Below are 95,465 nucleotides of genomic sequence, written 5' to 3'. Positions count from 1 at the left end.
GCGCCCAAACAGGATCGCCTGCCCGCCGGCGCCGCCCAGGCCTCCGATGCCGGCGGCGGCGTCACCGCCCGCTCCCCCGGCCCCGCCGTTGCCGAACAGCCAGCCGCCGTTTCCACCGGTGCCGCCGACCGCACCGGCAGCTCCGGCGCCACCGGCCCCGCCGTTGCCGAAAAGCCCTGCGGCACCGCCTCTTCCGCCTGCGGGATGCCCGCCGCCGCCAGACCCGCCCGCCCCGCCGTTGCCGAACAGCAGACCGCCGGCCCCACCGTCGGCACCGGTGCCCGCCGCGCCGTCGGCACCGTTGCCGATCAGCGGACGTCCCAGCAACAGCTGGGTCGGCAGGTTGATCAGGTTGAGCAGGTCGTTGATCGGCCCTGGCAGGGCCGCCGCACTGGCGACCTCCGCACCGGCGTATGCCGCCGCACTCGCGATGAGAGCGCGCACGAACTGGGCGTGCAAGGCTTCCGCTTGGGCGCCGAGTGCTTGATAGAACTGACCGTGCCGGCCGAACAGCGCCGCGACGGCGGCGGACACTTCGTCGGCGCCGGCGGCGAGCAGTTCGGTGGTGGGAGCCGCGGCAATTGCGTTGGCCGCGTTGAGCGCCGAACCGATGGTCGCCAAATCTGCTGCGGCAGCTGCCATCGACTCGGGCGTCACAGCCACGAACGACATCGCGAACCTCCCGGCTTGCCGGATGTGCAGGACAGATTAGCTCTAGTCGTTGCCTAGATCGGGGATTTGGCGGGGTCGAGCACGTGGATCTCGCCGGTGCTGCCGTCCACCTCGATCAGGGCGCCCGGCGGCAGCGACCGGGTAGCGCCCTGGACGTCGACCACACAAGGAAATCCGAATTCGCGGGCCACCACCGCCGCATGCGACATGGGCCCGCCGAGTTCGGTGACCACCGCGGCGGCATAGCAGAACGCGGCGGTGTAGCCGACGTCGGTCACCTCGGCGACCAGGATCTCGCCGGGCTGCAGATCGTCGATGGTCTCCGGTCGCACGATCCGCACCCGGCCGCGCACCTTGCCGCCGCAGACACCGACACCGCGCAGAGTGTCGCCGCCGGCCAGCGCCGGCGGCGCCACCACGGTGGGCTCCCAGGACCCGCTGAACACAGTGGGCGGAACGACGCCGACCAACCGGCGCTGCTCGGCGCGGCGCCGCGCCACCAGCTCGGCGACGTTGGGCGGCAACGCATCCAGTTCGTCGACCAACAGGTAGAAGACGTCGTCGGCGGATTGGAAGGCGCCGGATTCGGCCAGCCGGCGGCCATATTCGCGCAGCAGTCCTCGCAGCACCCAGATGGCCCGCACCATCCGGTCCCGCCGGACTTCCCGGTCCCTCAGCTGCCGGGCCGCCAGCAGCGCAACGGGCCTGGCGTGCAAAGGAATCCGTGCGTGTCGGGGCTGCGGCGCGGGCGGTGCGCTCAGCGCCTTGGTGACCATGCGGACCAGCAGTTCAGGGTCGTCGGCGTAGCTGGTCGACAGCATCTCGACCTCCGCCGGACCGCGGTGCCCCATCAGGTCCAGCTCGGCAAACACCTCGGCGTGGAACTCGGGCGCCTCCACCGCCAGCTTGCCCAGCCGCTCCCCGGGTTCGGCCAGCACCCGGATCACCGTGGGATCGCGCCGCGCGGCGACCACCAGCCGCTGCACCGCTTCCACCGAGCGCGCGCTGACCAGTTGGGGTCCGGCCGCCGGCGCGGTGTCGCGCCCGCACAGCCCGCGCAGCAGCACGTTGAACGCGGCGCAGAGCATGAACGACCCGGAGGCCAGCAGCCAGCCGTGCACGACGTGATCGCGGGCCAACAGGATCAGGCTGCGCAGCCGGCGATCGTCGAGTCCGCTGACGTCGCTGCCGACCAGTTGCTCCAGCCGGTCGATGTCGCTCAGGTAGTCATCGGTGTCCAGCGGCGAGCCGGCACTCAGGCCGACCAGGTTGACCCCGAACACGCCGATATTGCGGATGTTGCGTAGTTGCCTGCGGACCGGATTGGTTTGCGAGGGCGGGCGTTCGGCACCAAAGATCGGCAGCGAAGCCATGCTGGGCCCAAAGAACCCGCTGTTGCTGACGATGGTCGAAGGCTTGGCGAACGGCACCGTCTCGGCCATGAAATGCGCCGACGTGATCGCCCCGTAGAGCCGGTGCGCGAAGACCGCGACGGTGCGCATCGCGATCTCTTTCTGCACGATCCCGCCAGGACGCAGCCGTTCGGCGATGCCTACGCCGCCGGCGCGCAGGCCGCGCACGGTGACCGACGCCGACGCCGGCGAGAATGGGCCGGGCAGCGCCTCGGAGAGGTTGGTAGCCAGGAAGGTGGGGAACCGGGGGTCGATCGGAGTGTCGAATTCGCCGTTGACGCCCTGCGGCCCGGCCAGTCTTGGTACCACCCCGTCGTCGGCGGGGGTGTCCACGGCGGGTAGGTCCTGGATGGGCGCCAGCCGCCAGGGCAACGACAGCACCCGCTTGCCTAGCGAGACCCGGCCGCGCACTGCGAGCGCGAAATCTTCCAGGCATTCCTCGGCCGTCCACGCGGGCGTGAAGCCCCACTCGTCGTGCAGCCTGGTGGTGTCCATTAGAGCGACATCCGGCAAAGCCGAGCGTCCCAGCCGGGCGAGCCCGGGAAGCAGCGGGCGGCCCAGCGCCGCCGCGAGCTGCCGCAGGGTCGGTGTTCCGTCAGCGGCAATATTTATTGCGCCGCTGCTGATGTCAGGTTGGACGAGGGCGGTGGTGAACAGCCGCAGCGCGTCGTCGGTGTGGATCACCTGCACGCTGCGGTCGGCTGAGCTCGCGCGGAGCAGCGGCCGGGCCAGCAGCCGGCGCAGCTCGTTGTCGACGCCGCGTCCCACCACCAGGGGAAAGCGGATCGCCACCCACTGCAGGCCGGACTGCGCCAGCGTCTCCTCGACCCGCGCCCGCAGCCGCCCCTCGGGCGTCGCCGGGCGCACCGGGTCCTGCTCGCTCGCGGGCTTTGCTCCTGCGCCGTATACGTGCGCCGACGACGCGAACACGATGCGGGGGTTGCCCGACTCCGCGGCCGCGGCCAGCAGGTTGGCGGCCCCGGTTAGGTTGGCCTGGCCGTGATCACGGCGCGCCCACGCGCAATGCGCCACCACGTCCGTCCCGGCGACGGCGCGACGGACCGCGGCGCCATCGCGGATGTCGCCGATAACGAATTCAGCTGTGCTGGGCCAACTTTCGGGCCGGTGACGGCCGAGGCCGGTGACTTCGTGTCCCTGGCTGAGCAGTCGGGCGACCAGGCCGCGGCCGAGCACGCCGCCGGCTCCGGTGACCGCGACCCTCACTGGTTACTCACCGCACGCACTCACTCATCGTCGTTCAGGAACGCCGCGTTGACCAGGTCGTCGAGGTCCATGTCCGCGATGTCTTTGGCGTCGGGTTCGGACTGCGACGCGCCATGGGCACCGTTAAGTTCGCCGTCCTTTTCGTTGGCCAACGCCAGCAGCACGTCCAGCACGCCGGCCTGCCGCAGCCGCTTGACCGGAATGGACGCGACGACGCGCCGCAGTTCCTCTTCGCCGGGTGCCGCCGGTTGCGCAACCGGGCGCTCGGCGCCGACGAGCTCCTGGTGGAAGTAGCCGGCCAGCGCCGCCGAGTTGGGGTAGTCGAAAATCAGCGTCGGCGACAGCGCCAGCCCGGTCGCGGCCTTGAGCCGGTTGCGCATCTCGACGGCGGTCAGCGAGTCGAAGCCCAACTCCTGGAATGCCCGATCGGGATCGATCGCTTCGGGCGTGGTGTTGCCCAGCACCGTGGCGATGTGGGAGCGGACGAGATCCAGCAGGATCGCCTGCTGCTCGTCCTCGGGCAGACCGTCAAGGCGTTGCAGCAGCGCAGACTTCGATTTGGCCGCGGCCAGCGAATCGTCTACCTGACGCCGCGCCGGTGCGTTGATCAGGTCGACGAACATCGGCGGCAGGGTGCCGGCGTCGAACTTCGCCCGCAGTGCGACGAGGTCGATGTGCGCGGGCAGCAGGAACGGCTCATCGACGATCAGCGCGGTGTCGAGCAGCTCCAGCGCCTCCTCCGAGGACATCGCCACGATCCCGTCGCGGGCGAACCGGGCCAGATCCGCCGCCGCCAGCCCTTCGGTCATGTTGCTGGCCTGATCCCAGAGTCCCCAGCCCAGCGAGATGGCCGGCAGACCCTGCGCCTGCCGGTACACCGCCAGCGCGTCCAGGAACGAATTGCCCGCCGCATAGTTGGCCTGGCCCGAGGCGCCCGCCAACCCGGCAATCGACGAAAACAGCACGAACGCATGCAGATTCAGCTCGCGGGTGAGCTCGTGCAGATTCCACGCGGCATCGGCCTTGGCCCGCAACGCCGCATCGACCCGTTCCGGCGTCAACGACGTGACCACGGCATCGTCCAGGGTGCCGGCCGCGTGGATCACGGCAGTCAGCGGATACCGTTCGGGGATGCCGGCGATCACCTTCGCCATTGCCTCGCGATCCGCGGCGTCACAGGCCACCACCTGTACCTGTGCGCCGGCGCCGGTCAACTCAGCGGTCAGCTCCGTCGCGCCCGGCGCATCCGGGCCGCGTCGGCTCACCAGTACCACGTTCGGCGCTCGGTGCCGGGTGACCACGTGCCGAGCCAAAGCTGAACCCGCCATGCCGGTACCGCCGGTGATCAGGACGGTGCCGCCGCCCAAACCGCTGCGTCCGTCACCGGCGGGCCCGGCGCTCAGCGCGGGCGGCACCGTCATGACGACCTTGCCGACGTGGCGGGCCTGGCTGAGGTAGCGCAGTGCCGCCGCCGCGCGTCGCACGTCGAACGTCGTGGCCGGCAGCGGCCGCAGCACCCCGGCCTCGAACAGTGCGGTCAGTTCGGCGAGCATCCGCTGGATGTGGTCGGGTCCGGCTTCGAACAGGTCGAAGGCGCGGTAGAGCACCCCGGCGTGTTGTTGCGCCACCTTTTCCGGGTCGCGGATGTCGGTCTTGCCCATCTCCAGGAACACCCCGCCGGGCGCGACCAATCGCAGTGAGGCGTCGACGAATTCGCCGGCCAGCGAGTCCAGCACCACGTCCACGCCCCGGCCGCCGGTGGCCGTGCGGAACTTGTCCTCGAACTCCACGCTGCGCGAGTCGGCGATGTGGTCGTCGTCGAAGCCGAGGCGGCGCAGGGTGTCCCACTTGCCCTTGCTGGCGGTGGCGAACACCTCCGCGCCCAGGTGCCGGGCCAGCTGCACCGCGGCCATGCCCACGCCGCCGGTGGCCGCGTGCACCAGTAGCCGCTGGCCGGGCTGGATGTCAGCCAGGGCCGTCAGCGCGTAGTAGGCCGTCGCGAAAACGACCGGGGCGGTGGCCGCCTCGACGTCTGACCAGTCCGACGGGATCCTGATCAGCAGCCGCTCGTCGGTGACGGCGACGGCGCCGGTGCCTTCCGGGAACAACCCGGTGACCCGGTCACCCACCGCGAAACAGCTTGCCGCGGGACCCGTTTCGAGGACCGTTCCGGCGGCCTCGACACCCATGGCGGCGTCCTCGTCGGGGTAGAGCCCCAGTGCGATCATGACGTCGCGGAAGTTGGCGGCCATGGCGCTGGTCGCGACGCGCACGTTGCGTGGCGCCAACTCATCGGCCGCGCCGGGAATCGGCTCCATGCGCAGGTTCTCGAACGTGCCCGCGGTGCTCATGCCCAGTCGCCACGGACCGTCGCCAGGCGGCACCAGCAGGCCGCGCACCGCGCGGCTGCCGTGGACCCGGGCAATGTGCGTCACACCGTGGCGCAACAACACCTGCGGCTCGCCCACCGCCAGCACCGCCGCGGCCTCGTCGTCGCCGATCGACACGTCAGTGTCCACCAGCACGATCCGGCCGGGATGTTCCGTCTGTGCCGAACGCACCAAACCCCACACCGCCGCGCCGGCCAGGTCGGTGACACTCTCACCCGGACCCGCCATCGCGCCGCGCGTGGCGACCAGCAGCACGCCCGAATCGTGCTCGCTCAGCCAGGATTGAACGATCTGCAACGCCCGGTGGGTGGCGGCGTGCACGCCGGCCAGAGTGTCCTCGGCAAACGGTTCGGACTCGTAGAGCTGATGCGGTGGTGTGCCGCCAGCCGACGCGGCCGGCGCCGGCGACCAGACCACGTCGAACAGCCGGTCACCGGCCGAACCCGACAGCGCTGCCTTGAGCTGCTGCTCGGAGACCGGGCGGGCCACCATCGACGCCACGGACAACACCGGCAACCCGAGCGCGTCGGTCAGTTCCACCGATACCGACGACGGGCCGGTGCGGGTGATCCGGGCCCGCACCGCCGAAGCACCCGCTGCATGCAGCGAAACACCTTGCCAGGCAAAGGGAACCAGCACACCGCCGGCTTTATCTGGGTCGGCTGCTGGGCCGGCTTCTTGGCCGGCTTCTTGGCCGGCGATGATGGCGTGCAGCGCGGCATCCAGCACCGCCGGGTGCACGCCGAAGCCCGTGGGCGACAATCCCGGCACGGCCGGCAGGGCGACCTCGGCGAACAGGTCGTCGCCGCGGCGCCACATCGCGGTCAGGCCCTGGAACGCCGGGCCGTAGCCATACCCGCGCTCCGCCAACCGTTCGTAGATTCCGGACACGTCGACCGGTTGTGCGCCCGCCGGTGGCCAGCCGGACAGATCCGTACCGGGCTGCGCAGCCGCCGAACTCACCGAACCCTCGGCGTGCAACAGCCAGTTGCGGCCGGAGTCGGCCCGCGAGTACACCGAGACCGCGCGGGACCCGGATTCGTCGGCGGCGTCCACCACAACCTGCACGGCCACCGAACCCGATTCGGGCAGAACCAGCGGCGCCGCCAGTGTCAACTCGTCGACCACCGCGCAGCCGACCTCGTCGCCGGCCCGGATGGCCAACTCGACGAAGCCGGCGCCCGGGAAGATCACCACTCCGCCCACGGCGTGGTCCTTCAACCAGGCATGCCGAGCGGCGGACAACCGGCCGGTCAGCACCACACCGCCGGAGGAGGGCAGGTCCACGACGGCGCCCAGCAATGGGTGCTCTCCGGCGGCCTGACCGAGTCCTTCGGCGTCGACGGCACCGCCGTCGCTGGACAGCCAGAATCTCCGTCGTTCAAAGGCATACGTCGGGAGCTCGACGAAGTTCGCCGGCGCCAGCACCGACCGCCAGTTCACCTGCGCACCCGTCACGAAGGCCTGGGCCAGCGCCGTGATCAAGGTGGTGGGCTCCGGGCGGTCTTTGCGCAGCGCGCAGACCGTGGTGACTGCGACGTCGGGCAGCGACTCGTCAATGGAGGCGGTCAGGCCGCCGCTTGGGCCGACCTCGACGAATCGGATCGCGCCGGCTGCCTGCGCGAACCGAATGCTGTCGGCGAACCGGACCGGTTCCCGCACATGGCGTTTCCAGTATTCCGCCGAGCCGAAGTCGGCGCCGGCCAGTTGCCCGGTCAGGTTCGAGATCACCGGGATGGTGGGCTGCCCGACCGGCAGCCCCGCCGCGACCGCACCGAACTCGTCGACCATTGGGTCCATCAGCGGCGAGTGGAAGGCGTGTGACACGGCCAGTTGGTGGATGCGGCGGCCCTGCGCGCGCAGGCCGTCGGCCACCGAGCGCACCGACTCCTCGTCTCCCGAAAGCACCACGGACGATGGACCGTTGACAGCGGCGATGCTGACCTCGGGTCCCAGCAGCGGGCGGACCTCTTCCTCAGTCGCCTGCACCGCGACCATCGCGCCGCCGGCATCCAGTCGCTGCATGAAGCGGCCGCGGGCGGCGACTAGAACAGCGGCGTTCTGCAGCGACAGCACCCCGGCGACATGCGCCGCGGACAGCTCGCCGACCGAGTGCCCCATCAGGAAGTCGGGCCGCACGTCCCAGGACTCGAGCAGCCGGAACAGCGCGACCTCGACGGCGAACAGCGCGGGCTGAGCGAATTCCGTGGTATTCAACAGGTTTTCGCCGCTGCCCCAAATCACCTCGCGCAGCGGGCGCAGCAGGTGGCGGTCCAGTTCCGCGACGACGGCGTCGAACGCCTCGGCGAAGACCGGATACCGGGCGTGCAATTCCTTGCCCATGCCCAGCAATTGGGAGCCCTGCCCGGGAAAGACGAAGACCGTCTTGCCCCCGGGCTGCGCCACGCCACGAATGACTTCGCCGACTTCGCTGGCGGTCAGCTCGTCCAATCCGGCCAGCAATTGCTCCCGGTCGGACCCCACGATAACGGCCCGATGCTCGAAGGAGGACCGGCCGGCCAGCGTCCAGCCGATGTCGGCGAGCCCCAATTCGACGCGGCCGCCAAGGTATTCGGACAACCGCGCCGCCTGGGCCTGCAGCGCCGAGGGTGTCTTGGCCGAGACCACCCAGGGCAGCACCGCCGGCTCGGGTTCGGCCGGCTCGATTGCCGGGGTTGCCGGAACCGACTCGATGATCACGTGCGCGTTGGTACCACTGATCCCGAAAGAGGACACCCCGGCACGACGGGGACCGGCTTGCGCGAGCCACGGCCGGGATTCGGTCAGCAGCGACACCGCCCCGATGGACCAATCCACGTGCGGGCTCGGTGCGTCAACGTGCAAGGTGGCCGGGAGCACCTCGTGGCGCATCGCCTGGACCATCTTGATCACCCCGGCTACACCGGCCGCGGCCTGGGTGTGACCCATGTTGGACTTGATCGAGCCGAGCCACAGCGGCTCGGTCCGCCCACGGCCGTAGGTGGCCAGCAGCGCCTGCGCCTCGATGGGGTCGCCCAAAGTTGTTCCGGTGCCGTGCCCTTCGACGACATCGACATCGGCCGGGCCCAAGCCGGCGTTGGCCAGCGCCGCTCGAACCACCCGCTGCTGCGAGGGCCCGTTCGGTGCGGTCAGCCCGTTGGACGCGCCGTCCTGGTTGATCGCCGAACCCCGCACCAACGCCAGCACCGGATGCCCCAGTCGCTGCGCGTCGGAAAGTCGTTCCACCACCAGCATTCCGCCGCCCTCGGCAAACCCGGTGCCGTCGGCCGCCCCGGCGAACGCCTTGCACCGCCCGTCGGGTGACAAGCCACGCATGCGGCTGAACTCGACGAAGATGTCCGGTGTGGCGTTGACGGTGACACCGCCGGCCAGCGCCAGATCGCACTCCCCCGACCGCAGCGACTGCACCGCCATGTGCAACGCCACCAGCGACGACGAGCACGCGGTATCCACCGACACCGCCGGTCCCTCCAGCCCCAGCACGTACGCCACCCGGCCGGAGGCCACGCTCGAGGACTGCCCGGTCAACCGGAAACCCTCCGCCGGCTGCGCGGCCCCGATGCCGTAGCCCTGGGTGTACACACCGGCAAATACGCCGGTGGCGCTGCCGCGCAGCGCGCCCGGGTCGATCCCGGCGCGTTCCAGCGCCTCCCAGGACAATTCGAGGTACATGCGCTGCTGCGGGTCCATGGCCAGCGCCTCGCTCGGCGCGATCCCGAAGAAAGCCGGGTCGAAGTCGGCCACACCGTCCACGAAGCCACCGGTACGGGTGTAGCAGGTGCCCGGCACGTCCGGGTCGGCGTTGTACAGGCCGGCCAGGTCCCAGCCGCGATCGGTCGGAAATTCCGACAGCACGTCGCGGCCCTGGAACACCATGTCCCACAAGTCTTCCGGTGAGGTCACCCCACCGGGGTAGCGGCACGACATACCCACGATGGCGATCGCGTCGTCACCGGTGGTGCGGACCGCGGGTGCGTGCTTGATCTCCTGCGGCATGCCGGCGAGCTCGGTGCGGATATAGCAGGCCAGACCGTTGGGCGTCGGGTAGTCGAAGATGAGGGTCGGCGAAAGCGACAGCCCGGTGGCCGTTTTCAGGCGGTTGCGCATCTCGACGGCGGTCAGGGAGTCGAAGCCCAAGTCCTGGAATGCCTTGTCGGGGTCGATGGCTTCCGGCGCGATGTTACCCAGCACGGTGGCGATGTGCGATCGCACCAGGTCCAGCAGGACGGCATGCTGTTCGGCTTCGGTCAGTCCCTGCAGCCGGTGCGCGAGTGCCGTTTTCGACTTCGCCGCGGCAAGCGATTCGTCGACCTGGCGGCGGCCGGGGCCGGTGACCAGATCACGGAACATCGGCGGCACCGCCACCGCGTGCGCCCGCAGCGCGGCCAGGTCGATCCGGGCGGGGGCCAAAAACGGCTCGTCGACGATCAGTGCGGTATCGAACAGTTCCAGCGCTTCCTGCGACGACAACGCCAGCACACCCTCGCGACCCAGCCGGGCCAGGTCGGCGGCGTCCAGGCCGCCGGTCATCGCGCTGGCCTGATCCCACAACCCCCAGCCGAGCGACATCGCCGGCAGGCGCTGCGCGCGCCGGTGCGCGGCCAGCGCGTCGAGGAAGCAGTTGGCCGCCGAATAGTTGCCCTGTCCGGACGAGCCCACCAGCCCGGCCATCGACGAAAACATCACGAAGGCAGACACATTCAGGTCTCTGGTCAGCTCATGCAGGTTCCAGGCCGCGTCCACCTTGGCCCGCAGCACCGCGTCGATCCGCTCCGGTGTCAGTGACGTCACAACCGCGTCGTCAAGCACCCCGGCCGCGTGGATGACCGCCGACAGCGGCCGCTGCAGCGGAATGTCGGCGATGACCTTCGCCAGCGCCGGCCGGTCCGAGGCGTCGCACGCGACGATCTGCACCTGCGCTCCGGCGGCCTCCAATTCCGCGGTCAACTCCGCGGCGCCAGGAGCGTCCGGGCCCCGGCGGCTGAGCAACAGCAGATGGCGCACTCCGTGCTGCGCCACCACATGTCGCGCCAACGCCGAACCGGCCATCCCGGTGCCACCGGTGATCAGGACGGTGCCGTGCGCCCAGGCGTCCGGCAGCATCATGACGACCTTGCCGATGTGGCGCGCCTGGCTCAGGTACCGCAGCGCGGCCGGTGCCCGCCGAATGTCGAAGGTGGTCACCGGCAATGGCCGCAGCACACCGGCGTCGAAAAGCTCGGCGAGATCAAGCATGTACTGGTGCATGCGAGGACGGCCGGGCTCGAAAAGGTCGAAGGCGCGGTAGCGCACTCCGGGGTACTCCTGGGCGATCGCCCCGGGATCGCGGATATCGGTCTTGCCCATCTCCAGGAACACCCCGCCGGGGGCGACCAGCCGTAGGGAGGCATCGACGAATTCGCCGGCCAGCGAGTCCAGCACGATATCCATACCCGCGCCGTTGGTGACGGTGCGGAACTTGTCCTCGAATTCCAGGCTGCGCGAGTCGGCGATGTGGTCGTCGTCGAAGCCCATGGCCCGCAACGTGTCCCACTTGCCCTTACTGGCGGTGCCGAACACCTCCAGACCGAGGTGGCGGGCCAGCTGGGTCGCTGCCATGCCGACGCCGCCCGCGGCTGCGTGGATCAGCACCCGCTGTCCCGGCTTGGCGGCGGCAAGGTCGATGAACGCAAACCATGCCGTGGTGAACACCGCGGAAATGGCGGCGGCTTCGGCGTAGGTCCAGTCCGAGGGCATCGGCAACAGCAGCCGGATGTCGCCGGGCACCAGGGTGCCGCTGGTGTCGGGGAAGAATCCATATACCGAGTCGCCGACGGCGAATTCGGTTACGCCGGGTCCGATCTCGACGACCACGCCGGCGCCCTCGCCGCCAAGCAGGGCTTTCGTGGGTGAACATGCCCAGCGTGATCATGATGTCGCGGAAGTTGGCCGCGATGGCGCGCAGCGCGACCCCGGACGTGGCCGGGTTTGCAACGGCGCCTCGCCGCCGGGAACCGGCTCCAGGCGCAGGTTTTCAAAGGTGCCGGCGCTGCTCAGGCCCAACCGCCACGGCCCGTCGCCCGGCGGTTCCAGGATGCCATCGACGGCGCGGCTGGCCCGCACCCGCGGCGTATAGGCTTGGCCGCCCCGCAACAACACCTGCGGCTCGCCGACCGCCAGCGCCGTCGCAGCCGCCGAATCATCAATGGGCGCATCGGAATCGACCAGAACCAATCGGCCCGGGTGCTCGGTCTGCGCCGAGCGCAGCAGACCCCAGACGGCCGCTCCCGCCAGATCGGTGACGTCCTCGCCGGGCAGCGCCATGGCGCCGCGGGTGGCGAGCCACCAGCACACCCTGCCCCGAATCCTGGTCGGCCAGCCACGATTGCACCGCGGCCAGCGCCCGGTGCGCGCGTTCGTAGGTCGCGGTAACCGGATCATCTTCGGTGGCAACGGAAGTGAAAATCTCATGGGGCGTCGGCTGCCCGCTCGTGGATGTGGCCGGCGACCACACCAGTTCGAACAGCCGGTCGGGACCGGCCCCGGAAATCGCGGCCCGCAACCGCTGCTCGGTCACCGGCCGGGCCACCATGGCGGCGACCGAAAGAACCGGCAAGCCCAGACCGTCGGCCAGCTCAACGGAGACCGCCGCATTCCCGGCCGGCGCGATCCGCGCCCGCACCGTCGACGCGCCCGCGGCGTGCAGCGACACACCCTGCCAGGAGAACGGTAACGCCAGCTCCGCCTCAGGGTTGGCCAACACCGCCGCATGCAGGGCGGCGTCCAGCAGGGCGGGGTGCATCCCGAATCCGCCGGTGCCGCCAGCCGATTCCGGCAACCGCACCTCGGCGAACAACTCCTCGCCGCGTGACCACAATGCGGTCAGCCCGCGGAAGGCAGGGCCGTATCCGTAGCCGTGCTCGGCCAGCCGCTCGTAGCCGCCCGTCAGGTCGACGGCGACGGCGCCCGCCGGAGGCCACACCGACAGATCGGCCGCCGGTTCGGCCGTCCCGGAACTCAGCGTCCCCTCGGCGTGCAACACCCACGCCGAAGCACCGTCGACGTCGGCGTGTGAGTAAATCGACACGCTGCGCTGGTCGCTCTCTTGCACGGCTTCCGAGACGGGGGAGCCCACGACCACTTGCACCGCAACCGATCCCGACGCGGGAAGCATCAACGGCGACCGAAGAGTCAGCTCGTCGACCACCGTGCAGCCGACCTCGTCACCGGCGCGGATCGCCAACTCCACGAAGCCCGTCCCCGGGAAGACAACCATTCCCGAAACCGCGTGATCGGCCAGCCACCCCTGCGCACTGGCCGACAGCCGGCCCGTCAGCACCACCCCGCCGGAGGCGGGCAACTCCACGACCGCGCGCAGCAACGCGTGCTCGCTGGCCGCCAACCCCAGACCTGAGGCGTCGGCCCCCGCGCCCTCGCCCGAAAGCCAGAACCGGCGCTTGTCGAAGGCGTAGGTAGGTAGGTCGACCAGGCGGCCACCAGCCACCGGAACGTGCCAATCCACCGTCACGCCGGCCACGAAAGCCGCGGCGGCCGACGACAGGAACCGCCGCAGACCACCGTCCTCGCGGCCCAGGGTGGGGATCACGACAGGCTCGGCGTCGCCGCCGAGGCAATCGGTGACGGTGTCCTCGATGCCCGCGATCAGCGCCGGGTGCGGACTGGATTCGACGAAGACGCGGTAGCCCTGCTCGCAGGCGCTGCGGACGGCCTGGTCGAGTTGCACGGGCTGGCGGATGTTGCGGTACCAATACTCGGCATCTAAACCGGCTGTGTCCAAACGCTTTCCGGTCACGGTGGAGAAGAAGGCGGTGCGCGTCGAGGCGGGCTCGATGCCGGCCAGTGCCTGCTCGAGGTCGGCACGAATCGCCTCGACCTCGGCCGAGTGCGAGGCGTAGTCCACGTCGATCCGACGGACGCGGAGTTCCTGTTCGGTGCAGACCCGGATCAGCTCGTCCAGCGCCGCACCTTCGCCGGACACCACGACCGCCGAGCGGCCGTTCACCGCGGCGATGTCGATGCGGTTCCCGAACGGCGCCAACAACTCCCGGGCCCGATCCACACCGCAGGCGATGGAAACCATGCCGCCCGGCCCGGCCAGCCCGGTCAGCAACTTGCTGCGCAGGGTCACCACCTTGGCGGCGTCGCGCAGGGACAACGCACCGGCGACGTAGGCGGCGGCGATCTCGCCCTGCGAATGACCGATGACGGCGTCGGGGCGCACTCCGACCGACTTCCACAGTTCGGCCAGTGACACCATCACCGCGAACAGCACTGGCTGCACGACGTCGACGCGATCGAGCCCGGGCGCACCCGGCGCGCCACGCAACACCTCGATCAGCGACCAGTCGACGAATTCGGCGAACGCTTCCGCACACGCCTCGATCTGTTCTGCGAAAACCGTTGCGGTGTCCAGTAATTCGACACCCATGCCGATCCACTGCGAGCCCTGCCCGGGGAAGACGAACACGGTTTTGCCGGCCGGCCGTGCCGTTCCGCGTACCAGTTCACTGAGTTCACTCAGCTCCCCCGCGGCCAGCTCGTCAAGCCCGGTCAGCAGCCGCTCGCGATCCGCGCCGACCACCACGGCCCGGTGTTCGAAGGTGGTGCGGCCAGCCAATGTCCAGGCGACATCGGCCATATCCAATTCGGGCCGGGCACGCAGGTGCTTGACCAACCGTGCGGCCTGCCCCGCCAACGCCGAGGCGGACTTCGCCGAAATCACCCACGGCACCACCGCCGGCGCCGGCCGAGACTGCACCGGTTCGTCGGCCGGCACCGACTCGATGATCACGTGCGCGTTGGTGCCGCTGATCCCGAAAGACGAGACCGCCGCACGGCGACTGCGGCCCGACTCGGTGGTCCAGGGGCGCGCCTGCGCCAGCAACTCCACCGACCCGGCCGACCAATCCACATGCGGCGAAGGCACATCCACGTGCAGCGTGGCGGGCAGCAGCTCGTGGCGCATCGCCTGCACCATCTTGATCACCCCGGCCACCCCGGCGGCGGCCTGCGTGTGACCCATGTTCGATTTGATCGACCCCAGCCACAGCGGCTGGTTGCGGTCCTGGCCGTAGGTGGCCAGCAGCGCCTGGGCCTCGATCGGATCGCCCAAAGTTGTTCCGGTGCCGTGGCCTTCGACCACATCCACGTCGGCCGCGGTCAAACCGGCGTTGGCCAGCGCCGCCCGCACCACCCGCTGCTGGGAAGGACCGTTGGGCGCCGTCAATCCGTTGGAGGCGCCGTCCTGGTTCACCGCCGAACCGCGCACCACCGCAAGCACCGGGTGCCCGAGCCGGCGGGCGTCGGAGAGGCGTTCCACCACCAGCATTGCCCCGCCCTCGGACCAGCCGACCCCGTCGGCCGCCCCGGCGTAAGCCTTGCAGCGCCCGTCGGGCGCCAGGCCGCGGTGCCGGCTGAACTCGACAAAGACCGTCGGGGTGGCGTTGACGGTCGCGCCGCCGGCCAGGGCCAGGTCGCACTCACCGGTGCGTAGCGACTGGACTGCCATGTGCAGCGCGACCAGCGAGGACGAGCATGCGGTGTCCACCGACACCGCCGGGCCTTCCAGGCCCAGCACATAGGACACCCGGCCGGACGCGACGCTGGAGGTCATGCCGGTCAGACGGTAGCCCTCGATCTCCTCGGCGAACATTCCGTAGCCCTGGGCGATGATTCCAGCAAACACACCGGTGGCGCTGCCCCGCAATCCGCCGGGGTCAATTCCAGCCCGCTCCAGTGCCTCCCAGGACAGCTCCAACAACATCCGGTGCTGGGGATCCATCGCCAGCGCCTCGCTGGGCGCGATGCCGAAGAACGCGGGGTCGAAGTCGGCGACGCCGTCGACAAACCCCCCGGTGTTGGCGTAGGTCTTGTGCGGGGAGTCGGGGTCGGGGTCGAAGAGGCTGCCGACATCCCAGCCGCGGTCGGTGGGGAATTCAGCGATCACGTCGCGGCCGTCGGCGACCATTTGCCACAGGCCGTCCGGGGAGTCCACTCCACCGGGGAAGCGGCAGGACATCCCGACGATGGCGATCGGCTCGCTCGACCGCTCCAGCAGCGCGCGGTTGGTGCGCTTCAGGCGCTCAACCTGGACCAGCGCTTTTCGCAACGCTTCGGTTGCATGCTGGAGTTGATCAGCCATTACTAACCCCTCGCTTTTTTTGGTCGTCTCTGACCCGCCGGATACGGCTCTCGCCGAGTCATGGAAGTTGCTGCACGAAGCGATGTCGCTGCTTCCTCGACCGGCTTCGTGCGGCGTTCCGACCCAAGAATCTCGCTGGTGAGTATCGCCAACTCTGGCTGGATTTCAAAACGTCCGATACTCCCGGCTACACACGGAACGGCTGGGCACCCGTGCGCCGCGGCCATCCACCCGATGGATGCGCGATGCACTGCGTCCCCTCTGTACTCCCTTGTACACCCGGGCCGCCGTTCATGGCGCGACTGTACCTTTACTTGTCGTTTCAGCGTTCGAAGAGTTCGCTTATGCGCGCTCAGACGCCCACGCGCCGCCAGCCGTCGGCGGCTCGGGCGGCGCGGAGCAATTCGTCGCAGAGTTCCCGCAACTCGGCGGCGCCGGCACCTTCGTCGAGCGCGGTGGCGACGTCCTCCGCCGCGCATCTGACCTGGTAAACCCGGTCCGACAGGTCGGCCGCCTCGTCGGCGGTCAACACCACAGCATCGGCGGGCAGGGCCGCGACTTCGCCGCGGGTGATCATGGCCCGCTGCTCGTACGCCCGCTGCCGGCAGGACTGCCGGCAGTACTGGCGACGACGGCCCATCCCCACGTCGGCGACATCCCGTCCACACCAGCGACACGGCTGGGGCCGAACCCGACGACTCACGCCTGCAGACTTTAGTCCGAACCCGGCCGCGATCCCGGTATCATTGATGATCGCCGATGATCGCGTCGTTCATGCGCAGGAATCATGGAGAACGGGAACTCGGGCAAACGGTCTTATCGTTTGCTTAGGGAGAATCACACTACGGGAGCACCACGCGCTCACCGCACCCAAAGGAGCAGCACCAATGGCTGATCGTGTCCTACGAGGCAGTCGCCTCGGAGCCGTGAGCTATGAGACCGACCGCAATCACGACCTCGCCCCGCGGCAGATCGCCCGCTATCGCACCGAGAACGGCGAGGAGTTCGAAGTTCCGTTCGCCGACGACGCCGAGATCCCCGGCACCTGGCTGTGCCGCAATGGCATGGAGGGCACCCTGATCGAGGGCGACCTGCCCGAGCCGAAGAAGGTCAAGCCGCCGCGTACCCACTGGGACATGCTGCTGGAGCGCCGCTCGGTCGAGGAGCTCGAGGAATTGCTCAAGGAGCGCCTCGACCTGATCCGGTCGCGCCGCCGCGGGTAACTCTCGAATCAGGTGCGGGCGCCGCTTGACCGGGACCGGTTGCGTCGGCGCTCGACCCTGCCCTTCCAGCCCCACTGGGCGACCTTGACCAGCGCCTCGCGAATGTTGGATCCGCTCATTTTTGAGACTCCGATCTCGCGCTCGGTGAAGGTGATCGGAACCTCGACAACGGCGAAATTGGCGTTGACGCTGCGCCACGTCATCTCGATCTGGAAGCAGTAGCCCTTGGAGTCGACGGTGTCCAGGTCGATGGCTTCCAGGACTTCGCGTCGATAGGCGCGGTAGCCGGCCGTGATGTCGTGGACGCCGATGCCCAGCGCCAGGCGTGAATACGTGTTGGCCGTCCAGGACAGCGCCCAGCGCCGCCACGGCCAGTTCCGGACCGCGCCGCCATGCACGTAGCGCGAACCGATCGCCAGGTCGGCGCCGGCGTCGACGGCCTCCAACAGGCGGTACAACTGCTCGGGCGCGTGGCTGCCGTCGGCGTCCATCTCGACCAGGACCGCGTAGTCGCGGCTCAGGCCCCAGGCGAAACCTTCCAGGTACGCCGCGCCCAGGCCGTTCTTGACGGTCCGGTGCAACACGTGCGTGCAGCCCGGGTCGGCGGCCGCCAACTCGTCGGCGAGCTTGCCGGTGCCATCTGGGCTGCTGTCATCGACGACCAGGACATGCACGTCGGGGCAGGCCTGCCTGACGCGCTCGTGAATCAGCGGCAGGTTCTCCAGCTCGTTGTAGGTGGGGATGATCACCAGGACGCGCTGGCTGGGACCGGCGCCCGACAGGTCGGGCGCGCTGTGACCGGTGGTCATGTAGCTCCTTCATCTCGCCCGGTTCGAGTTCCCTCGCCTTCGTCGGGCGGGGCGTCGTTGGCGGTGGTCACCTGGCTCGCTGACGGCGGATCGGAGTCCCCATCGTTGGGCCGGGACCGCCGGCGCATCGGACGCGGGAACCTCGCCGGGAACCAACCATTGTGCCGTATCGCCGCCAGAATCAGTGCCCCAGCCGTCCCCACCAGCACCCACTGCACGATCGGAGCCCAGCGTGTGGCCGGCGTCAGCCGGGTCTTCAGGCGCACCTGAGTGTCCAGATAGTCGGGCACGAAAAACTCCGTGCGCTTCAGTTCGCCGCCGTCCGGTGCGATGACGGCACTGATTCCGGTGGTGCCGGCCACCAGGACGTAACGGTCGTGCTCGACGGCCCGCACCTTCGCGAACGCCAACTGCTGCTCGCTCATCGTCCTGGTGAAGGTGGCGTTGTTGCTCGGCACGGCCAGCAGCTGGGCGCCGTTGAGGACGGACTTGCGCGGCGCGCGGTCGAAGACCACCTCCCAGCAGGTCGCCACGCCCAGCGGCACCCCGGCGATGGGCACCACCCCGTCCCCGGGGACGGGCACGAAGTGTCCGGCGCGATCGGCGTAACCGGACAGATGCCGGAACAGCCAGGGCATCGGCAGATACTCACCGAACGGTTGCACGATCGCCTTGTCGTGGCGGCCCTCCGGTCCCTTGCCGGGATTCCAGACGATCATCGTGTTGGTGTATTCAGGCGTTTCTTTCATGCGCCCGGGCACGTCGAGCACCGTGCCGATCAGGATCGGCGCTCCGATCGCCCCGGCCGCCTTGGAGATCTGCTGGCCGGCGTCGATGTTGGTGAACGGATCGATGTCGGAGGAGTCCTCCGGCCAGATCACGAACCGCGGCTGCGGGGCGACCCCGGCCTGCACGTCCTCGGCCAGCCGCAGCGTCTGGTTGACGTGGTTGTCGAGCACAGCGCGGCGCTGAGCGTTGAAATCCAGGCCGAGACGAGGCACGTTGCCCTGTACGACGGCAACGGTGATGCTCGGCTCGCCGCCGGCGCCCACCCCGGCGTGGCGCACCTGCGGCCAGACCATGATCGCGGCCAGCAACACCAGGCAAATGCTCAGGCCCGGCAGCATGACCGCCGGCGGCTTCGTTGTGCCGGCTTTGTCCTCTATGCCGGCTTTGTCGGCTGTGTCGGCTTTGTCGGCTTTGCCGGCTTTGTCGGCTGCGTCGGCTTTGGCGCGGCTGGCGCCCCCGGCACGTAGCCAGGCTCCGATTTCCAGCGCAATCGCCGTCATGCTGGTCCCGACCAGCACCACCGAGGTGGACAGCAGCGCCACTCCGCCGAGCTGAACCAGCGGCAGCAAGGGGCCTTGTGCCTGCCCGAAGGCCACCGACCCCCAGGGGAATCCGCCAAACGGGAAGATCGATTTCAGCCATTCCTGAGCGCCCCAGAGCACCGCGAACCAAACCGGCCAGCCCGGCAGCCGACGGACGACGACCGCAAGCAAACCGAAGAGAGCCGGAAAGCAGGCACAAGCGGTCGCCAGCACCAACCAGGGCATCGTGCCCACCAGCGTGCTGATCCACGGCAGCAGCGGCACATAGAACGCCAAGCCGAACAGGAATCCGTAGCCCAGCCCGCCCGCCGGCGTAGTAGCGGGATGCACCAGGACCCAGGTCAGCAATGCGATCGCCACGACGGCGGCCCACCACCAATTCAGCGAGGGGAAGCTGGCGTACATCAGCCAGCCGGCGACCAGGGCGACCGCCAATCGGGCCAGCCGCGGGCGCAGCGCAACGAACATGTCGGGTATCCGCTCCAGCGCTCTGCGGCCCAGGCCCGGCCTGGCCGGCGGATCCTCGGGTGCTGCCAGCGGCAAATCCTCGAGCGCCTTGGCCGGCAAATCGTCCAAAGGTTGCTGGGGGGTCGGTTCGGGATCGGGAAGTTCCGGCCGGTCGGCTTCGTCCCGCGCTACCCGTCGCGGTCCCCGGCTGTGCCGTCCGCTAGCCATAGATGACCGCACCCCGATGCACGGTCTGGCGGCATCGCGGCAAGGCGTCCGCGTCCAGCCGTGGCAAGGCGGGCACCCTGGATCGGGGGTCGGTCGACCAGCGTTGCACGTCGTCGCGGGGTGCGCTGACGTCCAACACGCCGGCATCCCACACGGCATACGAGGCTGGCGCGCCGGGGACCAGGGTGCCGGTGACGCCGTCGCGGACCCCGCTGGCTCGCCAGCCGCCCCGGGTGGCCGCGGCAAATGCCGCCCGGGCGGACACCGCGCTGCCCGGCGTGCGGTGCCGGACCGCAGCGCGGACGCTCCCCCACGGCTCGAAGCCGGTCACAGGCGCGTCGGAACCGAAGGCGAGGGGCACGCCTTGGGATGCTAACAGTGCGAGCGGGTTGAGCCGGCAACCTCGATCGGGACCGAGCCGCTGCGCATACATGCCGTCGTCGCCACCCCACAACGCGTCGAAATTCGGCTGAACGCTTGCGATGACGCCCCACGACCCCAACTTCGCCGCCTGTTCGGCGCTGACCATCTCGAGATGCTCAAGGCGATGCCCGCAACGGGCGACGGCGGCCACGCCATGGTCGGCGACGACCCGTTCGAGAGCGTCGACGACCGCCGACACCGCCGCGTCCCCAATCACATGAAAGCCGGCCGTCACCTCAGCCTGGGTACACACCCGTAGGTGGGTTTCGATGGTGTCGGGATCGATATGGCGGGTGCCGGTGCACCCCGGTGCGTCGGCGTACGGTTCGTGCAGCCAGGCGGTGCGCGATCCCAGCGCCCCGTCGACGAACAGGTCGCCCGCCAGGCCGCGCGCGCCGGTCTCGGCGATCAGCGCGCGCGCCTGCGCCGCCGTGGCGACCGCTTCACCCCAGTACCCGATCACTTCGACGCCGTTTGGGAGTGCGTTTATCTGCAGCCAGTCGTCCAGGCCCCCGATCTGCGGGCCGGCGCATTCGTGCACCGCGACGACGCCCGCCGCAGCCAGCGCCTGCAGCGCCGCGGCGCGGGCGTCGGCGAGTTGGGCGTTGGTGAGCAGTTCTCGGGCGGTCTTGCGTGCCAGGTGGTGCGCGTCGGCGGTCAGCGGTCGCTGCGGGTTGAATCCGGTGGCGTCGGCAAGGCCGGGGACGAGCCGGCTCAGGGCCGACGACGCCACCGCGGAGTGCACGTCCACCCGGGCCAGGTAGGCGGGCCGATCACCCAACGCCGCATCCAGGTCGTCGGTGCTGGGGGCGGTGCTGTCGGGCCACGTCGACTCGTCCCAGCCGTGCCCCCATATCGGCTGTCCCGGGTGGGCTTTCGCGTAATCGGTGAGCAGCCGCAGGAAGTGCTGCCGCGATCCGGCGGGGCGCAGGTCGAGGCCGCTGATCGCCAGGCCGGTGGCGCTCAGATGGATGTGGCTGTCGACGAAGCCCGGTGCCACGAATGCGCCGTCGAGGTCCTGCACATCGGCGTCCGGGAACTGATCGCGGCCCACCTCGTCGCTGCCCAGCCACGCGATGACATCGCCCCGCACCGCCATCGCGGTGGCGTCCGGGTGGCTGGGGCTGTGCACCCGGCCGTTGATCAGCAGCCTGGTGGAAGTCGGCGTCACACGGGCCAAACTACGCGGGTCCGTCACGAGTCTTCGAATGCCGGTTTCGGGGGTAATTGTTGGCGAGGAGTTGGACAGGAGCATGCCATGCCCAAAGAATCGAACACCGCTGACGACGAGCCCAAGGGAGGCCGACCGGGACCGGCGGACCACGGCCGCGAAGGCGGGATGGCCACCCGGGAGAACGCGCCGGAACTGACCGAACCGGACAACGACGACTAACGGGTGGGACCCGAGGGCAAGCCGGGTGACTCGACGTCGATCACATCGATGACCTCGCCGTCGATGTAGTCACGACCGTCGCCGTCACGGCCGTCGCTGGTCTGGCCCTTCAGGTCGGCCGGCAGCGGGATACGACGCAGAAAACCGCGTACCGCCAGGGCGGTCAACGCGGGGCGTGCGGCCGCGCGCACCGGTGGCACCAGCAGCAAGAGGCCCAGCACGGTGGAGGCAACCCCGGGTACGACGACCAGCCCGGTGGCCAGCGCGGTCAGTGCGCCGTCACCCAGCGCGCTGCGCGGCTGCTCGGCACCCGATCGCAGCGCCATCAGCTGGCGGCTGAGCTGCAACCCGCCCATCGGCGCACCGACCACAAGTCCCAGCACGAATGTGCCCACGAGCACCAGCACGGTCCAGCCGACACCGATCGTCGCCGCCAGCCCGACCGTGACCATGAGCTCGACGACGGCATAGACAAGAAGCAGCCGTCCTAACATGTGACGCCAACGTCTGCCGGGTAAGCAGAGTTCCGTGGGCGGTCGCGTGACGGCTGCAGTTAGATGACGGTATGACGACGATCGAAATCGACACCCCCGCCGGACCGATCGATGCGCTACTAAGCGTTCCGCAGGGCGAAGGTCCGTGGCCGGGCGTCGTAGTGGTGCACGACGCGATCGGGTACGGCCCGGACAACGAGGCCGTTTCCCGGCGGATCGCCGGTGCGGGCTACGTGGCGATAACCCCGAATCTGTATGCGCGCGGCGGGCGGGCCCGGTGCATCACCAGGGTGATCCGCGAGGTGCTGGCCGGCCAGGGCCGGTCCATCGATGACGTGCTGGCGGCCCGGGAGCATCTGTTGGCGCTCCCCGAATGCAAGGGCCAGGTCGGCATCGCCGGTTTCTGCATGGGCGGCCAATTCGCACTCGTGCTGTCGCCCAAGGGGTTTGGCGCGTCGGCACCGTTCTACGGCACTCCACTGCCGCGCCGGCTGGACGAGACGCTGGACGGCGCGTGCCCGATCGTGGCCAGCTTCGGCAAGCGCGATCCGCTGGGGGTGGGCGCGCCGGAAAAGCTGCGGCGGGTGACCGCGGCCAAGAACATCCCTACCGATATCAAGACCTACCCGAAGGCGGGACACAGCTTCGCCAACAAGTTGCCCGGCCAGCCGGTGCTGCGGATCACCGGGTTCGGCTACGACGAGGCCGCCACCGAGGACGCGTGGCGGCGGGTGTTCGCGTTTTTCGGCGAGCACCTGCGCTGAGTTCTCGGGCCAGGTTCCAGGCCCCGTTTTCAGGCCACCCGCAGCTCGAGTCCGACGTTGTTCTCCATGCCGCCGCGCAGCTTGCTGAACAGGTTGAACACCTTGCCGATGATGCCGTACCGCTTGCCTATCGCGTCGTAGACGGCCGCGGTCTGTGACTTATCAAGGATTGCGGCGGTGCCTTCGACGGCGTCGCTCTTGGGGTTGCCGCGCATGTCGCAGATTGCCAGCGTCACCCGCGGCGTGTTGCGGATCCGCTTGACCTTCCAAGACTTCTCCTGGGTGATGACCAGCAGCCGATCGCCGCTTTCCTTGTCCAGGGCGGCCCAGATCGGGACCGGCTTGGGCCGTCCGTCCTTGGTGAACGTGGTGAGCAGGATGTACTGCGCTTTGGCCAGGTCGGCGAAGGTCGGTGTCACGCTGACAACCTAGCGCGCTTTGGTTGCGCGAGCGGGGTGCTGCACGTCCCATCGTTGACATTTGCCGACCTTAAGTGAAAATATCGTTTTCATTTAATTCTCATGCGAATCGAGGGAACCGGGTGAGCGACGCAGCACAGCCGTTGGCCTGGTTGCCGTTTGCCATCGCCGAGGCAGCGACAATGGGCGTAGACAAGGACTTGTCCCCCGCCTGGCCACACCTGTTAGACCGGCTGCGGCAAGCCGCAAAGGTGGTGGAATCCTCCTCCTATAACCGCAATCGCGCCGATCTTGCCGCCGGAATGCGGCACCTGCTGGTGCTGCTGACCGCCGGCATCGACGAGGTGTTGCGGTTCGATCCCGATCCAGTTCTGTCGGTGCAGCGGACCAGTACCGACGATCTGGTCACCTGGGGCATGGAATGCCCGGACTGCATCTACACCCGCGCCGTGCTACAAGGTGGGCAGCGCTACCGGTTGGTCGGCAATCGCGGGACCGCACGCTATGTCGGACTGCAGACGATGAACGGGATCGGGGCGACGGCGAACGCGCTCGTCGATGAGCTGGAGGTCGACTCTGACGGCAACTTTGAGGTGGTGTTGTCCGCCGATGAACAGCCAGGCAATTGGCTGCGCATCGACGGCGACAACCCCACGCTGACCGTCCGGCACTTCTTCTACGACTGGGACACCGAGGTGCCGTCGTCGTTGCGGATCGAACGGCTCGGTCGCCCGGCGGCAGCGACGTGTGATCGCGTCGACGCCGGTAACGCGTTGGCGCGGCAGCTGGTCGCCCTTGGTGACTTCGTCCACGACAACCTCGCGTTCTTTCTGCAGTTCGGCGCCGCCGCACCGACCAACGGGTTCCTGCCGGCGATCGACCGAACCGACATGGGCGCCGCCGCCGAAAACAAGCCGGTCATCGGCCGCTGGGAGTTGGAGCCTGACGAGGCGCTGATCGTCGAAGTTGAACCGCCCGAAGGTATTTACTGGAGCTTTTCCATCGGCAACCCATGGTGGGAGACCATCCACTATGGCCGCCACCAGTCCAGCCTGAACGCCCATCAGGCCGTCGTCGATGCCGACAGGCGCGTGCGTGTGGTGCTGTGTTCTCAGGACCCGGGGGTGGCCAACTGGCTCGACACGGCCGGGCACAGCAACGGACCCATTATTCTGCGCTGCGTGCGCACCGCGACCGCACCGATGCCGGCGACGCGCGTGGTGCCCGCGCGGAACGTGCTGTCGGAGTTGCCGTCCGACACGGTACAAATTTCGGCCGAAGAACGGGCCATAGTGCTTGCCGCGCGTGGGCGTGCGGTGCACGAAAGGTTTCGACGATGACGTTCAGTGCTGACGAGCTGGAAGACGGTGCCTGCGCCGCAACCGGTCTACAGGATTTCGGTTCGTCCTACTACCGGGAGGGGCTCGAGCGCATAGTCGACGCCCTGAACACCGAGGCGGATCTCAACGAGATCGGCCAGGTCATCCAGCACGCCACCATCAGCAATGCACTGATCCAGCGACTCAAGGTCGAAGACACCTACGCCCGGCACCCCGAGATCGACGATCAGGTGGTAGAGGGACCGGTTTTCGTCATCGGACTCCCCCGAACCGGCACCACCGCGTTGAGTCAACTGGTGGCCGCCGATCCACAGTTCCGATCGTTGCGAATGTGGGAATCACAAGCACCTACCCCACCGCCCGAGGCCCCGACCCAACACGACGATCCGCGCATCGCGCAGGCCGAGGCGGGCCTCAAGATGCTCGACGACATGTTCCCCAGGATGAAGGCGCTGTACAACTCGGAGGCGACCGCACCCACCGAATGCCAGGATCTGATGGGCATGAGCTTCCGGACGTTTCACTTCGACGGCGCCGTGCGTGCGCCGAGATACCTGGCTTGGCTGATGGACTGCGACATGCGCGAGACATACACCTACCACCGGCGGGTCCTCAAGCTGTTGCAGTGGCGTTGCCCACCGACTCTGTGGCACCTCAAGACCCCTGTGCACATGTTTGCGCTCGACGCGCTCGTCGAGGCGTATCCCAACGCCAAATTCCTTTGGAGTCATCGCGATCCAGCCAAGGTGCTGGCCTCGGTGTGCAGCCTCATTCACTACGTGCGCAGCTGGAGCAGCGACCGCGACGACGCTGTCGAATTGGGCGCCGAGCAAGTCGACAGTTGGGTCGAAGCAGTCCGGCGAGCAATGGATTTCCGCAACCGGGTTGGCGACGAGCGATTTGCCGATGTGTCGTTTGCCGCACTGCAATCCGCCCCCGTCGAGACGCTGCGCGCCAGCTACGAGTCACTTGGGTTGACGTTCAGCGACGTGAGTCGGCGCGCCGTTGACCGGTGGGCGAATGAGCACAGGCCGGGAGCCCGTGGTGCACATGACTATTCGTTGAGCGATTATGGCTTGACCGCTGAAGGTGTGCGCGAGCGGTTCGCCGATTACCTGGCCAGCTATGACGCAACAGCTTGACGAAGGCAGCGCGCCGCGCACCCGGCGGCGCGATAAGCTGGGTCCGGACCCCACGGTTCGCCGCCGAATATTGGCGGCGGCAACGACAGTTCTGCGCGCGGACGGTGTGAGCGGACTCAGCATCGCCGCGGTCTTGGACCGAGCAGGTTTGAGCACCCGCGCGTTCTACCGGCATTTCGAGTCAAAGGACGCTCTGGTAGCCGAGGTATTCCTAGAAGCCGCGCGCATTGAAACGCGTCGGCTGCGTCGCCGAATGGCCTCCGCCGCAAGCGAAATAAACGCTGTGGCGGCATGGATCGACGCACGACTGGATCTTGCGTTCGACCCCGACGTACGGTCCGATCTACGGCGACTGTCGCAAGAGGCCCAATCGCAGACCTTCATCTCGCCCAGCTCGATTCAGCCGGCCTTTCTGGAGATGCTCAAGCCGCTCGTCGACGCGCTGCAGAGCGGCGTCGAGAGCGGCGTGTTTCATGACATCGATCCGGTAATCGGTGCCCGCTTCGTTCATGGCGTCGTGTGGACCGGAATCGACCGGCAATGGGCTAACGGTGACTGCGATCGCCCGGAAGTCCGCGCCCACATCTTGCGGTTCTGTCTAGGTGGACTGGGTGTTGCGGCGGACTTGATCGACCACATCTGTTCGGGTTGAAGGAGCTCTTAATGGACCTGGGTCTGGCCGGTGCGACCGCCGTCGTCACGGGTGGCAGCAAGGGGATGGGCCTGGCCATCGCCGAGGCACTAGCGGCCGAGGGCGCCAAGGTGGCCATCATGGCCCGCGGCCAGGACGCGCTCGATGCCGCCGCGGCGGCGCTGTCCGCGGCCGGCGCTCCGGAAGCCATCGGAATCAAAGTCGATATGGCCGAGGGGGATTCAATCGCTTCGGGCTTTGCCGAGGTGTCGCGACGCTGGGGGCAACTCAATTGCCTGGTCCACACCATCGGACCGGCCGACGGATACTTCGAGCAGATGGACGACGCAGAGTGGGATGCCGCGTTCGCTTTGGGCACTATGTCGGCCGTGCGCTCGATTCGGGCGGCGCTGCCACTGCTACGTGCCGCGGAGTGGGCACGCATCGTGACGCTCGGTGCGCATTCCATCCAACGGCAAAGCCCGCGCATCGTCGCCTACACCGCTTCCAAGTCAGCCCTGGCCAGCGTGACCAAGAATCTGTCGAAAAGTCTTGCCGAAGAGGGCATTCTGGTGAATTGCGTGTGCCCCGGGACTATCGTGACAGCCAGCTTCACCGAGAACCTCAAGGACATCCTGGCCGCCGACGGACTGGATTCCACTGATCCGCATGACGTGATGACCTGGATCGACCGGCATTTTCACCAGCCCTGCGACCTCGGGCGGGCTGGACTGCCGGAAGAGGTCGCTTCGATCACCGCATACCTTGCTTCCCGGCGCAACGGCTATGTGACCGGCGCGACGGTGAACGTGGATGGCGGCTCGGATTTCATCTGAGCCACCACGATTGCGTGGTTGCGTGGTTGCGCGAGGCGACGTGCCCCAGCTCCCGGGCGGGACTCAGCCCTCCAGATCGCCTTCGGTTTCCAGGAGCGCCTGGCGCAGCCCGTCGAGGGTGTCGGCTTGCGGCTCGGCCCACATGCCGCGACCGGCGGCCTCCAGCAGTCGTTCCGCCATCCCATGCAAGGCCCACGGGTTGGACTCGGTCATGAACTTGCGGTTCTCCGGGTCCAGGACGTAACGCTCGGTCAGCTGCTCATACATCCAATCGGCCATCACGCCTGCGGTGGCGTCGTAGCCGAACAGGTAGTCCACCGTCGCGGCCATCTCGAAAGCGCCCTTGTAGCCGTGCCGGCGCATGGCCGCCATCCAGCGGGGATTGACCACCCTGGCGCGGAACACCCGGGTGGTCTCCTCGGACAGCGTGCGGGTTCGGATGGCGTCGGGCCTGGTGTTGTCGCCGATGTAGGCCGCGGGCGCCTGACCGGTCAGGGCCCGCACGGTCGCGACCATTCCGCCGTGATACTGGAAATAGTCGTCGGAGTCGGCGATGTCATGCTCACGGGTGTCAGTGTTCTTGGCGGCCACCGCGATGCGCCGGTATTGCCGGTTCATGTCATCGACCGCCTCGCGCCCGTCGAGGTCGCGACCGTAGGCGAACCCGCCCCACGCGGTGTACACCTGCGCCAGGTCGGCGTCGTCACGCCAGTTGCGGCTGTCGATCAGCTGCAGCAGGCCTGCGCCATAGGTGCCCGGCTTGGACCCGAAAATCCTTGTCGTGGAACGTCTTGCATCCCCGTGCTGGGCCAGGTCGGCCCGCGAGTGCGCCCGCACGTAGTTGTCCTCGTCCGGTTCGTCGAGGTCGGCGACCAGGCGCACTGCGTCGTCCAGCATCGTCACCACGTGCGGGAAGGCATCGCGGAAGAACCCCGAGATACGCACGGTCACGTCGATGCGTGGCCGGCCCAACTCGTCCAGCGGGATGGCTGTCAGGTCGACGACCCGGCGGGACGCGTCATCCCAGACCGGCCGCACACCCAGCAGCGCCAGCACTTCGGCAATGTCGTCGCCGGCGGTCCGCATCGCCGACGTTCCCCACACCGACAGGCCCACCGACTGAGGCCACAGCCCGTGGTCATCGCGATAGCGTGCCAGCAGCGAATCCGCCAGCGCCACACCGGCTTCCCAAGCCAGTCGGGACGGCACGGCTTTGGGGTCCACGGAGTAGAAGTTGCGTCCGGTGGGCAGCACGTTGACCAGGCCGCGCAGCGGCGACCCAGACGGTCCGGCCGGGATGAACCGTCCGTCCAGCGCCCGCAGCACCTGTTCGATCTCTGCGGAGGTGCCGGCCAGGCGGGGTACCACCTCGGTGGCCGCGAAACGCAGCACCGCGGCGACGTCTGGATTGTCGGTGAGCCGATCAGCCGCAGCGGCATCCCAGCCGGCTTCCTGCAAGCCGGCGATCAGCTTCCGGGCCTCGGCCTCGGCGTGGTCCACCGCAGTGCGTTCGTCGGTGCCGTCCTCGGACAGGCCGAGGGCCTGGCGCAAGCCGGGCAACGCCTGCCGGCCGGCGAACAGCTGGCGGGCCCGCAGGATGGCCAGCACGAGGTCCAGTTCGACTTCGGCCGTGGGCTTTTGGCCCAGAATGTGCAGGCCGTCGCGGATCTGCACGTCCTTGATCTCACACAGCCAGCCGTCGACGTGCAGCAGCATGTCGTCGAAGGTGTCCTCTTCGGGCCGCTCGGTCAGTCCCAGGTCGTGGTCCATCTTGGCGGCGCGGATCAACGTCCAGATCTGTTGCCGGATAGCGGGCAACTTGCCGGGGTCCAGCGCGGCGACGTTGGCGTGCTCGTCGAGCAGCTGCTCCAAACGTGCGATATCACCGTAGGTTTCGGCGCGCGCCATCGGCGGAATGAGGTGGTCGACCAGCACGGCGTGGGCTCGCCGCTTGGCCTGGGTGCCCTCGCCGGGGTCGTTGACCAGGAACGGGTAGATCAACGGCAGGTTGCCCAGCGCGGCGTCCGACGCGCAGGCCGCCGACATGCCCAGCGTCTTGCCTGGCAGCCATTCCAGGTTGCCGTGCTTGCCCAAATGCACGATTGCATGCGACCCAAAACCTGCGTCCAGCCAGTGATACGCGGCCAGGTAATGGTGGCTGGGTGGTAGATCGGGGTCGTGGTAGATCGCCACCGGGTTCTCACCGAAACCGCGCGGCGGCTGCACCATCAGCACCAGGTTGCCGGATTGTATTGCCGCGATGACAATTTCGCCGTCCGGATCGTGACTGCGGTCGACGAACAGCTCACCGGGGGGCGGACCCCAGTGCTGGACCACCGCGTCGGTCAGTTCGGCGGGCAGGGTGGCGAACCAGTCGCGGTATTCTTGCGCGGAGACCCGAATGGGGTTGCCGGCGAGTTGCCCTTCGGTGAGCCAGTCGGGGTCCTGGCCGCCGCGTTCGATCAGCGCGTGCACCAGCGCGTCACCGTCGCCCGCTTCGACGCCGGGCAGATCTCCGATCTGGTAGCCGCGCTCGCCCATGGCCCGCAGCAGCGCCACCGCGCTGGCCGGGGTGTCCAAACCGACGGCGTTGCCGATACGGGCGTGCTTGGTCGGATAGGCAGAGAACACCAGGGCCACCCGCTTGTCGGCAGGAGGAATGTGACGCAACTGCGCGTGCCGGACCGCCAGGCCCGCGACGCGGGCGCACCGCTCCGTGTCCGCGACATAGGAGATGAGACCGTCGTCGTCAATCTCCTTGAAGGAGAACGGGACCGTGATGATGCGGCCGTCGAACTCGGGCACCGCGACCTGGGTGGCCACGTCCAGCGGGGACAGACCGTCGTCGTTGCCCTGCCACTGCTCGCGCGGGCTGGTCAGGCACAGTCCCTGCAGGATCGGAATATCCAGGGCGGCAAGGTGTTCCACGTTCCAGCTGTCGTCATCGCCGCCCGCTCCCGCGGCAGCGGGTTTGGCTCCACCCGCGGCCAGCACGGTGACCACCATGGCGTCGGCAGCATTGAGCGTTTCCAATAACTCGGGCTCGGCGGTGCGCAGGGAAGCGCAGTAGACGGGCAGCGGCCGTCCGCCGCCCGCTTCGATTGCCTGGCACAACGCTTCGACATACGCGGTGTTCCCGGCGAGCTGCTGGGCGCGGTAGTAGAGCACCGCGATCGTGGGCCCGGTCTGCCGGCCGGCCGCCCGGTCCAGGACGCCCCAGGTCGGGGTCTGCACCGGCGGGGTGAAGCCGAATCCGGTCATCAGCACGGTGTCCGATAGGAACGCATGCAACTGGGTCAGGTTGTCCACGCCGCCGTGAGCCAGATAGATGTGCGTCTGCACCGCGATGCCGGCGGCGATCGTCGACAGCCCGGTCAGCTCGGCATCGGCCGCCTGCTCACCGCTGACAAATACCGCGGGCAACCCGCTGGCCAGCACCGCATCGATGCCGTCCTCCCAGGCGCGGTATCCGCCGAGGATGCGCACCACCACGATCGACGCCTCGGCCAGCAGCTCTGGCAGCTCGACTTCCGACAGCCGCGACGGGTTGGCCCAGCGGAAGTTCTTGCCGCTGGAACGGGCGCTGATCAGGTCGGTATCAGACGTCGACAGCAGCAGGATCGTTGGCTCGGCCACCCCTCATTCGTACCGCAGCGGCGTCGGAGCACCGAATCGGCACGTAAGGTCTGCATATGGGCAGAGGATTCGTCGTCACCTTCGCGGTCGGGCTGATAGTCGCTTTGTTCGGAGTGATCTGGGCGCTGCAGGGCTTCGGGGTGCTGGGCGGCAGCCCCATGAGCAACACCACCACCTGGTCGGTGATCGGGCCGATCACGGCGCTCGTCGGGATCGCGGTCGCGGTGTTCAGTTGGCGGAAGTTGTCGTCGAAATAGGTCTCACGCCGGCACGACCGTGAAGTTCACCGAGTGCCAACCGGTGGCGCCGTCCGGAACGGGATTCGCCTGTTGTTCGGTCTGAACGGCACCGGTATTGTCGATGGCTCGCACGGTGATGCGCTGTTTCCCAGGGTCTTTCGCTTCCCACGGGAAGCTCCACAGTCGCCATGTCTCGTCGGAGTAGCTCGCGCCCAGTTCCGCCCGTTGCCAATCGCCGTCGCCGATGCGGAGTTCCACCGCCCGCACGCCGCGATTCTGCGCCCAGGCGACACCGCCGAACACCACCGGCCCCACCGGCACCTTCTGGCCGCCTCGGGGCACGTCGATGCGCGACTGCGTCTTGATAGGCGCCTGCGCCGCCCAGCCTTGTCGCGTCCAGTATGCCTTTGCCTTGTCGAACCGGGTGAGCTCCAAGTCGACGACCCACTTGGTGGCGGACACGTAGCCGTAGAGACCGGGCACCACCATGCGGGCCGGGTAGCCGTGCTCGACCGGCAGCGGTTGACCGTTAAGGCCGACCGCAACCAGCGCGTCGCGGCCGTCCGTGAGCGCCTGCACGGGCGTGCCGGCGGTGAAGCCGTCAATCGAGGTGGACAGCACCATGTCGGCGTCGCTGTGCACACCGGCTGCCGCGAGTAGGTCAGCCAGCCGGTAGCCGGTCCAGATCCCGGTCGAAATCAAATCTCCGCCAACGGGATTGGACACGCACGTCAGTGTGGTTACCGTTTCGACGAGGTCGAAGCGGGCCAGATCGTCGAAGCCGTAGGTGGTCTCGCGATCCACCATGCCGTGGATGCGCAGCCGCCAGTCGCCGCGGCTGAGCTGGGGGACGCTCAGCGCGGTGTCTATCCGGTAGAAGTCTGCGCTTGGGGTGATGAAACTCGGCAGCGCAACACCTTTCGGCTGCACCTCGGCCGGTATCGGGCGTGCCTTCGGGCGCGGGGTGGGCAGCGCGAAGGTCTTGCGGTCGGCTTCCACCGAATGCGCCAGTCGCGTGGCGAATGCTCCCACCACCCCACTGACAACGCCGAATCCGAGCAATCCGTATAGGACCAATTTGCGCCGACCCGGGTCCGCTTGCTCGTTGACGGCCGTGTTGCGCTCCGAGTGCGGCCAGAACCGCTGAGTGAGGACGCGCAGGACCGCTACGCCGCACGCGGCGCCGAGGATGGCCGGGAGGATGTCGAGGGCGGTGCCGCCGGGTCGCGAAAGCACGGCAGCGCAGCCAAGGGCTCCCGTCCCGGCGATCACCGCGCTACCGAACGGGCGGCGCGGCGTTTCGAGGGTCCCAGCGATGGCCGCGATCGTCGCGATCCCCACGAGCACGACGACGGCCAGGAAGGGCTTGTCCAGCGGGCCGAGCGTTTGAATCGCCCATTCCTTGACCGGGCCCGGTGTCAGGTCGACGATCGCTGCGCCGACGGCCGTGCGGACATCGGCCCGCCCGCCGAGCGGGATGGTGGCCAACTGGGCGACACCGAGTGCGACGGAGGCAGCAGCGACCCCGGCGATCATCCGTTCATTCGACGAAGCCACGGGCACCGGACTGACTCTACTCGCGCTCCTCGCCGCCGCCGCAAATGTTCTGGGGGCCATACGGTTCAGCGCAATCGTGGCGGTGCCCATCGACCGGAGACTCACGAAGTAATACCGTGGAGCGATGACGTCTCAATCCGTCGCCGGAAAAGTTGTGGCCGTGACCGGTGGCGCCCGCGGCATCGGTCTGGCGATCGCCACCGCGCTGCACGCCGCGGGGGCCAAAGTGGCCATCGGAGATATCGATGAGGCCACCGTCAAGCAGTCGGGTGAGCGGCTGGGACTGGCCGTCTCCCGCCGCCTGGACGTCACCGACCGCGGATCGTTCAGCGAATTCCTCGACGCCGTGGAGAACGAGCTGGGCCCGCTGGACGTCCTGGTCAACAACGCCGGGTTGATCGCGGTGGGCAGCGCCGTCGACGAGGACGACAACATCACCCGGCGCTTGTTCGACGTCAACGTGCACGGGGTCATCCTCGGCACAAAACTAGCGGCACAGCGGATGCTTCCCCGGCGCAGCGGTCACGTCGTCAATATCGGATCGCTGGGCAGCGTGGTACCCACCGAGGGCATCGCAACCTATTGCGCCACAAAGCACGCCGTGCTCGGATACACCGATGCGGTGCGCATGGAGAACCACGGCAGCGGCGTGGATTTCACTGTGATCATGCCGACGCTGACGAACACCGAGATGGTCGCTGGCGTCGGGCACGCTAGGGGCTTCAAGAATGCCGAGCCCAGTGACGTCGCCCGGGCCGTGGTCAAGGTGATCGCCAAACCACAACCGCGCGTGGCGATCCCCCGTTCGCTCGGCGCTACCGTGTGGGCACAGCGCCTGATGCCCCAAGCCGCAGCCGAGGCACTCGGGCGTGCTTTAGGTACTGGGCGGATATTCACCAGCGACCTTCAGCGGGACAAGCGTGAGGCTTATGCACGTCGCACTCAGACGTCGTGAATCCGTAGATAGTTCAACGCCAACATTGTTATTTCGTATAGGAATTCGTCCCGGTCGATGTCGGGTCGGTCCAGGATGTAGCGGACGGCGAGGTGCTCGACCATTCGCACCAGCATCCACGCCGCGGTATCAAACCGGACGTCGGAACGCACCTGGTCGCGGTTCATCACCAGATAGGCCATGGTCAGCTCGCCGATCCGCTGCTCGAAGGCGGCGAGTTTGCTGCCGGCGCCCAGCCGCGGGGTTTGTTCGATCACGGCTCGGAGGAATTCGGGATGCACGTCGAGCGCATCGAGCAGCGCGGCCACCGAGTTGCGGACATGTTCGGGCGCGGGCCGGTCCAACGACCGCGTGAGCGTGGACGCCACCCGGGCGGCCAGCGCGTCGCTGTAGCGGTCGATGACCGCGGCGACGATGGCCTCCTTGTTCGGGAAGTACTGGTAAAGCGAACCCGGGCTGACGCCGGCCGCGGCCGCGATGCGGTTGGTGGATGCGCCGTCGTACCCGTGGCCGATCAACACCTCCTGAGCCGCGTCCAGGATGCGTTCGACCAGCGCCCGCGACCGCTCCTGACTTGGTGTGCGACGGGCTGCGCCTTTATTGGCCCTGGCCATCAGAACGCGAATTGAACGTGAATAAAAGCTCGTGTCAGCATTGGAGTCATGGTGGCAGACCTGGACGTACCGCTCAAGGCGGATGCCCGATATCCGCGCCGCTTTCTCGGTGCCCAGGCGCGCAACCGCCGGTTGGGCCGCCCGCTGCAGGTCCTGACCCGCACCTCGCGGCCCGACAATCAACTCCTCGAGCGGATTGGCCAGCGCCTGATGCAACGGGACGAGGCGGGTGCCGCGCTGGTGCGGGCGATGCGGGCCGGCGAGGTGTCCATGGGTCAGTTCAACATTGCCCTGGACTCCGGCGTCGACGCGGTGCCCGAGTGTCCGGCGGCGCTGCGCGAGTTCTTCGCCGTCGTCGAGCGCACTCCGGACTGGGTGGACTTCGACCTGATCAACCGGGGAGCGGCCGCCTACCGGCGCTTTGGCACCAACGCCGCCGACGTCATGCTGCAGCTGGCCCTGATCGGCGGGTACCGGTTCGGCGGGCCCACGGACCTGCTGGTGGAGACCGGCGGGCTCACCGGTCGCACCACCGTGCGCCGACTGGCCGAAACCCAGCACTGGGCCGTAGCGATCTCAGAACCGGACGGCATGCGCCGCGATCAGCCGGGCTTCAAGCTCACCGTGCACGTGCGCCTGATGCACGCGCTGGTGAATCAGCGGTTCGAGACCAACGGGCGATGGGATATCGAGCAGTGGGGCCTACCGATCAACCAGTCGGATCAGGCGGCGACGCTCGGGCTGTTCAACGGCGCGCTGCTGCTCGGCGTACGGCTGCTCGGGGTGCGGGTCACCCGGCGAGATTCCCTGGCGATCATGCATCTGTGGAAATACGTCGGTTGGCTGATGGGGGTGGATGAAGACTGGCTTTGCGACACCGAAAGCCAGCAGCACCGACTCAATTACCACCTGCTGCTCACTCAGTCCGATGTCAGTCTCGCGGGCCCGCCCTTGGCCAATGCGATCGTCGACGCGCAGCGCGGACTGTATTTTCCGAACCTGCCCCGCGTTCGTGGTGCCGTCGCCCGCGCCCGGCTGCTCAGCATGCTGCGTTACTTCCTGCGCAAGGACGGCATGCGCGATTTGGAACTGCCGCGCGCGCTTCCCGTCGCGGTGTTGCCGGTCCTGGCCGCCAATATCGTTCGCTATCAACTGCTTACCCGAACCCGCTGGGGTACGGCCTATGTGCAGCGGTGGGGCGAGCGCGCTCGGCAGCGCGTGCTGAACCGATATTTCGGCGACCAATCCCACGATGTTGGCAAGCTGGCACTGTGAGCACCCGTATCGACTTGGGTCCACGGTCGCTGCTGTGGCGCTGGGCGGGCGACCTGCGCATCGCTTTCGAAGGCGGTACGGCGGGCTTGATGCAGACCATGCATCCCGCGATCGGCCAGGGGTTGATCGACCACTCGAACTTCTTCGACGATCCGGTGGACCGCGTATTCCGTTCCCTGCCCGGCATTCTCGGCGCCATCTACGACGGGCCCGACGCGGACGACACCGGGATAAAGGTCCGCGACTTCCACCGTGACATCAAGGGCGAGCTGCCCGACGGGCAGCGCTACCATGCCCTCAACCCCGAGACATACTGGTGGGCGCACGCCACCTTTCAGGTGATGGTGCATCGGCTCGCCGAACACTGGGACACCCATCGGCTGACCAATCGCGAACGCGAACAGCTTTATCTCGAGGGCTGCGAATGGTATCGGCGGTACGGAGTTTCGGAGTCGGTTCTACCGCCGACGTTAGCCGACTTCAACCGGCAGTACGACCGCTACTGCACCGAAGTGCTGCAGCCCAATGCCGCGTCGGACTATTTGATCGAATTCATCAAGAGGCCGGCGATCCCGGACATGAGCGCGTCACCGGATTATCCGGGCCATCCCCTGCTGCGTCCGCTCATGGACGCGTTGCTGCCGACATTGCCGGTCCGAACGGCGCTGGCACCGCCGATGCGCCTGGTGATCTTCGGTGGTCTGCCCCCAGTTGTGCGGGAGCGCTTCGAGATTCGCTGGACACGGGTCGATGAGACCCGCTATTGGGCGGTGCGTAGCGCCATCAGGAGCGGTTGGCGCACGGTGCCCGCATCGCTCAAGTGGCACAAGGCGGCCCGCAAGGGTTGGTTGCGGGAGCTGGGCACCGTACCGCGCCGGGTCTAGCGGGTGCCTGCGCTCGCCGCTCCGCGCGCCCGTCGAACGTGGGGCTTAAGGCGGCATCGAGCGCAAATCTCCTACCTGAGGCCCACGCTCGATGCAAGCGCAGGACCCTCTACGCGACGCCCTTCTGCCGCAACAGCGGCAGCACGCCTTCGGCGAACCAGTAAGCCTCTTCCAGATGCGGATAACCGGACAGGATGAACTCATCGAAGCCCAGCGAGTGGTACTCCACGATCAGGTTCGCGACCTCTTCGTGGCTACCCACCAACGCGGTGCCCGCTCCGCCACGAACTAGGCCCACCCCCGCCCAAAGGTTGGGGTAGATCTCCAACTGGTCGAGGCGTCCGCCATGAAGCGCAGTCATCCGGCGCTGACCTTCGGACTGTGAGCGCGAATGCATTTGGGTGGCGCTGGCGATCTGCTCGGCGGTGAGTTCGCTCACGAGTTCGTCGGCCACTGCCCAGGCCGCCTCCGACGTCGCACGGCTGATGGTGTGCAGCCGGATCCCGAACCGCACGTTGCGGCCCCGGGCTTCGGCGAGCCCCCGCACCTTGGCGATCTTGTCCGCTGCCACCTGCGGCGGTTCTCCCCAGGTCAGATAGACGTCGACGAATTCAGCAGCGATGTCCAATGCGGGCGGAGAACTCCCACCAAAGTAGATTTGCGGCAAGGGATCCGGCGGCGCCGACACCCGGGCGTCCTCAAGCCGGTAGTACTTGCCGTCGAAGTCGACGGATTCCTCCCGCCAGATCGAGTTGACAATCTGCAGAAATTCGCCGGTCCGGTCATAACGTTCGTCGTGGCTGAGCCAGTCGCCGAAGCGGCGCTGCTCGCTGTCGTCTCCCCCACTGACGACGTTGAGTAGAACCCGGCCCTCGGAGAACCGCTGCAGGGTGGCGGTCTGCTGCGCCGCGAGCGTCGGCGGCACCAAGCCGGGGCGGAACGCCACCAGGAATTTCAACCGCTCGGTCTCGGCCAGCAACGCAGCTGCCGTCAGCCAGGCGTCCTCACACCAGGTGCCGGTCGGTGTCAAGACCCCTTCGAAGCCCAGCCGGTCTGCGGCACGGGCGATTTCGGCCAGGTACCGTCGGCTGGGCTTGCGATGACCCGCCGAGATCGCGTGGTGCGACGACGTGTGGGATCCCCCGACAATCGACCGGCTGTCACCGGTAGTCGGGAGGAACCAGAAGAATTTCGCCGGAATGGTTCCCCTCCTTATTAACTGATCAGGTGCGGGCGCAGCGCGTCGTTGAAGCGCCTGTCCACCCAATTGACGAATCTGGGCGACAATTGGATCTGCTGTGAGGCCGCGAACAGATCGGCGAGCCGCTGTTCGGAATTGATCACATCGTCACCGAGCTCGATGGGCAACCGCAGGCTCCGGTTCGCCGCCACTGCGGCGGTCTCCGGATCCAATCCGACTGCGGTGGCGTAGTACTGAGCCCACTCTTGCGGATGTCCCTTCGCCCATTGAGCGGCTCGCGCGAATCGGATCAGCAGGTCTGACAGCGCGGTGTTGCGTTTGGGGTCCGACAGCGCCTGATCCGATGCGACGCCCACATAATCACCGTTGGTGACGCCGGTGGCTTCGGCGATGCTGCGCACCGGGATCTGCCGCTCGGCCTGCGCGGTGAACGGGTCCCAGATCGCCCACGCGTCGGCCTGATGCTGCTTGAAGGCCGACAACGCGTCCGCCGGCTGCAAGAACACCAGCTTGATGTCGGACGGTTTGAGGCCGACCCTGTCGAGCTGAGCCAGCAGGTTGGCGTGTGAGGAACTGCCCTTGCCGACCGCAACGGCCTTGCCGCGCAGGTCAGAAACCGAGGTTATCGGTGAATCAGCATGTACAAGAATGCGATTGCCCGGTCCACCGCCGGAATACGCGGAGACCACTTTGATCTTGGCGTTGCTGGCAGCGCCAAAGATCGGCGGGGTATTGCCCATGATCGCGAAGTCGATCTTGCCTGCGGCGGCCGCCTCGACCTGCGGTGGGCCCGAAGTGAAGGTGGAGAACGCGACACGGTACGGCGCGCCCTCGAGTTGCCCGGCCGCGCGCAGCAATGCCTCGGTGCCGCCCTTCTGGTCGCCGACCTGCAAGGTGAGATCAGCCAGCTGGGCCAGCGGGACGGCGGCCGGCGCCGCCTGTGGGCCCGAAGTGCCGGCACGTGCGACACACCCGGTTAGCGTCAGCGCCGCAACCGCGAGCAGCGCAAGAAGAGTTCGTCGCATGGTCAACGCCGTACTCCTAGCCGATCGAGCAGTTCGGCACGATACCGTTCGGTTTGAGTGCCGGGCGAGCGGCGTGGCTCGTCGATCGCCAGCTCGTGCACGATCCGTCCGTCCGCACAGACGAGCACGCGGTCGGCCAGCGCGACCGCCTCGTCGACGTCGTGGGTGACCAGCAGCACGCCAAACCTGTGCTGTCGCCACAGATCCAGCAGCAGGTCGCGCATTGTCAACCGGGTCAGCGCGTCGAGCGCCCCGAACGGCTCGTCGAGCAACAGCAGCTGCGGCTCGGCGACCAACGCGCGGGCAAGCGAAACCCGTTGTGCCTGACCTCCGGACAATGTCAGCGGCCAGGCCCCGGCACGGTCGGCCAATCCTACGTCGGCCAGCGCCCGATCGGCGCGCGCACGGATCTGAGCTTTCGGCAACCCGCTGCGCGTCAATCCGTACCCGACGTTGGTGCGCACGTCACGCCACGGAAACAGGCGCGGCTCCTGGAACGCCAGGGCCGGCGCGCCGGCCACGATGCGCTCGCCGCGGTGGTCATCGGACAAGCCGGCCAGCACCCGCAGCACCGTCGACTTGCCCGAGCCGCTGCGACCCACCAGCGCGACGATCTCCACGGTTCGCACCTGCAGCGAGACATCGACCAGCACATGGCGTTCGCCGTACCACTTGTCGAGATTACGGAGTTCTCCCGCGATCGCCACGCGGGAATCCTGACCGGCGGCGGGTTCTGCTGTGACGGTCACCTCTTGCCTTTCATTGTCGGTAGCCCAGCGCGCGACGCTCGACGAGGCGGACGAGCGCGTCGGTCGCGATGCCCAGCAACGCATATACGGTCAGGCCGAAAATGATGATGTCGATGCGCAGAAAGTCGCGCGCATTGTTGATCAGGAAGCCGATCCCTTTGTCGGCATTGATCTGTTCGGCCACGATCAAAGTCAGCCAGGCGATGGCCAGCGACTGTCGGAAGCCGACCAAAACCTGCGGCGCGGCACTTGGGACGATGATCCGAGTGAACCGCTGCCAGAACGAAAATCCCAGCACATGAGCGGTTTCGAACAGTTTGGGATCGACCTGGCGGATGGCTGAGAAAGTGTTGAGATACAGCGGGAAAGTCACTCCCAGGGCCACCAGCAACACTTTCGGCAGCTCCCCGATCCCGAACCACACGATGAACAACGGGATCAGGCCCAGATGCGGCAGCGCCCGGACCATCTGCATTGGCGGGTCGGCCGTCACCTCGAACCAGCGCGACAGCCCTACCGCGGAACCAAGGACCAGTCCCACGATCCCGCCCAGCGCCAACCCCTCGATAACCCGCAAACCCGACACCTGCAAAGCGTCAGAGAGTTGGCCGTTGCGGATCAATTCCAGACCCGCATCGGCGATCAGCGACGGAGCCGGCAGCACCGCTTCCGAGATAACTCCGATAGCACTCCCCAGCTGCCATAGCACCAGCAACAGCAACGGCGAAGCCCAGCGCAGGATGTCCCATTTGCGGCGCGCCCAACGCCCCGGGCCGGCTCCCGGGGAGCTGCCGACCTTGTTCGGGGCAGCAACAAGCGCGGTGGCAATGCTCACTGGGCAGACACTAAAGCGCTATCAGCAGACGCCGTAAGGGTTTTCCTCTGCGTGACGACAACCGCGCTTCAGGCGGTGCCGACGTCGAACTCGGCGGCGCGGGGTAGTTGCGAGTATCGATCAGCAGACGGCGGCCTGCCGGACGCCGAAGACCCGTTGCAGTACCGCCGCGTCGCCGAACGTCCGGACGTTGACGACCCTGCCGCCCTGGAACTGGTAGACGTCGGCCTGGCGGGCGACATCTGCTTCGAAACGCAACTCCGCCAGCACGACGACGGAGTCACCGTCGGTGAAGAACCGCTTCGGCTCGACATAGGTGAGCTTTTGCGCGACCCGCCCCAACAGTTCGGCGACGGCAGCCCTGCCTTTGTGCAATCCACCGATCGCACTGTCGCCGTACACATTCCACTCCACCGAGCTATCGAAGATGCTCGCCACCGATTCGAGATCGCCGGCGCTGAATGCGCTGTAGGCCGCCTCTACGGCGTGGAGGTTCTCCATCGCCATCGGGCTTCTCCTTCTGCCTCTCGGTTCTCAACGCACGGTGGCGACCAAGTGTCCGCCGGACCCCTCGTGGACGGGACGCCCGTCCGTCCGGCGGTGCTGCGCTCTGAGGACGCGAAGCAGGATGGAGGGGCGCAACAATCGTGCTGGCGAGTCGAGCATTCCGACGACGCGCAGGAACTGCCCCGCGACGACCGGGTCCGTCTCACTCGCGGTCATCACCGGCTCGAGGCATGCGTTGCTGATCCGCATCGAGATCGGCCGTGGCCCAGGGACTTCGGGCAACGTCAGGTCTGAAGCAACGGCGGTCTGCCAGGCCATCCGTACGTTCTTCGCGGCCAACCGGGCGAAGCGCCTGGTCAGGCCGCTACCCCCGCGCCGCAGACAGTCGCGCAACGCAGCCGCCTCGACGGCCGCAATTGTCATGCCCTGCCCGTAGATGGGATTGAAGCTGCACACGGCGTCGCCCACGACCAGCAGGCCCTCGGGTAGCCGGCGCATCTTGTCGTACCGACGCCAGCGGTTGGATGGGACGCGATGGTGGACGACATCAGTGATGGGCTCGGCCGCGCAAATAGCCTCGGCCACCTGCGCAGGAGCCAGTTCTGCTGCGTAGCTGAGTATCTCGGCATGGTCACGCGGCGGTGCCACTCCCGCCATCGTGCCGGCCCCGACCATATACGTGTTGTCTTCATAGCCGATCAAAGCGAACATCCTCGGCCGTCCCGGCGCCGGGAAGCGCGCGATCATGTGCTCCTTGATCACCCCCGCCGGGATGCGCAGCAACTGGCACGCATAAGCCAACTGCACCACGACCTCGTCTTCGCGCGGCCGCTCATAGCCGAGTTCTTCGAGGAATACCGGCGTCCGGGAGCCGCGGCCGGTGGCATCGACGACCAGGTCCGCGGTCAGTGTGCTAGCCCTGTCGAGGTCGCGGTCGACGACCCGCACGCCGGTTATCCGGCGGCGGTCCGGCGTGGCGGTCAGGCCCACGACGTCATGGCCCTCCCGAAATGTCACGTTGCGAATTGACCGAACACGTTGGCGGACATCCCATTCCAGCACTGGTCGACTCGGGGACAGCATCCGCGGAGCATCCGCCGACCGTCCCTTCCGCACCAACCGATGTCCCCCGAACGACCAGTCGAGTTTGGCGAAATCACCGTCGTCCCAACGGCTGACGCCGCGAGCTATCAGGTCGTCACTGAACCCCGGGAACAGATCGTCGAGAACTTCGATCAGCCGCGCAAGGCAGGCATGAATCAATCTGCCCTGCGGAACGCCTCGGCGGTTCACGGGCTCAGCCGGCAGAACGTCACGCTCGACGACCGTCACCCGGTCATAGAAGTCGGCCAGGACGCGAGCCGCCAACAGCCCGCCCATACTGGCACCCAGCACTACCGCGTGATCTCCGTGTTGCTCCATTGCACACCCCTGGCCGCTCGATGGACTCTTCGAAGTCTCCGGCGGGCCGAAGCGGTGTGCCTAAGTAGTGGAGTACTTAATTTCGGTTGTGCGCGCCACTGAGGCAGCGCGTCGGTGCCGGTCAGCGAGCGATCACTGCCGCGATCCGCGCGGCGACCTCAGCGGCCACCTGTTGAGCCGCGGGCCCAGTTCCGGGCACGTAGCGGTCGGCGGCAGCGTCGTATTCGGCGCCGGCGATGGTTCCGTGGTCGGCGTCCAGTTCGGCGAGCTGCACCGGCCATCCGTTATGTTCGAGCGCCGCGGCGAACTCCCGGCTGGCGCTTACGGGTACGACGTCGTCGGCCAGGCCGTGCAGCAACAGGAACGGCGCCGCGACGCGGTCTGACTGCAACATGTCGGTGAGTGCACGCCCCGAGATCGGGTCCGGAGCCATGAAGGCACCCGCCAGGCACACCGTATGCGCCAGTTGCACTTTCATGTCGACGGCGTTGAGGGTCACCCCAGCCGCCGCGGCCGCCCCCATTGACCACCCAACCAGCACGATCGGACCCTCGGCTCGCCGGCAGGCGAACTGCAGCGAACCCAGCAGGTCCGCCCGCCCGCCGTCGTCGGCATGGGAGTTCCAATCCGGCGCCACTACCGCAGTGCCGTGCTCGGCCAGCAGTCCGGCGAGTGGCCGGACGGCGACGCGGGCATCGGTCTGCATGCCGTGCCACAGCAGGATCGTGGGCTGGTCGGGGCCGCCGAAGACGTCGGCCGAGCGTCCTGGGGCGTACTCCACCGTCTCCATGCCCCCGTGTGCCCCGTCCGCGGGGATCCAATCAAGTCCGGCACCACCCCGTACCGTGGATGGGTGTCCAGAACCCGCGATTCCGACGCTTGCCCGGGTGCGCTGCAGGTGCATCAGGCCGCGGACGGTGCCCTGGTGCGGGTGCGGTTGCCGGGCGGCAGGATCAGCGCCGCCCAATTGGGCACGCTTGCCGGGGTGGCGCAGGAATTCGGCTCGGCGACGCTTGAGCTGACCGCGCGCGGCAACGTGCAGTTGCGGGCTATCACCGATGTCACCGCGGTCGCCGAAGCGGTCGCGGCGGCCGGGTTGCTGCCGTCAGCGACCCACGAACGCGTCCGCAACATCGTCGCGTCGCCGCTGTCGGGCCGGGTCGGCGGCAACGCGGACGTGCGACCATGGATCACTGAACTGGACGCGGCGATCTGCGCCGAATCCCGCCTCGCCGACTTGGGCGGCCGGTTTTTCTTCAGCCTCGACGACGGCCGGGGTGACGCATCCGGGCTGTGCGCCGACGCCGGTGTGCACGTCGCCCCGGACGGCCCGACGCTGCTGCTGGCCGGGCGGGATACCGGCGTTCGACCCGGCGACGTCACCGCGACCCTGGTCGATATCGCACTGCGGTTCCTTGAGATTCGCGGAAAAGCTTGGCGGATAACGGAACTGGCAAACCCGGCCGAACTGCTGCCCGGCGCTCAACTCGGCACCGCCTTCGTCCCGGCCGAAAAACCGCCGATCGGCTGGATAACCCAGGACAACGGCAGGGTGACGCTGGGCGCCGCGGTGCCGCTGGGCGTCTTGGCGGCCCGAGTCGCCGAGTTCCTCGCGGCGATCGAGGCGCCCGTGGTGTTCACGCCGTGGCGCACGGTGCTGGTGTGTGACCTCACCGAGGAGGTGGCCGACGTCGCGCTGCGGGTGCTGGCGCCCCTGGGCCTGGTGTTCGACGAGAACTCGCCCTGGCTGACCGTGAGCGCGTGCACCGGCAGCCCCGGCTGCGCGCGCTCCCTCGCCGACGTGCGCGCCGACGCCGCGGCCGCGCTGGACCCGGCCTACCCCGTGCACAGGCACTTCGTCGGTTGTGAACGCGCGTGTGGCAGCCCGCCGCACGGAGAAGTGCTGGTCGCTACCGGGACGGGCTATCAGGTACGCAAGTCTTAAGGTGGGCGGGTGCTCGACTACATCCGCGATGCTGCGGAGATCTACCGGCAGTCGTTCGCGACGATCCGCGCCGAAGCCGACCTGACGCGCTTCCCCGCGGATGTCGAGCGCGTGGTGGTCCGATTGATTCACACCTGCGGTCAGGTCGACGTCGCCGAGCACGTGGCATTCACCGACGACGTCGTGGCCCGGGCGGGCGCCGCCCTGCGCGCCGGTGCACCCGTGCTGTGCGATTCGTCCATGGTGGCCGCCGGCATCACCACCGCGCGACTGCCGGCCGGCAACGAGGTGGTGTCGCTGGTCGCCGATCCCCGCGCGCCCGACCTGGCCGCCGCCCGCCAGACCACCAGGTCGGCTGCCGGCGTCGAGTTGTGGGCCGACCGCCTGGGCGAGGCGGTCGTGGCCGTCGGGAATGCGCCCACCGCGCTGTTCCGGCTGCTGGAGCTGATTGACGAAGGCGCGCCCACGCCGGCGGCGGTGCTGGGCGGGCCGGTCGGGTTCGTCGGTTCGGCGCAGTCCAAGCAGGAGCTGGTGGAACGCCCGCGCGGCATGTCCTACCTGGTGGTGCGGGGACGCCGGGGCGGCAGCGCCATGGCCGCCGCCGCCGTCAACGCGATAGCGACCGAGCGCGAATGACGCCGCGGGGCACGCTGTGGGGGGTCGGGCTGGGCCCCGGCGATCCGGAGTTGGTGACGGTCAAGGCGGCCCGGGTGATCGGCGAGGCAGACGTGGTGGCCTATCACAGCGCCCGTCACGGCCGCAGCATCGCGCGCGGCATCGCCGCACCGTACCTGCGGCCCGGGCAGATCGAGGAACACCTGGTGTACCCGGTGACCACCGAGACCACCGATCATCCTGGGGGTTATGCGGGCGCGCTGGAGGACTTCTACGTCGAAGCCACCGAGCGGATCGCCGCGCACCTGGCCGCCGGGCGCGACGTGGCGCTGCTCGCCGAAGGCGACCCGCTGTTCTACAGCTCCTACATGCATCTGCACACCCGGCTCACCGAGCGGTTCGACGCCGTGATCGTGCCGGGCGTGACCTCGGTCAGCGCCGCCTCGGCCGCCGTGGCAACCCCGTTGGTGGCCGGCGACGAGGTGCTGTCGGTGCTGCCCGGCACCCTGCCGGTGGGCGAGTTGACCCGGCGGCTGGCCGACGCCGACGCGGCGGTGGTCCTGAAGCTGGGGCGCTCCTATCACAATGTGCGCGAAGCGCTTTCGGCAGCCGGTCAACTCGACGACACGTTCTACGTGGAGCGGGCCAGCACCCCGGGGCAGCGGGTGCTGCCCGCCGCCGACGTCGACGAGTCCAGCGTGCCCTACTTCTCGCTGGCCATGCTGCCGGGCGGACGGCGTCGGCACCGGGCGGCGGGCTCGGTCGCCGTGGTGGGTCTGGGTCCGGGGGGCACCGAGTGGATGACACCGCAAAGCCGGAGCGAGCTGGCCGGCGCGACGGACCTGATCGGCTACGGCGGATACCTGGACCGGGTCCCCGTACGCGAAGGCCAGCGGCGCCACCCCAGCGACAACACCGACGAACCGGCCCGTGCCCGACTGGCTTGCTCGCTCGCCGAACAGGGCCACGCCGTGGCGGTGGTGTCCTCAGGCGACCCGGGCGTGTTCGCGATGGCCACCGCCGTGCTGGAGGAAGCCAAACAGTGGCCGGGCGTACAGGTTCGGGTGATTCCGGCGATGACGGCGGCGCAAGCGGTTGCCAGCCGGGTGGGCGCCCCGCTGGGGCATGACTACGCGGTGATCTCGCTGTCGGATCGGCTCAAGCCGTGGGAGATCATCGCCGCCCGACTCGAGGCCGCGGCCGCCGCTGATCTGGTCCTCGCCATCTACAACCCGGCGTCGAAGTCCCGGACGTGGCAGGTGGGCGCCATGCGCGATGTGTTGCTCAAACACCGCGACCCCGGCACGCCAGTCGTCGTCGGGCGCAACGTGTCCGGGCCCGACGAGGACGTCCGGGTGGTGCCGCTGACCGAGCTGAACCCCGCCGATGTCGACATGCGCTGCCTGCTGATCATCGGCTCCTCGCAAACTCAGTGGCAGTCAACCGATTTCGGGGACCGGGTGTTCACTCCCCGTCGTTACCCCGGCTAAACCGCCAAGGCGGACGCCACAATCCGCGCGGCGTCGGCGACGAACCCCTCGTTGGGTTGCGCGTCATAGCCGCCGCCGACGAAATCGGAGTAGATGGCGATCACGTGCGGCGCTCCGCTGGGCGACCACACCACCGCGACGTCGTTGGTTCGGCCGTAGTCGCCCGAACCGGTCTTGTCGGCCACTTTCCAGTCGGGCGGGAATGCCGCGCGGATTCGCTTGCCGCCGGTGGTGTTTCGGGTCATCCAGTCGACCAGCAGCGCCCGCTTGTCGGCCGGTAAGGCGGCACCGAGCAGAAGTTGTTGAAAGACAAGGGCGATTGCGTGGGGTGTCGTGGTGTCCCGCGGGTCGTCAGGCGCGTCGCGGTTGAGTTGCGGCTCGGGTTGGTCGAGCCGACTCACGTTGTCCCCCAAGGTGCGCAGGTAGGTGGTGAAGCCCGCGGGTCCGCCGACCTCGGCGAGCAACAGGTTGGCGGCGGTGCTGTCGCTGTAGCGGACAGCGGCATCGCACAACTGCCCGACCGTCATCCCGGTGTCGACGTGCTGCTCGGTTACCGGCGATACGGAGTTGATGTCGGACCTGCGGTAGCTGACCAGCTTGTCAAGGTGATCGAGCGGGTACTGGTGCAGGACCGCCGCGGCCAGCGGCGCTTTGAAGGTGGAGCAGAAGGCGAACCGCTCATCGGCGCGGTAGGCGATCACCGGCTCGGGCACGTAGACGCCCAGTCGCCCCTCGTATCGCCGCTCCAATTGGTCGAACTGGTGGGACAGGTCGGGCGGCGCCTTGGTGGTTGCGCTCGGCGCGGCCGGTTGGTCGGCCTTGGGGGCGCGCGCACACGCGGACAATGCGAGCCCCGCGGCCACGAAAAGTGCTTGGCGGCGGGTCAGGGGTGGAATCTGCGCGCGCATATCGCGCAACAGTGTGTCACGCGCCGCCATCCCAGCTGTTGGGCAGCATCGGCAGGGTGCTGTCGTCAGCCAAGGTGACCAAGCCAGCTGCGGGCGCCGCGCCGGAAATGGTTGCGGCGCTCGCGAATCCGAGCGGACCGGCGCCGGCCACCGACGGAGCCGCGGGTGCGGCGGCGTCCAGGTATTCATAACGGTTGCCCTGATCCTTCAGCGTCGCGCCCCGGTGGCGACGGCGCCGGACCCGGTCGTCCGCCGCGCCGGGCGCCGGCACCGGGGCTACCGTGTCGTCGGGCGCCGGCTCGGGGGCCTGGCGACGCGCGCGGTTACTGGCGCTACTCCGGGCGGACAACTCCGACAGACCCACCGCGTACAGGGAATCGCTGACACCGGCCGTCGCCCCCGTCGGGTCGGTGAGGGTGGGACCGAAGCCGGCCGGCCCGCCGCCGGTCGGGCCCGCCCCGGTGGTGGTCACCGCACTGGGTGCGGCGGTGCTGGGTGCGGCGTGGCTCACGCTCGTCGGCGCCACACCGGCCGTCGGCGGCACCGGGACACCAGCGGCCGGCGCGGCTGCGGTGGCCAGTGGCGTGGCGACCGAAAGCGGTATGGCGATGCCGGCCGCGCCGACGCCGATCGTCCCACCCACTCCGACCGCACCCAGGCCGGACGCGACGACGAATACCGGGGCCAGTGACACTGCCAGGCTGACAGCCTGTTGGCCGAACGGCCAAAAGATCATCAAAGTGTGGAACGTGGCCCACGCCAGCGCCGTGGCCAGCACCGGAGAGATGCCGGGAATCTGCCCGAGCGCGGCGCTGAGCCCGTTGGCGAAGGGGACCGCCGGGATGGGCCAGCCGCCGGGATTGAGGTCCTTGGAGACCGGCCAGGCGAACTTCGAGGTGTACTGCTGAATGACGGCAGCCAGCTGGTCCTGCCAGGTGGTAGGCGCGGCGGCCTGCTGAGCGGTGTCGCCGTGCTGCGCGACGATCTTCGGCGCCGGCGTGGTGACTGGTTCGGCGGCGACCGCGGTCTCCGCGGCGGCCTGGTAAGTGGTCATGGTCTCGGCGGCCTGCAGCCACATGCGCACGTAATCGGCCTCGTTGAGGGCGATGGGGATGGTGTTGATGCCGAAGAAGTTGGTCGCCACCAGCGCTGCGTGGACGGCATGGTTGGCGGCGAGTTCGGCCAGCGTGGGCATGGCGGCGAGCGCGGCGGTGTAGGCGCTGGCGGCGGTTGTGTGGGTGGCGGCGGCTTCGGCGCTTTTCGCGGCGGTGTTCAGCAGCCACGCCAGGTAGGGGGCGTGCGCGGTCACATACGCTTCGGCGGTGGGTCCGTCCCATGCGCCTTGCACCGCGCCGAGTAGCTCGGTGAGTTCGTCGGCCGCCTCGGTGTACGTGGCGCTCAGCGACGACCACGCCTGCGCCGCCGCCAGCAGCGATTCCGGCCCCGGCCCGCTGCTCAACAGCGCCGAGGGCACCTCCGGCGGCAGGGCCAGCCATAGCGGAGCCGTCATCGTCGGCGACCTGCCCCCAGCAGCATTACCTACCTCCCCCAGAGCCGCTCGGGCTGTGAGCGGCTTCCGTTCAGGTAGTCGGATCGGTACGCGCGCTAGTTCCCTACATTTGAATTTGATGTGTGGTCGCTAACCCAATGCACGGCCTCTTCGACGGTGCCAACAGTCCGCACCCCGTCCGGTAGCGGCGGTCGCGCCACCATCACGACGGGAATGCGCAACGCGGCGGCCGCATCCAGTTTCCCGCGGGTCATCTCACCGCCGCTGTTCTTGGTCACCAGCGCATCGATGCGGTGGTCGGCCATCAGTCGGCGTTCGTCCTCGTAGCGATAGGGCCCCCGAGAGAGCAGCAGCCGGTGGCGCCGCGGCAGTCGGGCGTCGTCGGGTGCGGTGACAGCGCGAATCAGGAACCACGCGTCGCTGTCGGCGAATGCGCCGACCGCCGACCGGCCGGTGGTCAGGAAGACCCGTGCATAGCCCTGTCGCGCAACCTCTTCGGCAGCGGAGTGATCCGAGGCCACGACGGTGGCTGCCCCCGGATCCCACGCGGGCCGGGCGAGCACGAGATGCGGTAGGTGCAGTTCGCGGCAAACCTGTGCGGCGTGGGCGGTCATGGTCGCCGCGAACGGGTGGGTGGCGTCGACGACCGCGTCGATGCGTTCGTCACGCAGCCACCGGCGCAAACCCCCGATGCCGCCGAACCCGCCGATGCGCACCGGGCCCACCGGCAGCGCCGGATCGGGCACCCGGCCGGCCAGTGAACTGACGATATCGACCTGCGGGTGCAGGGCTTGGGCCAGAGCGCGCCCTTCGGCGGTGCCGCCCAGCAGGAGCACCCGCATCAATGGTCCCGGCGTCTGGCCACCGAATACAGATAGCTGTCGGTGAATCCTTCGGCGGCCAGCACATCTCCGACGACGATGACGGCGGTTTTGGTAATGCCGGCCTGCCGCATCTGGGCGGCGATGTCGGCCAGGGTGCCGCGCAACACGGCCTGTTGCGGCCAGCTGGCGAAAGCCACCACGGCAACCGGCGTTTCGGGCCGGTAGCCACCGGTCAGCAGCTGGGGAACGATGGCGTCGATTTGCGCGGCGGCCAGATGCAACACCAGGGTGGCACCGGTTGCGGCGAGGCTCGGCAGGTCTTCACCGGGCGGCATCGCCGTGGACAGGGTCGATACCCGGGTCAGCGTCACGGTCTGGGCGACACCGGGCACGGTCAGTTCACGCTTGAGCACCGCGGCGGCGGCGGCGAAAGCCGGTACACCAGGCACGATTTCGTAGCTGATGCCCAACGCGTCGAGCCGGCGGCACTGCTCGGCCAAGGCACTGTACAGCGATGGGTCACCGGAGTGCAGCCGCGCCACGTCCTGACCAGCGGCGTCGGCGGCGGCGAGCTCATCGATGATCTGGTCCAGCGTGAGCGGGCCGGTGTCGATGACACTCGCGTCCGATCGGCAGTGCGTTAACAGGTCTTGCGGCATGATCGAGCCGGCGTACAGGCACACCGGGCACCTTTCGAGCAGCCGCAGCCCGCGCACGGTGATCAGGTCCGCCGCGCCGGGGCCGGCGCCGATGAAGTACACCGTCATCGCTTCACGACTAACCATTGGGTGACGGGATGCTGCGGTCGCCACCCGCTGAAGCCGCCCAACGGTTCAGCCTGGTAATGCTGAAACCGGCGCAAGTCACCGCCGTAGCGGGAACGGCTCTGCGCGAGCACACTTTCCGACTCCACGGTGACCGCGTTGGCGACCAACCGACCGCCAACGGGCAGGTGCTTGAGGCAGGCGTCCAGGAGGTCGGGATGGGTGAGCCCGCCGCCGATGAAGATTGCCGACGGTGCCGGGGCGCCGCCGAAGCCGCTGGGTGCCGCCCCGCGCGTTTCGACGTTCACCCCGTGCGCCGCCGCGTTGGCGACGATGTTGGTGCGGCGACGTTCGTCGCGTTCGAACGCCACGGCGGTACAGCCCGGCCCGCCGCGGCACCATTCGACGGAGATGCTGCCCGAACCCGCCCCGACATCCCAAAGTCGTTGTCCCGGGGCCGGAGCCAACGCTGCCATCGTGACCGCCCGGATGGCATGTTTGGTGATCTGGCCGTCGTGGACGAAGGCCTCGTCGGGAAGTTGCGCCATCCGTTCGTCGGGCAGGTAATGCACCGCAACCACATTGAGATCGTCGACGTCGACGGGGCATGATCGGCCCAGTCCCGCGCGGTGCCGTCGCGACGGCGCTCGGCGGGCGAACCTAGTTGTTCGAGCAGGGTCAATTCCGAGTCGCCACGACCGTGCTGCGTAAGCAGCCCGGCCAGGGTCATTGGTGTTGTTCTGTTGCGGGACAGAATAATTGCTCGTCCCCCGCGCCGCGCCGCCGTGTGCGGCTCGGCGGTGACCAGGCTGATCACCTCGGTGTCGTGGACGTTCCAGCCCATCCGGGCGCAGGCCAGGGTGACCGATGAGACATGAGGCAGGACCCGCACGTTGGCGGCGCCGAACAGCCGGATCAGCGTGCCGCCTATGCCGTGCAGCAGCGGATCTCCGCTAGCGACGATGTGGACATCGTCCGGTGCGTCGTCCAGGAGCTTCTCCAAGGCGGGCAGCAACGGCGAGGGCCACTCCCGACGCGGTGCGCTCACCGAGTCGTCGAGCAGGTCGAGTTGTCGTTTCGACCCGTATATCAGTGTGGCGCTGCGTAGTTCGGACCGGGATTGAGCCGATAGGCCGGACATGCCGTCGGCGCCGATGCCGACCACGATGATCATCTCGGCATCCTGCGCCAGACGAATTGCGGTAACAGCTTCAAAGTGAAGAACATCGGCCGCAGCGCCCACGGGATCCAGACGCTGCGTCGGCCTTTGGCCATAGCTTTCGCCGTGGCGGCGGCGACCTGCTGAGGCGTGCTGGACAACGGCGCCGGTTTCATGCCCTCCGTCATACGCCCGATGACGAATCCGGGGCGAGCGATCAGCAGCCGCACCCCGGTGCCGTGCAGCGCGTCGGCCAGTCCGTTGGCGAACCCGTCCAGACCGGCCTTCGCCGAGCCGTAGACGTAGTTCGCCCGGCGGACCCGCACGCCGGCCACCGAGGAGAACACGACGAGCGATCCCCGGTTGGCGGTGCGCATCGCCGCCGCCAGAATCGTCAGCAAGCTGACCTGCGCGACGTAATCGGTGTGCACGATGGCGACGGCGTGCGCGGCGTCGGTCTCGGCGCGGGCCTGGTCGCCGAGGATGCCGAAGGCCAGCACCGCGGTGCCGATGGGTCCGTGCTCGGCGATGATCGCCTCTACGAGACGAGCATGGGAATCGAGGTCGTCGGCGTCGAACTCCTTGGTGTACACCGCTGCCGCACCGGCCTCTCGCACCGCGGCCACCTGGTCGTCGAGTTCGTGCGCTCGGCGCGCCGCCAGCAGCAGCGTGGCTCCGGGGGCCAGGTGCCGCGCGAGCTCGATGCCGATCTCGCTGCGGCCGCCGAAAATTACTACCGGACCGCTGCCCGTGTCATCCACGGCTGTGATTATGGCCTGCGCTAGCGTGAAGGGCGATGGCCAAGACCACTACGCGGCTCACCGACGACGCGCTGGCGTTTCTCTCCGAACGCCATCTGGCGATGTTGACGACGCTGCGGGCCGACAATTCGCCGCACGTGGTGGCGGTGGGCTTCACCTTCGACCCCAGGACCCACATCGCCCGGGTGATCACCACCGGCGGTTCCCAGAAGGCCGTCAATGCAGAGCGCGGCGGCGTCGCGGTGCTCAGTCAGGTCGACGGCGCGCGCTGGCTGTCGCTGGAGGGCCGCGCCGTGGTCAACAAGGAGATCGATGCCATCCGGGATGCCGAGCTGCGGTACGCGCAGCGCTATCGCACTCCGCGGGCAAACCCGCGCCGGGTCGTGATCGAGGTCCAGGTAGAACGGGTACTGGGCTCGTCGGATCTGTTGGATCGCGGCTAGTCGCTCGCTGTTAGGGCGAGATCATGTAATTCACCCAGGCGCCACCGCCTGGGCCGGACGCCGCCCAGAGCCGCGAATTCTGAATACCTGTCCGGGGCAGCCCGAAGGTCAAGCCCATGGCGGTGCAGGCCGCGGCGGCATTGGCGAACGGGATCGCGGCCGTCACCGACCACGTGCCCGTTCCGCTGACGCAGGCCGCGGGATGCGCGTCGGTGCAGGGTGCCGCCACCCACCGTCCGTCGGTGCCCTGCAATGTGCACGAGCCGGCGCCCGCGCGCGGTTCGTCCGGCGCCCAGCTCCACAATGTCCCCTGGATGCGGCCATCCTCAGGAAGCAGCTGGTCGAGTCCGAACAAGTTGACGCCGCAGAACGTCATAGCTTGCACCTTGGTCGGCGTCAGTGCGGCCGGATTGTTGGGCGGCCGGGTGGGGTTGACCAACGCCGAGATAAAGGTCGAGTCCTCGAAGTAACGCACGATGTTGTTGGCGTAGACGGCCGGGCCATAGGTGGCGTCACACCTGGGGAACTGCTGGTAGTCGAACGTCGACCCGCTCTGCACCTCCTCGCCCTCCCAGCTGAAAACGGCCGTCCCCAGACCCGGCGAACAGTCACTGACGAGCACCACCTGTGCGCCGGCGGCCCTGACATCGTTGCGGGATATGTTGCGCGGGAAGGCCGCACAGCCGCTGGGGCCGATATCGGCGGGTGCGGGATGATAGATGAGGCTGGTCCCGTTTGGCCGCCGCAGAGCGGTTTCCATGGTGTTCAACGCCGAGGCGTACGCCGTCGCATCCTTCAGCTGATCTTCGATCATGATCAGCACGACTTCGTTGGGATGGGTATTCAACCAATCCGTAATGGTGGGAAGGACTTTGGAGAACAAGGGTTCGGTGGTGCAACCGAGGTTGGCCTGCTCGGGTGGACGTCCATGGCACACCGTGACGCCTGGGCGCCCGAGTTGGCCCAGCTGTGGGATGTAGTGCAGGTCCAGTTCGATGCTGCGCACGTCGATGTCGAGCTGCTGGGGCATCGACAGCTGCTGATTGGAGTCGGCGTGCGATGGGGTGAATTGGTTCGCCAGACTGTTGAACGAATTGTGGGTACCGAGCCACTGAGCCTCGCTGAAGGGCACCGCGTCACCGAGCGCGTACTGGAACTGCGCGGTGCGGTGTACCCATGACTGCAGATAGGCGGCGGTTGCCGCCTGAGTCACCTTGTGCGCCAACGGCACCAGACACAGACTGTCGGATACCCCGACACGGCGGCACTCCGCGGCGACCGCGTCGGCAAACTTGCCGGTGCCCGAACAGGGAAACGCGAACGGGCTGATGGCATTACATGGAGCCGTAGGTGACGGCGGGGTGGGCACCTCGTTGACATCCGCGGTGACGGGCGCACCCGACGTCAGGGCGAGCATGAAGGCAAACACGACGACGGCGCACTTGATCCACCGAGCGCTGGGCATGCGCTACCCTGGCACGGCCCAACAGACGGAGACGAGAAACGTTGTCGAACTGTAGGAGTGTTGAGATCACTTCGTGAACCAGGGCGGGCAAGGGTTGGCCTCGCCGAGGGGTGAATTGCGGGTGAGCCGACCGGAGATTAGCTTTCCCAGCGAAGGGAGGCCGCAGTGTTTGTTAACACCGAATTGTTGCGGGCGGGTGGTCGCGAGGCCAGCCGTGCGGGCACGCACACCGAGCAAGCGGCGCAGCATCTTTCGCGGGAGCCGCTGCCTGCCCGAATGTTCGGCGACTTCGGCGCGGGTGAGGCGTTTCGCGTGGCGGTCGGGGTCGCGCACGCTCACCAAATGCGAAACCTGTTGATTAACAAGAAGATCCTTAATGGCATCGGTGATCACGCCCAGCAGGCCGCCACAGCGTTTCACGTCACAGACGACGACAACGCCGGCCAGCTTCGAGCGGTGCGGTGCGACTCAGGCACATAAGCGTCGGGCGTCTGTTCGCCGAGGCTGGCGGCGACCCGTGGGCCGTCAACGCGAGCCTCCAGCGTGGTTGTCCGGCTCAGATCTCGTCGCTGGGTCAGGCGTTTCACGATGCGGGGCAACGGACCGCTGAGGCCGATGCCGCCTTCGAGGAAGCGCGCCGCCGCTTTGAGGCGTCCTGGAACCGCGAGCACGGCGACCATCCGATCAACGATGCCGCCGAGGTTCGCCGCGCCACCCAGTCACTGGGTATCCAGGCAGCGCAGCTCGCTGACATCGCAGCCAAATTAGAGCAGGTGGCGGCGCTGCTCGCCGAAGCGCAGCGGGCGGCCGGAGTCGTGCTCCGGGTTTTGGAACCTCGGTTAGAGGCCATTGACCACGAGATTGGCGAGGTGCTCGAGTCCGAGATGGTGTCGCTCCCCCTTTCCCCCGTGTATGCGGCGGTTCTCGCTCAGCGCGTCGACGATCTCCAAGACCAGGCCGTCGAAGTAACGGCGGCTGCGGTGCACCAGGTTGTGCACCTCCGCGAACTGTATTCAGAACAGCTACACCATCTGACGAAGCAGATGCGGACCCAGGACGGATACGATGTGGCGCCGATCGAGAACCTGGACGGCTACGAAGAAGAGTCGCCAGAGCGAGCCGAACAGGACGTTCACGCGGCGCTGGCCGGCGACCGGGCTGCGGCGTCCCGAGTGAATGAGGTGCTGGAGTCGATCACCGCCGATCAGCTCGCCGGCAAGACTCCGCTGACAGCCGACCAAGCTTCGGTACTCAGTCAGTTGCAGGCCCAGCAGCACGGCATGTCCATAGCTGCGCTGGCCGAAGCCGAACGGCGACTCGGTGACCAACGGCAGATGATCGCCAATTCGTGGCAGCTGATGAGTAACCCCGCCATCGTGTTTCCGCGCACCGAGCTCAAACCCGGTGCCCGGCAGGGGGATGCCCCGATGCGGGGCGGCGCGGCGCAGTTGCCCGAAAGCGTGCAGAAAGCGTTCGACGAACCCTTCACGATCCACAACGATCCGGTGTTGGGACCGATCCTGATCGGCGACCCGGTCAGGATCATTACCGACATCGTCATGCGCAGCAATCCCGCTTTTCAAACGAACACGGATCTGGATCGGCGGATGATCCAACGCACGGCGGTCGTGATGAACCGCACCTTCAATCCGCCCCCCGAGGCAGACTTCCCTAATCACCCGTTCAACAAGGTATTCGGCCAGTTGGTCGGCGACATGCTGGGCGCGGTCGCACCGGACCATCCGGTGGTGCATGACATGTTTACCGGGTCCGACCGCGACGCGTTCCTGCAACACGTCCTTCAACACCGGTGGGAGGACGGCGGAAAAGCCGTCGCCGCGATCTTCGACTGGACCGCACCGGCCGCCCATGGTCCGGAAGCCGGGATCGCCGGCGAAACCGCGAATGCCTATGGGTCCTACATCGGTTCACACGAACCCGACTTACTGCATCTACGCGGTGACGAGACGGTGGGCAAACGGAATCCCGAACTGGTGCGCGCCATGGCGCGCGGTCTGGCGCCGTATATCGGCAACATCACTGGGACACCGGGCGCTGTACCGGATCTCGGCTACTTCCCCGACACCTACGGTGACAACAACGACAGCGGCCGCTTGCCGATAGCCAAGGGCATATTCTCGGTGCTCAGTACCGACCGGATGGCCTCGGACTACTTCAACGGGCTCGCTGACCGCCAGGCGCTGGTCGCCGAGGGCCGCTACGTTCAAGCGCTCACCAGCGATGCACCCGACATCACGGGATACAACGCCGACTTGCACGATGCGATGACCCTGCGAGGACTGGTCAACTCCGGGATACACAATGCGGTTCAAGCCGAGGCCGAGAACCACCAGATAGCCGAAAACGCCGTGCAACGCGCGGAATACGACCAGATCAAGACCGCTTACGAATTGGGTGTGAGAACCACGTCGGCGGCGACGGGGCTGATACCGGAGGGAGGAGCCATAGCCGGGCCCCTTGTCGGCATCCTCGGCCAGGCGATCGAGGCCGAGGTGTTAGGGCCCGCACCGACCGAGACGCCGATGCCGACCGATCATCCGTTGGCCAACTTGTCGATTGGCCGAGCGGACCGCGAAATACTCAACGCGGTCATAGCCTCTGGACATCGCGTCGAGGGCATCCCGTTGCCGTATCTGATCAACGGGCGCATCGCCAGCCCAGATGAGTTGCTGGGCAGAGGTATTCCGGTGGAGTCCGGTGCCTACGACGCGACCTTGAGCCGGGCACTGGTTGGATTGTTGACTGAAATCTACGGCGACGACCCTGCCCGCTACGCGGCGCCCGACAAAGACATGATCCTGCGCTACAACGCGGTAACTAACGATCCCAACCCGCTGAAGCGATGATGCCGCGGGTGACTAACTCGATTCGTCGATAGGCGATAGCATCACCGAATCCCGTCGGCGGGTTACGGGTCGGGTGGAAGGACACGATGAGCGGGGACGACGAGCTACGCATCATCCTCGATCAGCTGTCACAGCTGCTCGGGATACCGCCACCGCCCGTAATCACCCCCGACCCGTTGGCGCCTGGGCATTCCAGCATCAGCCAGCTGCTCCGGGCGCTGGGCGCGGCGGCCAATGCCGGGGACGCCGAGGACAACGGCGAAGCGCAGGCCGGGCATGACGAGCGGGACGCGAAGGTCGCCGATGCGCTCGCCAAGTTCCCGGCCAACGAAGACGAGGCCGCCGCGCAACTGGCCGGTGTCGGAGGCGCGGGGCAAATGTCCCAGATGCTGCAGCAGATGCCGCAGATGGCCTCTGGAATCGCGGGCGGCATTGCCGGTGCCTTGGGAGGCATCCTGCAGCCGTTCAGTCAGATTCCCCAACAGCTCGCCCAGGCCGGACAGCAAGCGATGCAGGCCGGAATGGGCATGATGCAGCAGGGCGCTGGCGCCGGTACCGCCGAGCCGGCCGATCTGCTCGGAGCCGACGATGAGCTTGGTGCTGGTGGCGGTGGCTTCGCCGGTGGCGCCGGTGGCGGCGGCGGCGGTGATGGCGCGGGGGGCTTTGAGGGGACCACCCCGACCGCGATGCTGGGACCGCCGCCGACTCCGTCGGCCGGTACGGTGCCGGCATCGTCGCAGGCGACATCGTTGCCCGCACCGAGTGCGCCCGAGCCGTCGGCCGCTCCGCGCGGCGCGATGGGCGGCGCGATGCCGATGATGCCGCCCGGAGCCATGCACGGCGGCGGCGGTACCGGCAATGATGCGAAACCCGACACCAAACGCATCGTCGGACCGACCGTCAAGAATGGCGCGCCGGTGCATGGACGGATCACGACGCCGCCGCCCCTGCCCGCGGTGACCAAGCATGTCGATGGCAAGCCGGTGGCGACGCGGCGGATCCTGCTGTCTGACGACAAGACCGATGCTGAGGGTTCGCCGGGTCGCTGACTGGGCCTGTAGCAATGACATTTTTGAAGGTGACCCGCTGATCAATCGTCAATTGAGGGGCTGTAGCAAAGACTGACTGGCGCTTTCGTGGTGGAACGATACGATCCACGCGTGTCCAACGTGCCCCCACCGCAACCCCCCGCGTGGCCATCTACGCCGCCAGCTACGCGTCGTCAACCGTCGCGCTGGCTGGGGCTGGTATCGCTGGGGATCGCGTTGCTTGCGATTGGAGTCGCCTTAGGCGCCTGGTTGCGACCGCTGCCGAAGAACGAGCCTCCGCCGGCCCCGACGTACACGAGCCAGCAGGTTGCAGACGCGAAGGTGAAGGTGTGCGCTGCGTACGCGAAGGTGCGAGAGGCGCTGACCGTAGCTGGTGCCCGAGGTAGTAGCAACGATCCGACGGTGAGCCTCGCTATCGCCACAGCTTCGCGCCAAGCCCTCGACGTAGGCAGCCGCTACTTGCTAACGACACTTACTCAGGAACGAGCTACAGCGTCCGAGCTGGCAAGTGCGACACGCGCTCTCGCGAATTTGTATCAAGAATTGACGGTCAGTTACTTAGCCGATAAATCCGATACTGACATAGCCCAACTGCGGCAAGCAGCCGAAGCGCCGACAGCAACAATCGACAAGATCTGTAAATGACTGATTTTCCGCCTGGCGAATGGTCGTTTCTTCTAATCGGCGATAATTGGCCAACGGAGCAAGAATTACTTGTACTAGAACAGGGAAAAACCCGGCGTCACGCATCGAAGACGGGTTTCTATCATTTCGCGGATGAATTAGCAAGCGTTCGCACTAGTGAGCTAGCCGAGCAGCGGGGACTGACGGTGGAGGATCTTCGCGAGGCGTTTCAGCGCGGGGCGACTCAGGCTAGGGGCGCGGCAGAGAAAAACGGCATTAAGGAAACTGCGTATGGGACCGCAATAGACAGCGTTAAGAGCTTACGGCAGGCTTTGACCGAGATTGCGCAAGAAGGCAACCGAGAAATTAATCGGATTCAAGCATCGCCAACACCTGGGCCCGCAAAGATCGCCCAAGTCGTTGAACTCGTTCAGAAGTGCCGAACGGAAGCAAATGCTGTTGCGGCGAAATATGGAGCGAATATCCTTGATGCGATTCAAAGGATACTTGACGCTGATGGGGCTGAAGTGTCGGCTCGAAGTTTCGCTCAGGCAGCGGGAGCCGATGCTACCCAGCTATTCCGGCAAAGGGACAGTCAGCAGGACCTCGAGACTCGAGTGGGTGAGCTTCTGAGCGGATCGCATGGCTCAACTGGCATTCCTAGCAACGCCAGTACGCACGAACAACTGGACTCGCAATCTCCAGGCACGTCTATGCAGAGCGATGGTCCGTTGCCCTGCAATCTAGCGACGACTCCCCATCCTGTTACGGCAGCTGGCCGTTCGTCGAGGTTCACCTCCGCTGCAGGCTTGCCAAACAATTCCAAGACACAGCCGATGACTAGCCCCGTGACTGGAAATGTGCCGGCTCCGATATCACTTACTTCTTCCCCACACTCACCCGCCGCACCCACCATCTCGGCACCAAGCCTCACTTCCCCTGCGGTAGCCCCGCTCCCGCCCACCCCCGGCGCTATGCCCGGATTGTCGGGCGCCCCGTCCACTCCCGCCCTCCCAAGCCCCACAATCACACCCGCCGAACTCGCCCAAAGTTTCAACAAGGGATTGGAGTCCGGCGCACCATTCTCGGCCGCAGGCCATGCCGTGCCGTCAATGCCAATGACGCCGACCGAGCCCCAAATGTCGCATGCCGCAACAGCAATGCCTGCGACCACTGCCGCGCCAGTACACGTGCCCCTAGCGGACACGCCCGCGCCAACCCACCACACGCCCGCTCCGGAGGCCCCGCAAGCACCGGCAATTGTTGCCGCGGCTGCCCCGGCACCGATCGCGCCCGCGCCGCCCCCGGCCGCCGGCGCACTGCCGACCTACGGGTCCGACCTTCGGCCTCCGGTATCAACCACCTTCACTCCCCCGTCAACGCCCAACCCTCCGCCGGTGTCAGCGACGCCAAGTTCGGCACCGGTGAGCCCGTCCGGGGCTCATGCCAGTCCGAGCCAACCGGCGGTCGTCCGCCAAACCACGACGTCAGCGCAACCCGCGCCGCCGAACGCCACCGCCGCGCAAGCCGTCACTGCCACCGCGACCGGCGCGGCGGTCGGCGCGGCGTCAGCCGATGCGACAGCGCGTGCCCGGCTACAGCACCTGGTCGACGCGGTCGCCCGTCAGCAACCACGCCTGGCGTGGGCCGCCGGCGACCGCACTAATGGCACCACGGTGCTGGTGACCGACCTGGCCGGCGGCTGGATCCCGCCAGGCATCGCACTCCCCGCAGCGGTAACCTTGCTGCCGCCGGCACGACGGCGCGGCAACCTCGAATCCTTGCTCGGTGAAGTCACCGTCACCGCGAGCTACACCCCGATCCATCAGCTCCCGCACGACATCGAGCCGCCGTCGACGTCGCCGCGGCCGCGTTCCGCGCCGGACATCCCCGACCTCGGCTGGGAACTCAGCCAGGCAACCCAATGGCGCGACGGCCTGCCCCGGCTGGCCCACACCCTGGCCAAGGCGGCCTCTGCGGGCACAGGCGTGCTGGACTCGGAAATCCTTCTGCTGCAACAACATCTGGGCAATATCAGCAGCCGGGTCCTGGATAACTACCCCAACGACATCAACACCCACGACGTCGGCAACTGGCAGCTGCTCGCGGCAATCGACGCCCTGGTAGCGGGCGACAAGAACGCCGCCAACTACCACCTCGCCTGGTTCCTAGCCGGCGAACCGACTGCCCAACGGCCGAAGAACTAACCCACCACAATCAACTCGTGCGGACGGTTGTTGACCGAGACGGCCCCATCCGAAGTCACCACCACAATGTCCTCGATGCGAGCGCCCCAACGACCGGGGAAGTAGATGCCCGGCTCGATGGAGAACGCCATGCCCGCGGCCAGCGGCAGGCCATTGCCGGCGACGATGTACGGCTCTTCGTGCACGCACAACCCAATGCCGTGGCCGGTGCGATGCACGAAATACTCGGCGAGACCCGCCGAGGCCAGGACATCACGGGCTGCGGCATCGACCTGCTCTGCCGTCACCCCGGGCCGGACGGCCTCGAACGCGGTGCGCTGCGCCAGCTGCAAAGTCGAATATTGCTCGGCCACTTCATCACTCGGTTCGCCGAGACTGTAGGTGCGGGTCGAGTCAGAATGGTAGCCCGGCCCATACGTGCCGCCAATGTCAACGACGACGATGTCCCCCGCTGCCAGCTTCCTGTCCGAGAAGCCGTGATGCGGGTCCGCACCGTGTGGACCCGATCCCACGATGACGAACGCCACCCCCGAATGCCCTTCGGCGACAATGGCTTCGGAGATGTCCGCGGCAACCTCTGCCTCCGTGCGGCGCGGCACCAAGAACGAGGGCACCCGGGCATGCACCCGATCGATCGCCGCACCCGCTGCCGACAGGGCGTCGATTTCGGCCGCTTCCTTGACCATTCGCAGTTCACGCAGCACGTCAGTGGCCAACACCGGCATTACACCCAGCACCTCGGCCAGCGGCAGCAGGTGCAGGGCCGGCATGGAGTCGGTCACGGCCACCGCGGGCGCCCCGCGGCCCAGCGCCGCACCCACCAATCGGTAGGGGTCGTCGCCGTCGACCCAATCGCGGACGGCGAGGTCCAGTTCCCCGGCGGCGGACTCCTTCAGTGAGGCGAGCTCCAGCCGCGGCAACACCACGGTCGGATCGCCCTCGGCCGGCACCACCAAGGCGGTCAGTCGCTCGAATGTTTCCGCCCGGGACCCGAGCAGATACCGCAGGTCATAGCCCGGGGTGATCACCAAGCCGGCCAGCCCGGCCTGCCCGGCCAGGGCGGCGGCGGCCCGGAGCCGACGAGCATAGACCGCGGCCTCGAATCGGTGAGAGTCCATGCCAGCCAGGCTAACCGGGCGGCCCTGGCAGGATTACCGGCATGCCCGCTCCCCTGTTGCTGCTCGACGGCGCCAGTATGTGGTTCCGCTCGTACTTCGGAGTGCCGTCGTCGATCAAGGCGCCCGACGGCCGGCCGGTCAATGCCGTCCGCGGATTCCTCGACTCGATGGCGGTGGTCATCACCCAACAGAAACCCAGCCGACTCGCGGTCTGCCTGGACCTGGATTGGCGGCCCCAGTTCCGCGTCGACCTCATCCCGTCGTATAAGGCACACCGGGTGGCTGAGCCCGAACCGGCGGGAGAACCCGATGTGGAGGAGGTGCCCGACGAGCTGACACCGCAGATCGACATGATCATGGAATTGCTCGACGCCTTCGGGATTCCGACCGCCGGGGCGCCCGGCTACGAAGCCGACGACGTCCTCGGCACGCTGGCCGCCCAGGAACGCGACGACCCAGTGGTGGTGGTCAGCGGCGACCGCGACCTGCTGCAGGTGGTTGCCGACGACCCCGTCCAAGTCCGGGTCCTCTATCTGGGCCGCGGCCTGGCCAAAGCCACCCTGTACGGCCCCAAAGAGGTGGCCGAGCAGTACGGAGTGCCGGTGCACCGGGCCGGCCCGGCCTACGCCGAACTCGCCCTGCTACGCGGCGACCCGTCGGACGGGCTGCCTGGCGTACCGGGCATCGGCGAGAAAACCGCCGCCTCCCTGCTGGCTCAGCACGGCTCGCTGGACGACATCTTGGCTGCGGCCAACGACCCGAAATCCAAGCTGGCCAACGGAATACGAACCAAGCTGCGCAAGTCCGCCGACTACATCGAGGCCGCGCAGAACGTGGTACGGGTCGCCACCGACGCGCCGGTCACGCTGTCGACGCGCACCGATAAGCTGCCGCTGCACGCGGCTCACCCGAGACGCACCGCGGACTTGGCGACGCAATACGGGGTTGGATCCTCGATCGCGCGACTGCAAAAGGCGCTGGACCGGCTGCCCGACTGACTACTGCGGCCGACCGACCTCGTAGGTGCCTTTGTCGTCCTGGAACGTCACCGTCACACGCTTTGACGCGCCGTCGATGCTCACAGTGCAGTCGAAGGTGCCGCCCTTCTTCACCACCGGGTCAGAACCGCCGTTGCACTTGACGTCCTTGACATTCTTGGCGCCGTAGCCGTTGGTCTCATCGGTCAGGATCGACTGCACACCGGAGTTGGCCTTGTTGACATCCAGCTTGGTGGTGACGAAAAACCCGGGTACCACAAATCCCAATACCAGAATGACGATCAAAAACAGCAGCGCGATCCCGCCGGCCACCGCACCGATGAAAGCCTTTGAGCGTTTGGGGCCTTGTGCCGGTTGCCCGTAGGTCTGCGGCGGCGGGTATTGCCCGGGCTGGCCCGGCTGCCCGTACTGCGGGGGCTGGCCGTACTGGGGCGGCTGGCCGTATTGGGGCTGACCGTACTGGGGTGGCTGACCGTACTGCGGTGTTCCACCGTATTGGGTGGCCTGCGAACCGTAGTCGGAACCGTATTCCGGCTGCGCATACTGCTGCGGGTAGGCCTGCTCGGCGGGCTGCTGGTAGCCCGGATACTCGGCGGCCGGATATGACTGCGCGTGCCAGGTCGCGTCCTGACCGCTGCCCGGTTGCTGCCAGGGCGACCCCGCCATGGTCGGGTCCGAGGAACCCGGGCTGGGCTGCTGCCACCTCGGGTCTGGTCCCTGCGGTCCACTCATCACTGCTCCTCAGTCCGATTTGTCCTGGCCAACCGTGGCCCCCGTGGTCGTATGCCGATCACACCGTAGCTCCGGCCTAGCCTACCCGGCGTCAACTGCGACGACGCCGCGCCGAATGTCATTGATAGCGCGCTTGGCCGTTGCCCGCACGTCCGGATCCGGGGCCGCGTTGCGGACTTGGTCGAGCAGGTCGAGGATCTGGCGGCACCACCGGACGAAATCACCTGCTGACAAGGGTGCGCCGCTGCCGGCCGCCTCGGCCGCGGCCAACGCCGCCGCGAGGTCGCCGGTGCGCGCCCACCGGTAGATCACCGGGACGAAGCCGTCATCGGGTTCCCGGCTCTGAGCGATGCGGTGCGTCTGCTCGTCGGCGCGCAGCTCGGCGGATAGCCGTGCCGTCTGCATCAGCGCTTGCCGAAGTCGCGGTGTCGGTGTCTCGGCACCCAAAGGCGCGCCCGGCCCGTCCGACCCGCGCGACTCGTACAGGACCGATGACACCACGCCCGCCAGTTCGGCCGACTTGAGCCCGGCCCACGCGCCACTGCGCAGGCACTCGGCGACCAGCAGGTCGCTTTCGCTGTAGATCCGGGCCAACAGCTTGCCGTCGTTGGTGACCTGGGGGTCATCCGAGCCGCCCTCGATGAACTCCCGTTCGATGAGCAGACCCAGGATCCGGTCGAACGTTCGGGCCAGCGAGTTGGTCGCCGCGGAAACCTTGCGCTCGAGCTGCGCGTTGTCGCGCTCGATGCGCAGGTACCGCTCGGCCTCGCGGACCTGATCGTCCACGCCGGGCGCGTTGTGGGAGGGATGACGACGCAGATCGTCGCGCAGCGACGCCAGCTCGGGGTCGTAGTGCGCGTCGTCCTTGTTCCGCCGCCCCGTCGGGATCGGCAGACCCTCGGCGGCGGAGCGCAGCGCGGAGGCCAGATCCCGACGTACCCGCGGCTGGCGGTGTTCGACGCGCTTGGGCAGGGTCATCGACCCGACGGGCGGGGTGGCGCCGGTGTAGTCGGCCGACGAGATCCGACCCGCCCACCGATGCTCGGTCAGCACCAACGGCCGCGGGTCCGTGCTGTCACGGGCCGATTCCAGCACCACCGCCAGACCGCCGCGCCGGCCGTGGGTGATGGTGATGATGTCGCCCCGGCGCAGCGCCGCCAGGGCGTCGCTGGCGGCCTGTCGCCGGTGCAGCCGCGACGCGCGGGCTTGGGAGCGTTCCAATTCGCTGATCCGCGCCCGCATACGGGCGTATTCCAGCACCGGCGCCTCGTGGCCCCCCAACTGGGCGGCGATCTCGTCGAGCATGCCCTTGCCGCGTTCGATGCCGCGGACCAGCCCGACCACCGACCGGTCCGCTTGATACTGGGCGAACGACTGCTCCAGCAGCCGGTGCGCCTGTTCCGGTCCCATCTGCTGAACCAGGTTGATCGTCATGTTGTAGGACGGGGCGAATGAGCTACGCAGCGGGAAGGTGCGGGTGGAGGCCAGGCCCGCCACCTCCGACGGCTCTACCTCGGGGTGCCAGAGCACCACCGCGTGCCCCTCGACGTCGATGCCTCGCCGGCCGGCTCGGCCGGTCAACTGGGTGTACTCCCCCGGTGTCAGCGGCACATGTTGCTCGCCGTTGAACTTGACCAGCTTCTCCAAGACGACGGTCCGGGCCGGCATGTTGATGCCCAGCGCCAATGTCTCGGTGGCGAATACCGCCCTGACCAGGCCGGCGGCGAATAGTTCCTCGACGGTGTGCCGGAATGCCGGCAGCATCCCGGCGTGGTGGGCGGCCAGGCCGCGTAGCAGCCCCTCGCGCCACTCGTAGTAACCCAGTACCGCCAGATCGGCGTCGGCCAGGTCGCCGCAGCGGTGTTCGATGATCTCGGCGATCCGCGCTCGCTCCTCCTGCGTGGTCAGCTGCAGCGGCGAGCGCAGGCACTGCTGCACGGCCGCGTCGCAGCCGGCCCGGGAGAACACGAAGGTGATCGCCGGCAACAAGCCCGCCGAGTCCAGCGATGCGATCACGTCGGGCCGGGACGGCGGGCGGTAGAACCGGGGGCGACCGCCGCGGGCCGGACCGCCCCGCGGACCACGTCGCGGCTGCCAGTCCGACATCCGGTCGGCCTCACGGCGATGGGCGATGTGACGCAGCAAGTCCGGGTTGACGTGCGGTTTGTCCTTGACGGGCGCCTCGGGCCGGTAGTCGAAGAGATCGAACAGCCGCTTGCCCACCAGCACGTGCTGCCACAGCGGCACCGGCCGGTGCTCGTCGACCACCACCGTCGTGTCGCCACGCACGGTCTGGATCCAGCCGCCGAACTCCTCGGCGTTGCTCACGGTGGCCGACAAGCTGACCAGGCGCACCTCGTCGGGCAGGTGCAGGATCACCTCCTCCCACACCGGGCCGCGCATCCGGTCCGCGAGAAAGTGCACCTCATCCATGACTACATAGGAAAGTCCTTGCAGCGCAGACGAATTGGCGTAGAGCATGTTGCGCAGCACTTCGGTGGTCATCACCACCACCGGAGCGTCGGCGTTGACCGACAGGTCACCCGTCAGCAATCCGATGCGGTCCTTGCCATAGCGCGCGACGAGGTCGGTGTGCTTCTGGTTGCTCAGCGCTTTCAGCGGCGTGGTGTAGAAGCATTTGCCACCGGCGGCCAGCGCCAGGTGCACCGCGAATTCCCCGACGACGGTCTTGCCGGCACCGGTCGGGGCGCAGACCAGTACGCCGTGGCCGCGTTCCAGCGCCGCGCAGCCGCGTCGCTGGAAGTCGTCGAGGGCGAAGGCAAGTTCGGTGCTGAACCGGGTCAGTTCGGGGAGTTCAGTCACGCGTTGACCGGTCTCTCGCCGCGAACGAGCGCGGATTGCCGGGCCGCTCGGCATGTCGCCGGACACCTGTGCACGCTCGCGACGGGCTCAGGTGACGTCGTCATGGGATCCGCCGATCACCGACGGCGCCGGTATCGGCGAGGGCGGCTCGATGGGCGATGCCTCGTCGTCCGGGATCGCGGCGGCTTCGCGCTTGGCCTTGCGCTTGTCGTGCACCCGGGCGATCTGAATGGCGAACTCCAGCAGCACGGTCAACGCCAGACCGAGCGCGGTCATCGAGAACGGGTCCGAGCCGGGCGTGAACACCGCCGCGAACAGGAACATCGCGAAGATCAGGCCACGCCGCCAGGCCTTGAGCCGCTCGTATGTCAGGATGCCGGCGATGTTGAGCATCACGATGAGCAGCGGAAATTCGAAGCTGACCCCGAAGACCACCAGCAGGTTGATCAGGAACCCGAAATACCGGTCGCCGGACAGCGCTGTGACCTGTACGTCGCTGCCGACGGTCAGCAGGAAGCTCAACGCCTTGGACAACACCAGGTACGCCAGCGCCGCGCCGGCCACGAACAGGATGACCGCCGGGATCACAAAGGCCACCGCGAAGCGGCGCTCCTTCTTGTAGAGCCCCGGGGTGATGAACGCCCACAGCTCGTAGAACCACACCGGGCAGGCCAGCACGATCCCGGCCGTCATGCCGACCTTGAGCCGCAGCATGAACTGGTCGAAGGGCGCGGTGGCCAGCAGCCGGCACTGTCCGTCGGCGCTGATGTTCGCCCTGGCCGACTGCGGCAGGGCGCAATACGGTTGCCGCAGCCATTCGCCGAGGCTTTCCAGCCCAAAGATCGGGTGCGAGTACCAAATGAACCCGAACGCCGTGGTGACGACGATTGCGGCGAGCGAAATCAGCAGGCGCGCGCGCAGTTCGGTCAGGTGCTCGACCAGGGACATGGTCCCGTCGGGGTTGACGCGGCTGCGCCGATTGCGCGGATTGAGCCGCTTGAGAGGACCGAAAGCGCGCGCAGAAACCCGGGGAGTTTTCACGACATTCGGTCAGAGGGACGCCGGACTAGGCCGGCCGCGCCTCGGTGTGGCCCTGCTCGGTGGATTCGACGCGCTGCGACTGCACCGGCGTCGGGGTGGCCGCAGGGGTCGCCGGGGTCTCGATCGACGGTTCGGACTTGTTCTCGCTTTGCAGCTCACGGACCTCGGACTTGAAGATACGCAGCGACTTGCCCAGCGAGCGCGCCGCGTCAGGGAGCCGCTTGGCACCGAACAACACGATCACCACAACAGCGAGGATCAGCCAGTGCCACGGTTGAAGACTGCCCACTTTGATTACCTCCAGACGTTCACCCGATGCTACCGCAGCACGGCGGCCCCTCCGGGACATGTGAACGGTGCCTGCGCGTCACGCCTGTTCAGCAGCGTGCTCGACGGCTTCATACGCCTCGAGGGCCGCGGTGGCCGCAGCCCGGACACGCTGGGCCAGCGGCTGCGGCTCCAGCACCCGCACCGCCGCCCCGAAGCCCAGCACCAGCCGGGTCATCCAGTCCTCGGAGGCGTAGGTCATCGTTCCCTCACATGAGCCGTCGGACAGCTCGCGGACCTCCCTGATCGGGAAGTATTCGAACATCCACGACGCGGGCGGCGCCACCCGCAGCAATGCCGAGGGCAGCGACGGGTCGCCGTCGAACAGCGAGGTGTCGGGAGGGGCTTGCAGGACCGGCTCCGGCGGCAATGCGGGCTCACCCAGCTCGGCCGCGTCGACGATGCGGTCGAAGCGGAACAACCGCACCCCCTCGGCCTCCCGTGACCACGCTTCCAAGTAGCTGTGATCGCCGATCAGCAGCACCCGGATCGGATCGACGATGCGGGAGGTGAGGGAGTCATGGGAGGCGGCGTAGTAGTCGATTGTCAGGGCCCGCTTGTCGCGCACCGCCGCACGCACGGTGGCCGCGGCGCGGCTTTCCAAGGGCGCGGGCTCGTCGGTGGCAGCCATTGCGTTGTCGGACCCGGCCGCGCCGGCCGCGGCCGCGATCTTGGCGATCGCGCTGCGCGCGGCCTCCGGATCGACCACGCCGGGGAAGTCGGCCAACGCCCGCAGGGCCACCAGCAACCCAGTGGCCTCGGGCGATGTCAGCTTGAGCGGCCGGTCGATACCGGCCGAAAAGGTCACTTTGACGGTGTCGCCGGAGAACTCGAAGTCGATGAGGTCGCCGGGGTCGTAGCCGGGCAGGCCACACATCCACAGCTGGTTGAGGTCCTGCTCGAGCTGCTGTTCGGAGACACCGAGGTCGGCGGCGGCTTCAGCGCGGGTGATCCGGGGATTGGCTTGTAGGTACGGCACCATATTGAGCAGCCGCACCAGCCTGGTCGACACGGGAGTCACTTGCGCGGCTCCTCCGCTAGGCCCGCCGCAGCCCGCAACCGCGCCACCACGTCGTCGCGCAGCGACGCCGGCTCCAGCACAATCGCATCCGCGCCATAGCCTGCTATTTCGCGGGCCAACCGGTCACCGAAAGCGATGTCGAGCTCGATCACCTCGCCCTCCCGCCCGGCGAGCCGGCGGGACTGAACCGACCGTCCGGCGCGGCGCAACGCCGTGGCTCGGCCGTCGGCCACCCAGACCCTGGCCTGCGCGCCGGTGGGCGCCTCGGCAACCGCCTGGGCCACGATCTGCGACAGGTCGGTGCCCTCGGGCACGGTGACCGCCCCCGCCTCCCCGATCGGGGTGACCTCGGCACCGATGCGCGAGACCCGAAATGTGCGGGTGGCGTTGCGGTCGCGGTCGTGCCCGACGAGATACCACCGGCCCTTGTTGGTGACCACACCCCACGGTTCAACGGTGCGAGTCGTGTAGGGCTCGGCGCGGGAGGGCCGGTGCGGAAACTGCACGACCCGCCGAGAGTTGATGGCTTCCAACAGGATTCCGAGGACATCCTCAGACCCGCGCAGGCCCGGCAGACTCGCCGGCGAGGCGATGGCGACCGGGGCCCCGTAATCGGCGGGATCGACGTCCACGCCGGCCGCCCGGAGTTTGAGCAGCGCCCCCTGCGTGGCGGTGATCAACTCGGGCGACTGCCAAAGTTGGGTCGCGACGGCCACCGCGGCGGCTTCTTCGTGCGTCAACTCGACGTCCGGTAGCGCGTAGGCATCCCGGTTGATGCGGTAGCCCTCGGTCGGGTCCAGGTTGGACACCCGCCCGACTTCCAGCGGGATGCCCAGGTCGCGCAGCTCGTTCTTGTCGCGTTCGAACATCCGGGAGAACGCCTCGGCCGAAGGGCTCTCGGAGTAGCCCGCGACGCTGGACCTGATCTTCTCGGCGGTGATGTAGCCGCGGGTCGACAGCAGTGCGATGACCAGATTGACCAGCCGCTCGACTTTCGAAATGGCCATTCGTCGGCTACATACTCGCGATCAGTCGTTTCACCCGCTCGTCGACGGCCCGGAACGGGTCTTTGCACAGGACGGTTCGCTGTGCCTGGTCGTTGAGCTTAAGGTGCACCCAGTCGACGGTGAAGTCACGTCCGGCCGCCTGTGCAGCGCTGATGAACTCACCGCGCAACCTGGCCCGGGTGGTCTGTGGTGGCCGCTCGACCGCGTCGGCGATTTCCTCATCGGTGGTGACCCGGGTGGCCAGACCCTTGCGCTGCAGCAGGTCGAACACGCCGCGGCCGCGCTTGATGTCGTGGTAGGCCAAGTCGAGCTGGGCGATCTTCGGGTCGGACAGCTCCATGTTGTAGCGGTCCTGGTACCGCTGGAACAGCTTGCGCTTGATCACCCAGTCGATCTCGGTGTCCACCTTGGCGAAGTCTTGGCTCTCCACGGCGTCGAGCTGGCGGCCCCACAGATCCACGACCTGCTCGATCTGTGCGTTGGGCTCTCGGGTCTGCAGGTGCTCGACGGCGCGGCTGTAGTACTCGCGCTGGATGTCGAGTGCGCTGGCCTGGCGTCCGCCGGCCAGCCGGACGGGACGACGGCCGGTGACGTCGTGGCTGACCTCGCGGATGGCGCGGATCGGGTTGTCCAGCGAGAAGTCCCGGAACGCCACGCCGGCTTCGATCATTTCCAGCACCAGCGCCGCGGTACCCACCTTGAGCATGGTGGTCGTCTCGCACATGTTGGAGTCGCCGACGATGACGTGCAGCCGGCGGTACTTCTCGGCGTCGGCGTGCGGCTCGTCGCGGGTGTTGATGATCGGCCGGCTCCGGGTGGTCGCCGACGACACCCCTTCCCAGATGTGCTCGGCGCGCTGGCTCAGGCAGAAGGTGGCGGCCTTGGGGGTCTGCAGCACCTTACCGGCGCCGCAGATCAGCTGGCGGGTGACCAGGAACGGCAGCAGCACGTCGGAGATCCGGGAGAATTCGCCCGCGCGCACGATCAGGTAGTTCTCGTGGCAGCCGTAGGAGTTGCCCGCCGAGTCGGTGTTGTTCTTGAACAGATAGATGTCGCCACCGATGCCCTCGTCGGCGAGCCGCTGCTCGGCGTCGACCAGCAGGTCTTCGAGCACCCACTCTCCGGCCCGGTCGTGCGTTACCAGCTGCACCAGGCTGTCGCACTCCGCGGTTGCGTACTCCGGATGGCTGCCCACATCGAGGTAGAGGCGAGCCCCGTTGCGCAAGAAAACATTCGAGCTGCGACCCCACGAGACCACCCGCCGGAACAGGTAGCGGGCTACCTCGTCTGGGGACAGGCGTCGATGCCCGTGAAAGGTGCAGGTGACACCGAATTCGGTCTCGATGCCCATGATTCGTCGCTGCACGTAATCGAGGGTACTGGTTGTCTTTCCGCGGCGGCGCACAGCCGCGCCCGCGTCGCCCACTCAACCCACTCTGCAGGCGCCTCGAATCTAAAAGTTAGGCTATGCGAAACTTCCGTTTCCCAGCCCGCTTCGGAAGGCCCCGCTGACGATGATCTGGATGGCCGCGCCGCCGGAGGTTCACTCTGCGCTGTTGACCCAGGGCCCAGGCCCGGAGTCGCTGCTGACGGCCGCTGCGGCGTGGGAGTCGCTCAGCGCCGAATACGCCGCGGCGGCCGCGGAAATCACCGACCTCGTCGCCGCCGTAGAAGCGGGCTGGGAGGGCTCCGGCGCGGAATCCTGGTCGGCGGCCCAGGCGCCCTACGTGGCGTGGCTACTTGAGGCCAGTGCCAAGAGTGCCGCCGCGGCCGCGCAGCACGAGGTCGCCGCCGTCGCGTATACCGCCGCCCTGGCGGCGATGCCGACCCTGGCCGAGTTGGCCGCCAACCACGCGACCCACGCCGCGCTGGTGGCTACGAACTTCTTCGGCGTCAACACCGTCCCGATCGTGCTCAACGAAGCCGACTATGTGCGGATGTGGATCCAGGCCGCCACCACGATGGCCACCTACCAGTCCGCTGCGACTGCCGCGGTCGCGTCCACACCATCTTCGACGGCGGCGCCGCCCATCGTGAGATCCGCTGGTTCGGCGGCATCCCTGGATCCGGGCCGGGCCATGATCAACGCGATCGCACCGATCTTGGAGCAGTTCGGCATCAACGGGCTGATCCGAAATCCCTTAGTGTCCAACCCTTTGACGGACCTCATATCGGACTTCCTGGAAGTCTTCGGCATCTACTGGGACTCCGGCGCCGGCACGCTCAACGGACTCGGCTACGAGAGCTACGCGGACGCCACCCAGCCGATGTGGTACCTCGCTCGCGGCCTCGAGTTGATCGGGGACGTCATGCAGATGTCGCAGAACCCCACCCAGGCAATCCAGTATTTCCTGGCCCTTTCCCTGTTGGACTGGCCCACGCATGTCGCCCAGCTCGGGACCGCCATAACTCAGTCCCCATTGCTGCTGGCAGCGGCCGGGGGCGTGATGTTGGTGCCGGCGGTGCCGGCGGGCGGGCTTGCCGGCCTGGCCGGGTTGGCGGGCGTAGCCACGCCCACGGAAGTGCCCGCGCCAACGCCCACCCCGGCCGCCCTGGACTTACCAGCCGCGGGAATGACGTCGTCACCCACGTCGATCGGCTCGGCATCCACCGCCGGCTCGGCGCCGGCTCCGGCTCCGTCGACCGCGCCGGCGAGCGCCGGGCCCGTTCCGCCGAGCCCTGCGCCGCCGGCTCCCGGCTTCACGCCGCCCTACCTGGTCGCGCCGCCAGGAATCGGGTTCGGTTCGGGGATGACTGCCAGCGCAAGCGCCAGCGCCAAGAAGAAGGCGTCCGAGCCGGACAGCGCGGCCGCTGCGGCGTTGTCACCGGCCGCGCTCCGTCGGCAGGCGCGGCTTCGGCAACGCAAACGCACCACGCAGCGTGGCTACGGCGACGAGTTCATGGACATGGATGTGGACGTCGAGCCAGTCTTCGACGGGCCGCCGGACGACGAGGCGGCGACTGCCTCGGGTCAGGGTGCCGGACAACAGGGACTTGCCGGGACCGTTCCCCACCACGCCGTGGGAGAGGCTGCCGGATTGACGACGCTGACTGACGACGCCTTCGGTGGTGGGCCGACCATGCCGATGTTGCCGAATACCTGGCGGTGAGGGCGTGATCGAAGATTCGAATGCAACGATTCTGGCTATAGTTCCACTGATCCCATCGGGCCTGGGTGGTAGGGCGATTCGGCGGATGGACAAGCCATTTCTGAAGATACTTTCCAGGGCAGCGCCGCCGAGACGGCTCGCGTGCACGCGGTTGAGCGTTACCGCGTGCTCGACGCGCCGCCCGATCGGGTTTTCGGCAGAATCGCCGGCCTGGCCGCCAGCTTTTTCGGTGCGCCCATGGCGGCGGTGTCGGTCGTCGGCCGGGACCGCATCGGGTTTGTCGCGGCCCGCGGGCTTGCGGACGTTCGCCAAATCCCGCGCGAGGCCGGCTTGTGTGAGCCGGCGATCGTCAGTGGTGACGCATACTGCGTGCCGGACGCGCTCACCGCGTTCCCGACGAATCCGTTCGCGCGCGAGCACCGGATCCGCTTCTACGCGTGCGCGCCGATCGTGACATCCGGCGGGCATAGGCTCGGCACGGTCGCGGTCATGGACCACGAGGCGCGCGACGCGTCCCGCGAGCAGCTTTCGGTGCTCGAAGATCTCGCGGCGATAGTGATGGAGCAGCTCGAGCTTCGGCTGAGTTCACTGGACGCGCTCGGGGCGGAGCGGCGGCTACGCGACGCAGCCGAGTACGCACGCGACGACGCCCGCGCCGACCGTGCAGTTGCGCAGCGGGCTCGTGACGAAGCGCGGCGCGATCGCGACGACGCCCGCTTAGACCGTGACCTCGCGTTGCGTGACCGCGACATCGCCGAGTACGACCGAGACCTGACCGAGGACTACGCGGCGGTCCTGCAGCAAACGTTGCTTCCACCGGCGTTGCCGCGCATCGAGGGGCTGTCGCTGGCCGCGCACTACCATCCGGCTTCGCCGCGGCGGGTGGGCGGAGACTTCTATGACGTGTTCCCACTCGGTGACAACCGGTGGGCGTTTTTCGTCGGCGATGTGGAGGGTCACGGTGTCGAGGCGGCGGTAGCGACGTCGCTGATCCGCTACACCCTGCGCTCGGCCGCGCTGCACTACCGCGACCCGACCCTGGGGCTTGCAGAACTGAACGCGGTGCTGATGCGCGAGTTGGCTCCGCGACGTTTCTGCACGGTCCTTTTCGGGACCTTGGAGCCACCCGCGGACGGGTCGGGTTGCCGGGTGACGATGGCGACGGGAGGACATCCACCCGCCCTGCTGCTGGATCCTGCCGGCGGCGCCGAAGAGGTGCGATCCCCCGACGGAATGCTCGTCGGCATGATCGAGAACGCCGTGTTCGACGCCTGCGTCATCCATTTGCGGCCGGGGCAGACCCTGCTGTTCTACACCGACGGGATCGTCGAGGCCCGCCACGCCGCGACGCCCTTCAACCAAGACAATTTGGCTGTCTTTGTTGCCGAACGCACCAGTCTCGGCGCGGTGGGTCTCGTCGAAGAACTGACGATGTTGATCCCGAAACTGCGGCCCGACGACGACGTCGCCCTTCTGGCGATCACCGCCTCGTGAGCGCGGGTCGCTTATTCGGCGGACTCGCCCTCTGATTCGGGTGATTCGGATTCGCCCAACAGTGAATCCAGCGCGGCGCGGTTAAGCCGGCGGAACGCGCGCCGGGGCCGGTTGGCGTCCAGGATCGCGACCTCCAGGCTGGCCACGCCGAGGGGGGACTGGCCGTTGCCGGGGCTATCGCCGGCGCTAGCGCGCAGCGCATCAACCGCGATCTTCAGCGCGTCGGGAAGTTCGGCGTTCTCGGTATAGGAGTCTTTGAGCGCGTTGGTGATCGGCTCGGTGGTTCCGCCCATCACCACGAAATGCGGCTCGTCGGCGATCGACCCGTCGTAGGTGATCCGGTACAGCTCCGGCGGCTTCGCCTCGCCGTAGTGCGCGACCTCGGCCACACACAACTCCACCTCATATGGTTTGGCTTGCTCGGTGAAGATGCTGCCCAGCGTCTGGGCATAGACGTTCGCCAGCTGGCGGCCGGTGACGTCGCGACGGTCGTAGGCGTAGCCGCGGGTGTCGGCGAACTGGATGCCGCCGCGACGCAGGTTGTCGAATTCGTTGAACTTTCCGGCCGCGGCGAAACCCACGCGGTCGTACAGCTCGCTGATCTTCTGCAGCGATCGCGACGGGTTCTCCGCGACGAACAGCACGCCGCCGGCATACGCCAACGCCACCACGCTGCGACCGCGGGCAATGCCCTTGCGTGCGAGCTCGCTGCGCTCGCGCATGGCCTGCTCGGGCGAGATGAAATACGGAAAACTCACTTCTCACCGCCGTCGGCGTCGGGGCCGAAAGTGTCTGCGCGCGAACGGCTTTGGATGACATCGCGGGCCAGTTCGGCGATGCGCCGCTCCGAGATGTCGATGGCGCCGTCGGCGTCGATGGTGACCGCCGTGGGGTAGATGCCGCGGACCAGGTCCGGTCCGCCCGTGGCGGAGTCGTCGTCGGCGGCGTCATAGAGCGCTTCCACGGCCACCCGCAGCGCCGAGTCGGCATCGGTGACTTGTGAATACAACTTCTTCATCGATGACTTGGCAAAGATCGAACCCGAGCCCACCGACTGGTAGCCCTCTTCCTCGATGTTCCAGCCGCCGGCGGCATCGAAGGACACGATGCGGCCGGCGCCTTCCGGGCCGGCGGCGGCGATGTCGTAGCCCACCAGCAGCGGCAGCGCCACCAACCCCTGCATGGCGGCGGGCAGGTTTCCCCGGACCATGATCGCGAGCCGATTGACCTTGCCGGCGAACGTCAGTGGCACGCCTTCGAGCTTCTCGTAATGCTCGAGCTCGACGGCGTAAAGCCGGGCGAACTCGACGGCGATGGCCGCCGTACCGGCGATGCCGGTGGCGGTGTAGTCATCGGTGATGTAGACCTTGCGCACGTCGCGGCCGGCAATCATGTTGCCCTGCGTCGCGCGCCGGTCCCCGGCGATCAGCACACCGCCGGGGTATTTCAGCGCGACGATCGTGGTGCCGTGCGGCAATTGGTCGGACACGGGCGCGCCGCTGATGCTGGCGGGAAGCAGTTCCGGAGCCTGCCGGCGCAAGAAGTCAGCGAACGACGACAGTTCTACGGCCGGGAATCCGGGTCTTGCGGGGTTGGTGGACAGACGATCAGGCAACGGCCAGGTCACTGTCCGCCCTTTTGAACGTATGCGCGCACGAAGTCCTCAGCGTTCTCCTCGAGGACATCGTCAATCTCGTCGAGCAGATCGTCTGTTTCCTCGGTCAGCTTTTCGCGACGCTCCTGGCCCGCGGCCGTGGTGCCGGTGACGTCATCCTCGTCGCCGCCGCCACCGCCACGTTTGGTTTGCTCCTGCGCCATCGCCGCCTCCTGCTTCGTCACGGGCCTTCGACAGGCCGCGTTGCGTGTCCATCTGCCCGTTGGCTTCTCTCTACCCTACCGGTCAGCACCGACGTTTCGTCGGTCTAACCAGGTCTAGCTCGTGAGTTGCTCCACCAGTTCGACTGCGCTGTTCACCGAATCCAGCAGCGCGCCGACGTGTGCCTTGCTGCCTCGCAGCGGTTCGAGCGTCGGGATCCGGACCAGCGAGTCACCTCCCAGGTCGAAAATCACCGAGTCCCAACTGGCCGCGGCGATGTCCGCGCCGAACCGGCGCAAACATTCACCGCGGAAGTACGCGCGGGTGTCGGTGGGCGGGTTGTCGACCGCGTCCAGCACCTGGTGTTCGGTAACCAGGCGCTTCATCGACCCGCGCGCCACCAGGCGGTTGTACAGGCCCTTATCCAGCCGCACGTCGGAATATTGCAGGTCGACGAGGTGCAGTCGGGGCGCCGACCAGCTCAAATTCTCACGCTGGCGAAAACCTTCCAGCAGCCGCAGCTTGGCCGGCCAATCCAGCAGTTCCGCACAGTCCATCGGGTCGCGCTCGAGCTGGTCGAGGACGTGCGCCCAGGTTTCCACCACGTGCGAGGCGCGGGGATCTTTGTCGCGGCTGTCCACCAGCTTGGCCACTCGGTCGAGGTAGATCCGTTGCAACGCAAGCCCGGTGAGTTCCCGCCCGTCGGCAAGGGCCACGGTTTGCCGCAGCGAGGGGTCGCGGCTGATGGCGTGGACGGCGTGCACCGGGCGGGCCAGGGCCAGGTCGGTGAGGTCAATGCCCTCCTCGATCAGGTCGAGGACGAGCGCGGTGGTGCCCAGCTTCAGATAGGTCGAGGTTTCGGCCAGATTTGCGTCACCGATGATGACGTGCAGCCGGCGGTAGCGGTCCGCGTCGGCGTGCGGCTCGTCGCGGGTGTTGATGATGCCGCGCTTGAGGGTGGTTTCCAGGCCGACCTCGACCTCGATGTAGTCCGACCGCTGCGACAGCTGGAAGCCGGCCTCGTCCCCCGAGGCGCCGATGCCGACCCGGCCCGAACCCGTCACCACCTGCCGAGACACCAGGAACGGGGTGAGCCCGGCGATGATGGCCGAGAACGGCGTCTGCCGCGACATGAGGTAGTTCTCATGCGATCCGTACGACGCGCCCTTGCCGTCAACGTTGTTCTTGTAGAGCTGAAGTTTCGCGGCGCCGGGCACGCTGGCGACGTGGCGGGCGGCGGCCTCCATCACGCGTTCGCCGGCCTTGTCCCAGATCACCGCGTCCAGCGGGTCGGTGCATTCCGGCGCCGAATACTCCGGGTGAGCGTGGTCGACGTAGAGCCGCGCCCCGTTGGTCAGGATCATGTTCGCCGCACCGACCTCGTCGGCGTCGACCACCGGCGGCGGCCCCGCCGAGCGGCTCAGGTCGAAACCGCGTGCGTCCCGCAGGGGCGACTCGACCTCGTAGTCCCAGCGGGTCCGCTTCGCGCGTTGGATACCGGCGGCGGCGGCGTACGCCAGAACGGCCTGTGTCGAGGTGAGGATCGGGTTAGCGGTCGGGTCGGACGGCGACGAGATGCCGTACTCGACCTCGGTCCCGATAATCCGTTGCATACCTTGAGCCTAAGCCCGCCGACGATGCGGGCTGCTTGCGGGCCTTCCCGTCCTGCCGAGCGGCGCCGGCAATCAAGCCGACCCCGCTGGGTGCCGGCGTTGGTCCCGTCCAGAAGGCACCACGATTTTTGCCCGGCTTGGAGCGACGCTCCGACGACAACCCAACGACACTGTCGCTACAAGCCGGGCAGAGATTGTGGTCCCTCCCGGAGGGAGCCGTGACTCTCCCGGGGCGGCCGTGACAACCCGGGCGCGGCGGCCGTCCAAGACGCCCACACGTGCTGGCCGGCGACGCTAGTGTGACGCGGCATGAGCCCTTCTCTGCGCTCGCTGGCCGGACGCACGTCGGCGACCGACGAGGCCGAAAGCTGGTTCCTGCAGCGCGGTCTGCCGTCGGTGCTGACGACGCGAGGACGGTGGCGGCGGCTGTGGTCACGGTCGGCTCCGATGTTGGCCGCCTACGCCACGTTGCACTGTTGGACGCTCCCGGTGCTGCTGGTCACCGAGGGCAAGACGGAAGTCGTCATCGAGGGCTCGCCGTCACCGCGGGAATGGTTCTTGTTGATTCTCATCGCGGTGGCTCCGGTGGGCATGACGCTGGTCGGCTGGCTGGTATCCCGAATTCCCAACGGCCGCTATCGTGCACTGGCATCGACGGCAGCGATCACCATCGTGGTAATCGTCATCTCGATAGAGACCGGCCCGTCGCACCTTCCGGATGCAGTCGGGACCGCGGTCGTCTTGATGGTCCTCACCGGCTGCGGTGTCGGCTCGGTGATCGGATGGTCGGCTCGCATGACGCTCTCGCACCTCGCGTCGATCGGTGGCCTAGCGGTTCGGGCCCTGCCTGTCGTGCTGCTGACCACGTTGGTGTTCTTCAACGGCAACGTCTGGATCATGGCTGCGACGATCAGCGGGGACCGGCTGGCACTGGCCATCCTATTTCTGATCAGCATCGCCGCTGCCTTCGTCGTCTCCGCCACCTCCGAACGAGTCAAGCCGATGCTGCGCTCCCCCGCGGCCGTACCGATCGACAGAAAGCGGTTGTCCCACACGCCTTTTGAAGCAATGCCGGATCCTCCGGAAAGCCCCCCGCTGACTCGGGCCGAGCGCGCCAACGTGGTCTTTGTGCTAGCGGCATCCCAGCTCGCCCAAATTATGGTCGTCGCGGCACTCACCGCCGGGATCTATGTGGCCCTGGGTCTCATCGTGCTCACCCCAGGCCTGTTGAAGGACTGGGCGCACACGACCGACAACAACTCGACCGTCTTGGGCCTGACGGTGCCGGTGCCGGATTCCCTCGTGCACCTCTGCCTGTTCCTGGGGGCGTTGACGTTCATGTACATCAGCGCCCGCGCGGCCGGTGACGCCGATTACCGTTCGAGATTCGTCGACCCGTTGATCGACGATCTGCATCTCACCCTGACCGCCCGCAACCGTTACCGCAATCGCGTGGTCAACGCGCCGGTGACCAGTGTTGACGCCGCTGACCTGGGTGATTAGGTTCACCGTGTGTCAGCCCCTCATTCGAACTCCACGGCGCCCCAACAATCGGGCGACCTCTCCGGGAAACGTTACGGCGAAGTGCTTCTCGTCACCCCCGGGGAGGCGGGTCCGCAAGCCACCGTCTACAACAGCTTTCCGCTCAACGATTGTCCTGACGAGCTGTGGAAGGCGCTGGACCCGCACGCCATCGCCACCGAAAACGGTGCTGCCACAGCACTACTCAACGGCCCGCGTTACTGGTTGATGAACCGCATCGAAAAGAACCAGCAGGGGCCCCAGATCATCAAGACCTTCGGCGGCATCGACATGATCCTGCAGGCCACCGTCCTGCTGTCGTCGATGAACCCCACCCCATACACCGTGAACCACGTCAGCCGGCACACGGTCTTCGTCTTCGACGCCGGCCAGGAGATCTATGAACTCCAGGACCCGCACGGCCACCAATGGGTGATGCAAACGTGGAGTCAGGTCGTCGACCCGGACCTGTCGCGCAGCGACCTACCCAAGCTCGGTGATCGGCTCAAGCTACCGGCCGGCTGGTCCTATCACGCGCGGGTGCTGAAGGAAGAGTTGCGGATCGACACCACCACGCAGTCCGCCCAGGTACTGCAGGACGACTTGACCAACAGCTACTCGCTGGCCAGCTAGTTTCGACGGTTCGCCATCCAGCTGCGGTGCCGTACGAGTGCCTTTCGCGCCGCCTTCCTGAGTGCGGGGTCCGGCAGATGGCGCCCGAGTGCCTCGAGCACTATCGCGGTCTCGGGCGCGGGATGGCGCCACATGTCCTCGATCAGCTGCAGAGGTTGTGGGCCGGTGAAGAAGCTGCACAGCACCGCAGGTTCCTCCACCTTGACCGCGAGCGCGTCAACGAGCAGCGCGATGTCTTGATCGACGAAGCTGCCGAGAGTTTCCGCATCGGCGCGCTGGCGCGAAATCAACCACAACGCCGCGTGACCAGAGACCGGGGTGTCCAATAGTTGACGCACGAAGGGTTCGGTCACCTCGATTGCGAACTCATCCAACGCCGCAAGACCGGCTAACCGATGCGCGGCAGTGGGTGCCGCAACGATGGCTTCGGTAAGCATCCGCACCCGCTCGACGGCCGGCTGGTGCGCCTGCCAGTTGGCCACCAACTCGCCATCGAATCTGTTGTCCAACAACGCCATCACATCGATGAGCGCGGCTGCATCCCACTCTTTGATACGGTCCAGGCGGCGCAGCTCGTACCCACTGCCGGCGAGATGGTCCGGCAGGATATGCCGGCCGACGGCGGTCAGGGCAAGGGTGCCGCCGGTCCAGCAGCTAGGACCGAGGATCGACCGCACTTCTCTCCGATCCGTCCACCGCAGCACACCGACATCCGCCAAGACTTCCAGGAGCAGGCATATCCCCTCCTCGGTTTGGTCCTCGAGCACGCCGTCCTCGTCTGGACCCAGCTCCTGGACTGCCGCCGATTGAACGAACTCCCGGAGGATGTCGAACGGGACTCCAACGCGGTCGCGCATGAGCAGCGGAACCAGCCAATGCACGATCCCACCTTCGAGCACCGCGGCCAGTTCGTCGTTCTCCCAATCCAAGTCCGCCCCGAGCGATCGCAGCGGCTTGAGTTCGCGAATCGCCGTGAACAGCGTCCGCACCCGCTCGACTGGTGTGAGTGAGTCCCAAGCCTGTCCCCGAACGATGCGGTGTTGGCGAAGGTTCACGGCGCCGACCTCGACTGCGCAGTCAACAATGAAATTCAAGCGCCGCATCCCGGCCGTTGAATAGGGTTGTAGCGTTCGACCGCCCAATTCGAGGTCGAGCACATCGCCCGTGTTCAACTGCTCTACCAGCGCGCGACCGTCAGATAGTTGAAGGTGCCCCTGATCCGTGAGGGACTTGCCATCGGAACCGACATAGTTGCGCAGAGCATCGATCTTGGCCAGTAGCGGCGCCGCCTCGGCGGCGGCAGTGACGTCCGTCGACGGCGGGGGAATGTGAACGAACGGCAGCCGGTATGGCTCGGCAGCCGTCGTGGTGGGGTCGCGCACTTCGGCGAGCACCGTCAAAGCCAGGTCATCGGTCAGCCGTCGCAGCCTGGCAGCGCGGTCGGCGCCGCCGACGAGACGTCCGGTGGCAGCCATGAAATCGAAATACACGCCGATCGCAAAGCACAGGTTGATCGCGGCATCGGCCTGCCCCTTCAACCGACGTGGGCACCACTCGAGCAGAAACCGCGATATGTCGCTGAGGGCGAACTCATCGAGCGCCCCGATGGACTCCCGATAACGCCAGTCCAGGAAGGACTTGACGTTGGCGAGCACATCACCGCGTTCAGGTTCCTTAGGAGCCAACCATTCATTCAGCTCGTCCAGTAGGACACTGCGGGTGTCGACGTAAGCGTGGTAGTCCGAGGTTCCAAACCGTAGCCGCATGAGCGCGACGCTAGCCGGGGCTACCGACAAGCGCCCGAACACTCCTACAGGTACTGCCCCAGGTTCGACTCGGTGTCGATGGCCCGCGACGCACTGGACGACTTGCCGGTGACCAGGGTGCGGATGTACACGATCCGCTCGCCCTTCTTGCCCGAAATCCGCGCCCAGTCATCGGGATTCGTGGTGTTGGGCAGGTCCTCGTTCTCGGCGAACTCGTCGACGATCGAGTCGAGCAAGTGCTGGATACGCAGACCGGGTTGGCCCGTTTCCAGCACCGACTTGATCGCGTTCTTCTTCGCCCGGTCGACCACGTTCTGGATCATCGCGCCGGAGTTGAAGTCCTTGAAGTACATGACTTCCTTGTCACCGTTGGCGTAGGTGACCTCCAGGAACCGGTTGTCGTCGATTTCGGCGTACATCCGGTCGACGACCTTCTCGATCATCGCCTTGATGCATGCGCTGCGGTCGCCGTCGAACTCGGCGAGGTCGTCGGCGTGCACCGGGAGCGTCTCGACCAGGTACTTCGAGAAAATATCCTGCGCCGCTTCAGCATCCGGCCGCTCGATCTTGATCTTCACGTCGAGGCGCCCAGGCCGCAGGATGGCCGGGTCGATCATGTCCTCACGGTTGGAGGCGCCGATCACGATGACGTTCTCGAGGCCTTCCACACCATCGATCTCTGACAGCAGCTGCGGGACCACAGTGGTCTCGACGTCGGAGGAGACGCCCGTGCCACGGGTGCGGAAGATCGAGTCCATTTCGTCGAAGAACACGATCACCGGGGTGCCTTCCGACGCCTTTTCGCGGGCGCGCTGGAAGATCAGCCGGATGTGCCGCTCGGTCTCGCCGACGAACTTGTTGAGCAGCTCGGGACCCTTGATGTTGAGGAAGTACGACTTCGCCTCGCGTGCGTCGTCACCGCGCAGGTCGGCCATCTTCTTGGCTAGCGAGTTGGCGACTGCCTTGGCGATCAGCGTCTTACCGCACCCGGGCGGGCCGTAGAGCAGCACCCCTTTGGGCGGACGCAAGGCGTACTCCCGGTAGAGCTCCTTGTGCAGGAACGGCAACTCAACAGCGTCGCGGATCTGCTCGATCTGCCGGGTCAGGCCACCGATGTCCTCGTAGCTGACATCTGGGACCTCTTCCAGCACCAGGTCTTCGACCTCTGCCTTCGGGATGCGCTCGAAGGCGTACCCGGCCTTGGTGTCGACCAGCAGCGAGTCGCCGGGCCGCAACTTGCGCGGGCGGCTGTCGTCGTTGAGCGCGTCCGGGTGCCCTTCGGGCAGATCCTCGGCGACCAGCGGCTCAGCCAGCCACACGATGCGCTCCTCGTCGGCGTGGCCGACCACCAAAGCGCGATGACCGTCGCCCAGCACCTCGCGCAGCGTCGAGATCTCACCGACCGACTCGTAGGTGCCGGCCTCAACGACCGTCAGCGCCTCGTTGAGGCGCACGGTCTGCCCCTTCTTCAACAGCGACGTGTCGATGTTCGGCGAGCACGTGAGGCGCATCTTGCGCCCGGACGTAAACACGTCGACGGTCTCGTCGTCGTGCGCGCCGAGCAGAACGCCATAGCCGCTGGGCGGCTGGCCGAGTCGGTCAACTTCTTCGCGTAGCGCCAACAGTTGTTGGCGGGCCTCTTTAAGAGTTTCCATTAATTTCGAATTGCGCGCGGCGAGTGAGTCGATGCGCGCTTCGAGTTGATGGACATCGCGGGCCGAGCGGGTGGGGTTCTGGTGTGCAACCGCATTATCGAGTTGCTCACGCAGAACCGCGGCCTCGCGCCGCAGTTGTTCGAGTTCTGCAGCATCTTCGCTGGACAGGGGGATATCGCGTGATGTTTTGAATGCTTCAGAACGCTCTGAGTCACCCATGTTGCGCTCCTTTCCCGCACCAAGGATGGCGTGGCGGATACTTCAACGCTACCGGCCGGCAGCGTTTGATGTGTGTAGTCAAATGCGGTTGAAAAGTTACAAGTTGGGTCACGCTGGTAATCTCGGCTTCTACTCGGGCCGAGCGAAAGGACTTCTGTGACCGCGAAATCCCTAGCCACAGGCCTTCCGGGGGCCGCAGCGACGGGTGCGGCCGACCCGGGTGTGACTTCCGTTGCATTCCCCTGCCTATACCCGTTTTTTCGCCGCTGAGCCCTGCCGCTGGATGTCCGGAAACGTCTGCGTAACACTGGGCACCGCCATCGCAGTGGCGGCAGCACTCACTGGTTGTTCCCAACACGCGGCGCGGCGAATGGATTCCGCCGAGCCGCCGCCGGCGGCGACGTCGAGCGTAGTGACCCCGCCGAGCGCTCCCCTGCCCCCTCCCGAGGCGCTCAACGATTTGCTGTTCCGCCTCGCCGACCCCGCCGTGCCGGGCAACGACAAACTCAACCTGGTCGAAGGCTCAACGCCGGAGACCGCCGAAGCGCTGGACAACTTCACCACCGCCGCGCGCGACGGTGGCTACCTGCCGATGGGGTTCGCGGCCAACAACATCGCCTGGTCGGGCGCGAACCCTTCGCACGTGACGTCCACCGTGGTAGTCACCACAGCCGACCCCGGCCGGCGCGAGTTCACGTTCCCGATGGAGTTTGTCCCGTTCCAATCGGGGTGGCAGTTGTCGCGCAAGACGGCGGCGATGCTGCTGGGGTTGAGCAATTCGCACAGCTCGACCACGCCGGTCCCGCCACCTCCGCCGGCCCCGTCACCGCCGCTACCGCCGCCGCCTGAGCCGGTGCCGCCACCCAGCCCAGAGCCGAGCCCCGGTCCCAGCCCCGCCCCGACGTCGTCGCCGGGGTCCTGAAGGGCATGTGGATCGGCTGGCTCGAGTTCGACGTTCTGCTGGGCGACGTGCGGTCACTCAAACAGAAGCGGTCGGTGATCCGGCCGGTCGTCGCGGAACTGCAGCGCAAGTTCAGCGTGTCGGCCGCCGAAACCGGCTCTCAGGACCTGCACCGACGGGCAGGCATTGGGGTCGCCCTGGTGTCGGCCGACCGCCGGCATGCCGTGGACGTGCTGGACGCGGCCGAACGGCTGGTGGCCGCGCATCCGGAGTTCGAGTTGTTGTCGGTGCGACGCGGGCTGAACAGAAGCGACGACTAGCCGTCGCGCCCCTCTCGTTTGCGGCCCAGCGGAGCAGGGGCAACCGCACCCGGCGCGAGCCGGCGTGCGGCAACCAGGAACGCCGTGTGCCCCCGCATGGAATGCTGCGGCCGCACGGCCAGCCCGACCACGTTCCAGCCCCGCTGCAGCGTCTCCCACGACCGCGGCTCGGTCCAGCACTGCTGGGCCCGGACCGCCTCCACCACCTTCGACAGCTGCGTGACGGTCGCGACGTAGATCACCAGCACCCCGCCGGCGACCACCAGCCGCGACACCGCGTCCAGGACCTCCCACGGGGCCAGCATGTCCAGCACCGCCCGGTCGAACGAGCCGTCGGGCAGTTCGGACTCGGCGAGGTCGCTGACGATGAGTTGCCAGTTGGCCGGTGCCGTCCCGTAGAACGCGGTCACGTTGCGCCGGGCGTGTTCGGCGTGATCGGCCCGCGCCTCGTAGGACACCACCGACCCCTCGGGACCGACCGCCCGCAGCAAAGACAGTGTCAGGGCACCGGAACCGGCACCGGCTTCCAGGACGCGGGCGCCGGGAAAGATGTCGCCTTCGTGCACGATCTGGGCGGCGTCCTTGGGGTAGATCACCTGCGGCCCGCGCGGCATCGACATCACGTAGTCGACGAGTAGCGGCCGCAGCACCAGGAACAGGGCGCCGTTGCTTGACTTGACGACGCTGCCCTGTTCCAGCCCGATGATCGTGTCGTGGGCGATCCGGCCCCGGTGGGTGTGAAACTCGGCGCCCGGCGTCAGCGTGATCGTGTAGTGCCGCCCCTTGGCGTCGGTCAACTGGACACGCTCGCCGATACTGAACGGACCCGTTGCTGACACGGCGTACAGCGTGCCAGCCGACTCGCTGACGCTGGTGCTTGGGGTTGTCGGTACCCGGTCCTAGGCTGCGATTATGACGGCCGCAGCACAGCCGCAGGTGTACAGCGCCCGACCGGCGCTCTCACCCTCGCGCGCCGCGGATTTCAAGCAGTGCCCGCTGCTGTACCGGTTCCGGGCGATCGACCGGCTGCCCGAGGCTCCCTCCCCGGCCCAGCTGCGGGGGTCGGTGGTGCATGTCGCGCTCGAGCGGCTCTACGAGTTGCCGGCCGTCCAGCGCGGCCCGGACACCGCGCGTTCGCTGATCGACCCCGCCTGGGACCAGGTGCTCGCCCGCGACCCCGAGCTGGCCGGTGAGCTGGACCCGGAGCAGCGGGCGCAACTCTTAGACGAGGCCCGTGCCCTGCTGGCCGGTTACTACCGGCTTGAGGATCCGACCCGGTTCGACCCGCAATGCTGTGAACAGCGGGTGGAGGTAAAACTGGCCGACGGAACGCTGCTGCGTGGCTACATCGATCGCATCGATGTCGCCGCTACCGGTGAGCTACGTGTGGTCGACTACAAGACGGGCAAAGCCCCGGCGGCGACGCGCACCCTTGCCGAGTTCAAGGCCATGTTCCAGATGAAGTTTTACGCGGTGGCGCTGCTGCGGTCCCGCGGCGTGCTGCCGACCCGGCTGCGGCTGATCTATCTGGCCGACGGCCAGCTGCTGGACTATTCGCCGGATCACGACGAGCTGCTGCGGTTCGAGAAGACACTGATGGCCATCTGGCGCGCCATCCAGTCCGCCGGCCAGACCGGTGACTTCCGGCCCAACCCGTCCCGGCTGTGCGACTGGTGCTCCCATCAGGCACTGTGTCCGGCGTTCGGCGGGACGCCGCCACCGTATCCGGGGTGGCCCGAATACTCATCCAGCACCGCGGAATCACAGCCGTCCGAACCGGCGGCATGACCGGCTGCTTCTACCGTCGCCTGCCCGGCGCGGGCGAGTATCAAGCGTTCGAAATCCACGGACCACACCCGCAGCAGTTGGGGCCGGGAGATCCAGCACGGCTCGCCCCCGCCTCCATCGGACCCGACGGCGTCGGAGCCACCACGGGTGAGATCTTCGACCGGACCGGTTTTGTCGGGACGTCGGCGCAGACCCTGCTGGTGCGGCGCCGGGACGGCTAGTCGAGCGGCGACATCTCCTGCAGGACAGTGGGAATCAGCTCGCTGACCGTCGGGTGGATATGCATCGTGCGCGACAGTGTGGTGTACGGGGCCTTGGCCGACATCACGTCGAGGATGCAGTGGATCGCTTCGTCGCCGCCCACTCCGAAGACCGCCGCGCCGAGGATCTCGTCGGTTTCGGCATCCACCACGACCTTCATAAACCCTTGCGTCTCACCCTTTTCCACGGCCCGGCCGACCCGGGTCATCGGCCGCTTACCGACCAGCGCCTTGCGGCCCGACTTGCGGACCTGGTCCACGGTCAGGCCGGCCCGTCCCAGCGGCGGGTCGATATAGAGCGCATAGGTGGTGATGCGGTCACTGACCCGGCGAGGGTCGTCATCAAGCAGGTTGGCCGCCACGATTTCGAAGTCGTTGTAGGAGGTGTGGGTGAAGGCGCCCTTGCCGTTGCAGTCGCCCATGGCCCAGATGTGCTCGACGTTGGTGCGCAGTTGATCGTCGACGACGATGTAGCCGCGGGCGTCGGTCTGCACACCGGCCGCCTCGAGGCCCAGGTCGTCGGTGTTGGGCTGGCGGCCCACCGCCAGCAGCAGGTGACTGCCCGCTATGGGCGCCGCGCCGGCACCGGGGGTCAACTCGAAACCGCTGTCGCGCTTGATAACGCGAACGTCATCCGCGCCGGTGATGACGTCGATGCCCTCGGCTTCCAGGATTTCCCTGATGGTGGTCGAAACGTCCTCGTCCTCGCGGGAGGCCAGGCGCGCGCCGCGTTCCACGACGGTGACCCGGGCGCCGAAGCGGCGGTACATCTGCGCAAACTCGAGCGCGATGTAGCTGCCGCCCACAATGACCAGATGCTCGGGCACCGTGTCGAGCTCCAGCACGGACACGTTGGTCAGGTACTCGACCTCGGAGAGCCCGGGGATGTCGGGCACCACCGCCCGGCCACCGACATTGAGAAAGATCCGGTCGGCGCTCAGCAGCTCGTCGCCGACCCGGATGGTGTGCGGATCGGTGAAGCGGGCGTGCCCGCGAAAGACGGTGCAGTTGTCCATGCCGTCCAGCCAGGCCTGAACGCCGCTGCGGTCCTTGAGCATGATGTCGTCTTTGCGGGCCTTGACCTTAGCCATGTCGACACTGACCGGACCGGTCCCCACCCCGTATTCGGCACCGCGGCGCGCCAGGTGCGCGGCGTGGGCGCTGGCCACCAACGTCTTGGTGGGGATGCATCCGTAGTTGACGCACGTGCCGCCGACGTGTTGGCGTTCGATGACGGCGACGCGCTGTCCCGCGGCGGTGAGGCGGCCCGCCAAAGGCGGACCGGCCTGTCCGGCACCGACGACGATCGCGTCGAAGGTCTTTGCCCCCGAGGACCCTTCGGTCACAGAGCGGCCGCCGCGGCAACGATGGCGAAGGCGCCCAGCACCGCCACCGAATCCTCAAGCAGCGCAATCGGCAAGTCTTTGCCGCCATTCTTGGCGACCAGCGCCCGGCGAGCTCGGAAGCCGCCGAGGGTGCCCAGCACGGCGCCGACAACTCCGGCACCCAATGAGCCCCACTTGTAACCCCAGGCGGTGCCGAGTACCGCACCGGCGAACCCGCCCATGATCAGCCGCACCGCAAACACCGGCGGCGCGGTGCGCGGCGGCGTCTTGGGAAGTTTGTCGTTGATCAATTCGCCGATGGCGAGAACGGTAAGGATGATGACGGTCACCAGATTGCCGACCCACGAGGCCCACGTTCCGTGCAGGTTGAGCCAAGTGAGGAAGACGGCCCATGCGACCGCGGCGGGAGCCGTCAACGACCGCAGCCCGGCGACGACACCAAGCAACAACGCCAACAACAGAACGAGAATGTGTGTCACAGCGATCCCTCCTGGGACAGGCGCCGGCCCAGCGGCGATGACGAGAACCGCGCGGGGGGTCGCGGGTTCCAGCGGACGCTAACACAGCAACCGCGCTGGCACCTGTTCAGAATCGGCAGAATCTGATGTCGGAAGCCAGGATCGCTTTGGCCCCGATCGCGGCGAGTTCGTCCATGATTCCGTTGACGTCGCGGCGGGGCACCAACGCACGCACCGCAACCCAATCCGGGTCGGCAAGCGGGGCGATGGTCGGGGACTCCAACCCCGGGGTCACCGCCGTGGCGCGGTCCAATGCCGAGCGCGGGCAGTCATAGTCGAGCATCAGATACTGCTGGCCGAACACCACGCCTTGCACTCGGGCCACCAATTGTTCGCGGGCAGAAGCGGTTTCGCCATCATGGTCGACTCGCTCGATCAACACCGCTTCCGAATCGCAAAGCGGCTCACCGAAAGCGACGAGATTGTGCAGACTCAGCGTGCGACCCGAGCCCACCACGTCGGCGATGGCGTCGGCAACCCCGAGTTGCACGGAGATTTCTACGGCACCGTCCAGCCTGATGACGGTCGCGTCAATCCCTTTCGCGGCCAGATCTTTTCGAACCAGGTTCGGGTATGCGGTGGCGATCCGCTTGCCTGCCAGGTCGGCGACCGTCCAATCCCGGCCGGCGGGTCCAGCATACCGAAACCTTGACGACCCGAAGCCCAGGGCTAGCCGTTCCCGCACTGGCGCATCGGAATCCAGCGCCAGGTCACGTCCGGTGATACCAAAGTCGAGTTCTCCCGACCCCACATAAATGGCGATGTCCTTGGGACGAAGGAAAAAGAACTCGACATTGTTGGTGGGGTCGATGACGGTCAGATCTTTGGGATCGGTGCGTCGACGGTAGCCGGCCTCGGAAAGGATTTCGGTGGCCGGCTCACTCAGCGCCCCCTTGTTGGGCACCGCGACTCGCAGCATGTTCACAGTTTCCGGTAGACGTCGTCGAGGGACAGCCCGCGGGAAATCATCAACACTTGCGTCCAGTACAACAGCTGGCTGATTTCCTCGGCCAGCGCCTCGTCTGGCTCATGCTCGGCGGCCAGCCACACCTCACCGGCCTCCTCCAGGATCTTCTTGCCGAGCGTATGCACCCCGGCGTCCAGCGCGGCCACGGTCGCACTGCCGGCCGGCCGGGTGCGGGCGCGCTCGCCGAGTTCGGCGAACAGATCCTCGAAGGTCTTCACGGCCAGCGATTGTTTCACGTGCCGGTCAGCGAAGTCACTTTGGTTTAGCTCAAGCCGTCCCGCGAAGGTGCGCGGAATGCCGGCCGCAGCGGCGTGTCGCCGGCAATCTGCGCACGCTCGCGGCAATGCGGAGACAGGTGGCGTGGGCGTCCGCCTCGCAACGGCGAATGTTGGTCCAGACCGACACAGCCCAGGTAGGTTCAACGCACGCCCGGCCGATCAAGAGGAGTTCACCGTGCCGATATTCATGATCGAGCGCAACTACGCGGAGGTCCTGGAGCCCACCCTCGACGCCGTCGACGGAATCAATCGCATCAATGCCGAGGAGGGCGTTCGCTGGCTCTACTCGTTCCTTTCGGCGGACAAGCGAAAGACCTATTGCCTTTATGAGGCGCCGTCGCCGGAGGCCATCAAAACCGCGGCCGCTCGGGCCGGTCTGCCCGCCGATGTCGTTGTCGAGGTAAGCAATCGCATCATGTCGGATGGCGCATTTTCCAGTATCTGAACTTCACCCGAGCAGCTCGTGCTCGGTGGCGTACATCGCCGCCTGAGTACGGTTTGCCGCGCCGGTCTTGATCAGGATGCTGCGGACATGGTTGGCGGCGGTGTTGGTGCTGATGAAAAGGCGCTCCCCGATCGCGCGATTGCTCAATCCCTCGGCCAGTAGCCGAAGCACTTCGATCTCCCGGTCACTGAGGCCATCAGGGCCCTGCGGTACCGATGTCAGCAGCGGATCCACCAAATCGAGCACCCGGGATTGGCCGATCGGCGACGCGACCTCACGCGCCTGTTCGGCAAGGCGTCGCGCCTGGTCGGTGCAACCACCGGACGCCGCGAATAGCGCGTGGCGGGCCAAAGTCTCCGCGACATGTACCGCCGCGCCCATCCGCCGATCCATCTCAAGCGCCGCAGCGAAGTGACGCTCGGCGGCGTCGGCGTCACCGTTCAGCGCCGCGATCCGGGCGAGATATCGGTCGGCACTGCCGAACAAGGCGACAAACTGTCCGGCCGCCAAATTCTTGCCGGCATAGCGGGCGACGTACGGACGCAGCGCGTGCACGGCTTCGCGATTGCCCAGTTCCAAGGCCGCTTCCAGCATGAATACCAGCTCCATGGGCCACTGCGCCTGCTCGGTGTGGTCGCCGAGGTTGCGATTGAGCAGATGATTCAGCGCGCGGGTCATGCCACGTTCACAGCCCAGCTCGGTGTACAGCGCCAGCAGCCCTGGCACCCAACGGCCGGCGAACGTCTCGCTGCCGTCCACGAACCCGGCGAACCTTTTCAGGTCCCCCGTTTCGCGGCGGATCATGAACATCTGAACGCCGTAGGAGCCCTCCGTCCCGTCAGCGCCGAACGTGTTCCCGGTTTGCAGTGCGATGTCAGCCCACCGCTCGGCACCGGCGAAGTCGCCACGCAGATAGGTCAGCGCCTGCTTGACGCACGCGCTGATGAAGCCAAAGAAGGGCTGTCCGCAGGCTTGTATCGCTCGGTGCAGCTCGGCGGACGAGGCGGCCAGGTCGTCGGGTCTGCCGACTACGTAGCTGACCAAAGCGCGGAAGTGCGACGACGAGCCGAGCGCGACGTAGTCGCGAAGTGATTGCACCCCGTCCAGCACCTCGGCCGTCCGCTCCAACTGGACGTCAGACATTTCCGGGCTCAAGCCGTGCCACAGGCTGGCGTGCAACGCGTGCAGCACTGCGGCTGGATCGCCGACGTCCCGGGCGCGATCGATGGCCCAGCTACCAACTTCTCGGGCACGTGCCGCTTCGCCGGCAAACGCCAGCGCGCGTCCGAAACTCGCGAGAGCCCGCACATAGAGCGGGTCCTGGGTGCCCAAGCCGCAGACTTCCAGCGCCGAGGCCAGTAGATCGGCGGCTTTCGAGTCAGCCAGCCCGGGACGCCAACTCGCGTCCTCGTAGCCGATCGCCGCCTCTAGCCGAATGAGCGGATCGTCCATCGCGGTGGTGCGTTCGTAGATGGCCCGGCCGCGGGCGAAATCACCGGCGCGCACGTGGTTTGTTGCCGCACCCAAATTCAGTCGGGCCCGATCCTCGGGACTCAGTTCGGGAAGCGACGCCGCGCGCTCAAACCATTTCGCCGCGTCCTCGTAAGCCAGGCTCTGCTCGGCCAATTGAGCCGCTCTCCGCGAATAGTGCAACGCCTTGGCGTGGTAGCCCAGTACGTGCGCGAGCAGGTAGTGGTTGGCCAACCGGGGAATCAGCGAGATATCGGCGCGCCCCTCCAGCGCTTCGGCCGCCCGGGCGTGCATGATTCGTTGCCGCGACGCCGCCATGCCTTCCAGGACGGCCTCCCGGGTCAGCGCATGCACGAACGCGAACTCGCCATCAGAACCAGGAACTGCCCGCACCAGCCCGACGGCTTCGGCCGCATCGACAGCCGCCAGCGTCGCCGTCAAATCGGTCTCGCTGGTGGCGATCACCGCCGGCAGATCAAACGCTTCGCCCAGTACCGCCGCCTGCTCGATCACGTTGCGGACGCTGACCCCCAGCCCGCCGAGCCGGCGGGCAATGACGTCCCCGATCGAAGCCGGAACGCTCTGATGCGCATTCAGTTTGGCGAGCCCGCCACGGATTTCCAGGTGATTGCACAGTTCGGTGAGGAAGAACGGATTGCCGCCGGTCTTGTCTCGCAGCAACACCGCGGCCGTGCGCGCCGACGGCGGACGCAGCTGTTGGGTTTGGCCGACGAACTCGGCGATCGCCTCGGTGTCCAAGCCGCCGAGATCGAGACGGCGAACACCGTCGAACCGGTGCAGTTCGGCCATCCGTGTCGCAAGTTCTTCGGAGCGGTCAGGTTCGGTGGTGCGGAAAGTAGCCACCACCAGCATGCGCACATCCACGCAGCCGATGAGCACGTGTTCGAGCATCGCCAGGGTCGGCACCTGCGCCCAGTGCATGTCCTCAAAGATCAACGCGATCGGGCGATCGGCCGCCAGCCGGCGCAGAAAACCCGTCACCGCGTCGAAGAGGGCACGCCGTAGCTCGTTGACATCGTCGACGGACCCGGCGTCGGGCAGATGTCGATCCACCTCGGTTGTCAGTCGCCGTAGTTGTGGTCCTGCCTCGGCCAGCGCTCCCGCCAGGGAACCCGACGGGTTCGCGATCAGCAGTCGATCCAGCGCCTCGGCGAACGGCGCGTACGGGACGTCCGCGTCGGCCGTCGAGCTTCCGACGAGCACCGCGACGCCGTGGTCGGCCAGCCTCCCGGCCACCTCGGCGGCCAGGCGCGTCTTTCCGGCCCCGGGCTCACCGCCGACGAACACCGCCTGCCGCTTGCCGCCCTCAACCCGTTCCCAGGCCTGCTCGAACGCCCCGAGCTCGGCGGCGCGACCTACCAGCGGACCGCCACGCCGGGCGGTCAGCTCTGCCGGAAGCGGCGGCAGCACCCATTGCATCACCAAAACGTAGTCGCGGCCCGGCTCGCTGGTCGATAGTCAGATCTGACTACCGCGGTCCGCCCGAGGAATGCCTAGTTGTGGTCATGACGAGCCACTGTCTCGCGCCATAGCGTCAAGGCATGATGACCAACGTGGCGATAGATGAGGTGCGGGGCCAACTGGGCGGCGAGGTGATCCTGCCCGATGACCCGGGATATGACGAGGCCCGGGCACTGCACAACGCGATGATCGACAAGCGGCCCGCCGTGATCGCACGGTGCGGATCGGCCGCCGACGTCGCGAACGCTCTGGAATTCGCGCGGACGTCGAACCTCGACGTCGCCGTCCGCGGAGGCGGCCACAACGGCCCCGGATTCGGAACAGTGGAGGGCGGCCTTGTCATCGACATGGCGCCGATGAACCGGATCGAGGTGGATCCCGACCGGCGCACCGTCCGGGTCCAGGGAGGTGCGACGTGGGCTGCGGTGGACGCCGCGACCCACGCGCACGGCCTGGCGACGCCGAGCGGCATCATCTCCAGCACCGGTGTCGGCGGCCTCACCCTGGGGGGTGGCCACGGGTACCTGTCCCGCAAGCACGGCCTGACCATCGACAACCTCCTGGCGGCCGAGGTTGTGCTGGCCGATGGCCGCGAGGTGACCGCCTCCGAATCCGAGCACCCCGACCTGTTTTGGGCGTTGCGCGGTGGCGGCGGCAACTTCGGTGTGGTCACCTCGTTCACCTTCCGCCTGCACCCGATGCAGAGCGTGATCTGCGGTCCCACGGCATGGCCGATCTCGGCTACCGCCGACATCCTCGGCTGGTTCCGGGATTTCCTTCCGGCGCAGGACGAGGACTTGTACGGCTTCTTCGCAACCATGACCGTTCCGCCCGCGCCACCCTTCCCCGAGGCCTTCCACCTACACAAGGCGTGCGCGGTGGTCTGGTGCTACACGGGCGATCCCGCCCGCGCCGAGGAAGCCTTCACGCCGGTGCGCCAGATGCAGCCGGCCTGGGACGGCATCGGCACCGCCCCCTATCCCGCGCTGCAGTCCACCTTTGACGCCCTGTATCCCAAAGGGCTGCAATGGTATTGGCGCGGTGACTTCTTCCGGAGCATCCCCGACGGCGCCGTGGCGGCCCATGCCCGATTCAGCGAAGAGCTGCCGACCATGCACTCCACAATGCATCTGTATCCGATCGACGGCGCGGTTCATCGCGTCGGTCAAACCGACACCGCATTCGCACACCGGGACGTCACGTTTTCTCAGGTCATTGCGGGGGTCGACCCCGACCCCGCCAGCGCGGAGACCCTGCGCAGCTGGTCAGGCGACTACTGGAACGCGACCCACCCGTATTCGGCCGGCGCCGCTTACGTGAACTTCATGATGGACGAGGGGCAGGACCGCGTCCGCGCCAGCTACGGCCCGAACTACACCCGGCTCAGCGAGATCAAGGCGGAATACGACCCGCAAAACGTGTTTCACATCAACCAGAACATTCGTCCGGCGTAGTCAGCTAGTCGGCCCAGTCGGCCCCGAGGCAGTGCACAACCTTTCGGGGCCATAACACCCAACTCTCCAAAGATTCACCAGATCGACGGCGGTCTGGCGATAAAGCCATGACTCATAGAGAGGCCCTGAAATGTCCTTTGTCATCGCGATGCCGGAGTTAATGGCAAGTGCGGCAACTGATTTGGCCGGGATCGGCGCAACGCTTGAGTCGGCTGGCGCCGCCGCAGCGGCCCACACGACGGGCCTGGTCGCCGCCGCGCAGGATGAGGTGTCCATCGCCATCGCCGAACTGTTCGGGGCGCACGGCCAGCAGTACCAGACGCTGAGCGCGCAGGCCGCGGCGTTTCACCAGCAATTCGTTCAGACGTTGACCGGCAATGGGGCCTCGTACGCGATGGCCGAATCCGCTGCGGCGCAGCCGTTGCAGAGCCTGCTGGACGTGATCAACGCGCCGTTTGTGGCCCAGACCGGGCGCCCGTTGATCGGCAACGGC

72 protein-coding genes and 4 pseudogenes are annotated in these 95,465 nt (G+C 67.5%); 31 read left to right on the top strand and 45 right to left on the bottom strand.

All coding sequences use genetic code 11. The features are described from left to right. The 4 genes and pseudogenes from BN972_RS16130 to BN972_RS29940 all read right to left on the bottom strand — a co-directional run. A partial coding sequence (locus BN972_RS16130; RefSeq protein WP_036361049.1) for a PE family protein occupies nt 1–672 on the bottom strand: 672 nt, incomplete at its 3' end. A 53-nt stretch (nt 673–725) separates the two neighbouring features. Further along, nucleotides 726–3,308, bottom strand: a complete 2,583-nt coding sequence (locus tag BN972_RS16125; RefSeq protein WP_036359710.1) for a sugar epimerase family protein — start codon at nt 3,306–3,308, stop codon at nt 726–728. Between the two features lie 20 nt (nt 3,309–3,328). Then, nucleotides 3,329–15,839: pseudogene (locus BN972_RS16120) on the bottom strand (type I polyketide synthase). Nucleotides 15,840–16,191: 352 nt separating this feature from the next. Beyond that, nucleotides 16,192–16,542, bottom strand: coding sequence for a hypothetical protein (locus tag BN972_RS29940; protein ID WP_080696870.1), 351 nt, complete (start codon nt 16,540–16,542; stop codon nt 16,192–16,194). A gap of 184 nt (nt 16,543–16,726) precedes the next feature. Between BN972_RS29940 and rbpA the strand changes: the two genes are divergently transcribed. Further along, nucleotides 16,727–17,062 (top strand): RNA polymerase-binding protein RbpA, encoded by a 336-nt coding sequence (rbpA, locus tag BN972_RS16110; protein ID WP_036359704.1) that lies wholly within the window; start codon nt 16,727–16,729, stop codon nt 17,060–17,062. An 8-nt stretch (nt 17,063–17,070) separates the two neighbouring features. Here rbpA and lnt read toward each other — a convergent pair. Both lnt and BN972_RS16095 read right to left on the bottom strand, forming a co-directional pair. Next, nucleotides 17,071–19,670 (bottom strand): annotated as a pseudogene (gene lnt, locus BN972_RS16100) (apolipoprotein N-acyltransferase). Nucleotides 19,671–19,869: 199 nt separating this feature from the next. Continuing rightward, nucleotides 19,870–21,399 carry an amidohydrolase gene (locus tag BN972_RS16095; RefSeq protein WP_235192510.1) on the bottom strand — a complete coding sequence of 510 codons (1,530 nt, stop codon included), beginning with the start codon at nt 21,397–21,399 and terminating at the stop codon, nt 19,870–19,872. A 159-nt stretch (nt 21,400–21,558) separates the two neighbouring features. Here BN972_RS16095 and BN972_RS30850 point away from each other — a divergent pair, with 159 nt between their 5' ends. Further along, nucleotides 21,559–21,693, top strand: a complete 135-nt coding sequence (locus tag BN972_RS30850; protein WP_261785917.1) for a hypothetical protein — start codon at nt 21,559–21,561, stop codon at nt 21,691–21,693. On the opposite strand, the gene BN972_RS16090 is transcribed toward BN972_RS30850, so the two are convergent. Beyond that, a complete protein-coding gene (locus BN972_RS16090) occupies nt 21,690–22,187 on the bottom strand; it encodes an FxsA family protein (RefSeq protein WP_036359696.1) in 498 nt (165 codons plus the stop codon). The two genes, BN972_RS30850 and BN972_RS16090, sit on opposite strands and share 4 nt — an antisense overlap. Nucleotides 22,188–22,258: 71 nt before the next feature. Between BN972_RS16090 and BN972_RS16085 the strand changes: the two genes are divergently transcribed. After that, nucleotides 22,259–22,951 carry a dienelactone hydrolase family protein gene (locus BN972_RS16085; protein WP_036359694.1) on the top strand — a complete coding sequence of 231 codons (693 nt, stop codon included), beginning with the start codon at nt 22,259–22,261 and terminating at the stop codon, nt 22,949–22,951. Between the two features lie 29 nt (nt 22,952–22,980). Here the strand turns inward: BN972_RS16085 and BN972_RS16080 are convergent, their stop codons facing one another. After that, nucleotides 22,981–23,370, bottom strand: a complete 390-nt coding sequence (locus BN972_RS16080) for a PPOX class F420-dependent oxidoreductase (RefSeq protein ID WP_036359692.1) — start codon at nt 23,368–23,370, stop codon at nt 22,981–22,983. Between the two features lie 122 nt (nt 23,371–23,492). Between BN972_RS16080 and BN972_RS16075 the strand changes: the two genes are divergently transcribed. The 4 genes from BN972_RS16075 to BN972_RS16060 are packed head-to-tail and all read left to right on the top strand — an operon-like array spanning nt 23,493 to nt 27,319. Further along, nucleotides 23,493–24,710, top strand: a complete 1,218-nt coding sequence (locus tag BN972_RS16075; RefSeq protein WP_172831448.1) for a hypothetical protein — start codon at nt 23,493–23,495, stop codon at nt 24,708–24,710. Continuing rightward, nucleotides 24,707–25,852, top strand: coding sequence for a sulfotransferase family protein (locus BN972_RS16070; protein WP_036359689.1), 1,146 nt, complete (start codon nt 24,707–24,709; stop codon nt 25,850–25,852). The genes BN972_RS16075 and BN972_RS16070 overlap by 4 nt, the downstream gene beginning before the upstream one ends. Next, complete coding sequence (locus BN972_RS16065) at nt 25,836–26,504, top strand: TetR/AcrR family transcriptional regulator (protein WP_036359686.1); 669 nt, start codon at nt 25,836–25,838, stop codon at nt 26,502–26,504. Before BN972_RS16070 ends, BN972_RS16065 begins: the two co-directional genes overlap by 17 nt. An 11-nt stretch (nt 26,505–26,515) precedes the next feature. Beyond that, entirely contained in the window at nt 26,516–27,319 is an 804-nt protein-coding gene (locus tag BN972_RS16060) for an SDR family NAD(P)-dependent oxidoreductase (protein WP_036359683.1), read from the top strand. Nucleotides 27,320–27,382: 63 nt separating this feature from the next. On the opposite strand, the gene cobN is transcribed toward BN972_RS16060, so the two are convergent. Beyond that, entirely contained in the window at nt 27,383–30,955 is a 3,573-nt protein-coding gene (gene cobN / locus BN972_RS16055) for a cobaltochelatase subunit CobN (protein WP_036359680.1), read from the bottom strand. Between the two features lie 56 nt (nt 30,956–31,011). Here cobN and BN972_RS16050 point away from each other — a divergent pair, with 56 nt between their 5' ends. Next, complete coding sequence (locus BN972_RS16050) at nt 31,012–31,212, top strand: hypothetical protein (protein WP_036359677.1); 201 nt, start codon at nt 31,012–31,014, stop codon at nt 31,210–31,212. A 3-nt stretch (nt 31,213–31,215) separates the two neighbouring features. Here BN972_RS16050 and BN972_RS16045 read toward each other — a convergent pair whose 3' ends face one another. Beyond that, nucleotides 31,216–32,730 carry a molybdopterin-dependent oxidoreductase gene (locus BN972_RS16045; protein WP_036359674.1) on the bottom strand — a complete coding sequence of 505 codons (1,515 nt, stop codon included), beginning with the start codon at nt 32,728–32,730 and terminating at the stop codon, nt 31,216–31,218. A 145-nt stretch (nt 32,731–32,875) separates the two neighbouring features. Here BN972_RS16045 and BN972_RS16040 point away from each other — a divergent pair, with 145 nt between their 5' ends. Continuing rightward, nucleotides 32,876–33,706: an SDR family oxidoreductase gene (locus tag BN972_RS16040; protein WP_036359671.1), complete on the top strand. Its 831-nt coding sequence runs from the start codon at nt 32,876–32,878 to the stop codon at nt 33,704–33,706. Here the strand turns inward: BN972_RS16040 and BN972_RS16035 are convergent. Beyond that, nucleotides 33,694–34,320 carry a TetR/AcrR family transcriptional regulator gene (locus tag BN972_RS16035; protein WP_051545511.1) on the bottom strand — a complete coding sequence of 209 codons (627 nt, stop codon included), beginning with the start codon at nt 34,318–34,320 and terminating at the stop codon, nt 33,694–33,696. The two genes, BN972_RS16040 and BN972_RS16035, sit on opposite strands and share 13 nt — an antisense overlap. Before the next feature lie 48 nt (nt 34,321–34,368). Here BN972_RS16035 and BN972_RS16030 point away from each other — a divergent pair, with 48 nt between their 5' ends. Together BN972_RS16030 and BN972_RS16025 are read left to right on the top strand one after the other, a co-directional pair. Continuing rightward, nucleotides 34,369–35,595: an oxygenase MpaB family protein gene (locus tag BN972_RS16030; RefSeq protein ID WP_051545509.1), complete on the top strand. Its 1,227-nt coding sequence runs from the start codon at nt 34,369–34,371 to the stop codon at nt 35,593–35,595. Further along, nucleotides 35,592–36,479: an oxygenase MpaB family protein gene (locus BN972_RS16025; RefSeq protein ID WP_080696865.1), complete on the top strand. Its 888-nt coding sequence runs from the start codon at nt 35,592–35,594 to the stop codon at nt 36,477–36,479. The genes BN972_RS16030 and BN972_RS16025 overlap by 4 nt, the downstream gene beginning before the upstream one ends. Nucleotides 36,480–36,588: 109 nt before the next feature. Here the strand turns inward: BN972_RS16025 and BN972_RS16020 are convergent, their stop codons facing one another. From BN972_RS16020 to BN972_RS15990, 7 genes are all read right to left on the bottom strand, one after another. Beyond that, nucleotides 36,589–37,680 carry an LLM class flavin-dependent oxidoreductase gene (locus tag BN972_RS16020; protein WP_036361036.1) on the bottom strand — a complete coding sequence of 364 codons (1,092 nt, stop codon included), beginning with the start codon at nt 37,678–37,680 and terminating at the stop codon, nt 36,589–36,591. 14 nt (nt 37,681–37,694) lie between these two features. Further along, nucleotides 37,695–38,705, bottom strand: a complete 1,011-nt coding sequence (locus BN972_RS16015) for an ABC transporter substrate-binding protein (RefSeq protein ID WP_036359669.1) — start codon at nt 38,703–38,705, stop codon at nt 37,695–37,697. 2 nt (nt 38,706–38,707) lie between these two features. Then, complete coding sequence (locus tag BN972_RS16010) at nt 38,708–39,454, bottom strand: ABC transporter ATP-binding protein (protein ID WP_036359666.1); 747 nt, start codon at nt 39,452–39,454, stop codon at nt 38,708–38,710. Between the two features lie 10 nt (nt 39,455–39,464). Beyond that, nucleotides 39,465–40,289, bottom strand: coding sequence for an ABC transporter permease (locus tag BN972_RS16005; RefSeq protein WP_036359663.1), 825 nt, complete (start codon nt 40,287–40,289; stop codon nt 39,465–39,467). Between the two features lie 120 nt (nt 40,290–40,409). Next, entirely contained in the window at nt 40,410–40,796 is a 387-nt protein-coding gene (locus tag BN972_RS16000) for a nuclear transport factor 2 family protein (RefSeq protein ID WP_036359659.1), read from the bottom strand. A gap of 27 nt (nt 40,797–40,823) precedes the next feature. Beyond that, nucleotides 40,824–42,218 (bottom strand): FAD-dependent oxidoreductase, encoded by a 1,395-nt coding sequence (locus BN972_RS15995; protein ID WP_036359656.1) that lies wholly within the window; start codon nt 42,216–42,218, stop codon nt 40,824–40,826. A gap of 121 nt (nt 42,219–42,339) precedes the next feature. Continuing rightward, nucleotides 42,340–43,008: an alpha/beta hydrolase family protein gene (locus tag BN972_RS15990; RefSeq protein WP_036359654.1), complete on the bottom strand. Its 669-nt coding sequence runs from the start codon at nt 43,006–43,008 to the stop codon at nt 42,340–42,342. Between the two features lie 63 nt (nt 43,009–43,071). On the opposite strand from BN972_RS15990, the gene cobG reads away from it, so the two are divergent. From cobG to BN972_RS15975, 3 genes are read left to right on the top strand one after another with little or no spacing between them, the layout of a single operon-like run. Then, the gene (gene cobG, locus BN972_RS15985) at nt 43,072–44,163 is read left to right on the top strand and encodes a precorrin-3B synthase (protein WP_036359652.1); all 1,092 of its coding nucleotides are present in this window, start codon (nt 43,072–43,074) and stop codon (nt 44,161–44,163) included. Between the two features lie 9 nt (nt 44,164–44,172). Beyond that, nucleotides 44,173–44,799 (top strand): precorrin-8X methylmutase, encoded by a 627-nt coding sequence (locus BN972_RS15980; RefSeq protein ID WP_036359649.1) that lies wholly within the window; start codon nt 44,173–44,175, stop codon nt 44,797–44,799. Beyond that, nucleotides 44,796–46,268 (top strand): precorrin-2 C(20)-methyltransferase, encoded by a 1,473-nt coding sequence (locus tag BN972_RS15975; RefSeq protein WP_036359647.1) that lies wholly within the window; start codon nt 44,796–44,798, stop codon nt 46,266–46,268. Before BN972_RS15980 ends, BN972_RS15975 begins: the two co-directional genes overlap by 4 nt. On the opposite strand, the gene bla is transcribed toward BN972_RS15975, so the two are convergent. The 6 genes and pseudogenes from bla to BN972_RS15945 all read right to left on the bottom strand — a co-directional run bounded on the left by bla (nt 46,265) and on the right by BN972_RS15945 (nt 52,194). Then, entirely contained in the window at nt 46,265–47,176 is a 912-nt protein-coding gene (gene bla / locus BN972_RS15970) for a class A beta-lactamase (RefSeq protein WP_036361034.1), read from the bottom strand. The genes BN972_RS15975 and bla overlap by 4 nt on opposite strands. A 16-nt stretch (nt 47,177–47,192) precedes the next feature. Then, nucleotides 47,193–48,686 carry a PPE domain-containing protein gene (locus BN972_RS15965; protein ID WP_036359644.1) on the bottom strand — a complete coding sequence of 498 codons (1,494 nt, stop codon included), beginning with the start codon at nt 48,684–48,686 and terminating at the stop codon, nt 47,193–47,195. A 95-nt stretch (nt 48,687–48,781) separates the two neighbouring features. Beyond that, nucleotides 48,782–49,528 carry a cobalt-precorrin-6A reductase gene (locus BN972_RS15960; RefSeq protein ID WP_036359641.1) on the bottom strand — a complete coding sequence of 249 codons (747 nt, stop codon included), beginning with the start codon at nt 49,526–49,528 and terminating at the stop codon, nt 48,782–48,784. Beyond that, nucleotides 49,528–50,277: a precorrin-4 C(11)-methyltransferase gene (gene cobM, locus BN972_RS15955; protein WP_036359638.1), complete on the bottom strand. Its 750-nt coding sequence runs from the start codon at nt 50,275–50,277 to the stop codon at nt 49,528–49,530. Before cobM ends, BN972_RS15960 begins: the two co-directional genes overlap by 1 nt. Continuing rightward, nucleotides 50,274–51,448, bottom strand: a pseudogene (gene cbiE, locus BN972_RS15950) (precorrin-6y C5,15-methyltransferase (decarboxylating) subunit CbiE). The gene cobM and the pseudogene cbiE overlap by 4 nt, the downstream one beginning before the upstream one ends. Next, nucleotides 51,445–52,194, bottom strand: coding sequence for an SDR family NAD(P)-dependent oxidoreductase (locus BN972_RS15945; protein ID WP_036359635.1), 750 nt, complete (start codon nt 52,192–52,194; stop codon nt 51,445–51,447). The pseudogene cbiE and the gene BN972_RS15945 overlap by 4 nt, the downstream one beginning before the upstream one ends. 35 nt (nt 52,195–52,229) lie before the next feature. Between BN972_RS15945 and BN972_RS15940 the strand changes: the two genes are divergently transcribed. Next, the gene (locus BN972_RS15940) at nt 52,230–52,637 is read left to right on the top strand and encodes a F420-dependent biliverdin reductase (RefSeq protein WP_036359632.1); all 408 of its coding nucleotides are present in this window, start codon (nt 52,230–52,232) and stop codon (nt 52,635–52,637) included. A 10-nt stretch (nt 52,638–52,647) separates the two neighbouring features. Here the strand turns inward: BN972_RS15940 and BN972_RS15935 are convergent, their stop codons facing one another. After that, entirely contained in the window at nt 52,648–54,102 is a 1,455-nt protein-coding gene (locus tag BN972_RS15935; protein ID WP_036359629.1) for a hypothetical protein, read from the bottom strand. 165 nt (nt 54,103–54,267) lie between these two features. Between BN972_RS15935 and BN972_RS15930 the strand changes: the two genes are divergently transcribed. From BN972_RS15930 to BN972_RS29575, 4 genes are all read left to right on the top strand, one after another. Beyond that, nucleotides 54,268–54,582 (top strand): DUF2563 family protein, encoded by a 315-nt coding sequence (locus tag BN972_RS15930; protein ID WP_036359627.1) that lies wholly within the window; start codon nt 54,268–54,270, stop codon nt 54,580–54,582. Next, nucleotides 54,564–56,969, top strand: a complete 2,406-nt coding sequence (locus BN972_RS15925) for a putative alpha/beta hydrolase (protein WP_036359625.1) — start codon at nt 54,564–54,566, stop codon at nt 56,967–56,969. The genes BN972_RS15930 and BN972_RS15925 overlap by 19 nt, the downstream gene beginning before the upstream one ends. Before the next feature lie 86 nt (nt 56,970–57,055). Beyond that, entirely contained in the window at nt 57,056–58,018 is a 963-nt protein-coding gene (locus BN972_RS15920; protein ID WP_051545507.1) for a hypothetical protein, read from the top strand. 2,021 nt (nt 58,019–60,039) lie between these two features. Continuing rightward, nucleotides 60,040–60,849, top strand: a complete 810-nt coding sequence (locus BN972_RS29575) for a DUF5632 domain-containing protein (protein ID WP_158086329.1) — start codon at nt 60,040–60,042, stop codon at nt 60,847–60,849. Here BN972_RS29575 and BN972_RS15905 read toward each other — a convergent pair. Further along, nucleotides 60,846–61,967 (bottom strand): M24 family metallopeptidase, encoded by a 1,122-nt coding sequence (locus tag BN972_RS15905; protein ID WP_036359619.1) that lies wholly within the window; start codon nt 61,965–61,967, stop codon nt 60,846–60,848. The genes BN972_RS29575 and BN972_RS15905 overlap by 4 nt on opposite strands. A gap of 41 nt (nt 61,968–62,008) precedes the next feature. On the opposite strand from BN972_RS15905, the gene BN972_RS15900 reads away from it, so the two are divergent. Beyond that, on the top strand, nt 62,009–62,965 hold the full coding sequence (locus BN972_RS15900; RefSeq protein ID WP_036359616.1) for a 5'-3' exonuclease: 957 nt from the start codon (nt 62,009–62,011) through the stop codon (nt 62,963–62,965). On the opposite strand, the gene BN972_RS15895 is transcribed toward BN972_RS15900, so the two are convergent. The 7 genes from BN972_RS15895 to pafA form a co-directional block, all read right to left on the bottom strand. After that, a complete protein-coding gene (locus BN972_RS15895) occupies nt 62,966–63,697 on the bottom strand; it encodes a DUF4333 domain-containing protein (RefSeq protein ID WP_036359613.1) in 732 nt (243 codons plus the stop codon). A gap of 81 nt (nt 63,698–63,778) precedes the next feature. Further along, on the bottom strand, nt 63,779–66,520 hold the full coding sequence (locus tag BN972_RS15890) for a DEAD/DEAH box helicase (protein ID WP_036359610.1): 2,742 nt from the start codon (nt 66,518–66,520) through the stop codon (nt 63,779–63,781). 87 nt (nt 66,521–66,607) lie between these two features. Continuing rightward, nucleotides 66,608–67,561, bottom strand: a complete 954-nt coding sequence (gene tatC, locus BN972_RS15885) for a twin-arginine translocase subunit TatC (protein WP_099051103.1) — start codon at nt 67,559–67,561, stop codon at nt 66,608–66,610. A gap of 25 nt (nt 67,562–67,586) precedes the next feature. Continuing rightward, complete coding sequence (gene tatA, locus BN972_RS15880; RefSeq protein WP_036359604.1) at nt 67,587–67,850, bottom strand: Sec-independent protein translocase subunit TatA; 264 nt, start codon at nt 67,848–67,850, stop codon at nt 67,587–67,589. Between the two features lie 78 nt (nt 67,851–67,928). Beyond that, nucleotides 67,929–68,909, bottom strand: a complete 981-nt coding sequence (locus tag BN972_RS15875) for a helix-turn-helix transcriptional regulator (protein WP_036359601.1) — start codon at nt 68,907–68,909, stop codon at nt 67,929–67,931. Further along, nucleotides 68,906–69,916, bottom strand: coding sequence for a helix-turn-helix transcriptional regulator (locus BN972_RS15870; RefSeq protein WP_036359596.1), 1,011 nt, complete (start codon nt 69,914–69,916; stop codon nt 68,906–68,908). The genes BN972_RS15875 and BN972_RS15870 overlap by 4 nt, the downstream gene beginning before the upstream one ends. A gap of 7 nt (nt 69,917–69,923) precedes the next feature. Beyond that, the gene (gene pafA / locus BN972_RS15865; RefSeq protein ID WP_099051147.1) at nt 69,924–71,282 is read right to left on the bottom strand and encodes a Pup--protein ligase; all 1,359 of its coding nucleotides are present in this window, start codon (nt 71,280–71,282) and stop codon (nt 69,924–69,926) included. A 148-nt stretch (nt 71,283–71,430) separates the two neighbouring features. Between pafA and BN972_RS15860 the strand changes: the two genes are divergently transcribed. Next, nucleotides 71,431–73,026 carry a PPE family protein gene (locus BN972_RS15860; protein WP_235192477.1) on the top strand — a complete coding sequence of 532 codons (1,596 nt, stop codon included), beginning with the start codon at nt 71,431–71,433 and terminating at the stop codon, nt 73,024–73,026. 141 nt (nt 73,027–73,167) lie between these two features. Beyond that, the gene (locus tag BN972_RS15855) at nt 73,168–74,520 is read left to right on the top strand and encodes a PP2C family protein-serine/threonine phosphatase (RefSeq protein WP_235192476.1); all 1,353 of its coding nucleotides are present in this window, start codon (nt 73,168–73,170) and stop codon (nt 74,518–74,520) included. 11 nt (nt 74,521–74,531) lie between these two features. Here the strand turns inward: BN972_RS15855 and prcA are convergent, their stop codons facing one another. From prcA to dop, 4 genes are all read right to left on the bottom strand, one after another. After that, entirely contained in the window at nt 74,532–75,278 is a 747-nt protein-coding gene (gene prcA / locus BN972_RS15850; protein WP_036359592.1) for a proteasome subunit alpha, read from the bottom strand. Continuing rightward, a complete protein-coding gene (gene prcB, locus BN972_RS15845; protein WP_036359589.1) occupies nt 75,275–76,147 on the bottom strand; it encodes a proteasome subunit beta in 873 nt (290 codons plus the stop codon). The genes prcA and prcB overlap by 4 nt, the downstream gene beginning before the upstream one ends. Continuing rightward, entirely contained in the window at nt 76,144–76,338 is a 195-nt protein-coding gene (locus BN972_RS15840; protein ID WP_036361021.1) for a ubiquitin-like protein Pup, read from the bottom strand. The genes prcB and BN972_RS15840 overlap by 4 nt, the downstream gene beginning before the upstream one ends. Before the next feature lie 114 nt (nt 76,339–76,452). Beyond that, nucleotides 76,453–77,949, bottom strand: a complete 1,497-nt coding sequence (dop, locus tag BN972_RS15835) for a pup deamidase/depupylase (protein WP_036359586.1) — start codon at nt 77,947–77,949, stop codon at nt 76,453–76,455. A gap of 309 nt (nt 77,950–78,258) precedes the next feature. Here dop and BN972_RS31375 point away from each other — a divergent pair, with 309 nt between their 5' ends. Together BN972_RS31375 and BN972_RS15825 are read left to right on the top strand one after the other, a co-directional pair. Further along, nucleotides 78,259–79,452 carry a hypothetical protein gene (locus tag BN972_RS31375; protein ID WP_235192475.1) on the top strand — a complete coding sequence of 398 codons (1,194 nt, stop codon included), beginning with the start codon at nt 78,259–78,261 and terminating at the stop codon, nt 79,450–79,452. Nucleotides 79,453–79,461: 9 nt separating this feature from the next. Further along, the gene (locus BN972_RS15825; RefSeq protein WP_036359583.1) at nt 79,462–80,103 is read left to right on the top strand and encodes a hypothetical protein; all 642 of its coding nucleotides are present in this window, start codon (nt 79,462–79,464) and stop codon (nt 80,101–80,103) included. Here BN972_RS15825 and BN972_RS15820 read toward each other — a convergent pair. Next, nucleotides 80,100–81,869 carry a hypothetical protein gene (locus tag BN972_RS15820; RefSeq protein ID WP_036361017.1) on the bottom strand — a complete coding sequence of 590 codons (1,770 nt, stop codon included), beginning with the start codon at nt 81,867–81,869 and terminating at the stop codon, nt 80,100–80,102. The genes BN972_RS15825 and BN972_RS15820 overlap by 4 nt on opposite strands. A 44-nt stretch (nt 81,870–81,913) precedes the next feature. Further along, nucleotides 81,914–83,743, bottom strand: a complete 1,830-nt coding sequence (gene arc, locus BN972_RS15815; RefSeq protein ID WP_036359580.1) for a proteasome ATPase — start codon at nt 83,741–83,743, stop codon at nt 81,914–81,916. A gap of 283 nt (nt 83,744–84,026) precedes the next feature. Here arc and BN972_RS15810 point away from each other — a divergent pair, with 283 nt between their 5' ends. Together BN972_RS15810 and BN972_RS15805 are read left to right on the top strand one after the other, a co-directional pair. Further along, nucleotides 84,027–84,665: a hypothetical protein gene (locus tag BN972_RS15810; protein ID WP_036359578.1), complete on the top strand. Its 639-nt coding sequence runs from the start codon at nt 84,027–84,029 to the stop codon at nt 84,663–84,665. Between the two features lie 5 nt (nt 84,666–84,670). Further along, nucleotides 84,671–84,964 carry a DUF503 domain-containing protein gene (locus BN972_RS15805; RefSeq protein WP_036359574.1) on the top strand — a complete coding sequence of 98 codons (294 nt, stop codon included), beginning with the start codon at nt 84,671–84,673 and terminating at the stop codon, nt 84,962–84,964. Here BN972_RS15805 and trmI read toward each other — a convergent pair. After that, nucleotides 84,961–85,803: a tRNA (adenine(58)-N(1))-methyltransferase TrmI gene (gene trmI, locus BN972_RS15800; RefSeq protein ID WP_036359572.1), complete on the bottom strand. Its 843-nt coding sequence runs from the start codon at nt 85,801–85,803 to the stop codon at nt 84,961–84,963. The genes BN972_RS15805 and trmI overlap by 4 nt on opposite strands. A 73-nt stretch (nt 85,804–85,876) precedes the next feature. Here trmI and BN972_RS15795 point away from each other — a divergent pair, with 73 nt between their 5' ends. Next, on the top strand, nt 85,877–86,752 hold the full coding sequence (locus BN972_RS15795) for a RecB family exonuclease (protein ID WP_036359570.1): 876 nt from the start codon (nt 85,877–85,879) through the stop codon (nt 86,750–86,752). A gap of 83 nt (nt 86,753–86,835) precedes the next feature. Continuing rightward, nucleotides 86,836–86,973: pseudogene (locus BN972_RS28860) on the top strand (thioesterase family protein); the annotation flags it as partial. Here the strand turns inward: BN972_RS28860 and BN972_RS15785 are convergent. From BN972_RS15785 to BN972_RS15770, 4 genes are all read right to left on the bottom strand, one after another. Further along, a complete protein-coding gene (locus BN972_RS15785) occupies nt 86,970–88,358 on the bottom strand; it encodes an FAD-containing oxidoreductase (protein ID WP_036359563.1) in 1,389 nt (462 codons plus the stop codon). The pseudogene BN972_RS28860 and the gene BN972_RS15785 sit on opposite strands and share 4 nt — an antisense overlap. Then, nucleotides 88,355–88,837: a glycine zipper 2TM domain-containing protein gene (locus tag BN972_RS15780; RefSeq protein WP_036359560.1), complete on the bottom strand. Its 483-nt coding sequence runs from the start codon at nt 88,835–88,837 to the stop codon at nt 88,355–88,357. The genes BN972_RS15785 and BN972_RS15780 overlap by 4 nt, the downstream gene beginning before the upstream one ends. 106 nt (nt 88,838–88,943) lie before the next feature. Further along, entirely contained in the window at nt 88,944–89,795 is an 852-nt protein-coding gene (hisG, locus tag BN972_RS15775; protein ID WP_036359558.1) for an ATP phosphoribosyltransferase, read from the bottom strand. A 2-nt stretch (nt 89,796–89,797) separates the two neighbouring features. Further along, nucleotides 89,798–90,079 carry a phosphoribosyl-ATP diphosphatase gene (locus tag BN972_RS15770; protein WP_036359555.1) on the bottom strand — a complete coding sequence of 94 codons (282 nt, stop codon included), beginning with the start codon at nt 90,077–90,079 and terminating at the stop codon, nt 89,798–89,800. Between the two features lie 217 nt (nt 90,080–90,296). Between BN972_RS15770 and BN972_RS15765 the strand changes: the two genes are divergently transcribed. Next, nucleotides 90,297–90,566: a DUF4242 domain-containing protein gene (locus BN972_RS15765; RefSeq protein ID WP_036359552.1), complete on the top strand. Its 270-nt coding sequence runs from the start codon at nt 90,297–90,299 to the stop codon at nt 90,564–90,566. Between the two features lie 3 nt (nt 90,567–90,569). On the opposite strand, the gene BN972_RS31025 is transcribed toward BN972_RS15765, so the two are convergent. Continuing rightward, on the bottom strand, nt 90,570–93,476 hold the full coding sequence (locus BN972_RS31025; protein WP_036359550.1) for an ATP-binding protein: 2,907 nt from the start codon (nt 93,474–93,476) through the stop codon (nt 90,570–90,572). Nucleotides 93,477–93,598: 122 nt separating this feature from the next. Here BN972_RS31025 and BN972_RS15755 point away from each other — a divergent pair, with 122 nt between their 5' ends. Both BN972_RS15755 and BN972_RS29260 read left to right on the top strand, forming a co-directional pair. Then, nucleotides 93,599–94,972, top strand: coding sequence for an FAD-binding oxidoreductase (locus BN972_RS15755; RefSeq protein WP_051545504.1), 1,374 nt, complete (start codon nt 93,599–93,601; stop codon nt 94,970–94,972). A 130-nt stretch (nt 94,973–95,102) separates the two neighbouring features. After that, nucleotides 95,103–95,465 (top strand): PE family protein (locus BN972_RS29260; RefSeq protein WP_148305405.1); only part of this gene is annotated, 363 nt, incomplete at its 3' end.

This window comes from Mycobacterium asiaticum DSM 44297 (assembly GCF_000613245.1).
In the GTDB taxonomy this organism is placed as follows: Bacteria; Actinomycetota; Actinomycetes; order Mycobacteriales; family Mycobacteriaceae; genus Mycobacterium; species Mycobacterium asiaticum.
Note: the sequence above shows the minus strand (reverse complement) of the source record. Positions and strands in the feature narration are given on the sequence as shown.

What these genes read in the sequence shown, in the direction of transcription:
- rbpA (WP_036359704.1), top strand. Translation starts at nt 16,727, where the DNA reads ATGGCTGATCGTGTCCTACGAGGCAGTCGCCTCGGAGCCGTGAGCTAT.
- BN972_RS16095 (WP_235192510.1), bottom strand. Translation starts at nt 21,399, where the DNA reads ATGGCGGTGCGGGGCGATGTCATCGCGTGGCTGGGCAGCGACGAGGTG.
- BN972_RS30850 (WP_261785917.1), top strand. Translation starts at nt 21,559, where the DNA reads ATGCCCAAAGAATCGAACACCGCTGACGACGAGCCCAAGGGAGGCCGA.
- BN972_RS16090 (WP_036359696.1), bottom strand. Translation starts at nt 22,187, where the DNA reads ATGTTAGGACGGCTGCTTCTTGTCTATGCCGTCGTCGAGCTCATGGTC.
- BN972_RS16085 (WP_036359694.1), top strand. Translation starts at nt 22,259, where the DNA reads ATGACGACGATCGAAATCGACACCCCCGCCGGACCGATCGATGCGCTA.
- BN972_RS16070 (WP_036359689.1), top strand. Translation starts at nt 24,707, where the DNA reads ATGACGTTCAGTGCTGACGAGCTGGAAGACGGTGCCTGCGCCGCAACC.
- BN972_RS16065 (WP_036359686.1), top strand. Translation starts at nt 25,836, where the DNA reads ATGACGCAACAGCTTGACGAAGGCAGCGCGCCGCGCACCCGGCGGCGC.
- BN972_RS16060 (WP_036359683.1), top strand. Translation starts at nt 26,516, where the DNA reads ATGGACCTGGGTCTGGCCGGTGCGACCGCCGTCGTCACGGGTGGCAGC.
- BN972_RS16050 (WP_036359677.1), top strand. Translation starts at nt 31,012, where the DNA reads ATGGGCAGAGGATTCGTCGTCACCTTCGCGGTCGGGCTGATAGTCGCT.
- BN972_RS16045 (WP_036359674.1), bottom strand. Translation starts at nt 32,730, where the DNA reads ATGATCGCCGGGGTCGCTGCTGCCTCCGTCGCACTCGGTGTCGCCCAG.
- BN972_RS16040 (WP_036359671.1), top strand. Translation starts at nt 32,876, where the DNA reads ATGACGTCTCAATCCGTCGCCGGAAAAGTTGTGGCCGTGACCGGTGGC.
- BN972_RS16035 (WP_051545511.1), bottom strand. Translation starts at nt 34,320, where the DNA reads ATGGCCAGGGCCAATAAAGGCGCAGCCCGTCGCACACCAAGTCAGGAG.
- BN972_RS16030 (WP_051545509.1), top strand. Translation starts at nt 34,369, where the DNA reads ATGGTGGCAGACCTGGACGTACCGCTCAAGGCGGATGCCCGATATCCG.
- BN972_RS16015 (WP_036359669.1), bottom strand. Translation starts at nt 38,705, where the DNA reads ATGCGACGAACTCTTCTTGCGCTGCTCGCGGTTGCGGCGCTGACGCTA.
- BN972_RS16000 (WP_036359659.1), bottom strand. Translation starts at nt 40,796, where the DNA reads ATGGCGATGGAGAACCTCCACGCCGTAGAGGCGGCCTACAGCGCATTC.
- BN972_RS15995 (WP_036359656.1), bottom strand. Translation starts at nt 42,218, where the DNA reads ATGGAGCAACACGGAGATCACGCGGTAGTGCTGGGTGCCAGTATGGGC.
- BN972_RS15990 (WP_036359654.1), bottom strand. Translation starts at nt 43,008, where the DNA reads ATGGAGACGGTGGAGTACGCCCCAGGACGCTCGGCCGACGTCTTCGGC.
- BN972_RS15975 (WP_036359647.1), top strand. Translation starts at nt 44,796, where the DNA reads ATGACGCCGCGGGGCACGCTGTGGGGGGTCGGGCTGGGCCCCGGCGAT.
- bla (WP_036361034.1), bottom strand. Translation starts at nt 47,176, where the DNA reads ATGCGCGCGCAGATTCCACCCCTGACCCGCCGCCAAGCACTTTTCGTG.
- BN972_RS15965 (WP_036359644.1), bottom strand. Translation starts at nt 48,686, where the DNA reads ATGACGGCTCCGCTATGGCTGGCCCTGCCGCCGGAGGTGCCCTCGGCG.
- BN972_RS15960 (WP_036359641.1), bottom strand. Translation starts at nt 49,528, where the DNA reads ATGCGGGTGCTCCTGCTGGGCGGCACCGCCGAAGGGCGCGCTCTGGCC.
- cobM (WP_036359638.1), bottom strand. Translation starts at nt 50,277, where the DNA reads ATGACGGTGTACTTCATCGGCGCCGGCCCCGGCGCGGCGGACCTGATC.
- BN972_RS15940 (WP_036359632.1), top strand. Translation starts at nt 52,230, where the DNA reads ATGGCCAAGACCACTACGCGGCTCACCGACGACGCGCTGGCGTTTCTC.
- BN972_RS15935 (WP_036359629.1), bottom strand. Translation starts at nt 54,102, where the DNA reads ATGCCCAGCGCTCGGTGGATCAAGTGCGCCGTCGTCGTGTTTGCCTTC.
- BN972_RS15920 (WP_051545507.1), top strand. Translation starts at nt 57,056, where the DNA reads ATGAGCGGGGACGACGAGCTACGCATCATCCTCGATCAGCTGTCACAG.
- BN972_RS15905 (WP_036359619.1), bottom strand. Translation starts at nt 61,967, where the DNA reads ATGGACTCTCACCGATTCGAGGCCGCGGTCTATGCTCGTCGGCTCCGG.
- BN972_RS15900 (WP_036359616.1), top strand. Translation starts at nt 62,009, where the DNA reads ATGCCCGCTCCCCTGTTGCTGCTCGACGGCGCCAGTATGTGGTTCCGC.
- BN972_RS15895 (WP_036359613.1), bottom strand. Translation starts at nt 63,697, where the DNA reads ATGAGTGGACCGCAGGGACCAGACCCGAGGTGGCAGCAGCCCAGCCCG.
- BN972_RS15870 (WP_036359596.1), bottom strand. Translation starts at nt 69,916, where the DNA reads ATGGCCATTTCGAAAGTCGAGCGGCTGGTCAATCTGGTCATCGCACTG.
- BN972_RS15860 (WP_235192477.1), top strand. Translation starts at nt 71,431, where the DNA reads ATGATCTGGATGGCCGCGCCGCCGGAGGTTCACTCTGCGCTGTTGACC.
- BN972_RS15840 (WP_036361021.1), bottom strand. Translation starts at nt 76,338, where the DNA reads ATGGCGCAGGAGCAAACCAAACGTGGCGGTGGCGGCGGCGACGAGGAT.
- dop (WP_036359586.1), bottom strand. Translation starts at nt 77,949, where the DNA reads ATGCAACGGATTATCGGGACCGAGGTCGAGTACGGCATCTCGTCGCCG.
- BN972_RS31375 (WP_235192475.1), top strand. Translation starts at nt 78,259, where the DNA reads ATGAGCCCTTCTCTGCGCTCGCTGGCCGGACGCACGTCGGCGACCGAC.
- BN972_RS15820 (WP_036361017.1), bottom strand. Translation starts at nt 81,869, where the DNA reads ATGCGGCTACGGTTTGGAACCTCGGACTACCACGCTTACGTCGACACC.
- arc (WP_036359580.1), bottom strand. Translation starts at nt 83,743, where the DNA reads ATGGGTGACTCAGAGCGTTCTGAAGCATTCAAAACATCACGCGATATC.
- BN972_RS15810 (WP_036359578.1), top strand. Translation starts at nt 84,027, where the DNA reads ATGTCCGGAAACGTCTGCGTAACACTGGGCACCGCCATCGCAGTGGCG.
- BN972_RS15805 (WP_036359574.1), top strand. Translation starts at nt 84,671, where the DNA reads ATGTGGATCGGCTGGCTCGAGTTCGACGTTCTGCTGGGCGACGTGCGG.
- BN972_RS15795 (WP_036359570.1), top strand. Translation starts at nt 85,877, where the DNA reads ATGACGGCCGCAGCACAGCCGCAGGTGTACAGCGCCCGACCGGCGCTC.
- hisG (WP_036359558.1), bottom strand. Translation starts at nt 89,795, where the DNA reads ATGCTGCGAGTCGCGGTGCCCAACAAGGGGGCGCTGAGTGAGCCGGCC.
- BN972_RS31025 (WP_036359550.1), bottom strand. Translation starts at nt 93,476, where the DNA reads ATGCAATGGGTGCTGCCGCCGCTTCCGGCAGAGCTGACCGCCCGGCGT.
- BN972_RS15755 (WP_051545504.1), top strand. Translation starts at nt 93,599, where the DNA reads ATGATGACCAACGTGGCGATAGATGAGGTGCGGGGCCAACTGGGCGGC.